Here is a 115,343-nt window from a genome sequence, read left to right on the forward strand (position 1 = left end):
TACAAGTGTTCCGGATTGCGGCAGTGTATTGTTATCCATTGGCTGTACGGCTACTTCCCATTGGGTTTCGCTGCCACCTGCCGTCCAGGAAAGTACTCCCGTAGAGTTTACCGTTAAGTTGGTTGGTTGCGGACAGGTAACGGTACCGCATGTTGCAACTCCCGTATAAATTCTTGAGTCAGAAAGTCCAATACCTCCTATCCATACCTCATTTCCTGAATCATCCTTGATCTGTACACGAGCAGTAGTAAACTGCCATTCGTTACCCGCATTATTTACTAATGAAAATTCTACTCCCGTACATAAGAATACTGTAAAATCAACCGGAGGAGGAACCTGACCGGCAGGTCCGGATGGAAAGACCATACTTTGGACTATAACTCCGTTCTGTACCAGATTTATTCCACCACCAACTCCTGATGAAGTACCGCCACTTAGAGTAATGGTATATTCACAAAGGTTTTCAAAGCTGCATCTTGTAGTGAATTCAAATGGCCCTACCCATTCGCCGTCCTGTGAGGCACTACATACTGCCCTTACGTAGTATTCGTATCGTATGGCAGGCGTAAGGCCTGTTACTGTATATGGGTTCGTTGTCGTATTGTGCAGGTATTGTGCATCGCCATCTCCAACAGGAGCAGGCAGTTCTGCCGGCTGTACATAAACGTCCCATGAAGTTTCTGTTCCGTTTGCGTCCCATGAAATTTTGGCTGATGTATCAATAATATCACTTACAGCAAGATTATTAGGAACAGGGCATGTTGGTATGTCTTCTATGACTACCTTATCTATCACTAATAATTGTCCTCTATAACCCCATGCATTAGGAGTTTTTTGTGGGATATGCCAAGCAATATTGATATCTCCTGTAACACCTGCCGGAAGGTTGATTACTTTTTCCTTCCATTCCGAATTGTTCAAAGGCGGTACACTTTCATAACTGACATCATATAATATAGTTGTGAACTGACTAAGTTCATTTCCGTTTGTAGACAATTTTACTGTAAGATCTTCCTTGAAATCTTCGCCCCAAAGCACCCTGTAATAGTAACGCAGGCGCTGGCCTGGCCTTACGGTTATGGTTGGTGAAATCAACCAGTCATCATTATTTCCGTTAGAACCTGTAAATATCATTGCCGCATGCTCCCCTTCGTATGGGTTTAGCGTGTTGTGCAGGTTCCATGCAAAAGTATCGGCATTGCCGTTCACTACCCGCCAGCATTCTTCTGATACTGATCCCGGGTTAAATGTTTCCACAAACGGTGTCGCATAGGCATTACATAGTGTGGTAAATGTAAAAGGTCCAACCCACTCACTCTGTTCCGAAGTACTGCAATAGGCCCTTACATAATATTCGTATTGTGTGTTTGGTTGTAACGTCGTCCCTGTGGCATAAGCCGTATTGGTGCTTGTCAGCTGTCCGTTTCCGGTAGGGATTCCCGAGCCGGGATTCTGTACTACGACCTGCCACTGGGTTTCCAGATAGCCTTTAGTCCAGGACAATACGGCCGAAGTTTGCGTGATATTAGCCGCTTTGAGTTCGGATGGCGCCGGACAGGCCGGTGCATCTTCAACCTTTACGTCATCAATATGCAAAACGGACGTACCTCCGGCTGTCGAAAAGGATGGCGGTACCCTAAAGGCAATATAAACCGGTCCGTTGGCATTGATATAAAGTGATTTCTCAATAAAATCTGTATTGGTAAAATTCATCAGCGGCATGATGACACTGAAGCTTGCCGGATTCCTATCTGTAGTAGACATCAGGACTTCTACACCAAACCTAGGATTTGGGAACATAGGTCCCAAAGCTGCCCTGTATTTGAATTTTAAAGTTTTTGTCCCTACTACATTGATAGCAGGCGAAATAAGCCAGTCATTGTATGATGCTGTAGGAAAAGGAAAAGTCCTGCCCTGAATTGCAGCAACTGTTGGGTCCAAACGCCATGTAGTCCCATCAGTATTCGCATCGGTAATGGTCCAGCACGATCTGTGATTGTTCACATCTGCAGTATCGAAATTTTCAAGGAAAGGTATGTCAAAAACACCACAAACCGTTGTAAAATAGAATGGTCCTACCCAATTGCTCTGCTGTGTGGACGAGCAGTAGGCTCTTACATAATATTCGTATTGGGTAGCATGGGTTAGCTGGTCTGCTGTATATTGAGGCGTATTGACAAGCACTCCGCTTCCTGTTGGGATACCTGTATCCTTGCGCTGTACTACAACCTGCCATTGCGATTCCGTATCTCCTGCAGTCCATGACAATTGGGCTTGCGAGGTAGTAACATTGTTCGCCGCAAGTCCTAGCGGGTCAGGACATGCCGGTTTGTCTTCAATAAACACATCGTCAATTGAGATTCTGGTTGCAGTATGCCCTGAGCCGGGAACGACAACCCATGCAATATTTACATTGCCTGTTATGTTCGCCGGAATATTGATTATTTTCTCTTGCCAGGCCGTATTCGTAATTGGCGTGTCCGGAAGCAGTACTGTCGTAAAGTTATCTGCTCCTACACCTGTAGTCGAAATTTTAATTCCATAACTGGCAACTCCACTGGTCACCTGATGCTTGTATCGTAGTCGTTTCTGAGTTCCGTTGAAATTAATCTGGGGAGAAACAAACATATCATTATTATTATTTTGGAAGGTATTTGTCTGCATAGTAGCATAACCTGACAAATAAGACCATCTTTGTCCATCTCTGTTCACATCAATAGCTGTCCAGCATGGTTCTGAAACTGTTGCCGATGTTCCATTAAATGCTGTAGAGTAAGGCGTATTAAAAACGGCACATTGTGTCGTAAATCGATACGGTATTCCCCATTCTCCTGTTGTAGCTCCACATACAGATCGAACATACAGGTCATACGATTGACCGGCTGCCAATCCTGTATTGATTAAATTATCAATATTGGTATTGGTAATTGTTCCGGGACCTGTTGGAACACCCGCTCCCGCAGGCTGTACCACATATTCCCATGAGCTTGCCAAATTGGCCACATTATCCCAGGAAAATGTAACACTATTCTGAAGTAGGTTTTTATAGGTGAATACACCCGGTGCCCCACAGCTTGAAAAACTCAATTCAAAATTAAAGCAGATACTTGTTGATGCTGCTAATGTTGACGAAATGACAATTATATAGGTATGACCTGCCTGAACATATAAATTAGTTATGTATTTCGGCACACTTGTAGCTGTTGTATTTAATCCTGCAAGGCAACTCACCCCTACAGTACTACAATTGTCATAAACAAATACGCCAGTAATTGCATTACCAAAACATCCGGAACCCGGTGAAGACGGGAGCGTCATCTGTTTGATATTCAGCAATCCGTTTTGTGTAGGCGTATAAGAGAAAAAGGCTTTGGCTCCATTAAGAAAATTACCCGTAACCCCGGCTGGGAGACACCCCGAACCCTGAGTCGTATAGCTCGTCGGGTTGTCTGCAAAAAGGTTAAGGTTGCTCGACAGAACATAAGGTGTCGTAGTCACCGGAATTACGATTGGAGAAGCGCATGACAATCCCGTTTTTTTTGTCCTGAAAGGAAAGGGTCCTGCCCATTCGCTCGCCGTATCGGCGTCACATACCGTTTTGATATATACGTCATAAGCGGTATCCGCATCAAGTGAACCCGCTGCATAAGAATTCTGTACGCTGATGCCGGTAGCTGCCGGTGCTGTTCCTTGCGTTACAACCTGAATCTGAAAATCAAATGCCGTTGGGTGCGTCCAGGATAGGTTGGCACCACTTGACGTGATATTGTTTGCTGAAAAATTAGTCTGACTTACTTTCTGGCAGGATTCCATAACCCTGATGTTGTCCAGAAACCAGGCATCTCCGCTTGGCGACGCACCGGCTTGGGTGTTGATGACCACAAACGCGATATGGACATTCAGTCCAACTGGAATGTTTGAAGGGATAGGGACTATCTTTTCTTCATAGGCCGTCTGTGAACCCACATTAAGGTCTGCTTCTGTCCAGGACTTTAATATTACGGTATATCCTGCCGGGTCTGTCTGTCCTGCTGTAGACATCCTGATTTGGTAGATGGCCCCGTTATTGGCACTGGTTGCCTGTTTTGAATAAAAGCGGATTTCCCCATTCTGAGGAATCGGGACTATAGGCGTTGCCAGAAAATACTGTGCGGTATTTCCGGGACCAATGTTTTCTGCACCTGGATTCAGAAAGGCCGCACCGGTTCCTCTGTAACTGTCAGGAGAAATTCCCCAGTTCAGGGTTCCAACATTATTTCTAAAGGATGCCCATGTAGCGGGAATACCGCTTTCAAATGTTTCCAAAGCCATTTGCGCATGGGCGCTGATGGAAATGAAAAGCAAAAACAAGGGGATGACAATTCTTTTCCTGACACATTTATGTATCAGTCTGTCATGAATTGTTGAGAATCGATAAAAACAGGTCAGTAAGAGCCTGCCCATTATCGAAGCAAATGGTAATTCTTTTCTCATAAAGTCATACATTTTTCAGTTAGTGTTTCGTCATAAAAATAGAAACTACTACTAACCTTTTTTAAAGTATGCCTTTACTATTTACTGAAATTTGAAAATCTAAATATTATGTTAAAATATTAAAAATCAAACCATTACCTCTTAAATAAAACAAAAAAAATCAATTGGATTTTTCTCTGTTATTTTGGATATTTTCAATAATATCATTTAATTTTAATATATTTTTTTCACTTTTCTTAATTAATACATAGAAAAATATAACAACCACAATTATTAAGATTAAAGTTGTTAGGATGTAATAATTGTATTTAGAAATTTCCGTTTTAAGATTTTTATTTTGAGTTTTATAGCCCTCATTAATCAGATTATTGATTGATTTTCTTTCGGACTCTTTTACCTTCAATTGAGTTTCCAAAAAGCGGGCATGAAATTTTTCATAATTGCTCCAATCATTCACTGCCAGGTAATTTTCTAAAAGACCATTATAAATACCTCGGTTTAAAACAAGATCGCCCACACTATTTGAAACAGCCAATGCTTCTTCAAGTTCTTTTATGGCGTCACGATATCTTCCTTCTAACGTATAAACTTCTGCCAAACCTTTTTGGGCAAATGCCTGAAGACTGCTGGCATGGATTCCTTTCGTAATTTCGATGGCTTCAAAAAAACTTTTCTTTGCCGATTCATAATCCGATAAAAGAATATAGCAATTGCCTTTATTATAAAGTGCAATACTTATATTGGTCTTTACCATGGTATTATCTACTCTGGCGAGTTCTGCTATTCCTTTGTTAAAAAAATTGATTGCTATATCGCAGTTTAATTTTTCCTTATAGATGAATCCCCTCACTATATGATTCCTTCCCAAATGATACATCACAGAGTCTTTTACAGGATAGGCCATACAGAGTTTTTCTGCCTCATTAAGGTATTGTATGGCTTCATCATATATTTTCATCTGCTGGTATTGGATTCCCATTTTATTGGCAATCTTAATCTTCAGAATCGGGTCATCTATATGGTTGGAGAGCTTATTGGCCATGATGACATATTCCAGCGATTTTTGGTAGTCCCTTTTTACTGAATAAGCATCAGCAACAAGCATAAGTCCCCTAATTTTAATCTGGGCATCATCCTTAGCGTTGGCAATAATATACTTACCTGCTTCTATTGCTTTTTCAGGCTTTTCATAAATTTCCATACCGCTGGCCCTGATAATGCTATCCGCCTTCTTCATGGATTGCGCAAAAGAGGCATTGCCGAAGAGCATGACAAAACCTAAAAAAGCTGAGAAAAAATAGCGATTATACTGCATGGCTGTTCACTTTTTCTTGTTTAAGGGCTTCCGTTTCTTCTTTCAGCAGGTCAATAAATGTACCCGGCGCAATTCCTGTTATCGATTTGAAAACCGTAGCAAAGCTGCTATGGGAGGAAAAACCGCTCTTTTCAGCCAGATAGCTGATTTTATAGTGCATATAATTCGGGTCTTCTTTCAATTTCCCTATAATAAAGGTAATACGCAGTTTGTTGATATAGGTATTAAAATTATCCTGATAATGCTTGTTTATTATTTCGGACAGGTATTTCGTATTGGTATCAAATTGCCCTGCCAAGACTGCCAGCGACATTTCTTTATTGGTAAATCGGGTTGAGTTTTCAAAACGTTTCAATTTGGCAAGTATCACCTGTTCTGTTTCTGCCGGAATTGCTATTTTTTTATGGGTTTCCCGTTTTTCAGGTTGCAACCTTACAGGATTATTGGTTCTTATTTCCAGATAGCTGATAATTTCTTTCAAACGTTTTTTCTTCAGGTAATTTTTCAGCCAAAGCAAAAAACCCGCAATCAACACGAAAAACAATACCCCAACAGCCACATAAAAATAATCGGCATAACGCGTTTTTGCTTTCTGGAAATCGGCCTCCTGTTCCTGGCTGATTAAATTATACGCTGAATTTACCGCATCCTGCTCTGATTCTTCAACCGTGTCATAGGCCTTAAGAAACTTATTATCAAATAATTGGTAGTTTTTCTTGTCATTCAAGGCAAGATAATTGATTCCCAACTGCTTGTTGATTACTTTTAAAAGTGCTTCATTTTTAAGTCGGGTCGCCATTTTCATAGATACCAGTAAAGTATCAATGGCCCTGGTATGTTGCTTTTCATGAAAATAGACGGCACTTAACTCATTTAAAAGTGCTATTTCATTGAGAAAATCAAAATTTTTCTGGTTTTTGGTGAGTTTTTGCGCCTTTGCCAAATAATAATTTGCAGAGTCAATTTTTGCAAGACCAACTAATGCTCTGGCTTTGGTAATATAAAATTCTTGACGGAGCAAGGCATTTTTGCTAAAAGCAGGTTCATATTTTTTATCTGCTTTTTGTAATAGCTCAAAAGCCTTTTGGTAATTCTGCCTGTCCAGATACATGCCCGAATTACCCATTAAAATTTTGGCTTCAAAGAAGTTCTGGTCTTCTTTCGATTTGAGTTCCGAAATTTTGGCGGCCGCATCTTCAAGGCATCTTTTTGACTGATTGTCCAAATATATAGCCCTGAAAAGCTGTGATTTGAGAAGCAGAATTTTTATTTTTTCTTCCTCTTTGGCACCATCGGCAAACTTTCCAGCCTCAAAAACATTAATAACAGAATTATTGTAATCGCCTTTTGCCCAATAACTTTCTGCCAGCAACAGGTAAAATTTTGTTTTCTGAGTATCTGACGGATTATTCTTTAGCAAATATTGGCCGATTTTTACCGCTTCATCAGGATTTGAACGTACAAGTTCATAGGCCTTGACCAGCAGTGACTCGTTGGGAGTTGCAGATTGCCCATAAGCAGGGCTTTTCAATAAGCAAACTGCCATGAGAATTAACCAACATATATAATGGCGACAGGGTTTCATTTTTTTGGTAATTCTAAATTATGGTTTTCCGTAAAAAACTGTTTTTACAAATATATCCCCTTTTCTTGTATTTTAAGAAATATACCTACAGAATAATACATTTCCCGTGAAATTAATATAAAAAAACCGCCAGAGTGTCTGGCGGTTTTCTTTAATCTTTTCTCCATTTTTTAGTTTCCTCAAAAACATGTTCCAATATGCGGGCCTCCTTTTCGTCAAATTCGACATTTCTTCTGGACATGACTATCCTGGCAGTTTCAAAAGCCTTTTTGGTAACATAGGTTGTAAATCCTGCGGCACCGCCCCATGAAAAACTTGGTACAAAATTACGAGGGAATCCGCTTCCGAAAATATTCGTACTAACTCCAACTACTGTTCCGGTATTAAACATAGTATTGATACCACATTTGCTATGGTCTCCCATCATCAAACCGCAAAATTGCAGGCCGGTTTTAGCAAAACTTTCGGTTTCATAGCTCCACAATTTCACTTCTTCATAATTATTTTTCAGGTTTGAATTATTACTGTCAGCTCCAATATTACACCATTCACCCAAAACGGAATTTCCTAAAAACCCGTCGTGTCCTTTATTGGAATAGGCGAAAAGTACAGAATTACTAACCTCTCCTCCTACTCTTGAAAAAGGACCAACTGTTGTAGCACCATATATTTTAGCCGCAAGTTTCACCTGTGCTCCTTCACAAAGTGCAAAAGGTCCCCTGATTACGGAACCTTCCATAATTTCAGAATTTTTCCCAATATAAATAGGACCTGTTGAAGCATTCAGGGTTACGAATTCCAGCTTAGCGCCTTCTTCGATAAAAATATTTTCGGGAGCAATGACATTGACACTTTTAGGAATTGGTTGTGAAACCCTGTCTTCTGTCAAAAGCTCAAAATCTTCACGGAGGGCTGCATCATTTTTTTGAAAAATATCCCATGTATGTTCAATTGTAATGCAATCGTCGTTGTATTCCAGAATTTCATAGTTTTCGAAATCGACTTCTTCCTGGCTTTCTTCAGAGAAAAAAGCAATTACTTCTTCTCCTTTGAAAATAGCCTGATTTTGCTCCAGTGACTTCACCATTTCAGCCAATACTTCATTAGGTAAAAAAGAAGCATTAATCATAATATTTTCAGGCATTTCTACCATGGGAAATTTTTCCATAAGGTATTCTTCTGTCAGGCTCGTGGTTGTATAACCCAGATATTTTTCCCACTTTTCGCGGATAGTAAGAATCCCCACACGAATATCTGCCACTGGTCTGGTAAATGTAAAAGGTAATAAGGCATTCCGGACGGTTCCGTCAAAAAGTATATAGTTCATCTTGTTTAGTTTATAATTGATAGTTGATAGTTGATAGTTTTGGATTGTGGATTTATAATTTTAGATTTATGATTTATGATTTTAGATTTAGGCTTTGGACTTTGGGCTTTGGACTTTAGACTTTAGATTTATGATTTTGACCTAGAAATTCAAAAACCTTAGCACCTCAGAACCTCAGAACCTCAGAACCTTAGAACCTTAGAACCTTAGAACCTTAGAACCTTAGAACCTTAGAACCTTAGAACCTTAGAACCTTAGAACCTAGAACCTTAGAACCTTAGAACCTTAGAACCTTAGAACCTTAAACATCCCAAAGTTACAAAGTAAAAGTATAAAAAGAATACCTTCCAAATAAAAAAGCCCTCCAAAATCTGGAAGGCTTTTCTGTTATCTTGAACCTGCAAAAATTATTTTGCGTGTTTAGCGTATTTCGTTTTGAATTTGTCGATACGTCCTGCAGTATCAATCAATTTAGACTTACCTGTGTAGAAAGGGTGAGATGTTCTTGAAATCTCCATTTTTACAACCGGATATTCAACTCCTTCGTGAATGATTGTTTCTTTTGTTTCTGCTGTAGATTTAGTAATGAAAACATCGTCATTTGACATGTCTTTGAAAGCAACTAATCTGTAATTCTCTGGGTGAATTCCTTTTTTCATCTTATTTGATTTTTTATTGAATTGGCTATAAGCTGTTCTGAAGCTTTTCGTTTTGAAAAGGTATAAACCTCTTATAACTTTTTAATTTTTAAACTTTTATTGTTTTGAGTCTGCAAATTTACAATTATTTTTTAATCTGCAAATCTTTATTGCTCTTTTTTTTCCGGCATTCCACATTGATTTTTATCCCACTGTAATTACGGATTTCTTATATTTGTAGATTAATTCTTAAAAACAGATAAAATGAGCGAAATTACATCTCCTGCCAAGTCAGCAGTTCAATATGGAGTATTTTTTGGAGTAATTATGGTTTTAGAATTTGTCATCCTGTACATAATCGGGATAGATACTATAACAAATCCAGCGGTCGGGATTGTAATCAACCTGCTTAATTTTTTCGTATTGCCAATTCTGTTCATTACTCTTGCCTGCAATAATTTCAAGAAAAACATAAACAACGGAGTTATTTCTTTTAGCCAATGTCTAAAAGCCGGAGTAACAACTGCTTTCATTGCAGCATTAATTTATGCCATTTTTACGGTTATCTTTAATCTTATTTTTCCGGAATTCACACAGGAAATGCTGGAAAAGACAAGAACAATGATGACAGAAACAAATCCAAACATGTCACAAGAACAGCTGGATATGGCTTTATCATGGTCAGAAAAATTCTCAAGCCCATTTATAGTGGTTCCTTTTACATTGGCCTTTTATTCTTTTGTAGGGTTTATATATTCACTAATTATTGGTGCCATTTTAAAAAACGATAGACCGCAAGGTTATTAATAAATGAATCTATCCATTATTATACCTCTTCTCAACGAAGAAGAGTCCTTAAAAGAATTACAGCAGTGGATTGAAAAAGTCATGACTGCCAATAATTTTTCCTATGAAGTCATATTCATAGATGATGGCAGTACTGATAATTCCTGGTCAATTATTGAAGGGCTGTCACAACAAAATCCAAACATAAAGGGAATCCGTTTTTTGAGAAATTACGGAAAATCTCAGGCATTGCATGCTGGCTTTGCCAAAGCTCAGGGCGATGTTATCATAACTATGGATGCCGATTTGCAAGACAGTCCGGATGAAATTCCGGAATTGTACTCCATGATTGTTAACCAGAAATACGACCTGGTTTCGGGCTGGAAGAAAAAACGCTTTGACTCAGTCGTATCTAAAAACCTACCGTCAAAATTATTCAATTGGGCCGCACGGAAAACTTCCGGAGTTCAGCTAAACGATTTTAATTGCGGGTTAAAGGCCTACAAAAATGTAGTTGTCAAAAACATAGAGGTCTCCGGCGAAATGCACCGCTATATCCCGGTATTGGCGAAAAACGCCGGGTTTGCGAAAATTGGAGAGAAAATCGTAGTACACCAGGCCCGAAAATATGGCTCTACAAAATTTGGAATGGAGCGGTTCATTAACGGTTTCCTGGATTTGATTACTATCTGGTTTCTTTCCCGATTTGGAAAAAGACCAATGCACCTGTTTGGCGCCTGGGGCGTCCTGATGTTTATCATCGGGTTCTTATCTGCCGGCTACATCGGATTCATGAAGCTTTACAGATTATATGACAAACAGACCACCATATTAGTTACAGACAACCCGTGGTTTTATATCGCCCTGACGACCATGATTATAGGAACCCAGTTGTTCCTTGCCGGTTTTTTGGGAGAAATCATCCTCAGAACTAAAAATAACGAAGAACGATATAAAGTTTCAAAAGAAATAAATCTTTAAATTTAAAGTTCAATTTAAATTTTAAATCCGAAATGCACATCGAACAAAATATATTAGACAAAGTAAATGTTTGGCTATCGCCAATTTTTGACGAAAAGACACATAAGGAAATTACCGAAATGATGACTTCTTCCCCAAAAGAACTGGAAGAAAGTTTCTATAAGAATCTCGAATTCGGAACCGGAGGCATGAGAGGAATTATGGGTGTGGGAACCAACCGCATCAACAAATACACGCTTGGAAAAAACACTCAGGGAATTTCGGATTACATGAAAAAAGTATTCCCTAATGAACAGCTGAAAGTAGCCATTGCTTACGATTGCCGTCACAACAGCGACACGCTTGCAAAAGTTGTAGCCGATGTTTTTTCTGCTAACGGAATCAAAGTATACCTGTTTTCAGAATTACGCCCTACGCCTGAATTGTCTTTCGCTGTAAAACACCTGAAATGCCATGCCGGTATTGTTCTTACGGCTTCTCATAACCCGCCTGAATACAACGGCTACAAAGTATACTGGCAGGACGGTGGCCAATTGGTTCCGCCTCAGGATGCTGAAATCATACAGGTTATTGAAGACCTGGGTTATGACCAGATTAATTTCCAGGCTAACGAAAAACTGATTGAATATGTCGATAAAAAAATTGACGAAGCTTTTATCCATTCAACCATTGAAAATGCCAGTTTCAATACGCCTGCCGAAGCTAAAAAGAATCTGAATGTTGTCTATACTTCATTACACGGGACTTCCATAAAATTGATTCCTGAAGTTTTATCAAAAGCAGGCTATACCAATGTCAATATTGTTCCGGAACAGGCCGTTCCAGACGGAAACTTTCCTACCGTAAAGTCTCCAAACCCGGAAGAACCGGAAGCATTGACAATGGCTTTGGCTTTGGCTGACAAGCTGAATGCTGATATTGTTGTAGGAACCGACCCTGATTCTGACCGCCTTGGTGTTGCTGTTCGTGACAATGATGGCAAAATGGTTCTTTTGAACGGAAACCAGACTATGGTACTGATGACCGCCTATCTGTTACAACAATGGGAAAAGGCAGGTAAGATTACCGGAAAAGAATTTATTGGCTCTACTATTGTTTCTACTCCAATGATGCTGGAACTGGCATCTGCCTATAATGTAGAATGCAAAGTAGGATTAACCGGATTCAAATGGATAGCCAAAATGATTAAGGACTTCCCGAACCAGAAATTTATTGGTGGCGGTGAAGAAAGCTTCGGATTTATGGTGGGCGATGCCGTTCGTGATAAAGATGCTGTTGCAGCCACATTATTGGTTTGCGAAATTGCAGCACAGGCAAAAGCCAATGGAAGTTCACTTTATAAAGAATTACTAAACCTTTATGTAGACTTCGGGTTTTATAAAGAATACCTGATTTCCATCACCAAAAAAGGAATTGAAGGTGCGGCAGAAATCCAGACTATGATGTTTGAATTACGACAAAATCCTTTAAAAGAAATCAACGGACAAAGAGTGCTGATGGTTGAAGATTACCAGAATTCAACCGCTTTAAATTTATTTACGGGCGAAACCGAAGAATTAAAAGTCCCGAAATCAAACGTTTTGATTTATTATCTGGAAGACGGAACAAAAATATGTGCCAGACCAAGCGGTACGGAGCCTAAAATAAAATTCTATTTCAGCGTAAACGAGCCTTTGGATGCTGTTGAACACGCCAAAGAAGTCGAAAAAAATCTTGACCAAAAAATAAAAAATATTGTTGCTGAAATGCAATTGCAATAATTTCAAGCAAATCCAATTCGATGAGCAATTTTAAAAAAATAATTCCCTTTGTCCTGCCCTATAAAAAATATGCCTATCTGAACATATTTTTTAATATTCTATACGCCCTTTTCAGCACACTGTCATTTATCTCACTGATTCCGATGATGCAGGTGCTTTTTGACCAGACAAAGAGAAATACAACCAAGCCGGAATTTGAAAGCATTTTCAAAATAACCGACTACCTTGAAAGCTACATGAGCTATAAAATCACGACATTGACAGATAATCATGGCGTGCAGACTACGCTTGCTTTTATGGTAGCAATTATCATCTCCATATTCCTGCTGAAAAACCTGTTTGATTATCTGGCCATGTTTTTCATCACTTTCCTCAGAAACGGGATTTTAAAGGACATCAGGAATGCCATGTATAAAAAAACACTTGAACTGCCACTTTCTTTTTTCTCCGAAAAACGTAAAGGTGACGTAATTTCAAGAATTTCGGGCGATGTTTATGAAGTACAGACTTCTTTCCTATCCATATTGGAACTCATCGTTAAAGAACCTCTTACGATAGTTTTTACGATTGTGGCCATGTTCACAATAAGCACCAAGCTTACAATATTCGTATTTGTTTTCATCCCTATTTCAGGCTATATCATTTCAATTATTGGTAAACAGCTAAAGAAAAAATCTACCCGTGCACAGGAAGAACAAGGCGTGTTTCTTTCTACGGTAGAAGAAACATTAGGAGGATTAAAAGTCGTGAAAGGCTATAATGCAGAGAAATACTTTAATAATGTTTTTCAGAAATCAACTTCCCGATTTTTTAATCTGTCCAACAATATAGGTAACAGGCAAAACCTGGCATCTCCTGTAAGTGAATTTATGGGGATTACAGTAATTGCCGTTTTGTTATGGTATGGCGGAAACATGGTGCTTATTGACAAAACATTAGAAGGCGCAGCTTTTATTGCTTATATGGGATTGGCATACAACATCCTTACACCTGCAAAAGCCATTTCTAAAGCTTCCTACAGCATCAAACGAGGAAACGCGGCAGCCGAACGTGTTATGGAAATCCTGGAACAGGAAAATACAATTACGGACATCCCGAATGCTGTAGAAAAAGAATCCTTTGAAGAACATATCGATATAAAAAATATCAACTTCAGGTATGAAGAAGAAAACGTTCTGAAAAACTTTTCTTTAGAGGTACAAAAAGGGCAAACCGTAGCTTTGGTCGGGCAATCCGGCAGCGGAAAAAGTACGATTGCCAATCTTCTGACACGTTTCTATGATGTTCAGGAAGGTGAAATAAAAATTGACGACACCAACATCAAAGATTTAAAATTAAATTCTTTAAGAGGCCTGATGGGCTTAGTGACTCAGGACAGCATCTTATTTAACGATACTATAAAAAACAACATCCTGTTAGGCAAACAGGACGCTACTGATGAAGAAATCATCACCGCCCTGAAAATTGCCAACGCCTACGAATTCGTAAAAGACCTGCCAAACGGCATCAATACAAACGTGGGAGACAGCGGTAACAAATTGTCTGGCGGACAAAAACAACGATTGAGCATAGCACGTGCTGTCCTGAAAAATCCGCCAATCATGATTCTGGACGAAGCAACTTCTGCTTTGGATACGGAAAGCGAAAGACTGGTTCAGGTAGCCCTGGAAAATATGATGCAGAACAGGACATCGATTGTTATTGCCCATAGATTGTCAACCATCCAAAAAGCAGACAAAATTGTGGTAATGCAAAAAGGTGAAATCGTAGAACAGGGAAACCACGACGAACTGCTTGCCAGAAACGGAGTGTATAAAAAACTCGTAATGATGCAATCATTCGAATAAAAAGCCAAACATGTATCAGAACAATCCAAATATCAGTCTCCCGGAAAATCTCGACACCGTAGTCTGGAAATATTTGGATTTGTCAAAATTCCTCGACCTTCTTTTATCGAGAAAGCTCTTCATGTCACGGTCGGATAAATTTGAAGACCAGTATGAAGGTACATTCAGCGAACCAACTTTTGAAGAAATCCGGAAGATTTCAGAGAACAATCCGGAGTTTTTGGATGCCTACAAAACACAGCGAAAGAATGTGGTCATTAGCAGCTGGCATATCAATGAATACGAGTCTTTCGCCATGTGGCAGATTTTCACCCAAAACAGTGAAGGACTTGCAATACAATCTACTATTCGAAGAATACAGGAATCTTTGCATTTAGAGAAACAATATGTTCAGCATATTGGGGAAGTCAATTACATTGATTACAAAAAAGAATACATTCCTTTTAACGATGACTTCTTCCCTTTTCTCTTCAAGCGAAAAAGTTTCCAATACGAAAGAGAAGTTCGGATTATTTCCAATCTTTCTTCCCACAACCTGACTATAAATGAAGGTGTAAAGATTGATGTAGACATCAATAAAATGATTGAAAAGATATACATTCACCCGAAATCCGAAAACTGGTACAAAAATCTCGTCATCCAATTGGTAGGCCAGCTTGGCTTTGATTTTACTATCGAAAAATCCGATTTGGAAAGCGACATATTAATCTAAAAAAAATCCCCGGACAATGCCGGGGATTTTTTTAGGCTCCGTTTCCGTTTCCTATCGGGTCGTATTTTTCCGTTTTCCAGTCCGGAGAAAGCAGCTCTACATAATAGTAATGCACTGCATCGTTCTTATCAAAGGCTCCGTTCTTATTAATATCTTCTATTGTTCTGTAATAAAGCCTGTTCTGGGCTTCAACTATATTCCAATCAATCAGTTCCTGGTAATCTTCAGAAAGTTTCTGGAAATGCTTGCCGTTAATTTCGCTGATGTAAAGACATTTGATATCGTTTGCATCTAATTTTCCATCCTTATTCGTATCCATATCGACTAACGAATATACCAGAATTTGTTTTTTGGTTTTATCAGAAATCGTGTTCAGGAAAGTCACGGTCTGCATCTGTATTTTTTTATCCGTTAGCGGTTTCAGCGCTGTAGAATCGATATGCTGGAATTTCAGGTTTTCAAAATATCCCGTAAGCTCAAACCTATTGTAATTGGAAATGGCATAGCTCACTGAATTGGTCTTGCTTGAACCATACGTCCTTGAGTTCCCGTCATACACTCGCACATCGCCAATAGCATGAATAAGGTATTTTGTGCCCTCCATGTGAATTGGAAGGTCGGCAATTTTTATTTGCGAAGAATCCGGCTTGGTCACCACTTTTTCCGGCTTTGAGTCATAAATTACCTTTGGAGTTTCCTCCTTTTCTTTACAACTGGCCAAACAGGCCACTGCCGCTACGAGTATATAGGTTTGAAATTTTCTCATTTCATCAGCTTAAAAGTCATTCAAATATAAAGATAAAACTTCAGAATTTCAATTTATAATCTTGCAGTAAGCTTAACATTGAAAACCCTCGTTGTCATATAGTTCGGAATTCCGTACTGAACCTTAGTATAAACATCTCTCACCCAGGTATTTGTTATCGCGTTTTGGTTATTAAACATGTTGAATATTTCAAAACCAAGCGACAAATCCTTAAAGCGTTTCAACCAGTGCCCGTCAGGTCTTAATTCATTTTTTTCTGTGAAAACATAAGAAAATCCTACGTCTGCCCTGCGGTAATCACGAAGGCGGCTCTGGTATACATACGGGTCAGCATACGAAGGTGAACCACCCGGCAGACCTGTGTTGTACACCAAATTCAGATATAACTTGAGGTTAGGAATATTTTTTACATAATCCTGGAACAGTATACCAAACTTCAATCTCTGGTCTGTTGGCCTGGCAATATAACCCCGGTTGTTGATGTTTTCTTCCGTTTTCATATATCCAAAGCTGAACCAGGATTCTGTGCCCGGAACAAACTCTCCATTCAATCGGGCATCAAAACCGGCTGCATAGGCTTTGGCATCATTATTTGCACTATAACGAATCCTTACGTTATCAAGCGTATAGGTATTTACATCCGACATTGATTTATAATAGGCCTCCGTAACCAATTTAAACGGTCGTTGCCACATCTGAAAGCTATAGTCGTTGCTCAATACAACATGGATGGACTGCTGTGCCTTAACGTCCGGATTTACTTTTCCGTCAGCACCACGAAGTTCTCTGTAAAATGGCGGCTGGTGATACAACCCTCCGGAAAGACGGAACACCATATCACTATCCCAATCCGGCTTGATGGCAAACTGACCTCTAGGACTGAAAGTTGTTTGGTTTTTTCCATCCAGATTATCACCAGACACTTGCCAGTTATGGGCTCTTACCCCAAAATTATACCATACATCATGGCTTCCGATAAGGCTCTTTTTGCTCCATTGTACATATCCGGAAAGCCTGTCTATTTTTGTAAAGTTCAATGCCCTTACGTTTTGATATGGAACCAATGGACCTGTATACGGAGTATAAGGCTGGTCACGGATTGGCAGGTCAATAACCGGCGGATTTAATGAAAATCCTGCCGAGTCAATCACTTCCCATTCTACTATTCTGTCACGAATGTCTTCACGGGTATATTTGAAACCCCACTCTATTTTATTTTCTTTGATATTGTGAAATCCTTTTACTTCTGCATTCACAATCAGGGCATCCAGGTCATTTCTGGCATGGTTTAACTGCGAACCTATTTCCTGCGTATATACGATATTTCCAAGACTTCCGGAACCAATGTTGGTATCCAGTTCACCAAAGCTGTAATCAGCCTTAATATCAAAATATTCCTGCTCCTGTGTCAGATAGGCCGATGCGATAAATTTCAACGTAAAATCTTCGCTTGCCTTGTAGGTTGTTTTTAAAGCCCCGAAATAGGTTTCATACCTATCCTTTTCCTGTCCTTCATAAAAAACCAGCAATGCTTTCGGGTCATCAATCGTTCCGAAATTGGTCTGTCTGGTCAGAGGTTCATAGTTATAACGGTTCTGCGAGATATTTCCAAGAAAACTCCATTCCCATTTGTTATTTGGGTTGAATGTGACATTGGTTTGTATATCGGCAAAAGTAGGCCTGAAATTCGTTTCTGTTTCCTGGCTGTTTACCAAAAGGCTGTTGTCTCTGTATCGCACTCCGGTAATGGCAGCCCATTTTTGGTTTTTAGATGCCGTTTCCACCATTAAACTTCCACCCAATAAACTTGCTTCAAGAGAAGCTCCAAAACTTTTTGGTCTTCTGTAGGTAATATCCAATACAGAAGATAATTTATCTCCATACTTGGCCTGAAATCCTCCGGCAGAAAAGTCAACATTCTGAATCATGTCGGTATTCGTAAAACTCAAACCTTCCTGCTGACCTGACCGTATCAAAAACGGACGGTACACTTCCACTTCATTTACATACACCAGGTTTTCATCATAGTTACCTCCTCTTACGTTGTAGCCACTACTCAAATCGCTGTTGTTGTTTACTCCGGGAAGTGTTTTCAAAAGGTTTTCCACACCTGCGTTGGCACCGGGAATTAATTTGATGTCTCTTGGAGAAATATTGGTAATTCCTTCAATTCTTTTTCGGTTATCATAGATTTCAACAACACCAATCATTTCGATTTTTTTGCTCAATACCGGATTGAATTCAAAATCTTCATTAGGCTTCAGCTCAATATCCAAAGAGGCACTTTTGTTTGAAAGGTGGGAGAAAATAATTGTAATTTTTTGATTGGCCGGGACGGTCAGAATATAAAATCCATTTTTATTAGAAGTAGCAGATGTATTCTTATAGCTGATATCCGCATCCTCAATCGGTTGGTTGTTTTCATCTAAAATAACACCCTTAATTCTGGCAGTTTGTGCAAATGCGGCGACGCTTATAAAGAAAAAAAGAACTGCAGCTAAATTTTTTGTTTTCAAATTATACTTTTTTATTGTTGTTGACTTCTAAAAAAATGCGACTCAAAGGTAGCAGAATTTCCCATATTATCAGACACAACTATTTTTAAATCATTTCTTCCTTCGTCAGAAATATTGTCTTCAAAATTATAGGAAAGTTTTCTGGTTTTGTAATCGTATTCCAACAGAATCCATTTTCCGTTCAGATATCCGTTATATTCTGCTATACCGGACATATTATCCGAAATATAGATTTCTAAAAATGGCTGCTTACTAATCCATTTTCCTTCAACAAAATTAGGATTGCTGATTTTGGGAGCAATCGTGTCCTTTGCTAAAACGAATTGCCCTAAATCTTTAGTATATGTTGTAAAAACATTTCCTTTTCTTGTGGTTTTATTAAACCCGAGTCGTTTGCCCTGTTTTGACGCTATAAACATCTTTGACTTATCAGCTTCGGATGAAACCTTATCCTCAAACGTAATGGTCATATTGTTATGTACCGGAACGGTTTCGTTGTGAAGATATAGTATGGAATCTTTTACATCAAAATCAATATAAAAATCTTCATAGAAAGTACCGGCAGGAATAAAAACCGTTACATTATCCTTAGTATAGCTATTGTCTTTTCTTGACTTTAAAAGAAACCCGGAACGTTTTTCTTCTTTAGCTACTTTTACCGGCAATGCAGAATATTCAATCGGGATATTGATGACGCTTTTGTTTTTATTAAAATCTGAAACTTCCACCTGAAAATTCTGATACAGGTTTGGAACAACATCAATCATCCCATAGGTATTGTTAGAAGTAATAATACTTAAAAGATAAGGTTCTACCATAAAGAGCTTCTGTACGCGCTGTCCGGTTCTCTTGTATCTTGGATAATCAATCAGCGCGTTAATGTAACGACCTTCGTCAAAAGCAAAAGTATCAAACTGATAGCCGAAGAAAGGTTTTCCATTGCACAAACCTTCCACTTTAAATACGCCATTTTTGTTATAGCTGTTATCAAAAAGGTCATAAGTATTGACACCAAATCCTATTTTTCCTTTAGCCATAAGCTTCTCGGCAATATAACTTCCGTCTTTTTGTTGGGAAAGGTTGAGTTCGATAGGTTTTTGTATCTGGTTAACACTGGAACTGTCGCCAATAGGATAAACGACCAGACTGTTGATAACCGGCGGTTTTGTATCTTTTATCTGTATATCAAATCCAAAAAGCATCGGATTGATTATTTTTTCGGTTTTGGAATCCCGAAATTCAAAATGCAGGTGTGGCCCACCAGAGCCACCAGAATTTCCGGATAACGCAATTATATCACCTTTTTTCACCACAAGCTCATTTTCTGCAGGAAACATTTCTACTTCAAACGATTTTTGTTCATACTGCTTCTTTTTGATATAGGCTTCAATTACAGGAGACGCTTTTTGAAGATGCCCGTAAACTGTGGTGTAGCCATTAGGATGTGTGATATATATTGCTTTCCCATAGCCCCAGGTAGAGATTTTAATACGCGATACGTACCCGTCTGCCGCCGCATACACATTCAATCCTTCTTTTTGCTGTGTTTTAAAATCAAGACCCGTATGAAAGTGATTTCCTCTTAATTCTCCAAAAGTCCCGGATAAATAAAGCGGTATGTCCAAAGGCGAACGGAAATAATCTTTTGGATAGTCATTCTGGCCAAAAACCGAAATTGTAAACAGTAAAAATAACAGGCTAAATCGCATAGTAAAGGTTTTTGCTAATATAAAAAAAAGACTAATTAAACCGGGAAGAAAAACCGAAAATTATAACTCCCTACTTCACAAATTATTACATGAAAAGCTACAGTAAAAAAGAGAATTTAAGGAAAAATATTGCAATATTTAATTAGGAATAGTAACTTTGTAAATTATGTAATGAATATTGACCCCGATGAGTGAAATTGCGCAAATCATTGATACTCTTGAAAGCAGGCTTGAAAAACTTATCGCAAAAATTGAGGGTTTGGAAAAAACATCGCGTGAATTGCAGCAGGAATTGGATAGAGCCGCAGTCGTGATGCAGAAGCAATCGAAAGAGATTGAGACATTAAAAACGCAGCAGGAGACGCTCAGAATGGCGAATTCATTACTAGGCAGTGAAGAAAATAAAAGAGATACAAAGCTTAAGATAAATTCATTAATCCGTGAAATTGATTACTGTATAGCACAGCTTTCTGATTAATAATTATGGACGAAAAGCTTAAAATTAAAATATCAATCGCAGACAGGGTCTATCCTTTAACAGTAGACATGTCACAGGAAGAAGGACTGCGAAGCGCTTCTAAAAAGATTGATATGATGATAAAGCAATTCGAAGAAAATTATGCTGTTCGTGACAAACAGGATGTTTTGGCCATGTGTGCCCTGCAATTCGCATCACAATTGGAGCAAAAACAAATTGATTCTTCAGCAGACAATGTTGAGGCCAATGAAAGACTGAAAAAGATTAATGACCTGCTAGCAAGTTATCTCGACAAATAATAAAAAGACGTTCTTTAACATAGACTAAAAATACTGCCTACATTAGTTCATATTTGATAAACTCAACACTAACAAATTAGAATGAGCAAATCGTCGCTACTAAAGCAAGCTGCCCCGAGCAGATCCTTGAACAGCGAGTTAGCTCAAAACTTGTCTTAACGAGTTTATACAAGCAACCTAATGTAGGCTTTTTTTATATATAAACATTCAACAAACATGGACAGTACATTAGTTATAATTATTTCAGGAATCGTAGGCATCGCGGTAGGTTTTGCAGTTGCAAAAATCATGGAGAGGAGCAACGTTTCCAACTTAATAAAAAATGCCAAAAAAGAAGCCGCATCTATTTTAAAAGATGCCAAAGCAGAAGCAGAAACCAACAAACAGCACAAAATACTGCAAGCAAAAGAAAAATTTATTGAACTTAAGGCAGAGCACGAACAGGTGATTCTGGCAAGAGACAAGAAAATAGCAGAAGCAGAAAAAAGAACAAGAGACAAGGAATCTCAGGTTTCTAACGAGTTGGCAAAAACTAAAAAAGCGACAGAAGACCTTGAGGCAAAAATCAACGATTATTCTAACAGAATCGAGACTCTTGAGAAGAGACAGGCCGAAATAGACCGTCTGCACAAAAGCCAGGTAGAGCAATTGGAAGTTATTTCCGGATTATCTGCCGAAGAAGCCAAAAACCAACTGGTTGAAAGCCTTAGAGCCGAAGCCAAAAGTGGCGCTATGTCTTATATTCAGGAAACCCTTGAAGAGGCTAAGCTTACAGCACAGCAGGAAGCTAAAAAAATCATTATTAATACTATCCAAAGAGTGGGTACAGAAGAAGCGGTGGAAAACTGCGTTTCTGTCTTCAACATTGAGTCTGATGACGTAAAAGGTAGAATTATTGGCCGTGAAGGTAGAAACATCAGGGCTTTGGAAGCTGCTACCGGAGTTGAAATTATTGTTGACGATACTCCAGAAGCCATCATCCTTTCCTGCTTTGACCCTGTTCGTAGAGAAATTGCCCGTTTGGCATTACATAAATTAGTAACCGACGGCCGTATTCACCCGGCAAGAATCGAAGAAGTTGTTGCTAAAACAGCCAAGCAGATTGACGATGAAATTATTGAAGTTGGTAAACGTACCGTAATTGACTTAGGAATCCACGGATTGCACCCTGAATTAATTAAAGTTGTAGGTAGAATGAAATACCGTTCTTCTTACGGTCAAAACCTGTTGCAACACTCCCGCGAGGTTTCCAAACTTTGTGGAATCATGGCAGCAGAATTGGGCTTGAACGTAAAACTGGCAAAAAGAGCCGGATTATTACACGATATAGGGAAAGTGCCGGATACGGAAAGCGACCTTCCACACGCTTTATTGGGTATGCAGTGGGCTGAAAAATATGGCGAGAAAGAAGAAGTATGCAATGCTATTGGAGCCCACCACGATGAAATCGAGATGAAATCGCTTCTATCCCCTATCGTTCAGGTTTGTGACGCTATTTCAGGAGCCAGACCTGGAGCAAGAAGACAGGTTCTTGATTCCTACATCCAGAGACTGAAAGACCTTGAAGATATTGCTTACGGTTTCCAGGGAGTAAAAAGTGCTTATGCCATTCAGGCTGGTAGAGAACTTCGTGTTATTGTAGAAAGCGAAAAAGTTTCTGACGATAATGCAGCCAACCTGTCTTTCGATATCTCGCAAAAGATTCAGACAGAAATGACCTATCCGGGACAAGTAAAAATTACGGTTATCAGAGAAACCAGAGCCGTAAATATTGCAAAATAAATAACAATCAGACATAAAAAAAGCTCCTCAAATGAGGAGCTTTTTTTATAGTATTTAGTTTAAGAATATTCTGCAGATGTCTTCCAGACAGACAGGCTTCAGGAAATAGTCTTTTATTTCATTAGGAAAATCTTTTGCCTTATCCAAGTCAAAAGGACTGTTGGAGGAGCTCACCATATAAATTACGGTTTCTTTATTCAGCGAACCTTTTATTTTACGAAACTCTTCCAGAAACTGCCATCCGTCCATAACCGGCATATTGATATCCAAAAGAATCAAATCCGGGAGTGTAGTGCCGTTTTTAGAATTTTCCTTCAGGCCTTCTATCGCATCGTGCCCGTTTTCGAAAAATCTTGAGTTGACTTCAATATTATTTCTCTTCAGTAAATTTTTTAATATAAAATGATAAACTTTATCATCATCAACTACAAAAACATCATTAAACTTTTTCATTAAAATATATTTTAAATGCGGTACCTTCTCCCACTTTACTCTTAACTTCTATTTTACCTCCCATAGCCTCGACCTGATTTTTTGTAATGAAAAGGCCAATTCCTCTGGAATCCGGGTGCTGGTGAAATGTTTTATACATTCCAAAAAGCGAATCTTTATATTTTTCCAAATCTATACCAAGCCCGTTGTCAGAAATAGTCAATACCTTTTTACCTTTTTCATAAGTAAGCTGATAGGTAATTTCCAATCTCCTGTCCGGATGGGAATATTTTATTGCATTGGTTGTAAAATTCAAAAGTATGCTTTCCAGATAAGCCGGATTATAATTGATTTGAACATCATCCGGAATCAGACTGATAATTTTTACGTCATGTTTGTTTATCTTCTCGCTCAAAACATTTAAAGTTCGTTGAAAAAACTCATGAAGATTTAAGTTTTCGCGAGCAATTTTTATTTCGGTGTGTATGTTGACCAATTCATTCAAATGTTCGATTGTTTGGGTCAAATCATTAGAAATAGTCCTTAAATGCTGCAAGGTTTCCTCCCTTTCACCGGAATCCTGAATATCATCTACCAAATCCAAAAGCATGGTAAAGTTTCCGGCATGCGAGCGCAGGTTGTGCGAAACGATATGGGCAAAATTCAAGAGCCTGCTGTTTTGTTCACTCACAATATCCAGTGTCTTTTTCAGCTCGTCTTCCCTCTCCTTCTGTGAAGAAATATCCGTATGCGTCCCTATAATTCTTAACGGCTTGCCTGATTTGTCGCGTTCAATCACTTTACCACGGTCAAGAATCCATTTATAGGTTCCTTTTCTGCCTTTAACCCTATGCAGGTTTTCGTATACATCTGTTATTCCTTTCAGGTGCATGTCGATATCGGTCAGATATTCTTTCTGGTCGTCAGGGTGTACTTTAGAAATGCAATTTTCAAAAGAATTAATTCCTTCGGCTTCATCCAAATCCAAAATCTTCATGGATTGTTCGGAATAGAAAACAGTATTGTTTACAAGATTCCAATCCCAGACACCTCCCATAGAAGCTTCCAGTGCAAATTCAAAGCGTTTTTCTGATAATACTAACCTCAACTCCTGTTCCTTATTTGCCGTTATATCGGTAATGCGGCCATAAAACACAACGCTTCCATCTTTCATGGCTTCCGGTTTGGCTGAACCTTTCAGCCAACGGACTCCTTTTTTTGGAAGCTGAACCCTGTATTCATGGTTCCATCTTGTTAATGTATCCCTTGATTTAAGTACTGATTTTAAAAATCCTTTCACATCCTCTTTAAGAATGCGTTCCGTGATGATCGGACCGGCATCGTGCTCCAGAAAGTCTTTGTCAAAACCATAAATTTCCATGGCGGAATGACTTACAAACGGCATGCTGTAAGTGTTGTCTTTCTCAATTTTAAACTGAAAAATCAAATCCGGGATTTCTCTCAGAAGTTTTTCATAAAATTGATTCGAAGTGTACGATTCATTTGAATTAACGTAATTCTCGAACGCCATTAAGGGTTAACATATTGGTTAGGTGCAACAAAAGTATACACCAAAATGTCAAATCTTCCTTAGAAAAACACAAAATCGTTTAACGGTTATTTTCTTGGATGAAATGCATTCATAACATCGGTAAGATGCCTTCTGTCGAGGTGGACATAGATTTCTGTTGTGGTAATTGATTCATGTCCGAGCATGAGTTGAATGGAACGCAGGTCGGCACCATTTTCAAGAAGATGTGTGGCAAAAGAATGCCTGAAGGTATGCGGACTGATTGTCTTTTTAAGATTTATTTTTACCGCCAGGTCTTTGATTATCGTAAAAACCATCGCACGGGTAAGCTGTTTACCTCTCCTGTTAAGAAACAGCGTGTCTTCATGTCCTTTTTGAATATCGAGATGTGACCGTACAGTCGTTTTGTATATGTCGATATATTTTTGTGTAAGATTTCCAATAGGCACGAAACGCTGCTTGTCGCCTTTTCCTTTTACTTTTATAAATCCTTCTTCAAAAAACAAATCGGAAATGCGCAGCGATATCAATTCTGAAACCCTAAGACCACAGCCATACAGGGTTTCCAGCATGGCGCGGTTTCTTTCGCCCTGGTCTGTATTGAGTTCAATGGCACCAATAATTTTATCTATTTCATCTGTAGACAAAGTATCGGGGAGTTTTCGTCCTATTTTGGGGATTTCCACAAGTTCCATCGGATTATCATTTCTGTAATCTTCAAAAATCATATAATTGAAAAAACTCCTTAATCCGGAAATTATCCTGGCTTGCGAACGGGGATTTATGGTTTTAGAAACTTCATAAATAAATTGCTGTATCGTTTCATCAGAAACCGAAACAGGGCTTTCATTCATCTGATTTTCAGATAAATACAAAACCATCTTTTCAATATCAAAAGTATAATTGTCAATCGTATTTTGTGACAATCCTCTTTCTATCTTCAGGAAAGACTGAAAATTTTTAATGTAAGTTGCCCAATTTGCCATCTGTCAAAGTTATGTTAATAGTACTATGCTGGCATAATAAATGTCGTAATTTAACATAAGAACTAACAAAAATAATTTAATTATGAAGCTATTAAAAATTATTTCGACTAATGTGTTATTACTTGCCGGGATGGCAACTTATGCGCAAACTACACAATCTTCAGGTTCATTTAATGAGGCAGGATTTGGAGTAAAAGCCGGTTTAAATTATTCTACAGTTACAAAAGGTGATTTTGACGAAGGCCCTGACGCAAGAACAAGTTTTTATGTGGGTGCCATAGCCGAAATTCCGCTTATTGATGATTCCTTCTCTATCCAGCCGGAGGTGATTTATTCGCGACAAGGTTTTGAAAGGGATTATTCCTTTTTAGGAAACAATTATACTGCTGAGTACCAATTGGACTATATTAATGTTCCTATATTGGCAAAGCTTTATATTGTGAAAGGATTTAGTATCGAAGCCGGTCCGCAGTTCGGATTTAAGATTAACGAAAAAATCGACCTGGACAATAATGATGGAAACGCCGGAGAAGAGCTAGACGAGGTCAATGATTTTGACATGAGTTTGGCAGCCGGACTTACCTTCCAGTTTGACGGAGGTTTATTCATCAACGGTAGATACAACCATAGTTTTAATGAGGTTATTAAGGATACCGACGCAAAAAATTCCGTATTCCAGGTTGGTTTAGGATTTAAATTCTAATCTGACTCAAATTACAAACAAAACAGCCTTTGGGAAAATTTCTCAAAGGCTGTTTCTATTGAATGCGGGTACAGTTCTAATAAAGTATTTTTCGGGAAATTCGTATTCCCTCTGTTGTAACAACCTGAACAATCAATACCTGGTCTGTTGGAGGCAGGCTCTTGATTACTTTTTCAGAAGCATTGATTTTTTGTGCGTCAAACAACAATCTCCCCTGAATGTCAAAAACTTTTACTCCTTCTATGGTTGCTATTCCGGAGGTAACAATAACATCCTTATCTTTTTTATAGATTACGATACTTTCAGGATTAAATTCCGGAATTCCCAAAGCCTCATTTCTGTAAACTATCTGGAATCGGTTTTCAAATGTTCCTATCCCTGTCGTAAAGCTGTAAGGCCCTGATTTGAGATTATGGATAGCGTTCTGAAGATTATCTTTCAAGTAAATATCCTGATTTACAAACAGTCCGTCCAGCATATCCAGGCTGATGGTAAAGGCTCCGGCAATAGTCGTTTTGATTCCCAAATTGACTACATCTGAATTATCAAAAGGAAGTGCACGACCTTGTATCGCCAATTTTTGCGAATCGTTTATAGAATAAATAGTAACATGGTTACCTCCAAAAAGACTACCGTCAAAACCTCTGTCCAAACCATTGGTAGCACCTTCTATATATCCAACCAGTGTCTGGTTAAAAGCACCCTGATTATTTCTAAGATTGAGCCAGAACCTGTTTTTTTCAATTCCTGAACTGGCAGCATTCCGTTTAACAGGATTCATATTTCTGTAAAATCGGTTGTTTTCATCCTGTATTCGCATATCGTTGGTAAATCTTGCGGGAAGATTCCCAAGACCTCTCACAAAAAATGCCTGTCCTGAAGCCAGATATTTTGTTGGTGTAGCACCATTAAAATTATCGCTGATTTCAGGATTTAAAGGATCAGGTGTTGCCGGCGATGTGGCGACTCCTCCGGACAAATTGTAAGTCGCATAGTCATTTGACGTATAATTATAGGTTTGGTCGCCCGGAACAGCATTACTTGGCGCTGAATTGTGCGTCCACAAATAGATTGTCCCATCTAATGCAGCAACATTGTTGGCATAAGAAAGAAATTCGTCCAAATCTACTGCAGACGGATACGGATTCCCTATCAGGTTCCATTTATAATCTGCCGGCAAAGTGCTGGTGTTTCCATAAACCGGAATGGTGATATCGCCATTATTTGGCACACCCTGAAAAATAGCCTCATATTGTACTGCCGATGTAGTAGAAAAACTCTGTGGCGCTCTCACAATATAACCTTTTGCATCTGTCATGGTCGTATTCCCGTTCATGTGCGTCACCCATGCCTGGCTGACCGGATTCCAGCTATAATATTTATCTGCCATTGTTGCTGGCGACAAATTATACAATGTTTGTCCGGCAACAGGAGAAGACCAATATGTAAAATCGAGCCTTTTTACCGGTTGCGTTCTGCGTTTTGACCTGATGATGCCAATATTGGTATTGGTTGTGCCGGCAGTTTGTAAAAGGCTGGCCGTATCTTCCAATGTGAATGTAGCCGCAGGATTTATTCTCACCTGATTTGCAACAGTAACCGTATTGTCTGCATTAATAACCACATTACCGCTGTTTACCTGAAGCAGGCATCCTGAAATATCGCCTGTAGAGCTATAATTTCCGTTAAAGATTATCTTTTCGGTTCCGGCTACCGGTGCTGTTCCCGAACTCCAGGATGTCCCGTTCCAAATGTTAGAACTTCCGGAAATAACTGCCGTATCGGTTGCCTGGCATCCTGAACCGTTTGTTACAGTGGCTATATAGGTCTGCGCTGCATCCGGATAGGCATACACCGTTGCACTATTTCCACCTGTGTAAGGAATCGTCAAAGCAGAATCAGTATACAGTCCGGCAATTGGAGTCCATGCTACAGGGGAAGGAACTGAAGTTCCTGTAATTCTGATATCGTCAACATTCCAGCCATAATTCCAGCCTGAATAATACCTGAAGCGGACTCTCAGGTTAGGCTGATTGATATAAGCCGAAAGGTCAATGGTTGCAGTGGCAAAATTTGTCGGGCTTCCCTGGTCGCTGGTATAGGTTTGTATGGCTGTCCAGATACCATCTAAATCACCATCCGTATTGACTTCAATAATAGCCTGGTCCGGAGCCTGATAATTATCATAGTCATAATAATGCCTGAAAGTAAGGGCCAATGAGGTATAATTATAAGTACTGATTGCCGCACTCATAGTTAGTGCATTATTTGAAAAACCATTTAAATCATAAGCAGAGTCAATTGCTCCGAAATTGCTTCCTGAACTTATCGTTTCGTAACTGATGTATTGACTTGGACTTTCCTCAATATACCAGTATCCGTTAGCAGAGGAACCATAATCCTGCAACATCATTAACGTGGATGTAGACACTTCAAAGTCTTCGTAGAAAAGCGTATCTGTAGTTCCGGAATTGCTTCCTGTAGCTACCAGTTCAATCACCCCATCGCACAAACTCGCGGCAGCCGGGGTTACAGATGATGAAGGAGCAGGATATACAAAAGCGTTGACAGGAAATCTCGGACTTTCACAAACGCCGTTGTAAGCCGTTACATAATAGGTTTTTGTGACACTCAATGATGGAGTTACAAACGAGCCTGTTGGTGTAACCGCAACCGGGCTTCCGCTGCTAATGTATTCATACCATCTGTATTCTGTAGTTCCGGCTCCACCTGTAGCTGTTAAGGTTACTGTTCCCGGTCCGCAGCTACTTCCGGAAGTAGCCGTAACCGTATGCGAACATAACGGAATTACGGTAATTAGATAGTCTTCTACTTCACCATTGTTGAATGAGGTATGGCATGGAGTAGCATTGGTATTTCGTATCAATTTTATCCTGATTCTAGTAGTTCCGATTGTTGCTCCGGCCGGTACTGTAACAGTCAACGTATAAGTACCGCTTCCCGATGCACTTACCGGACCTGTTACTGTCTCTCCTGCATCAGCAAAATCCCCATCCTGATTCCAATCTGCAAAAAGATATAGGTTGTCATTGGCATGTCCATTGGAAGTGGTTACTCTTATTGTTGATGTAGCAGTTCCCTGCATTACAGATGCTATAGAGCCCAGGTTTGTATAATCTCTATAGCCTGTCTGGGCACTCGTATTGCTAAATCCGCCTGAAACCACTCTTGAAATGTATTCGTTGTTATTGGTTGATGTGGAAGCGCAATAACACATTGTTGCATTCGTAGTAAAACTCCATGTTGTTGGCGTTCCTGTTGTAATACCACAACTATTTCTTGGCACTATTCTCCAATAATACGTTGTAGATGCTGCCAATGTTCCTGTACCATAACTGGCCGTAGTTACATTAGCCGTAATGGTTCCCGGCAAACTTCCTGCACCAAAATAAACATCATAAGAGGTTGCTCCGGATACCGCTGTCCATGTCAGCGTATTGACAGCTCCCGTTCCTGAATAGCAGACACTTGTTGCGGCATTGGCAGGAGAAGGCCCTGTTGCTGTGCCTGGTGTAGTATTTATTGTGGCTACTAAACTTGCGGAATTTGTACTCCAGCAGCCTGTTGTATTGTTTTGGGCACGAATATAATAAGTTCCACCTGTCGTTACATTATAAGTAACTCCGCTATTTGCAGTCGAAGTGCCTGTTGCTGTGGTCTGCCAATACCATGTTACTCCCGCAGGCGGAGCCCCTCTTGTAAAGGTCACACCCGGAGAAGCACATTGCGGGGAATTACTGCTCAGACCGGTTGGAGTGGCCGGCAAAGCGTTTACTGTAAATGAAGTACCTGACGTTGCCGTTCCTCCCGCAGTGGTCACAACCACGTTACCAGTAGTTCCGGTACCAACCGTCACAGTAATTGAAGTGGCCGTATTATTAGTAATTGTAGCTGCTGTACCACCAATAGTAACACCCGTTGCACCAGATAAATTGGTTCCTGTTATGGTTAACGAACTTCCAACGCAACCATTAGTTGCGCTTAAGCTTGTAATTGATGGCGCTACTGGAGTAGTGACACATATCGTAAAACCACCCTGACCCGAGCCATTATTATAATTGTATAACCGGACATAGTAAGTATTTCCAGATGTCAGACCGTTTGCAGTAATAGTTTCGGTACCCGTTCCTGTTGTAGAATCAGAACAGGCTAAGTTGGTTCCATTACAGGCTCCGGTTCTAAGTTCCAATACTATATCGTCTATGCCTGAAGTAGCCGCCGGAGTAGCAGTTATAATATGAGTCGTACCGGTAGCTACAAAACTGTACCAAACATCATCATCTGCATTTCCTGTAAATCCGCCACAGGATATGGCGGCAATACTCTGTGTTGCTCCTACAGTAGTACCTACAGTTGATGTAGAGCAGGTTGTCCCAGAATTAACGGTTAACGAATTAGCTACATTGCAGTTATTGTTTGTTAAAATTACCAAGGAGTTAATATTCATGGTATTAGTTCCACCATTTCCAATCCGAATAAAGTAAGAATCACCTGGTATCAATGCAGTTAAAGTTAATGTTTCTGTCTGTGTTCCGTTAACTGTGGTAACATTTGCACAACCAATTTGAGTAAGCGAGGCACACGTACCAGAATAACCATATAAAATTAGATTTCTATTGTTGGCAATTACCACTATTCGCGCTTCAGAACTTGTGGCCACAAATCTTACCCAACCATCACTTAAGAGAGTCTGCCCATTACAGGCACCGGCTGTAGGGTCATTTACGGTAGCGTCAGAAATACTAGAAATGGTTCTATATTCAGTATTTACCGAAAGAACTGTTGCTGTGGCACAACTTGCTCCCTGTCCAAAACTTTCATATGCTGTCAAAGAGACAAACAGCATTAAAATCAATTGAAGAATTTTTGCATGGGGAATGCTTCTAAATTCATCATTTGATAAATTTTTGTAATTATTTTTCATAGTCAAAGGGGTTTAACATCGAAATTTATGATAAAACCAAACTGTTTTAACATAAATACTGACTATGAATTTTTTTTTAAGAATAATGACGACTAACTACATTTCCGTATCGCTGAACTACAATATTTGACTCTTTGTGTTGATAAGTTTTTTTAATTATGGGAGAGAAAAAGAATAAAAAAAGTAAGTTTAATCTTTCTTTTTGTTATTAAAATCATCTAATCAACACATTAGGGTGATAAAAAGTTACATTTTTTCATAAAAAATAAGAGCGATTTTCACGTATGAAAACCGCTCTTACAACCTAACCAACCATTAAAAACAAAAATTTTAATCTTTCATGTATTTTTTATAATTTTCTGTACTGATTCTTGCTTTCAAATCATGCAACAGGCTGTACAATCCGAAGAAAGTCCTGTTGATGTACAAAAAGTGTTTTGACCCTCTATTACCATTCATTTTTCTAAGTTTTGAATCTTTACTGTATTCTTCGCTAAGTTGTGCCATCTCACTAAAAAAGTCTTCGTCAGAAAAATCAAAAGCATCCGTTTGATAGGGCTTTGTAAACAAGCGTAAAAGCCTGTTGAATAGTTCTGAAAAATAGGCTACTTCTTCTGCTGTATCATCTTTACGCAAAATCTCCAGCTCATATAATTTCTCAAGGAAAAGCTTTTGATTATCCATAATTTCAGGTCGGGCCAATTCAAAATACGGTATATAAAAATCTTCCGGAACCTGTTTTATGCAACCAAAATCAATCGCTATCAGGTTTCCTTCCTTATCAATTAAAAAATTGCCCGGGTGCGGGTCTGCATGAACCTGTCTTAACTGATGCATCTGGAACATATAAAAGTCCCATAAAGCCTGGCCAATGCTATCGCCTTTTGCTCTGTTTTCATTGTGGGCCACGAATTCTGACAAATGTTCGCCATCCATCCAATCCATTGTAATAATCTTTTTAGAGGACAATTCCGGATAGTATTTCGGGAATTTCAGATTGGCAATCCCGCTACACGCCTCTGCTATGGCAACACCTTGTTTTAATTCCAATTCATAATCGGTCTCTTCTAACAGCTTGTTTTCGACTTCCTTAAAATAGCGTTCAGAATCCTTACCCTGAAGGTTAAACATCTTGATAGCAAAAGGCTTGACTATAGCCAAATCAGAGCTAATACTGTCTGCCACGCCCGGATACTGGATTTTTACAGCCAAATTTTTTCCGTTTTTAGTTGCTTTATGGACTTGTCCAATGCTTGCTGCATTCACAGAATCGGCCGTAAAGGAATCGTATATTTCTTCGGGAAACATGCCCAGGTATTTTTTAAACGTCTTTCTGACCAAGGGTGCTGATAAGGGCGGAACTGAAAATTGTGCCAGTGAAAATTTTTCTACATAAGCCCGCGGCATAATATTTTTATCCATGCTTAGCATTTGGGCTACTTTTAAAGCACTGCCTTTTAAGTTTTTCAATCCGTCATAGATATCTTCGGCATTATTTTCATTCAGCTTTTCTTTTGTCAGGGACGGATTGACAATTTTTTCACCATAATAGGCTATATAATTACCTCCCACCTTAATTCCGGTCTTTACCAGCTGGCCTGCCCTTTCAATTTTATTTACGGGTATTTTATCTAATGTCTTCATCTCGTCCTCAACTTATACTCTTTCTTTCCAAATGAACTTGCCCAGGTCAAACAGGCTTTCCAACGGTGTGGTATCCAAAATATCAAAAGTGGCCTTTACGGCTTTCTCAATCATAATATCCGTTTTCTCAAATCCCTTTGACCTGTCGTCCAGCCAAAACTTCAATATGAATAAGAACTGAAGCCAGGCTCCTTCAGAAAACAAAGGTGTCGTGACTTTTTTAATCTTGCTGTCTTTTTCGGTTTCAGCAGATTTTAATATATCTACGATATAATCCTTAAAATGGTTTCGTAGCGATGTCAATTGTTTGAGATTACGAAGCCCTTCCTTATTATCCTTCAGGGCATAATAGACATACGTCCTGTTTAAGGTTAAGATTTCAAAGAATGTAAAATACAGCGACAATAGCTTGTTTCTGTTTTCATAACCTGCATAATTTGTATCCTTATGTAAGGTATTTATAGTATTTTCAAAAAATTTGACCCAGATTGTTTCTTTCAGTGCATCCAGTGAATTAAAGAAGGAATAAAAATCAGCTTCTTCAACGGTGTTTTCTTTGCAAAAAAGATAGACGTTTTTGGGAGCTTCATTTTTTTCGAGAACTGTGTTCATATACATTTCAATTAGCTGGTCGTCATCAATTAGCTGTTTTTTTGACTTTGAATTCTTTGCTGTTGCCATGATAAACCTCTTTTTTAGATTGTACAGTAAAGGTACATTTCAATTATTTCTGAAACATATAAACATCTGTTAAATATCTTTCAAAAAATTTGAACTAAAACTCTAAAAATCACTATTGAGAATTTTGTGCCAATTTGAAAAAGTGAATTTCGGTTGTTTTTTATTTAGCCGCAGATTAGAGTGATTACACAGATTACAGAAGTTTATGTATAGCGAAAGAGCATCCAAAAAACTGCGGCTTTGCGAGCAATTATTTTTACGCTAAGACGCTAAGAACATCACGATTTAAACTTTATTTACAGGCACAAAAAAAGGCCGTCTTTTTAGACGGCCTTAGCAACTATATTATTGTATAATTTAGTTTTTCACTTCTTTTTGGGCATCCTGTACCATTTTCTCATTTGCCGTAATTGCAAATTCAACACGACGGTTTTGAGACCTTCCTTCAGGAGTATCGTTTGTAGCGATTGGGTCAGCAATTCCTAAACCTGTTGTATTGAATCGGGAAGCATTGATACCTTTGCTAACCAAATAATTCTTTACAGAAGCTGCTCTTTCACCAGACAATTTCAGGTTATAGTCAGCCGGACCAGTACTGTCTGTATATCCGTATATCTGAATGTTAGTATCAGGATAAGAATTAAACACAGTAACCAGTTTATCCAGATTCGCTTTAGCCGTAGCTGTCAGAGTTGATTTGTTAGTATCAAAACGCACCGCATTTTCATTTAATGTCAATTTGATTCCTTCTCCTACTCTTTCTACTTCGGCTCCCGGAAGCGCATTATCAATTTCTCTGGCCTGTTTGTCCATCTTGTTCCCAATAACACCTCCAACGGTTCCACCAACAACACCTCCAAGAACAGCACCTAAAGCAGTATTACCGCCTTTACCTATATTGTTACCCAAAATACCACCAATTACAGCACCTGCAGCAGCACCAATACCGGCTCCTTTTTGAGTATTATTCATATTTTTTGCAGACTCACAGCCTGTAAAAAACGTACCTATAGCAAATAAACATGCTAATGAATATATTCCAATTCTTTTCATATCGATTATTGTTTTTGGATTAGTTTACTTTTGTGAATTGATATACAACATCTGTCAGTTTTCCTCCTACGTCAATTTTGTCAATCAACTGGAATGAGTTTTCTGACTGGTTAGCTACGCCTAATACATAACCATCTCTAACTCTTTTTGCTTTTTCACCCGCATCAAGAACTTTTAGGACAAATTGTCCGTCTTTGTTGACAAACCACGTAATTGGTGAGCTAAATGCAGGGCATCCCATTTTGGTCAATGCCATTTCTCCCTTGTTGTTGTTCGAAATGAATTTCCATGTACTTCCTACAAAACATTGCGAATCAGCAAGCTGAAACGAATTTACCTTAATGTATTCTGAACCGGGATAACTAACAGAACTGATAACCCAGTTTCCTTTAATTGCAACCTGTGAAGACCTATCTGTCTTAGTGTTAGTTATTGATGAAGTTTTACACGATGCAAATAGTAATGCAAAAACTCCAAATAAGATTAATTTTTTCATAGATTGGTATTTTTAAAGTTTATTTACACTACAAATATACAATGGATTGATTTTGAAATGTTAAAATTTCAATTTTATTATCTTAAAATTAACAATTCAGCCAATTTGTCACTTTAATAATATTTGGTATTCTATTTGAAAATGGAAATACCGAAAATAATTAACAATATTAATATCAATAGTTTATGACAACAGGAAAAATTAATGTTTCGGTAGAAAACATTTTCCCGCTTATCAAAAAGTTCTTATACAGCGACCATGAAATTTTCTTACGTGAGCTGGTTTCCAATGCAACAGACGCTACTTTAAAGCTAAAGCATCTTGCTAATATTGGCGAGGCAAAGGTGGAATATGGAAATCCAATTATCGAAGTAAAGGTTGACAAGGATGGTAAAAAAATCCATATTATTGACCAGGGCTTGGGTATGACGGCAGAAGAAGTAGAAAAGTACATCAATCAGGTGGCTTTCTCCGGAGCGGAAGAATTTCTTGAAAAATATAAAGATTCTGCCAAAGATTCAGGAATTATAGGACATTTTGGTCTTGGTTTCTATTCTGCATTTATGGTAGCAGAAAAAGTGGAAATCATTACTAAATCCTATAAAGACGAACCGGCTGCTCATTGGACGTGTGACGGAAGTCCTGAATTTACATTGGAACCATCCGACAAAACTTCACGCGGAACCGAAATCATACTGCATATTGCAGAAGATTCTCTGGAATTTCTTGAAGAAGGAAGGATTTCAGGATTGTTGCAGAAGTATAACAAGTTTATGCCTGTTCCAATCAAATTCGGAACAAGAACAGAAACGCTTCCAAAACCGGAAAATGCCCCGGATGATTATGTAGCCGAAACTATTGAAGTGGATAACATCATCAATAATCCGAATCCGGCATGGACCAAACAGCCGTCTGACCTTACGGATGAAGATTATAAGAATTTCTACAGGGAATTGTATCCGATGCAGTTTGAAGAACCGCTTTTCAATATTCATTTGAATGTTGACTATCCTTTTAACCTGACCGGAATTCTGTATTTTCCAAAAATGACAGGCGACCTTCAGATACAAAAAGACAAAATCCAGCTGTATCAGAATCAGGTTTTCGTAACCGACAATGTGGAAGGAATTGTACCTGAATTCCTGACCATGCTGAAAGGAGTTATCGATTCTCCGGACATTCCGTTAAACGTTTCACGTTCGTACCTCCAAGCTGACGGTGCCGTGAAAAAGATTTCCAATTACATTACCCGAAAAGTAGCCGACAAGCTGAAATCGCTTTTCACAGAAAATCGCGAAGATTTTGAGCAAAAATGGAATGATATTAAAATTGTATTGGAATACGGAATGCTGTCTGAGCCTAAGTTTTACGAGAAAGCAGGCGCATTTGCGTTATATCCAACCGTTGACGGCAAATATTATACGCTGGAGGAGTTAAAAGAGAAAACAAAAGAAACGCAAACCGACAAAAATGGCAATCTTGTCATTTTATATGCTTCTAACCAAGACGCACAACACAGTTATATAGCCGAAGCTCAGGCTAAAGGCTATGAAGTATTGCTTTTGGATTCGCCAATCATTTCACACCTTATCCAAAAATTGGAGGCTGATAATGAAAAGCTGACATTTGCGCGTGTTGATGCCGACCATATTAATAACCTAATCAAGAAAGAAGAAGAAACGATTTCCAAACTTTCTGATGAGGAAAAAGAAAAGCTTAAAACCGAACTGGAGGGCGTTATTTCGGATAAGAAATATTCTATCCAATTGGAAGCGTTAGACAGCCAGTCGGCACCATTTGTGATTACACAACCCGAATTTCTTCGCCGCATGAAAGAAATGAGCCAGACCGGAGGCGGCGGTATGTTTGGAATGGGCAACATGCCGGAAATGTACAATCTGGTGGTTAACACCAACCATGAATTGGCTTCCAACATATTGAATTCTAAAGACAAGTCACATCAGGAAGCCTTGGTTAAACAAGCACTTGATTTGGCAAAACTGTCTCAAAACCTATTAAAAGGTGAAGAACTGACTGCTTTTGTAAAGAGAAGCTTTGAGTTGATTAAGTAAGATTTGGGATTTGAGATTGTAGATTTGAGATTGCAGATTCAAGATTCAAGATTGTGGATTTAAGATTTGAGATTTGAGACTGCAGATTTCTGTTTCTCTGAATTTTCTATCATCTATTGTCTCTTCTCTATCATCTGCCACCTGCTATCTGCTATCTACCACCTGCTATCTAACTTTAAAAAAACCTGCGAGATTTTCGCAGGTTTTTTTATTAATCTCCTATCACTCAATCAATAATCCATAACAATACCGGCTTGTTTGTTTTTTGAAGCTTTTTATCAAGAACTTTCATAAAATCATCTGATACTGCCGGACAGCCCCAACTCAGGGGTGTATATTTCGGAAAGATTTCCGTATTGGAAATGGCACTCCAGGAATGCAGCACAATTATTCTGTCTACTGCATTGCTGTTTGTTTCTTCCAATCCATGCAACCAATATTTTATCTTGATGCCCCAGGTACTGGAATCTCTCTTCCCTATCTTGTATTTTCCTTTTGACGAGCAGTGGCTATTGTCTTTATTGCTGAATTTCACCTTCTCCCATTTGGTATCGTTTACCTGACCTGCGTCGCAACTTCCATGTGTCACAAGTTTTTCATCACTAATTTTACCGGTTTTGAAATCATAAATGTAAAATCTGTTTTTACCGGAATGAACACTCAGGTCGACCAGAAAATAATAGTCTTCGTTAAATTTCTCTTTTTTACAAAATGCCTTTGCTTCTTTGTGGAATGTCGCATAGTCGCGTTTTTTACTGTTCTTAATAGCAGCAGGTCCTTCACCACAACTAATTAAGTATAAGGACACAAACAGGAGGGTTCTTTGAATCATACTATTCTAATGGATTTTAATACAGCTATTGGCTATTACTTATTAACTATAATCCTGTTAAAATAGTATTATTTAATGACAAAAAAGCATTTGCAAAAAAACTATGCCTTATCTTTGCCCGCTTTTTAAAAATGAAAAAATGTTAGGAAATAGAGTACTAAAAGGAGTTCTTCTTGTAGGCTTAGGCGCTACAAGTTATGGAATGCTGGCCACTTTTGTAAAGATGGCTTATGGCGAAGGCTATACAACAGCCGAAGTCACTTCATCGCAGTTTTTGTTCGGAATTATAGGGATACTTCTCATCAATGCTTTTCAAAAATCAAGAAAAGACAACGTGGTGATTAAAGCCTCCAAAAAGAACATCACACATTTGATGATTGCCGGTACCTCTACCGGGTTGACCAGTATCTTTTATTATCTTGCCGTTCGTTACATTCCTGTTTCTATAGGAATCGTATTGCTCATGCAGACCGTCTGGATGGGTGTTCTTTTAGAAATGTTTCTTGAAAAAAAGCTTCCTTCTGCTACAAAGATTGTTGCGGTTGTTATTGTATTGATTGGTACAGCTTTGGCCACAAACCTTATCAATACTGAAGCAGACTTAGACTGGCGCGGAATTGCCTGGGGATTAATGGCTGCGGCTTCTTTTACAACTACTATGTTTACGGCTAACAGAATTGCTGTTGGAATTTCATCGGCACAAAGAAGCCTTTATATGCTTTTAGGAGGCGGAATCATTGTACTTACGTTTGCACTGATTACCCAAAACACACCTTTTGACACGAGCATTTTCTTAAAATGGGGAATCGTACTTTCTCTATTTGGAACTATCATACCTCCAATGCTTTTAAATGCAGGATTTCCGCTTACAGGCATTGGATTAGGAAGTATTGTTTCTTCACTCGAACTTCCTGTTTCCGTGCTTATGGCCTTCTTTCTACTTAATGAAGAAGTCGTATTTCTGCAATGGGTGGGTATTGTACTTATTATCCTCGCCATTGTCATTATGAATGTCAAATTCAGGAAACAAAAATCTTAATTATAATTTTATTATTTTCATAAACTGCCCGGAATCCGGGCAGTTTTTTTTATTATTTGTCTGTTCTATCCTGCTTATAAACATTGCTTTATTTTTAAAATAATTGCATTACTTTGCATTGTCCTGCAAAGGCACCCCAAAACAAATAATACCGCAAAATACTAATGGGAAAAATATCTCTAAAAACCACTATTGACATAACCTTCATAGTTATTGTCGCTTCTTTTGCAATTCTTGCCTACTCCATTCACAGCCGCTCACAATCTGTAAAGCAAAACAGGATGATTGTTAACCATACGAGCAACATCAACAGCGTACTTGAAAAAGTGCTCTCCAGCACTATTGATATCGAAACAGGAGCACGCGGCTATACGATTACCGGAGATGAAAACTATCTGGAAGTATACAACCACGGCCATAAAAATCTTGAAATCTGGATTGACTCACTTCGTTCTATGAACGAAACCGATGAATACCAGAATAAAAAACTTGATACGTTAGAAAAGCTAATCGAATCAAAGCAAAAAGTGAGCGCTATGGTAATCAAGACACGAAGGGAGTATGGCATGGAAGAAGCCGCCGCTTTGATTAAAAAAGGCCGCGGTAAAGAAGTTATGGACTCTATAAGAAGGTCAATCCGTGATTATCAAAAACAGGCTGTACTCATCTTATCAGACAATCTTGCCCAGACAGAAGAAAATGTACAGGCACGAAATAACCGTTTCTTCTTGTTTATTTTTGTCACCTTTGGAATACTGATTTTTGCATATATAAAAATCAGACAAAACACCAAACGCCTGCTATTGGATAAAATCATTCAGGAAAATCTGATGGATGAGCTTACCATACAAAACCAACAGCTTAATGATTTCGCCAACATTACTTCACACAATCTTCGTTCGCCGGCTTCAAACATTACAGCCTTGATTGCCACTATTGAAAAGGATAGCCCAATTGAAGAGTATAAGACGATTTTTGAAATGCTTAGAAAAGTTGCCCAGAACCTGAACGACTCGCTAAACCAGTTGATGGAAGTACTACATATCAAAAAGAATAAAGTTGAAAAAGAATTATTGTCTTTCCAACAGATTTATTCCAAGACAATTGAATCACTGCAAGGTGAAATACTAAAATCCGGCGCAATTATTAAGGCCGATTTTAAAGAAGTAGCGGAAATAGCCTATTCCAGAATTTATCTGGAAAGCATTTTCCATAACCTTATCAGCAATGCTTTAAAATACAGGGCGCTGGAAAGAACACCGGAAATTACAATTCGTTCTGAAAGGAAAAATAATATTGTTTATCTTTATGTTATCGATAACGGACTTGGAATCGACCTGAACAAAAACGGTCACAAGATTTTTGGCATGAACCAGATTTTCCATAATCACCCGGAAGCCAAGGGCATCGGGCTTTTTATGACGAAAACACAAATCGAAAGCATGAAAGGAAAAATCACTGTAGCCAGCGAAGTCAATATCGGGACCACATTTACGGTCATGTTTGGAACATAAACTAAAATTGCAGGATATGAATGATATTGTCGATTATTTCTCAACCATTCCTTCACTCCATAGAGGACTTATATTGGTTGGTGGCATTGCAATCTTTTGGATGATTGAAAATGCATTTCCATTATTCCGGTTTAATTATAAAAAATGGAATCATGCGGGAATCAATATCTTTTTCACCCTGACTACCATAATCGTAAATTTCATTTTGGCTTTTATCCTGCTTCTGGCTTCGGAATGGGCATTGAAAAATAATTTCGGAGTCCTGGAATGGCTGCCGGAACTTCCCTTATGGCTTTACACGTTAATAGGATTATTGCTTCTTGACCTGATAGGGGCTTATCTGGCACATCTTGTGCAGCATAAAACCCGTTGGCTCTGGCATTTTCACCTCATTCATCATACGGATACCTGGGTAGACACAACTACCGCAAACAGGCACCATCCGGGAGAAAGTGTTGTCCGTTTTGTATTTACGGCAGCAGCAGTATTAATAACAGGCGCTCCAATGTGGCTTGCTTTTTTATACCAATCACTGTCGGTTGTGTTTTCCCAATTCAATCATGCCAATATTTCGCTTCCGGAAAAACTTGACAAATACATCAGCTACATTATCGTTTCTCCTAATATGCATAAAGTACACCATCATTATGTCTTGCCTTATACTGACTCTAATTATGGCAATATCTTCTCTATATGGGACAGGCTTTTTGGTACGTTTTTGACACTCCCGAAAGAAAAAATTGTTTATGGTGTCGACACACACATGGAAGCTTCTGAAAACAACCGATTGTCTAATTTAGTAGCTATCCCTTTTCAAAAACACCGGTCACCCCAGGTTCTTCCCGAAGAAAAAATTTAAGACCGCTTGAAAAAGTAATTATTTTTTTTATTAATATTGAGTAACAATTAAAAAACGTACAATTACTATTTATCTGAATTAATTTTCATGTAATGAAAAAAGGCAAAAACATTGAGCTGACTCGAGAGGAAAATGAAAAGCTTGTTACCTTGGCTTTGGAAGAAAGAAATCCTTTTGAGATTATTAAAAAAGAGTTAGGATTAGCCGAAAAGGATGTAATCGAAATAATGAAGAAAAGACTTACCGCAGATAAATTTGAGCTGTGGAAGAAAAAAGCAATGGCCAGCAAGCCAAAACCAAAACCGCCAAAGATTGATGATTTTGATGAAGATTTGGACGGAAAATACTACATCAAGAATAAATTTGATTAACATAAATACTTAAAAATATTCCTTCGTGGAATATTTTTTTTGCCTTTTCTTACAATAAAATAAAAACTAAAATTAATTTTATTTAAGTTTGCATAAACTTTATTAATATTTAATTAAATTAATTTTAGTTTATGACACCAAAACTCCCAATTCATTGCCCCAGTTGCAGTGACTCACTTTCCGTATCACAGTTGAAGTGCGGAAACTGCCAGACTACCGTTTCCGGTAACTATTCACTACCCTTTTATCTTCAGCTTTCTGAAGAGGAGCAGAATTTTATTCTTCAATTTTTTCTTAGCAGCGGCAGCCTTAAAGAAATGGCCGTTCAGATGGGCAATAGCTACCCAACTGTCAGGAACAAACTGGACGATATTATCGAAAAAATAAAAAAACTCAAATCCGGAAACCAATGAAGAAACTCCTACTCAACCCTTTTGAAAAAAATCCTGAAACCAGTCTTTTTATTTTTGGGCTGGCAGTCACAGCAATCGGAAGTTATCTGGCCTATCTTTTTAACGGAAGATATGACGGCGTTATAGATTTACATTTTACAAAAAGTGTGACACTTGCTCAGCCATTTATTGACAACCTGATTAATATTGTTTGCTTGTTTGCGACACTTTTTTTTGTGGGAAAGCTCATCAATTCCAAAACCAGGATAATCGATATTGTAAATCCAATTCTTATCTGCCGGATTCCTTTTTACCTGCTGACTTTTTCCAACTTCAGAAATTATATTTCAGATATCTCGGTCAGCCTGCTTGAAAATTTCAATCCAAAAGCAATGCCCAGCGAAATGAACCTGTCTCCCATCAGTATGATAGTGCTTGGTTTTTTCGCCATAATAAGCATACTCTGCCTAATATGGTTTGTAATTCTTCTCTATAACGGATTCAAAATAGCAACCAACAGTAAGACGGGCATGCACAAACTATATTTCGCACTTGCCATTTTAGTGGCAGAAATCATTTCGGGAATTCTTATTTCATTTCTAAACTATTAACATCATGATAAAAAAAATAATCTTCCTAAGCTTTGTCTTATTTTCAACAATGGTCACTTTTTCTCAGGAAAGCAAATTTTCTACAGAAGAAATAAGTGTAAATGCTCTTATCCCAGGAACTCTTTATACTCCAAATACCTCTAAAAAAACAGACCTCATCATCCTGATTGCAGGCTCGGGACCTACAGACAGAAATGGTAACCAGCCGGGAGTTTCCAACAACAGTTTAAAATTTTTGGCAGAAGGACTGGCCAAAAATAATTACGCTGTTTACAATTATGACAAAAGGCCTGTTGTTGAAATGCGCTCCGGAGAAATAGACGAATCCAAATTAAGCTTTGACATTTTAATACAGGATGTAAAAGATATCGTTAGCTATTTCAAGGCAAAAAAACAATTCAACAAAATTGTTATCGCCGGACACAGTGAAGGTTCTTTAATTGGCATGAATGCGGCCCTACCGGATGCAAACGCCTTTATTTCTTTGGCAGGAGCCGGCAGACCTATTGATGAAATTTTGATAGAACAGATTAGCAGCAGAGCGCCCATGCTGAAAGAAGAAACTGCCAAAGGCCTTGAATCTCTCAAAAAAGGACAAACCTTTGAGCTAAAAAACCCAATGCTGGCAAGTCTTTTCAGAGCAAGTGTCCAACCTTATATAATTTCATGGCTGAAACACAATCCGCAGGAAGAAATCAAAAAACTGCAAATACCGATTCTTATTGTCAACGGTACAAAAGACATACAAATTTCAACACAGGATGCGGAATTGCTACACAAAGCCAATCCCAAATCAGAATTAGTTCTTATCCAAAACATGAATCACATTTTCAAAGAAATTAAAGGAGACGATGCCGAAAACATGGCTACCTATACCAATCCGAACCTGCCGGTAATGCCGGAACTTATCGAAAAAATTACTACCTTTCTCAAAAAAATATAATTCTTTCTTAAAAAAAACGGGGAGTCTGTAACAAAAAATCAGTTCGGCGAACCTATTGGGATAAAACAAAAAAATAATGAGAAAAATAATTTATTCACTGGCATTTGCGGCATTGTTATGGAGCTGCAAACCTTCCGAAAATGTAGTATCAGTAACTGCAAAAAATGAAGTACAGGTAGAAATCGACCTTAACGGTATCAAAGACGATAAAGTAATGGTTACGGTTTTACCGCCAGCGATTAAATCCGAAAAGATAACGTACCATATCCCTAAAATAATACCGGGAACTTATTCTGAAGACGATTACGGTAAATTTTTAGAAAACGTAAAAGCCTATGACGCCAAAGGCAATTCATTGGTAGTTGCTAAAATAGATGACAATTCATGGACTATCAGTGATGCAAAAAAACTTGCAAAACTTACCTATTGGGTAAATGACACTTATGATGTTGAAGGAACACACGATATTTTTTCTCCGGCAGGCAGCAATATTGAAGCGGGAAAAAACATCATGCTGAATACCCATGCTTTTGTGGGCTATTTCAAAGAATTTCTTGACACGCCATATCAGGTAAATATCGCACATCCTGCGACACTTTGGGGAGCAACATCTATGACAGATACGGATGCTTCAGATACGAAAGACACTTTCACCGTCTCTAAATATTCCGAATTGGTTGAAAACCCGATTATGTATTCCAAACCGGATTATACTACTTTTACCGTAAACGGGATGGAAATACTGATTGCTGTTTATTCTCCAAACGGCATCGTTACCGCTGAAAGCATTACCCCGGAGATGAAAACCATGATGACTGCCCAAAAGAATTTCTTAGGCAAATTCAACTCGACAAAAAAATACAGTGTCCTTATCTATCTGTCTGACACATCCCGAAATGATGCCAAAGGTTTTGGAGCTTTGGAACACCCAACAGCAACAACGGTAGTAATGCCGGAAGCTATGCCAAAAGAACAGTTGGCTGAACAGTTTAAGGACGTTGTTTCGCATGAGTTCTTCCATATTGTAACACCGCTCACCATCCATTCTAAGGAAATCCAATTCTTTGATTACAACAAACCAAAGATGTCTGAACATTTGTGGATGTATGAAGGCGTAACGGAATATTTTGCAAATCTTTTCCAGGTCAACCAGGATTTAATTACGGAAGACGAATTCTACGAAAGAATGGCTACCAAAATAGCTAACGCTTCAACTATGGATGACACGATGCCATTCACAAAAATGAGTTCAATGGTCTTGCAAAAACCATACAAAGACCAATACCAAAACGTTTATGAAAAAGGTGCCCTGATAGCCATGTGTCTTGACATACAAATTCGCGAAGACAGTAACGGACAAAGAGGCATTCTTGACCTGATGCAGAAGCTCTCAAATGAATATGGCACTAAAAAAGCTTTCGACGATTCCGAACTTTTTGACAAAATTGAATCCCTGACTTCTCCAACAGTAAGAAAGTTTCTTGACACTTATGTTGCCGGGCCAACTCCAATTCCTTATGATGTTTATTTTGCCAAAATGGGTGTCACAAAAGGAAAGACTACGGTTGCAGGAAATGCTTTTCTAAAAGGAATGGAACCTAATTTTTCAATCAATCCGGCTACAAAAGAAATTTTTATACTGCCAGGCAGCGGAAATATTGATTTCTACAAGAGCCTTGGCATAAAAGATGGCGATATACTTCTTGAAATCAACGGCACAAAATACAACCTTGACAATGTGTATGACATGATTATGGGTAGCCTGACATGGAAAGAAAATGACCCTATCACGGCAAAAGTAAAACGCAACGGAAAGGAAATCCAATTAAAAGGAGTAATAAAACTTCCGAGCGAAGAAATCGAAGGATATCAGGCTACTGATGCAAGCAAGGCCAAACTAAGAGAAGCCTGGTTGAAAGGATAATCAGTATTCCATAAAACTAATCCCCAATTTAAAATCTAAATTGGGGATTTTTTTATTATTTTGCCGCGAATTAAAATCAGGGGGCGTCAAATAATTGAAACCGCCCGCAAAAACACCAGCAACAATTATGAGAAAAATAGTGTTTGCTTTTGCAGCATTAGCAATGATTTCCTGTAAGGAAGAAAAGAAAGAAGGAAATCTCCATATCAAAGGAAATGTAGAAGGTCTGAAACAAGGTACGCTCTACATTCAAAAAATTGTAGATACGGCATTAGTTGCTGTTGATACGATTGTTATCAAAGGAAATTCGAACTTTGAAAGCCATCTGACTATCGATTCTCCGGAAATGCTTTACCTGTTTTTGGACAGAGGCGAAACCAACAGTATCGATAACAATCTGATGTTTTTTGCCGAACCCGGAAATATGACAATCGACACGAGGCTGGATTCTTTTTTTGCTGCCGCAAAAATAACAGGTTCTGAAAATCAAAAACTGTTTGAAGAGTATCGAAAAATTATGTCAAGATACAAAAACACGCAATTGAGCCTTACAGAAGAGAAGTTAAGAGCCCTGCAATTCAACAGAGATGTATCTTCTGATTTTGACAAGAAAAACAGCGATAACCTGAAAAGAAAATATCTGATGGCTATCAACTTTGCCTTGAACAATAAAGACCATGATATAGCTCCTTATATTGCCTTAGCCGACATTTATAATGCCAATATTAAATATCTGGACACTATTGACAAATCCATGTCACCAAAAGTAGCTCAATCCAAATACGGAAAAATGCTTACGAAGTTTGTAGCCGACAGAAAACAGGCAGAACAGAAGCAGTAATAAAAAAAAACGTCTTGAAAATTCAAGGCGTTTTTTTTATGATAATTCCAAATCTTTATAAAACAAAAAAACCATCCTTTCGGATGGTTTTTCTTATTGAGCCGATAGAGGGACTCGAACCCACGACCTGCTGATTACAAATCAGCTGCTCTAGCCAGCTGAGCTACACCGGCATCTCAATACGGGTGCAAATATAGTTCTGAATTTTAATTTTCCAAAAAAAATCTGCACTTTTTTTATCTTTTTTTAGACTATAAAGCGTTTATTTTAGCAACCAATTGATTAGCAGTTTGTTCTAATTCTGCATTGATTTGCTTGAAATGTGCTTTTTTGTTTTCTACATTTTTAGCATTCACTTTTGCGATCAAAGAATCAAAAGCAACAATTGCCTCATCAATCAAAGCTTCAGAAGCTTCAGTTGGTTTTCCTGTTGTAGACATTTCCCAGATGTATACTGCTTCAATAATGTCTCCCAATACGTAATTGATGTCTTTCTTTAAATTCCTAACGTTTGCCATTTTTTTAAATTTTAATTTGCGTCTGCAAAATTAAGCATAATCTTTCTATTTGAGGCTATTAAATATAAATTTCTAAAAGTACCGCCTCACCTTCTAAATTATATTCCCTCATTGCGGCTGGAAATAATACTGTATTTCCTTTTTTATAATTCCATTCCATTCCATTGTACTTTATCGTAAAATTACCTTCCATACACATATACACAGTAAACGATTCGTGCTGCTTCTTTATTTCCACCTCACCATCAAGCGGAAAGTAATTGGTAATAAAATAAGGACATGTTACTACCGGATTACTTTTATTTTTTTCCTGTGTGTAGGTTCTTTCCGTATCTGTCGTATTATAATTGATGGCATCGAGTGCTAAATCTATATGAAGCTCTCTTGATTTTCCTTCGGCATCAACCCTATCCCAATCGTATACTCTATAGGTAATATCTGAAGTTTGCTGGATTTCCGCAATCACAATTCCGGCTCCAATGGCGTGGATTGTTCCTGTTTCTAAAAAAAAGACGTCTCCTTTTTTTACTGGGATTTCCTGTAAGATTGACAATAGCGTCTTATCTTCCAGATTTTTCAAATACTCTTCCCTGCTTGACTTTTCTTTAAAACCTACTACAATCCTGGCATTCTCATCTGCCTGCATCACATACCACATTTCTGTTTTTCCGAAAGAATTATGGCGCTTTTTGGCAAGCTCATCATTGGGATGCACCTGAATTGAAAGGTCTTCTTTGGCATCAATAAATTTAAACAGTAAGGGGAATTCTGTCCCGAATTTCTTATGCACTGCCTCACCCAGAATTTCTTCCGGAAACTGTGAAATCAAGTCCGAAAGTAATTTTCCCTGATATTCTCCTTCTGCAATGCGACTGATGTCTCCCGGCACTGTAGATAACTCCCAACTTTCGCCGGTACTATCTGACTGTATCGGCTTATTAAAAACGGTTTTAAGTTTTGTCCCGCCCCAGATTCGTTCTTTTAGTATTGGTTCGAAAACCAGCGGGTATAGTTGTAGACTCATATTTTTTGAAAACAAATTACAGAAATTTACAATCTGGCTTATACCATTATTTCTGAAATAACTTATATGATTTTTAGTTGGCGCTTTCTCCTTTATAACTTACGAAATTTCGCGGCGTTTCATAAAGAACAACTTCCAAATCCTTATCAGCATCAATTCTTTTCCTGATTTTATTCCAAATTATAACCGCAATATTTTCGGCTGTCGGGTTCAAATCTGAAAATTCAGGCACATCCAGATTCAGGTTTTTATGGTCAAAACGTCTTTCAACCTCTTCGAGAATAATATCGGCCAAATCCTTAATGTCAATCACATAGCCCGTATCAGGATTAATTTTTCCGGTTACACTGACAATCAATTCATAATTATGGCCGTGAAAATTAGGATTGTTGCATTTCCCAAAAACCGAATCGTTTTTCTCATCCGACCAGTCTTTGCGATACAGGCGGTGTGCGGCATTAAAATGGGCTTTTCTACTGACAGTTACTCTCATTTTTGATTTGTGGTTTTTGATTTTCGACTTTCAACTTACAACTTTAAAACTTTCGACTTCCGACTTTATGACTTCACCTTCACAACTTATGCTCTTCTAAAAAGTGATAAAATTCATCAAAAATAATCTTGAACCATACCGTATATTTTTCAGGATGCACCTGCATATCTTCTTTGATTGCATCAATATCCATCCATTTCCAATTTTCTACTTCTTCCGGATTGATGACTGGTTCACCATCAAAATAGCCAACCATTACATGATCCAATTCATGTTCTGTCAAGCCATTATCAAAAGGCGCTTTATAGATAAAATGAAACAGTTCTTTCAATTCTGTTGAAAAACCCATTTCCTCCATAAGTCGGCGGTTTCCTGCCTGAATATTGCTTTCGCCCTCACGTTGATGGCTGCAACAGGTGTTAGTCCACAGCAATGGCGAATGATATTTCTGAGAAGCACGCTGTTGGAGCATTACCTCATTTTTTGAATTCAGTATAAAAATTGAAAAGGCCCTGTGAAGTTCTGCCTTTTCATGAGCTTCCAGCTTTGGCATCAATCCAATCTGCTCATCGCGCTCATTAACCAATATTACTTTTTCTTCTGTCATAATTTTGTGTACTTTACAAAAATACAAAAAAGAAACGTCCTTGTGAAATCAATATGGACCATTAGATTATCTGTATGTTTACCATTTGAGTTTTTCTTTGATAAAAACTAAGCTATTGAAGAACTACCATTTCTAATAAAATAAGGCTTTTTGTATCTTTGGTTCAATGTTCGCTCACAGATACTAAAGCAGAAACAGATTAAAAAAAACGTTTCAATAAAGAACAGGCAAAGCATACCTTAACCACCTCGTATGAAATCATATAAATTTGAAATCTTTACTTCGTTTTTAGAAAAAAACATACGGGGAGGAATATACAAATCGGGACATAAACTACCTTCGGTACGTGAATTAAAAGACAAATACCGGCTAAGCACCAATTCTGTTCAAAACGGTTATGAATACCTTATCATTCAGGGATTGGTTGAAAGCGTGCCCAAATCAGGATATTATGTGAACCGTCAATTTGGCAAATCTTACGAGCCTGTTAAAACAAACCGTTCGCCCATAATCAGGGATGCTTTCTTTGAAAACAGCCTTGCCTCCATTACATCTTTACGGAATGGACGAAAACTTTCAGAATTTAATGTTGCCGCTCCTGGCGACCTCCTGATTCCACAAAAACTACTATTGCGCACTATGCAGCAGGTCGTAAGAGAACAGGGAGCAAATCTGTTACGATATTATCCTTCTAACGGACTGCCAGATTTAAAAGACGCAATTACAAGGCGTGCTGCCGGATACCAAACCCTTCTCAATCCTGATGAATTGATTGTTACAGACGGCGCATTACAGGCACTTTATATTGCGTTGGCTTCTGTATGTACTGCCGGCGATGTAGTTGCAGTGGAAAGTCCATGTGTCTTTTCTATATTGGAAGTAATCCGGGTACTCCACCTAAAAGTTATAGAAATTCCAATAGATAGAGATAATGGTTTTGACGTAGACTTTCTTAGAAAAGCATGTGCAAAAAACAAGGTAAGCGCCGTGCTGCTAACGCCTAATTTCCATAATCCTACAGGTATCCTGCTGACAGATGAGAAAAAAAAGGCGGTGCTTTCTGTGGCGCAGGATTATGAAATTGCAGTTATCGAAAATGACATCTATGGCGACCTTAACTTTAACGGAATACGGCCAACCACAATTAAAAGTTTTGATGACAGCGGCCTTGTGATGACCTATTCTTCCTATGCCAAGACTCTTGCTCCCGGCATCAGGCTCGGCTGGCTGTCACCGGGAAAATTTATCCAAAAAGCCGAGCAGATTAAATTTTCTCTGGGCAGTACCGTCTCTCCTATTTATCAGGAAACGGTTAATCGTTTGCTGTCTGCAAGCAGCTATGAGCGCCACCTAAAAGCATTTCGAAAACAGTTGTCTGAAAATGCTGCATTAACTTTAGACCTGCTTTATGATAATTTTCCGGAAGGCACTTCAATAACGGTTCCTGCCGGTGGTTATTCTATCTGGATAAAAATGCCGGAAGCCACAAACATGGATTATTTTTATGCCCAATGTGAAAAAATCGGAATCCGGTTTACACCCGGCTATACCTTTTCGTTTTCGGATACTTTTTCCAACTATTTCAGAGTCGTATTTGCTGATGCCTATACGCCTAAACGAATAGAAGCCATCAAACAGGCCGGACAACTCTCCCGTTAACATCTGTACTCCTGATTATTTCCGATTGTGTACTGATATAAATTTTACATCATCTCTAACTTTGTAAGTCCACAAACAGAAAAAAGAATGGAAATTACAACAAAGTTTATTATCGCGACAGAACAAGGCAGAAACCTGTTAGCTGCTTTAGCAAAAGAAATAGCAACAGAAAAATTCGCGTCATTATTAGAGCCGCAACAACTCGAAGACTATATCGCAAAAAAGTTCGATGACAAAAACCTCATTGCAGAAATGAACAGCATGTCCAACCAATGGCTGGTTGTTTATAAAGGTGATATTCCTGCCGGATATGCTTATATTACTTCCAATGGAAAAAAACCAAAAAACATGGAAAATGTGCGAATGATGCGGATTGCCGATTTTGGAATACTCGAAAAATATAATGATACGGCTGTTAGACAGTCACTCCTCGAAAAGTGTCTCACTATCAGCAAATCATATGACCGACTGTGGATTCATGAGTATAAAGAAAATCCTCTCATTGCTTTTTTTGAATCTGAAGGGTTTGTAAGGGAGGAAGAGATTGGTGAGCTTGAGGAATTTGCTTTGGCTTCTGTTTTTTTGGTAAAGGATAAAATGTGATTGCGAAGGGAAAGATAAATTATGCGGATAAAACAGTAAATTGCCGCCATGAAAATTTATTCGGCAATACAAATTGGAGATTATCACTCCAACAATTGTGAAGATTCCCTTTACCTAGGCAAATTTGGAAAAGACAAAATCATCTGTGCGGTTATGGATGGCTGTACCACAGCTATAGACAGCCAGTTTGCATCGCTACTGGTTGGAAAAATACTAAAGAAAATTATAATTGAGAAAGGATATAAAGACCTGGTCGATAAAAATGAATCAACCCTGACTTTAGAACAACATTTAAAATCCATCTTAAAAGATTTGTTTTCAGAACTCAAGTCTATCAAAAATCAATTATTATTAGATATTAAAGAGCTTTTAACTACATTGATAATCATGATAGTAGACAAAACTTTAAATACAGGAATTGTTCTCACTATTGGCGACGGTTTTGTAAATATCAACGGAAAAATAACCGAATACGAGCAAGACAACAAGCCTGATTATTTAGGATTTCATATTTCTGAAGACTTTGAAAAATTTTATAGCCTGCAAAATCAAAAAATTGTGTTTGATACGATAAACGATATAAGCATCGCTACCGATGGAATTTTTTCATTCACGAAAGTTCATAAAACTTTAAATGAGGAAATTGATGTAATCGATTTTTTAGCACAAAACCGGGAGGGCAATGAAACCGAAGACATGCTAAATCTGAAACTCAAAATTTTAAAGAATGATTTTGGATTAAAACCAACTGATGATTTTTCAATGATACGGATTTTAAATAGCAAATAAGGAATTACAGCAAAAACAGAATAAAACTTTATGCAATTATGAACATATTCAATCAGAAACTTTATCTTATAATCGTTATTATTTTAGTCGTCTTCTGTCTTACTATTGATTTTCATTCCTTAGGATTAAACAAAACAGTTGGTATGGCGTATGACATGCATGGTATTGCTAAAATCATATGCCTTGTTTCATTACTATTCTCTTTTATAGGATATTCCATTTTGTCATTATTACGTTATCAAACCCAAAAAAACTTATCACTACTCTATCTAAGCAGTATACTGCTTGCTGTTGTCTTAAACTTCATAAAACAACATGAAATTTCAATTGTTTTTGGCATACTATCGATAGTTGTTTTTTCCATATCTATTGTTCGCTCCCTAATACACAAAATATAATCACGTTATCTTAATGACTATCAATCAAGACTAGGATTGCCTATTTTAACTTCCTTAGGTTTTATTTTCTCATAAAAATTTGCGTAGTCAAATGACTTCATATATATTTGTAGTCAAATAACTTCATAATGAATTTAAGACGAGACGTTTTTCAGGCCATAGCAGACCCTACCCGAAGGGCAATACTGTTATTATTATCGACCCAATCCATGACCGCCGGAGCGATAGCTTCTAATTTTGATACAGCACGACCAACAGTATCAAAACATTTGCAGATACTTACGGAATGTGAACTGCTTCAGCAAGAACAAAATGGCAGGGAGATCTATTACCACCTTAATCCGAACAAGCTAAAAGAAATAGCCGACTTTATCGAACCGTTCCAGAAAATGTGGGATGACAGATTCAACAAACTGGAAAACATCATGAAAACCTACCAATCAAAAAAATAAGAAATGGAACGAAAAACAAAAATCAATGCCGAAGAAGGCAAACAGGAATTACAGATTATCCGAGAATTTGACCTGCCTCTCGAACTGCTTTTCAAAGCCTATGAAGAAGCAGATATCGTAGCACAATGGATGGGAACGAAAGTAGTAAAGCTTGAAAACAAAAAGCATGGCAGCTACCAGTTCGAAACATCAGACGCTCAAGGAAATGTAGTCTTTCGCTCTAATGGAACTATCCATGAATTCATTCCGAATCAGAAAATTACCCGCACCTTTGAAATGGAAAATACCCCTTTCCCTGTACAACTCGAATACCTGGAATTTGAAAAACTGACTGATACTACCAGTAAACTTACTATGCATGTTGTCTACAAATCTGTGGCTGTAAGAAATCAGATATTGCAGCTTCCTTTTGCACAGGGTATCAATATGGCTCATAACCGACTTCAAGACGTAGTTTCCAATTTAAAATAACAGAACATGGAAAAGAGAAATAAAATTATTTACTGGATTTCAACACTATGGCTGGCATTAGGAATGGTTTCTACCGGAATTGTACAATTATCAGGCGTAAAGGAAGAAACTGAAATGATGGCACATCTGGGTTATCCTGCTTACTTTTTGACCATCATAGGCGTCTGGAAAATTTTGGGCGTCATTGCCGTACTTATTCCTAAATTTACAATACTAAAGGAATGGGCCTATGCAGGTTTCTTTTTCGCCATGTCGGGAGCAATCTTTTCTCACCTTGCGGCTCATGACCCCGTAAAAGATATTCTTCCTGCTTTATTGTTATTGGTACTTACCTTGGTATCCTGGTACTTTAGGCCGGCCAATAGAAAAACAATTACCATCACATCGTAAAAAATCAAGATATGGATAAAAAGAAATTATCAGCATCACAAAGCGAGACACTAATGGGTATATTAAGAACCCGTTTTGAGAAAAACGCAAACCGCCACAAAGGTTTGAAATGGTCCGACATACAGGCAAAATTAGAAGCCAATCCTGAGAAACTTTGGTCGTTAGACGAAATGGAAGAAACCGGTGGCGAACCTGACGTGGTAGGGTTTGATAAAAAAACCGGCGAATATATTTTTTATGACTGCACACCGGAAAGTCCAAAGGGCCGCCGAAGCATCTGTTATGACCCGCAAGCTTTAGAATCCAGAAAAGAGCACAAACCCAAAGACAGCGCCATAGCTATGGCAGATGCTATGGGAATCGAAATACTTACAGAAGAACAATACCGCGAACTTCAAAAACTGGGAGAGTTTGACCTCAAAACATCAAGCTGGGTAAAAACACCTACAGAAATCAGAAAACGTGGCGGCGCTCTCTTTTGTGACAGACGCTACGATACCGTTTTTCTCTATCATAATGGTGCCGAATCGTATTATGCAGCCAGAGGATTCAGGGGGTGTTTAAAGGTATAAAAACTTGTTTTGATAAAGTTGGGTTGGTACCTCAGCAAAATATTTTATAACTTCGTTAAAACCAGAATTTTTGTTTCTACCAACATAAAACAAGAACAATGAATACATCAGAACTTATTACCCTATTTCACAATAACCATATTGAATTGGCTAATTATGTGAATGCACTACCGGATGACCAATTTCTCTATAGCAAAAATGGCAAATGGACAGCCGGACAACAGCTTAGCCATGTCTATCTTTGCCTGTTGCCTATTTCAAAGGCATTGGCTTCAAAAGAATTCCTTGTCCAAAAATTTGGAAAAATCGAACGTCCGCTTTGGGACTATGATACCGTACTGGCCAATTACAAAGTAGCTCTTGCCAATGGCGGAAAAGCTCCTGAAAAATTCCTGCCGGAAGCTGTTCTGCCGGAAGCCAAAAAAGAATTAACTGAAGAACTGCAGCAGATTTTGGATTCCATCCAACAACAATTAAGCGGGTATTCTGAAGAAGAACTGGATACGATTGTTATGCCGCATCCTTTATTGGGTATTATGACCGTTCGCGAAATGTTTTATCTCATGGCCTACCATGCTATTCACCACCTGAGACAGACAGAACAAAATCTTCCAGCTTAAAACATCAAAAATATGTTTACAGAAGCGCAAATCAAACATGCCCATAGCAAAGTAAAATCAGGGGCAGACTTCCCTGCCTACATACAAGAAATCATATCTCTGGGCGTAATCTCTTATGATGTATATGTTGCAGACGGCCATTCCGAATATCATGGAACCAATGAGTATGAAATTACAACTACTGCAAAATATGAAAATCTGTTTGTAGCAGACAGCTGCGATACCGAATCGTTTAAGACAGGCTTAAAATCACACCAACAAGGCGAAACCGATTACAATGCTTTTATAGCCATGAGCGCAAAGTTCGGTATTGAAAAATGGGTGGTCGATACGCAGAAAATGTCCTGTAGTTATTACGACAAAACCGGAAATGAAATATTGGTAGAACAGATACCCAATAACAAATAAGAAACCACAAAGCCGAAGCCAACACTTTGGCTTTTTTATTGCCTGATAAACCGGACGTTTAAACAAAGTAAGTTCGGACGTTTGAACAAAGTTCTCCTGCACTAACCGTCCTAATTTTGTCTCAACATAAATCATTAAATTTTATAAAAATGAGACAGAACAATTATCAGGGAGCATTGCAACAGCCAATCGGTTCAGGATTTGGCGCAACCTCTACAGCATCCGAAGTTATCAAAGGCATCGACCTTACAGGAAAAATCGCAATCGTAACGGGCGGCAACACCGGCATTGGACTTGAAACTGCGAAAGTACTGGCTGGCGCAGGAGCCACCGTAATTATCCCGGCAAGAGATATTGAAAAAGCAAAAAGAAATCTGGAAGGAATATCGAATATAGAGATGGAAGCAATGGATTTGATGGATACCACTTCTATTGATGCCTTTGCCGAAAGATTTTTGGCTTCCGGAAGGCCATTACACTTGCTTATCCATAATGCAGGAATCATGTGGGTACCGCTGCGTTGGGACAATCGCGGTTATGAATCGCAACTGGCTACCAACTATCTCGCCCAATTTCAATTGACGGCCAGACTTTGGCCGGCTCTTAAAAAAGCGCATGGTGCCCGGGTTGTAAATGTTTCTTCACAAGGTCACCAATTCGGAACTTTTGATTTTGACGACCCAAATTTTTTAAATCGTGAATATGAAACCCTGCTAAGTTATGGGCAATCCAAAACAGCCAGTAATTTATTTGCACTGGAACTCGATGAACGTGGCAAAGCATTTGGCATAAGAGCCTATTCGCTCCATCCGGGTTCCATAAATGGAACAGAATTGGCGAGAGAAGCACCCTTAGAATTATTCCAGAAACTAGGTTATTGTGATGCCAACGGAGTCCTATTTCCCGAAGTAGCCGCAGCATTAAAAACCATTCCGCAAGGAGCAGCCACAACCGTTTGGTGTGCTACAAGCCCAATGCTCAACACAATTGGAGGCGTATATTGTGAAGATTGCGATATAGCAGATTTAGTTCTGGAAGAAGGAGTAACCAAAGGTGTCAGACCTTATTCTGTTGATGAATCCAGTGCCAAACGATTATGGAAACTCAGCGAGACGATGACCGGCATTCCTTTCAATACAGCAGAGTAACAGTCCTAATTACGTTATAAAATGCACAATTCTTTTTATTTTTGTACAACATCGCTATCACAGGCAATACGGCTTCCTATGGAATATCAGGCAAAATACATTACAGACGATATCAAACTTTCCTGTTATGAGGATAAGTTTTTCAAATCGGATATTATGTTTGACCATCATATGCTGGTTTGGTTTATCTCCGGCGAAACCAAAATCGTACAGGCTGATGCGACTTATTATTTCAAAAAAGGCGATATCTTTCTAATTCCAAGAAATCAGCTGGCCACCATTATCAATTATCCAAAAGACGGACAGCCACACAAAACAGTGGTAATGCATTTGTCTACCGAAAAGCTGCGTGATTTTTATACCGGACTGCCTATTCAGCCAAAAGCGGCAGCATCGCAAAAAATACACAGTTACAGCAATCATCCGCTACTTGAAAGCTGTCTGGCCTCGCTGCTTCCTTATTTTAGCATGGAAACACTACCCGAAGATATTGCTTCATTAAAAATCAAGGAAGCCATAAGCATATTGCGTACGATAGACAAAGGAATTGATGATGTACTCGCCAACTTTGAAGATCCCGGAAAAATTGACCTGGCCGGTTATATGGAAAAGAATTTCATGTTTAATCTTCCGTTAGAAAAATTCGGATACCTGACCGGTCGCAGCCTCACTACTTTCAAACGTGATTTTAGCAAGGCATTCCATACCACGCCACAACGTTGGCTTACGCAAAAGCGATTGGAACTGGCACATTACCAATTCATCGAAAAGAAAAAAAAGCCAATTGATGTGTGCTATGAAGTCGGTTTTGAGAATCTGTCGCATTTTTCGCATGCCTTTAAAAAACAGTTTGGCTATTCGCCAACCGAGTTAACAAAACGGCAAAATGCCTGATATTTCTTTACACGCTCTCTAAAAACTTCCTGTAATCAGGTACGCTCTTTTCAATCCACTCGTCAGTAGCATTGAGTTCTATTCCGTAATAGGCAAAAAAGTAGCGGTAATCTGCTTTGATGTATTCAAAAGTCAGTTCAAAAGGAGCCGTCAGCTCTCGCAAAGTATATTTGTATTTGCCGTCGGCTCTATATTCTTCTTCGTCTACTCCGACAGATAGCACCATTGCTATTTTCTTACCACCCATCTTATAACCGCTTTTACTTCCGTAGGCCCAACCATGCGTCAGCACTTCATCCAGCCATTTTTTAAACAACGGCGGACAATTGAACCAATAAAACGGAAACTGAAATACGATTTTATCATAGGATTCTATCAGCTTTTGCTCTTTGGCAACATCAATTTTTTCATCTGGATAAGCTTCATACAAGCGATGTATAAAATAGTGGTCGGGATATTTTTCTAATTCTTCAATCCATCTTTTATTGATTACAGATTCTTGTAGGTTTGGATGTATGACTACGACTAATGTTTTCATTTTTATATTTCCTGAGTTGTAAAACTGACACAAAAGTAAAGCACTACACTTAATTCTGTATATTAGCAACCCATTGTAGGATACTATCAAAAAGATAAGTAATGACTAAAATAAAGGAAGCTTCAACCAACTTCGAAAACAAAAAGCTATTGCAAGACGAGTGTCTGGAAGTATATGCTTCCGGAATCATTGGAGGACAATGGACTTTAGCAATATGCTGTTACCTGATTAACGGAAAATTGAGATTCGGAGAATTAAAAAAATGCATGCCAACCATCACAGAACGTATGCTGATCTTGCAATTGCGCAAACTCGAAAAGAATAAAATCATTACCCGCACTGTTTATGCAGAAGTTCCACCACGGGTTGAATATGAGTTAACTGCTATTGGCTATCAGCTAAACACTATAATTGGAGAACTTGAAGATTGGGGAAGAAAACACAAAGAACTGATGAAACAATAAGCCGTTTCCTTATTTATTATATTTATTCCTTCTATATCCAATCGAAAATTAAAACACAATGGCAGCAACTTTTTTTGCAACACAGGCTGAATTTAGAAAATGGCTCGAAAAGCACCATAAAAACGAAACCGAGCTTCTGGTCGGTTTCTATAAATTAGACAGCGGAAAGCCATCCATGACCTGGTCAGAATCTGTTGATCAGGCACTCTGTTTTGGCTGGATAGACGGAGTACGCAGGTCTATCGATAAAGAAAGTTACTCTATCCGTTTTACACCACGAAAAAAGACCAGCAACTGGAGTGCCATCAATATCAAAAAGATGGAAGAACTTACCAAAGCGGGATTGATGACCGAAGCGGGACAAAAGGCTTTCATTGAAAGAAAAGAAAGCAGGTCAAAGATATATTCTTATGAAAACGAACCCGTCCTTCTTGATGCCGAATATGAAGGTCAATTTAGAAAGAACACTGCCGCCTGGGATTTTTTTATGAAACAAGCTCCATCCTATAAAAAACTAACCATTCATTGGATTATGGATGCCAAACAGGAAAAAACCAGACAATCCCGACTTGAAAAAGCAATCCGCGAAAGCGAACAGCAAAAAAGAGTTTAACAAAAACTGAATTTTACATAATTGCTTTCCCCAGCAAAAGCAACCCTTCACAACTTTTTTCACTATTTCCTATAATTTTTTCGCAACTATTTATTGCACAGTTCTAAAATATGTATTTACTTTGAATTACAAAGTACTTTACATAAGTCATAAGTCTAAAGTCTAAAGTCTAAAGTCTAAAAGTCAAATCTAAAATCTCTCTTTATGAATAATGTATCATCTCACACAGATTCTTCGGCCTTAAAAAGAAGAATTTTAATTGGAGCAGGAATCGCCACTGCCTTAATACTTTTTTTCCTGATAACCTCAGGCGAACCCAATCCGGAATGGGGAAAATTCTGGAGAATTAAACCACTTATAATTGTCCCATTGGCAGGCGCTTTTGGTGGCGGATTATTCCATTATGCCAATCAGTTTATCGGTGGTGAGAAAATCTGGACAAGAATCGCAGCTTTCTTAATTGGTGCTATTGCTTTTATTATCACCCTTTGGATGGGTACCGTATTAGGATTAAATGGTACGTATTGGAACTAATTCACGAATCGACCAGCTAAACAACCTTAAAATTAATATCAAAATGGCAACAAAATCATTTAATAATATCACTACCCTATCTGTGATAATAACTTTCATGGCAGTAGTGCTTGGGCTTATTGGCGTTGTGATTTCCGAAATTTATCCGGGTTTTATTATCTTATTTCTTTTGATGCTGATTGCAATTGGTTCAAAGTGGTATGCTAAGAAAAACAGCGACAAGCATAATAACTTTCAGGGGAATTATTATACAATCCTAACTGTTCTTAACCTGTTGATAATTCTTGTGACTTTATGGATGACATTCGTAATCACCCATGACCGTATTCTTCAGGATTGCTGCTAGTTATAAAACCAATATCTAACGAAAGTCAACTTTCAATCATTTCTTTACAAACTTTGCGGCTCTGCGTCTTTGCGAGCAACTATTTCACGCAAAGACGCAGAGCCGCAAAACAATAAATTATTTGGACTTACTATTACGGCTGAAACTCTTTATCTTCCAAAACAGAAGTGGCGTATTTTATCCAAAGTTCATTTGGGATGGTGCTGTCAATAAAATAATCCGGCTGTATTCCTATACCGTCAATGGCCATGCCCGGTATTCTATAGCTTTTAGAAAGGCAATAGCCCAATTGGAATTTCTCATCAGGCGATTTTACAAAATTCATATTTGAAATATCCAGTACTCCAAAAGTACTTGTTCCAAAAAGCTTTACCTTTTTACTTTGTTTGGCCGCCATTAAAAACTGTTCGTCTGTACTTCCGTTAGCCTCATTGGCAATGATAGCTACCTGTTGCGGAAAAGGCAATACAGCATCCATCTTCTGTATATGCACTTTGTCACCTCCGTTCAGATTCACAAATTTTCCAAGATTGTCGTTAAGTAAAGTAAGTGCAGCGTTTACCTGCATTCTGCTTTTTTCAGACAAGTCCGGCATAGACAAGTAACTTTCCATCCTTTTGTTGTTTAACGGTGTAGACAAAAGCTCCATACCTACAATGCGTATCGGATTGGTGTACAAATAAGGTATAATATTCGCATAGCTGTCGTCATCACCACCGGTTCCGTTACGAATATCGATTATCAGGTTTTTAGTACTCTTGATTTCTTTTTCATGAGCCAAAAGCACGCTTTCAATTACTTTCTTTTGTTCGCCGCCAAAAGAAGGAATTCGCAAGTATAAGGTTTCTCCCGAAAGGCTTTCCATAAAAGGCTTTCCTGTACTCATTGCTTTCGCATAGAGTTGTATGTCTGCATTTTCAGGAAACGTAGGATATTCTCGTTGTAATTGAATCGCAGGTGCCAATTTTATAGCATTTTTACCGACCCAATCCATCTTTTTGAATTTCAAAGGCGAAAAATCTCCCATATAAAAAACACCGGAACCATCTTCATTTATTTCCATTTTTACCTGCTGTGGTTTCCATGCCACGTTGCCCGATTCCAGAATAACTCCTTTATAGCCTTTATCTTTTTTAACAATACCAATTTTATAGGCCCCTACTTTCCAGATTCCCACTAAATCCTTAGCGTCTTTTGTTGGTTTGCTTCGCAGCTCTTTTTCCTTTACCGCCAGTACAGGCCATTGTTTGACATTAGCCGACTGTTGCGTAGTTGCTATTGCCAAAGCCATAACTCCAAAGTGTCCTTTCCTGAAAAACTTCAACCATTCATTCAGCACCTCCGCACATTCATGGCTTTCTGTTATCGTCTTTACCTTTTGTAAAAAAACAGCATTGTGTTTTTCATACATATCCATTCCTTTTTGCTGGATGGCATAATCAAAACCCGCATCATTTTTTTCAAATGTTTCTTTAACCCACTTAAAGGTTTCGGAACAGTCGCAGGTTGTCTGGGCTTTTGCGGTAAAAGCTGCAAAAAGTAAAAAGGAAAACAATGAAATTTTTTGGAGAGTAAGTTTCATAAAAGTTAAAGGTTAAATTGCGATTTCTGGTTTAGTTTAAAATCAGATGCAATTTAAAAATTAATTAAATGCCTGTAACTTATTGTTAAAATAATATCCCCTATTCGGTTCCTGTTTTGCGTCTTTGCGAGCAACTGTTTCACGCAGAGGTGCAAAGTTTTTATTGAATCTCATGGCATTTGTTTTATAAGAATTTTACGATAGTATAAAACATTTTAATATATTTGGTTTCAGACGATTAAATATAACTAACCACAATCAATAGCTATATCGCTATCTACAATCCTAAACTGAATGAAAAAAACACTACTCCCAATCTTTATCCTTATTTCATTTCTATCCAACGCACAAAGCATAGAAGAAAAAATAGCTAAAAAAGCATGCGAATGTGAAGAACAAAAAACTAAAATTGGCGAAGAGGCTTACAGGAGCTGTATTGCCGATATAGTAAAAGAAGCCATTGCTACAGAAGAAGATCCCAAAACCCGGGAAGAAGTAAACACAGTTGAAGGACTCATGGCACTGCTCCCAAAAGTCAAAAGCCTTTTGCCTGAAATCTGCGATAAGGCAAAAGGACAAAAAACAGACGAAAAAAGGAAGCTGTTCTATTCCGATTCAAAAATTGAAAGCGCACAAAATGCTTATATCATTGCGAAAGAATTTATGAGCAAGAACCAATACAAACCTGCCATTGAAAACTTTTTGACGGCAATTAAAAATGACGAAAAATTTGTCCTGGCTTATGATGATTTGGCGGTCTGTTACAGACAACTTGAAAAGTATAACGATGCTATAAAGTATTATAAAAAGTCACTCGAAATTTATCCAGAAGGCGACTTTGCCCTAATGAATATTGCCGTTGTCTATTCTTTAAAATCTGATTTTAAAACCGCCATCCAATATTATGAAAAACTCATACAGTTTTATCCTGAAAATGCCGAAGGTTATTTTGGAGCCGGAAAAAACTATCTTTTAGTAAAGAATTACGAAAAAGCACTAAACAATATATTCACAGCACACCGCATCTATACCGATGAAAACTCCAAATACGCTAAAGACTCTGAAGTCGTTATAGGCGCCATTTACCAAAAACTACAGGAAGAAAACAAAGAAGATTTGTTTAAAAAGATTGCTAAGGAGCATAATATTCAGTTGAATTAAAAAAAATTTATGTTAGATAAAGAAAAGCTGGCTTTCACAATAGTGGCTTCAACAGCGATTTTTATTTTAGCGCGGATTACTACGGATTAAAATATTTACGCTGATTTAAGAGTTATACTAGATAAACGCTCAATATTCTATTATCAGAAACTTTGCGACTCTGCGCCTTTGCGTGAAAAACTAAAATTAACCAAACCAAAAAACAAATGAAATCACTAATTAAAATTTTACTAATCAGCCTTTTCGTAGTTTCATGTTCTTCCAATAAATCAGGAGATTCAAAAGTCAACACAGATGCCTCGTATGGCTATACCGAAAAAAATCCGATAAAAGTGGGTGGCTTTTCTAATGGTCCAGCTAACGAGAGAAGCTATCTGAATTCATTATCCGGTCCAAATGGGGAAACTATAAATTATGAGAGAACAGGAAGTTGCTGTGCTTTTGAAACAAAAAATAGTCCCTTTAGTGGCGGTATGCTAGATGTCTATGCTGTAACTTATGAAGGCAAAAAAGATACGGTAGTTTTATACCTCAATATGTATGACAAAGCATCCTTAAAGGCTCCAGTGGGTTTTAAGTTTAAATAAAACAATAAAATCCTTTTCTCTTGGCAGGATTTCAAAACAGAAGACCATCAAAACTTTAACCCAAAAAAATTGACCCTTTTCTAAAGTTAAACTTTAATCCAATTATATTATGACAGAAGTATCTAATTTGGCTGCTTTAAGAGCGGTAACACCTCCTACAGGGGTAGTGTTCGTAAAAGATCATGGCACTCCTGGAACAGGCGGCGGCGGTATATTTATTTGGAGAACAGAAACTCCTTTCACTACAGGAGATTACAGTACGGACAATGACGGCACAATAGTAAAATCAAGTACTGTCCCATCCAATTCAGGGAGCTGGGTTCGTTCATATGATGATGTTATAAATGTTAACTTTTTTGGTGCAGTGGGAACAAGTGCCGACTATACAACCCAAATTCAAAAAGCAATTGATTTTGCCAAGCTCAATACAAAAGATAATTCCGCAATGACAGGTTCTACTGTATTTATTCCCAATGGTAGCTATTTTATAAGCACTATTCATCTCAAACATGGAGTAACTGTCGTTGGAGAATCATACGAACGCACCATAATCTATGCACTTGAAAGTAAAGAAGATGAATATATGTTTGATATCGAAGAAGGCATGGTAATGATAAACATATCGCGATTAAACCTTCAGGGGCGTGGCACTCTTCGTGGTGGTTTTTACTTTGAAGCTAAACCACAATTGACTGAACCTTATCATGGCGGACTAATGAATTCACGTATAAGTGATATTTTCATTTATGATTTTAAAGGTCATGGTATTTATCTTAAAGGAGGAGGCGAACATTCAAATTATCTGCTTCCAAACCAATTTAATATATTCGAAAACGTAAGGGTTTTTAAAGGTGCCGATCACACTAACGCTCTTAAGTTAACAGGGCAACAAGGTCAAACCACTTTCCTAAACTGCCAATTCGATGGTTTTAAGCGGAATGAAAAATATGCACTTGGAAAAAATGTACATATTCAAAATACAGCTGAATATCCTTCGGCTGTTATATCATTTATTAATTGTACTGTACAAGATGCAGACTACGGCGTTTTCATTGAATGGGCAGAAAACATCACTTTTGATAATTGCTGGTTCGAAAACCTTGGTGTAGCAATTACAGTTAAAAGTAATTTTCAGGATGAGTATAATGATAACCCATGTAAAAGTATCAATATAGTAAATAGTCGTTTTGCTAATGCTGCAGGTTTTGGCTCAAAATCTATTGGACCTGGTAATGTCAAACCTGGACAATGTATTAGCATTGATAAGTCATTTGTCACCGCAAATAATAATTATGTGTGTATATCAGACATTAATTCTCCAGACTTTGACTCCAATAGTCTTTTTTTAATATCGACACCTAGTCCTTTAGGTGGAATAACTGCAGAAGGTAATGCATTTCAATTACCTATACTTGGAAAGACATATGGCATCATGCAGATTAGAACTGTAAATGCAACAGACAATAGTCTAAATTGTTCTGGACATAAACTGGTTTTTGCAAATTCTACAGGTGCTTTTATTAAAGATATTTTATCTACCATTAATGCAGGAGAGTATTTAGCGATTCGAGCCGATCAAAGTTCTCTTACTTTTAAAAATACAGGAAATATAGCTTTTCTTACTACTAACCCCGATCAATCATTTACTATAAACAATGGCGAAATTGCAACTTTCGTTAAAATAGATAATTTTGTAGGAACCTACTATGAAACATTTCAATTGGTTTCAATCCAGAAAGTTATTACATAAACCCTCAATATACTATTTCAATAGATTTTACTAAATATAAAACTTTATTTAAAAAGACTATCCTATGATGGTCTTTTTATTTTTAATATTTAAAAGTACCCGCTTTCACAATATCTCAGATATTAAAAAACACTCCATTTTAAGGGAAACCTTAAAAAAAGCAAAACACAAAAATCTAGTTTTGGTAAATAACGGCTTAAAAGCCTAGTAACACAAAACTAAATTTATGGAAACAAAAACCAACAAATCAAAAACAATCTTCAGTGTAATAATTTTTATTGGCATACTCTGGTATTTCTTTGGCGGCGGATTAGAAAAGCATGCTACTAATGAGATGCAGAAAATTGAAAACCAAGTAGCTTTAGATGCAGAACAGCAATATGAAATTGCAAAAAATGGTGGCGACCAAATGCAAACCTATGTACAAGCCGGCATAGTTGCGGCATCCTATTTACAGGCAAAAGACAAAGTCAATTACAATAAGTGGAAAGCGATTGAAAAAGAAGAAGGAAAAAAGGCTGGGATATTTACAGAATAACACAACCTCTCAACATTTCAAAATTTTATAAAAAGCAACACTAGCAAACTCATTTTTAATTGCGATTATTTCATCGGAAAATACGCGCATTTTGTCTAGTATTCTCAAAAACAAGACTAACATATACCTACAAAGTATATATTTGAAATAAGCAACATCTTAAATCCCCCAATATGAGAAGATTTTTACTTCTGTTACTTCCTATATTATTTGTGTCTTGCAATAGCTATTATTATGTTATACTTGAAGAAGACACTCCTCTGTACGCTTCACAAAATGACAGCGAAACCAAAATCGTAGTACCTGCCAACTCCTATGTCTTCATTGATAGTAAATCAAAATCCTATCGAAAAATCAAATACAATAATTATAAAGGCTGGGCATATTCTCCAAAGTTCAATCACACAACAACCCGAAGTTCAACCAAAACAAATTATTCACAAAATAGTTCTAATTATAATTCTTCTTCAACTTCAAAAGAAGTACATGTAAAAGGCTATTACAGAAAAAATGGCTCCTATGTAAAACCTCACACAAGAAGTGCTCCAAGAAGAAAAGGTTAAGGATGATCATGATTGTAATAAAGAAACGTATTATTTTAAAACGAAACCAATAGTATAAAATGAAAAAAACTTTTACTCTGATACTTCTATTTCAATCAATACTTAGTTTTTCACAAGTTCAAACGAAAACTCAAAAGACTATAAAAATATTAGACCCTCAATCATTTTATTTAAATGGTGGGACACGAAATATGCTTGGCGGAAATTCAAGAACCGGTTTTAAAATTGATTTACCTCCAAATACGGTTGAATGGTATTATGCATTTACAACAGAGCCTTATAAAAATAATACTCAAAATTTACTACTTGAATATCAATTACGATCCCTTTTACAAACAACAGGTATTTCCGGCGGCTTGTTAAGTCTTATAAAAATCCCAACCGGACAAGGTTTAATAGATATTTATTTAACTGACAAAAATGGGTATGATAGTTTCTTTGAAAAAGATTTTTTTGGCACATGGAAATATATCTCTCCAGGTTACACTATAGAAGGTTCCAGAAAAAATGCAAAAGATGCAAAAGTAAAAATTGATGATCTAAAAACAGGAAGCCATTTCCTTGTAATCAGAAATACTTCCGCAACAACTGGTGTCAATGTAAAATTGGAAGCTGTTGCTATTGTAGAAGAAGTCACCACAGATTTAAGCACATGGGATAAAAAAACCAAAGACCTATTGTTTAACAACTTAAGAACCGACATGAAAAATGCATTTTATCAATACAATGATGATAAAATTGATGAAATAACGGGTTGTGTTGTCACAAAATTTACAGCTGATTTAAAACCGACAGACATTTCTACATTAGCTGAATATGAAATAAAAGCTATTATAAAAAAATATTTGACGGAATGTAATTTGTGAAAATTACAGCCAAACAGTACAAATAAACATCTCTATAAAGACGAGTATTATGAATGAACAACAAAAATTAGAAAATATTATCATTAATGAAAATGCTTATTTTTTTTCAAACGACAATAATATTCGTATTACAAATAGTAAAATTAACCTATTATTTAGAGAAGTTTCATCCGTTAAAAGTGGAAATTATCTTCTAAAAAAAATTAGAGAAACAATAAATGTTGATGGAATTAATATTATATATTCATTCTGTACCTTTAAATTTAATTCAAAACCAACTTTTATTGATAAAGTTGTTAATGATTGGATTGAAACAAAATTGGCTTATTTATTAATAGTTGAAGTTAATGATCATATTGTTATAAGTAGAAAAAATATTTCAAAGGTTCAGGATTTTGTTAAACAATTCAATGCTTTAGATTATTCAATATTGTCAACACTTTTTGTAACTGATGAAACTTTACTTGAAAAATTTAATTTGAAAAATTTAAATGTTTCAGATAAAGCTTTACGGGAAAAAAGTTTAGAAGCAATTGATCTCCGTGAAAATTTTTCAGCTTTAGGAGCAAATAACTACATGCTAAACTCATTAAGAGTAAATAATAACGATGAAAAAATATCACTTAGCTTAAATTCATCACGTATAAATAAGTTAGGAAGAAAAAATTCAATCGAACAATTCTGTGGATGGGCAAAAAATCTTATTGATCAAATAAATGGTCACACAGATAGAGCCACATTTTTATCTGTCTTTGCCGAGCCACAGGATTATGAAAGCTTAAAAGACTCTATTACTCCAATTTCAGTATTGTTTGTATTTAGTAAATTATATAATGATTTTGAAAATGGTATTATTAACAGATCATTTATTGAATATATACATAATGACGGAGAAATAATTGAACGTAATATAGATTTACTTAAACATTTAAACAAATTTGAAAGGTTATCAAAAGTCGAAGAAGACAATAATCTTTATTTTATAAATAATAATAGTGTCAACGACATTCAATTACGATTTAACGAAAAATCTATTTCTATCAGATCTCAAAAACTAAAGAGTATAATTTTGGAGCGTGATAATGGCACACAATTATCGCTGATAGATTACATCAACACTTCAGGAGGATATGTAATTAATTTTGAAAATATAGATCTGGTATATAGCAATCGTAAATTATTTAAAGACAATCGCTTACTTGGAAACATTGAACATTTCATGAAAATTTTTATTTCACATCCTGAATTAAATAATTCGTTAAGTGAAAAAGGAAGTTTTATACCTGTACAAATTGACTTTAACAATAATAGTTTATTCAAATTTGTGGAAGACACATATTTGAATGATTTTGATTACTTTATTTGTGATGACCTTGGTAGAGAATGGGCAGACCATATTGGTATCAATGAAGATAAAATAGTATTATTTCATTCAAAATTTGATACTACACAATTTTCTGCCTCTGCATTCCAAGATATAGTTGGACAGGCACAAAAAAACTTAGGAAACGTTAGCCCGCAAGATTATCAACTAGATGGTAAAAGAGACTTTTGGAATTCACAATACATCAGTACTACAGGTGTTGCAACTTCAATAAATAGACTGAGAAAAGGTGACAATATTAATAATGCAATAAACTTATATAAATCTGCAACTAATAATCCTAATTTCCATGGTGAAGTTCATCTTGTGATTAATTTTATTTCTAAATCAAACTTAGAAACTAATCTTAAGCTCTTGAAAGCTAATACCCCTTTTGGGCAAAGAAATGAAACTATCCAGATACTGTGGTTCATATCTTCTCTAATTGCAAGTACACAAGAGGTTAATACAAATGTTTTTATACATACAAAACCTTAAAATTTGCTAAAAAAAATTCGATTAAAATTTTTATAAAAACACATTGTAACATCTATAATAAGAACCAAGTGAATGGAATTAGAGGTTAAAAATAAAATTATTGCACTGGAAAATTTTTTCAAGTCTATGAAAGCTCTTCGTGATGAAAAAATTCTTATTAATAAAAAAGATTTTACCTGTCAAATTGGGGAATGGCTCGTTGAAGTATTATATAATGGGAAACGAGCTCAGAATGGAATTCAAAAAGGCTGGGATGTTCAAGTAAATAACAAGTATATTCAAGTAAAAACACATGCAAAAGCATCCAACAATACGAATCGATGGTCGGCTATTGAAAAAGAGTCTTCCGAAAAAATCGATGAACTTATTATAATAATTTTTAGCCCTGATTACAAACTAAAAGAGTTTTATAAGGTTCCTTGGGAAGAGGCTATTCTTCATATTAATTTAAGAGGTAAACAAAAACCAAGACACGAAATAAATTGGAGTTCAATTAAACAATTTCAAATTCAAAATAATGAATTACCAAATCAAGAACTAATTTCATTTCTATCGTAATGTCATTTTCTAAATGACCCAAAAAAGTACATTAGTTAAAATAATCTCTACCAAATAGCATTTTTCAGAAAGAGAATTTGAAGAAATAGAAAAGAATAATAATATTTTCTATGGAAAACCGCCTTTCGGAGATTTCCCTATATACCCTCAACTCCTTCCCACAAACACTTCACACTAAAAAGCGCCCGCTTTTCGTCAGCATTTATAGAAATATCCGAATGATATAAAGCCATATCATGTACCAATTTTAGCGACTTCGATAATTCCGAAGCGCCATAAAACAAAACAAATTCAATAAATTCAGATTGAGACGGTGTAAGCCACACCTTTACCTTTGATACGTTTCGTGTATTACCCGCTGTGTCGGCTGAAGGATTCAGCTCGTCACCTTGACCTTTAGAAGTTTGCATTTTGTATGGATTATAAGTTCATAAAAAAAGGAGAGGTCACTGCAAACTTCGTTAATTTTTACATTAATCAGTCTCGGGACTTTCACCCGTTTGCCTCTCCCAAGGTACATTTCAAAATGGATTTGTGAATAATGTATCATAAATTAATAAAGTTTGCATTACAAACATACATCTTATTTAAACACATAGCCATTTGTAATCATTTATATACGGATAATTACAAAACGAATAAAGCTATCCATTATTTTCCTCATATACGGAAATCCGTAAACTTTCTAAAAATCAATACATTATATTTGATTATTGCGCTTTATTATTAACCATTTACACATTTACATTATGAAAAAATTACTTTTATTAGCAATCCCTTTATTGCTGTTTGGATTTACATCACTCAGCAGTAGCCCTAAAAAAGAAGCCGCTACTCACAAAAAAATGCTTGCCAATTCTTTGTGTGTTGCATCCTGTACATCAACGCATATCAGGGTAAAAATTGCAGGAGACCCTCTTCCTCCGGGAGATATCAATTGGTATGTGAACGGGATTCATGCTGGTGCCGGCGGACGTATCTTTAACGTGCCTAAAACGGCTATAAACGTATATGTTACAGTAGGCGGAGTTTTGCTAACAGGAGATACCGTAGCAGCTTTGAATGCACAATGTGCCGCACCTCATTGCCCATAATAATTACAAATTCGTGATAAACAAAAAGCCTCTATTTGATAGAGGTTTTTTATTGTAGGGCTAATTCGTCCTGTGTTCGTTTGTAGTTATCAGGTCGTAGCAATCCCCAAACTCTCGCCAATCTTTAACGCACATTTTTCCCCATCAATAGCGGCAGAAATAATTCCTCCGGCATAACCTGCGCCTTCTCCACACGGATAGAGTCCTTTGATTTGCACATGCTCTAACGAAAAGTTATCTCTTGGAATACGCACCGGCGAGGAAGTTCTTGATTCCGGTGCATGCAAAATAGCTTCATTGGTCATATAACCTCGCATGGATTTGCCAAATTGCACAAATCCTTCGCGCATAATCTGCGTTAAAAAGCCCGGAAAAACCTGTCCCAGTTCTACCGGAGTGGTTCCCGGAACATAAGATGTTTTTGGAATATCGGCAGAAACCTTACTTTGCGTAAAATCAACCATACGCTGTGCCGGAACCCGTTGGGTTTCGCCCGCCAAATGCCAGGCACGCTGTTCGATGCTTTTTTGGAACTCCATTCCCGCCAAAGCGCCAAATTTGGCAAACGGTTTAAAATCTTCCAGTTTGAGTTCGACTACAATACCAGAATTGGCCGTTTCCTGATCACGCTTGGATGGCGACCAACCATTCGTCACTACTTCACCCGGACTTGTAGCACAAGGCGCAATCACGCCACCCGGACACATACAGAAGGAATACATTCCCCTGCCATTTACCTGTTTTACGATAGAGTATGGCGCTGGTGGAAGATAATCGCCACGGAAATCGCAACTGTACTGTATGCTGTCAATCAGCGTTTGCGGATGCTCCGCACGAACACCCAAAGCAAAAGGCTTGGCTTCGATAAAAATTTTCTTTCGGTCAAGCAATTCAAAAATATCCCTTGCCGAATGGCCAGTAGCCAATATGATTTTTGAAGCTTTTATGATGTCGCCCTTTTGGGTTGCTACTCCTTCTACTTCGTTGTTTTTTACTAAAATATCGGTTACTCGCGTATCAAACAAAACGACACCTCCAAACTCGATAATCTTTTCGCGCATGGCCTTGATGATTTTCGGTAGCTTGTTGGTCCCGATATGCGGATGCGCTTCTACCAGAATTTCTTCTGAAGCTCCAAAGCCTACGAACAATTCCAAAATACGGTCTACATCGCCACGTTTTTTAGAACGCGTATACAATTTACCGTCAGAATAAGTTCCGGCTCCGCCTTCGCCATAACAATAGTTGGAATCTTCGTTTACGATATGATCTCTGTTGATGGCTTTTAAATCACGGCGTCTTTCCTGCACATCCTTGCCACGCTCCAACACAATAGGCTTTAGTCCCAATTCAATCAATTGCAAGGCTGCAAAAAGCCCCGCAGGCCCTGCACCAATAACAATTACTTCCTGCTTGCCGGACACATCTTTATACTCCGGAAGGGCAATTTTGGTTTCTTGAAAATCTTCTTTCCAATAGACCTGAATCTTCAGATTAATTTTGATAGCTTTTTGCCGGGCGTCAATAGAACGTTTCAATATGGCAATATGCCTGATTTCGGCAGGATTTACCTGCATCAGTCTGGCAACATGTCCCGTCAATAATTGTGAATTGGCAGCCACTTCGGGCGCTACTTGTATTTGAAATTCTCTTGGCATGGGGCAAAGGTAGAAAAAGGATTATTTTTTACCATAATTTAATGGTTTTTCATAAATCAGAGATTGTAAAATAAAAAAGGTTCAGCTTTCGCCAAACCTTTTTATAAAAACTAAAATATGATTTTATTTCTTGATAAACTTGTAGTTCATCACCTGATTGCCTACTTCCATTTTCACGAAATACATTCCCGTTTGCAGTTCAGAAACCGGAATAGAAGTCACATTTGCTGCGTTTGGAACCTGTTTTACCAACATTCCGTTAATGGAGTATATCGCAATGTTTGAAATCACTTCGTTGGTTCTGTTATCAATGTTTAAAAGATTTGAAGCCGGGTTTGGATATAATGAAATCAAGTTGTTAAGAGCATGTTCGTTAACACCCAAAGCCACTGCCCTCTCTAAGAAGTCAGGCAGACCGTTATTGTTAGTATCATCGTCGGCCGGGTTATTGTTTCTGTTATAATCCTCATTGATTGTCAGGACACCATCACCGTCATCATCATTATCCAAATAATTTGGAATACCATCATTATCTGTATCTAAAGCAGAATTGGCAGCATCTGAATTTCTTCCCGAAGTAAATACATATTCAAAAGAAGTCAGCACCATATCTCCATCATCATCATTGTCAAGGAAGTTTGGAATACCGTCTCCATCCGTATCATCATTTTCAAGATTTCCGTCACCATTCAGGTCTTCAGAAGCTGTTGCGACAGTATCCAAATCATAATCCACATTACAATTAATGGCTCTAAGAATCACTTTAGTAACCTGTCCATTATTTTCAGCGTAAATAGTTTGATCAGGATAGAGATTGCTGTAAGTTAACATTATCGGACTAACTTGATTATACAAATCTGCTAAAGTTTCATAAAACTCCATATTAGGAGCCGCTAAATCATCTTTAACTACCTGAAGATTGAACGTTTCAAGACCGTCTGAGTTAGCGTCACATTTTGTGTATTTATACGTATTTACTTCTGACGGAAGGCTAAATCTCCAGCCTTCCTGAGTTGCCGACCATGAACCTGAGTTTCTTCCGGGAGGTGTCAGTGCTATAGTTCCTGTTTCATTGACTATACCTGTCACTGCCATTCCGTTATTCCATGCAGTACAACTTGGCTTGCTTATGATCTGTACGTCGATAGTGTTTAATGTTTCATAAAGTACTGCCTGAAATGTACTTTTCTGAGTTGAGCAAGGACCATACTGAGGTTGGTTAATAAACATCAATATGAATTTTCTGTAAGGGGCTGCACCTACGATTGAGTAGGAAATGGTTCCCGTTCCGCCGCTATTATTCAAATCGTGATAACAGGCCAGAATTGCGTTTTTAATTCCAAATCCTGCATTTGGGATTGGAGTTGTAATCTGCCACGGTCCGTTTTGATTAGCCAGATTTGTCCTAAAATCGATGTATCCGTTTGAAGATACAACCAATTGATTATAGGTGTTGCCATAAAAAGTAAAGTTAAACGGCAATGTTATGACCGGCGAATTACGGTCATCTACATTAAATAATGGCGTTGGCGAGATTAAAGTATAGGCCTGATGTGGTATCGCTGATACCGTATATTGCGCATTACCTTTGGTTGAAAGGAAAAGCAAGGGAAGCAATACGCCAAATAATTTTTTAGTTAAGTAGTTGTTTATCATACGTTTGTTTTATTCAAATATACAAAAAAACTTACTTCAAGTTATTCTTTTCTTCATAAGCCCGCAACGCAAAAGAAGCCAGCCAATGCTCACCTTCGTAGTTCCCATCGACCACAGATGGCAGGGAAAAATCCAGATGTTTGTCTGCCGCATCCTTTAAATACCAAAACTCTTTCGGATATTGTTTGATTAAGGAATATAAGTTCCAGGCACGACTAAAGTTTAATCCGTCTAAGTGTACCAAATGTCCGTCTGTGCGGTCTGAAACTTTTGCCACATCCCACGTAAACCTTTTATTAAAAAGCGATGGCGCAAAGCTTTTCATCCATTTGAGGAATTCTTCACGGGGCAGAATACGCTGCATAATACCCATTTCTTCCAGACAAGGCGAAAGAAAATCGGTTCCGCTGGGCTCCCATGCAAAAGGGCAGTCTTTATCGTTTTGAAATAAGCGCATCGCATTTACCCAAATACTTTTTTGCAAAGCCTGATTATTGGAATGCACTGCATAATCCCATGCAAAATTCAATCCGAAAGCTGTATTCGCATGCGTTCCTGCCCGTACCGGATATAATAGCTTTGGCAAAAATTCGATATATAGTGTGATAATAATATCCGACAGCGGTTTTAAATTATCTGCCAGTTCTTTTGCATACGGTTCGTTTGAAGTTTCCAGTTCCAATTGCAGTTTCAGCAACCATGCCCAGCCGTAAGTACGTTCAAACGATTTTTCATGTTCTTTGGAAAGATAGGCTACTTCCTGCTGTATATTTTCTTTGGAGAGGTTTACCTTTAATTTCTGTATGATTTCATCACGTTTGTCTAAATCCGGAAATCGCTTTAGCAGATAAACCAAACTCCAGTGTCCGTGAACGGAGGAATGCCAGTCAAAACAGCCGTAAAATGCCGGATGCAATTTTTTAGGCGATTGTAGTTCTGTAGCATCCTGTAATAATTGTCCTAATTTGTTAGGATATTCCTGTTGCAGGCATTTGATGGGTAAGGTAGCGAGATGGTTTGCTTTTTCTAAAGTCAGTTCCTGTGAAAAACTGAATTGAAAACAAAAAAGAAAGAGATAGTGGGATATTTTCATGATACATCTTTTCCCAAATATAAACTTTATTGACTATCTGAAACGTATACCAAAAACAAATTTCAATAATTTTTGCGTCTTTGCGCCTTTGCGTGAAATAGTGGCTCGCAAAGGCGCTAAGACGCAAAGTTTGATGTTAGTGATTTAAACTTTTGTGACTATTTCTATACAAAAAAAGAGCAGGCGATTATAAGTTCGTAGATTTGCATTTTAAAAAAACAATAAAGAATGTCCAGAAGAATTAAACTTATATGGGATTTCAGGGGACCTGCCAGCACCAAAACCGCTGAACATCATGAAATCCACCTTAAAGAATTTATCGAAGCTGAAAAGCTTCCGCTTAACATCACCGGATTCGAAACTCTACACGAAATGCACGCCATAGCTTTTATGGTCGTGGAAGAAGAGAATATGATTGCGGTGAGAGATGCTTTGAAACCGCATAGAGGGGAAATCTGGGAATAGTTGATAGTTGAAAGTGGATAGTCGATAGTGGGGAGTGAGTGTAAAAAATAAGATTTCAGAAAGCAGTTTGCAGATAAATCCTTATCTTTATTCTACTTTCTGAAATCTGAAATCTGAAATCTGAAACCCCCTAATTCGCTACTTCGCTAATAAACTTAATGCGCATCAAACGAAGTTCTTCAATGTCATAATCGCCATCAAATTCCTTAAGGGCGTCTTTTATATTATCGGAATCGGATTCCATAAAATATTCATGGATTTCTTCCTGTTGGTCTTCGTCTAAAATATCGTCAATCCAGTATTTGATATTCAGTTTGGTACCGGAATAGACAATCTGCTCCATTTCTTTTAGCAAAACGTCCATATCCAATCCTTTGGCTTTTGCGATATCGTTTAGGGAAAGTTTTCTGTCTACGTTTTGGATGATGTATAATTTCAAAGCCGAATTCGCTCCTGTCGATTTTACAACCAAATCATCCGGACGGATAATGTCATTATCTTCCACATAACGTCCAATCAGCTCAACAAAGTCTTTACCGTATTTCTTGGCTTTTCCTTCTCCAACACCGTGAACGCTACCTAATTCTTCAATAGAAACCGGATATTTCAAGGCCATATCTTCCAATGACGGATCCTGGAATACCACAAATGGCGGTACGCCCAGTTTTTTGGCTACTTTTTTACGCAAATCGCGCAGCATGCCCATCAAAACCTCATCGGCCGTACCCGAAGATTTGGCTGCTGTAACGATAGCCTCGTCCTCTGATTCGTTATAATCATGGTCTTCAGACATCATAAAGGAAGTCGGGTTTTTGATAAAATCCGCTCCTTTTTCTGTAAGTTTTAATATGCCGTAGGTTTCAATATCTTTTGACAGATAACCGTCTACCAAAACCTGACGGATTAAAGCCATCCAGTAACGCTCATCAAAATCGGCACCGCTGCCAAAGAAACTCTGCGCATCGGTTTTATGCGCTTTGATGGTAGCGTTGATTTTTCCAATCAGGGTGAAAATAATTTCTTTTGATTTGTATAGGTGTTTGGTATCGCGAACAATCTTCAGCAATTTGACCACCTGGTCTTTTGCCTCGACTTTTTTCTTCGGATTCCTTACGTTGTCGTCCATATCGGCACCTTCTCCTGTTTCGCTGTCGAATTCTTCTCCAAAGTAATGCAATAAGAATTTCCTTCTAGACATGGAAGTTTCTGCATAAGCAACCACTTCCTGCAAAAGTGCAAAACCAATTTCCTGTTCGGCCACCGGTTTTCCGGCCATAAATTTTTCCAGCTTTTCTACGTCTTTATACGAATAATAAGCCAGGCAATGACCTTCGCCGCCGTCACGCCCTGCCCTACCGGTTTCCTGATAATAGCTTTCCAATGATTTTGGAATATCATGGTGAATGACAAAACGAACATCCGGCTTGTCAATTCCCATTCCAAAAGCAATTGTTGCTACCACCACATCAACATCTTCCATCAGGAACATATCCTGATGTTTGGCACGTGTCTTGGCATCAAGTCCTGCATGATACGGAACCGCACTGATTCCGTTTACCTGCAAAACCTGCGCTATTTCCTCTACCTTTTTACGGCTAAGGCAATAGATGATTCCTGATTTTCCTTTATGCTGTTTGATGAACCGGATGATGTCCGATTCAATATTTTTAGTTTTTGTGCGTACTTCATAAAACAAATTCGGACGGTTGAACGATGCCTTGAAAGTCTTGGCATTGACCATATCCAGGTTCTTCAGAATGTCTTCCTGTACTTTTGGCGTGGCCGTAGCCGTGAGTCCGATTACGGGAATATCTCCCAGTTGTTTGATGATGGTACGGAGGTTTCGGTATTCCGGGCGGAAATCGTGTCCCCATTCCGAAATACAGTGTGCTTCGTCAATCGCCACAAAAGAAAGCGGCACACTTTTTAGAAACTGTATGTATTCTTCTTTGGTAAGCGATTCCGGGGCTACGTATAATAGTTTTGTGATTCCGGAAACGATATCTTTTTTTACCTGAGCTATTTCGGTTTTTGTAAGTGATGAATTTAAAACGTGGGCGATTCCATTTTCTGAAGAAAGGCTTCGGATGGCATCCACCTGATTTTTCATAAGGGCAATCAGCGGAGAAACTACAATTGCAGTACCTTCCTTGATTAGGGCCGGAAGTTGGTAGCAGAGGGATTTTCCACCACCGGTAGGCATAATAACGAATGTATTATTTCTGTTTATGATACTCTTGACAACTTGTTCTTGCAATCCCTTAAATTGGCTAAAGCCAAAATATTTTTTTAATTCTTTGTGGATGTCAATTTCGTTTGAATTCATTCTTTTTTAATGGTATTTTACATAAATTTGCACAACATAAAGATACAACTTTCTTTTATAACCACAAATTTTATAAAAAATCTGTTTTGATAGAAAAAGAAGCAATATTGGCGTCTGCCAAAAAAACAATATTAGCTGAAAGTAAAGCAATTGCAAATCTTTCAGAACTTCTCACCAACGATTTTGCCGAAGCCGTAGAAATCATTTTCAAGTCAAAAGGTCGCCTGATTGTTACCGGAATAGGAAAAAGCGCAATCATTGCCCAAAAAATTGTGGCGACGCTCAATTCAACCGGAACTCCGTCCATGTTCCTGCATGCTTCAGAAGCCATTCACGGCGATTTGGGAATGGTACAGCAAGACGATGTCGTTATCTGCATTTCAAAAAGCGGTAACAGTCCGGAAATCAAAGTGCTGGTTCCGCTACTAAAACGTTTTGGAAACATTTTAATTGCGATTACCGGAAATTTAACTTCTTTTCTTGGAAAAGAATCCGATTATGTCTTAAATGCGTATGTTGAGTCAGAATGTGACCCAATTAACCTTGCCCCTACCAACAGCACAACGGCTCAACTCGTTATTGGCGATGCCCTGGCTGTGGCCTTGATGGAACTTCGCGATTTTAAGAGCGAGGATTTTGCCAAATACCATCCGGGTGGTGCGTTAGGAAAAAAATTGTTGCTTCGCGTAAAAGATATGCTCGACACGACTCACAGACCTGTCGTAGCTCCGGATTCGAGCATCAAAAAAGTTATTGTGGAAATTTCTGAAAAAAGACTGGGTGTTACAGCCGTGGTAGAAAACGACAAGGTAATAGGCATCATTACTGATGGAGATATCCGAAGAATGCTTAACGACCGTGATACTTTTAACGACCTGACTGCAAAAGACATTATGACCAAAAATCCGAAGATGATTAAATCCAGCGATATGGTTGTTGATGCGTTAAACATCTTGGAAGATTTCTCCATAACACAGCTGGTTGTAGTGGATGAAGGCAATTATTTAGGTGTAATCCACCTCCATGATATTTTAAAAGAAGGAATCGTATAAATTATGGCTAAAAAGAAAAACGTAAACGAAATGTCGTTTCTGGACCATCTGGAAGAACTCCGATGGTTGTTAATCAGAAGTACATTAGCTATAGTCATCGCTTCTACTGTTGCATTCTTCTTCAGTGATTTTATTTTTGACAAAATTATATTCGGGCCAAAAGACCCTAATTTCATCACTTACCGTTGGTTTTGCGAAGTGAGTAAATTCTTCGGAAGTACGGGAGAAGGTTTTTGTGATTATAAAATTAATTTTGACGTACAGAGCCGTGTCATGTCCGGACAGTTCAATGCGCACATCTGGACCTCTATAACCGCCGGTTTTATTCTTGCCTTTCCTTTTATTTTGTGGGAATGCTGGAAATTTATCAGCCCGGCATTATACGATAAGGAAAAGAAAAATGCCAAGCTGTTCCTGGCCGTGGCTTCTTTCCTGTTTTTCCTTGGAGTTTTGTTTGGCTATTTTATCATTACGCCGCTTTCCATCAACTTCCTGGCCGGATATCAGGTGAGTACGCAAATTCATAACGATATTGATTTGGATTCCTATATCTCACTAATACGAAGCACTACGCTGTCGTGTGGTTTGGTTTTTGAATTGCCAATTGTTATGTTTTTCCTTTCCAAATTAGGATTGATAACACCTACATTTTTAAGGAAATACAGAAAATACGCTATCGTTATCATCCTGATTATTGCGGCTATTGTGACACCTCCTGATGTGGTGAGCCAGATTATCGTGACAATTCCATTATTAATATTATACGAACTCAGTATTTTTATTTCGGGCTGGGTACTAAAAAATAAGCTGAAAAATGAGCAATCTAGTTAAAGAATTCAACGATTACCGTCAGGTAATGAATGAAAAACTGCTGAATGACGACAACAAAGTCATCAAAAGGATTTTCAACCTTGATACTAACGCCTATATGGAAGGCGCACTAAATGTAAAGACCAAAGAACTGCTTGGATTGGTAGCTTCTGCCGTTTTGCGTTGCGATGATTGCGTAAAATATCATTTGGAAACCTGTTACAAGGAAGGTATCACAAAAGCAGAAATGATGGAAGCGATGAGTATTGCTACTTTAGTAGGCGGTACTATCGTAATCCCGCATTTGAGAAGAGCTTACGAATTTTGGGAAGCCCTGGAAGAAAATAAATAATTGTTAATTAGTAACCGCATTTTTCTGAATAGTCGTTTATTTGTTCGGCAATTTTATAAAGATTAAAAAATCGGAATATGATTCTAAGAGCTGACAATCTGGTCAAAACATACAAAGGAAGAAGTGTCGTAAAAGGTATTTCTGTTGAAGTAAATCAAGGAGAAATTGTAGGTCTTCTGGGACCTAATGGTGCCGGAAAAACGACTTCCTTCTATATGATTGTAGGTTTGGTCAAACCAAATAGCGGCAAAATCTATCTTGACAATACCGAAATCACAGATTATCCGATGTATAAAAGAGCACAGAACGGAATTGGCTATCTGGCACAGGAAGCTTCCGTTTTTAGAAAACTGAGCATTGAAGACAATATTATGAGCGTGCTTCAATTAACTAATCTTTCCAAGCAGGAACAGGAAGCCAAAATGGAAAGCCTTATTGCCGAATTCAGCTTAGGGCATATCCGCACCAACCGAGGCGACCTGCTTTCCGGAGGTGAAAGACGCCGTACGGAAATTGCCCGTGCTTTGGCAACCGATCCTAAATTTATTTTATTGGACGAACCATTTGCCGGAGTTGACCCGGTGGCAGTAGAAGACATTCAAAGAATTGTAGCCCAGTTAAAAAATAAAAATATCGGAATCCTTATTACTGACCACAACGTACAGGAAACACTTGCTATTACGGATAAGACCTATCTGATGTTTGAAGGTGGCATCTTAAAGGCTGGCGTTCCGGAAGAACTGGTTCAGGACGAAATGGTGAGAAGGGTTTATTTAGGACAAAACTTTGAGTTGCGTAAGAAGAAATTGGAGTTTTAGATTTGGGATTTTTGATTTATGATTTTAGATTGTAGATTGTAGAAAATAGATGATAGAGAATAGACATGAAACCGGGAAGTTGGTACTTTTCGGTTTTTTTGTTTTTAGTTGATGGTGAAGTACTGTAGTTGTTTTGGTGTGCCGTTATAGATATTGACATCAACGGTTCCTTTGATGCCGGGTACGGTGGCTTTTTCTGTGAATTGCCAGAACAGCCATTCGTCTTTGATGGTTTCTTCAAAAAAATTATAGTTGGCAATCCAAAACGTATAGCCTTTAAATTCTTCTTTCAGGAAATCATTATAATAGCTTTCTCCCGAATAGATGATCGGTTTTACGTTATAGTGTTTTTCTACTTTTTTCAGCCATCGTTTCAGACCAATCTTAAGGCTGTCAATTGATTGTTCTTTGGGTAGTTTTTCAATATCCAGAACCGGCGGCAAATCGCCTTTATGGAGTTTTACAGTTTTAATGAAATTATCGGCCTGTTCAATAGAATTTTCATTCGGACGGTAATAATGATAAGCACCCCGAATCAGCTTATGTTTTTTCGCTTCCTTCCAATTGTCTTTAAAGGTAGCATCTACCCTATTTTTTCCTGCTGTGGCACGAATGAAAACAAATCCCAATGGAAATTTTTCTTCAATAGCATTTGCTTTTTCCCAATCTACATCGCCCTGGTATTCGGACACATCAAAACCGTATACTTTATTCTCATGTTTGCTTAAAACCTGATAAATCCTGACATCGGCGATTCGCTTTTCTTCTGCGAGTCTCTTGTCAGTTTTAAAACTGAAATAATAGGCCAGTCCTTCCCTGTAATGATAGGCTGTTCCGGCAAGTAAAAGGATAAAAAATGCCCACAACGAAAATTTCAATACGTTTCCGGAGAAGAAATTATTCTTCTTTTTGGATTTTCGCACTGCAGATTTTCGTATTGGAGCCGGTTTCTTCATTCAGTAAAAATAAATATTTTGGAGGAAAAGTTATATCCGGAACTTAAAATTATAAAAACGCCGAATTAAGAGAATTGTTACTTTTTTCAAATGCCACAGATTAAATGATTAAAATGATTCAATTAAACCCTAAACAAATCTGTGAAAATCTGCGAAATCAGTGGCAAAAAGATTCAACATTATAGCTCTTTAACGCCACAGATTAAATGATTAAAACGATTCAATAAAAATTTGTGAAAATCTGCGAAATCAGCGGCAAAAAGATTCAACATTATAGCTTTTTAATGCCACAGATTAAAAGATTAAAGTGATTTAATAAATCCTAAACAAATCTGTGAAATCTGAGCAATCAGCGGCAAAAATCTTAAATCTTAAATCTGCAATCTTAACTACTTTTCTTATTCGTCAAAACCGACAACGCTATATAAAAAAGAATCAATAACGGAATTCCCAAAGCTTTAAAAAACACTAAAAGCAGTGCAGATACTACCAGAAAGATTATCTGAAGTTTGTTTTTGGCAAAACTTGCACTTTTTACTTTTAATGAAAAAAGAGGAATTTCGGCATTGAGCATAAAAGCGCTGAAAAGGGAAATTACAAGCAATACCCACGGATTGCTCAAAGCCTGCGAAATAAACCCGTATTGGTTATCAAGCAAAATAAGCGGAAGGCTTAAGATAAAAAGAGCATTTGCCGGAGTTGGCAAACCTATAAAAGAATCGGTCTGACGGGTATCAATATTAAAATTAGCCAGACGATAACAGGAACCTAACGTAATGATAAAACCCAGATAAGGAAAAAACAGCTGCCATCCTGAAGACGGAAATCCCAAAGCCTGATTCATCAAATAGTACATGGCAACACCCGGAACTACGCCACTGGTTACCATATCAGCCAAAGAATCGAGTTGCAATCCAAGCGGACTGGAAACTTTAAAAAGCCTTGCAAAAAAGCCATCAAAAAAGTCAAGAAAAATACCAAGACACACAAACAGAAAGGCCAGCTTAAAATCCTGATGGAAAGCAAAGATTAGTGCAATGCATCCTGAAAAGAGGTTAAGCAATGTAATAGTATTCGGAACTTGAGCCTTGATTCCCATATCGTGTTATTTTTTTAATTGGCGTGACCGCAAATTTAGCACAATAAGTTTATAGTGCAGCGCGTTTCTTATAACAGATTTTTAACTTGATATTCCTCAGTATTATTTATTGTTATAAGGCAAAGAAGGAAGCTCGATAAAAATTTATATTTTTGGACGATAATTAACAATACAGATTTCGGCTTGTAAAAACAATTTGCTTTGAAAAAACCCCTTATAGCTTCTTTTCTTCTGGTATGCTCTTTTGCTTACAGCCAAGCGGTCAGGAAATATTCCAATGAATTTATGAATATTGGTGTCGATGCGGCCGCATTGGGTATGTCAAATGCCGTGACGGCCAGCACTAATGACGTCAATTCCGGATATTGGAATCCGGCCGGGCTTATTTACCTTGAAGACAAACAGGCTGCTTTAATGCATGCCAGCTATTTTGCCAATATTGCGCAATATGATTACGCGGGTTTTGCCATGCCAATTGACAACGAAAGTGCGTGGGGATTATCTGTAATCCGTTTTGGGGTAGATGACATCTTAAATACAACCGAATTAATTGACAGCGAAGGAAACATTGATTACAACCGAATCAGCCTGTTTTCTACAGCCGATTATGGCGTGACTTTTTCCTATGCCCGGAAATTAAAGATTCCGGGATTCCAGTACGGAGTCAATGCCAAAGTAATTAAACGTGTTATTGGAGACTTTGCCAATTCCTGGGGATTTGGTTTCGACATTGGAGTACAATTTGAAAGAAATGATTGGAAATTCGGATTGATGGTGCGTGACGTCACTACCACCTACAATATCTGGAACATTGACGAAAAAGCTTATAATAAAATCAAAGATGCCATTCCGGGCGAAAACCAGGAACTGCCGGAAGATTCTGAAATCACGCTTCCAAAAGCACAATTAGGGATTGCCAAAAAATTCATCATCCGTTACGACTACAGCATTCTGGCAGCAGCCAACCTGAATATGAGCTTTGCCCGTACCAATGATATAATTTCTACAGATGTAGTGAGCATTGACCCGGCTGTCGGTTTTGAATTCGGATATACTGATTTGGTCTTTTTAAGAGCCGGTGTCGGAAATTTCCAAAATGTAAAACAGCTGGACGGAAGCGAAAAAGTAGGTTTCCAGCCTAACATCGGACTTGGATTCAAGTACAAAGGTATTCAGGTAGATTATGCATTAACAGACATTGGCGACCAGAGTGTGGCTTTGTATTCTAACATCTTTTCGGTAAAAGTAGACCTGGGTATCTTCAGGAGATAATTTTAGCGTAGTTCCGGCATGAAAATATTCAGTAGTTTTACGGATATTTGTGCTTTAATTTCATCCTATGTCAAGATTCAGACTCTTACTTATTTTGTTATTGCTGGCGTTTCCGCTATCTAAAAGCTTTTCACAAAGTGCCATCTTATCCGATTCTTCAAAAGTAAGCATCCTGACCATAGGTACTGCCAATGAATCACACACTCTTTACGGACATACCGGCTTACGTATTTTAGACGAACAGCGCGGATTGGATGTGGTTTATAATTTTGGCTATTTTGATTTCAATACGCCTTATTTTTTGGCCAAATTTGTAAAAGGCGACCTGCAATATTTTGTGGCTACCAACCAATATCGTGACTTTGAATATAATTACAGGGAAGAGAACCGCTCAATTTACGAACAGGAACTTAATCTCAGTACCATCCAAAAACAGAAACTACTCGATGAACTAAACAAAAACCTGTATTCTGACGAACGTTTTTATACTTATAAATTTATCGATAAGAACTGTACCACTATGGTTATTGACAAGGTAAATGATGTGCTTGGCGGAAAAATCATTACTACAAAAAAACCGGTGACTGTAACTTACAGAGAAATACTCAATCCTTATCTGAGTAGTAATTTTTTCCAGAAGCTAGGCGTTAATATCATTTTTGGACCAAAAACCGATAAAAAAGCTGAAGTATTGTTTCTTCCGCTGGAATTAATGGATGTTTTGAAAACTACTGTTTATAATGGCAAACCTTTGGTTACAGAAACCAAGACCATTTTTGAAGCCAAGCCTGTAAAGACAGTTTCCTACTGGAATAATATCTACGTTTTTTCAGCTTTGGTACTTTTGGTAATCGTATTAAAAAACAATACCGTTTATCTTACTTACTTTACTATTTTAGGATTATTAGGTTTATTCCTTTCATCAGTAGGTTTTTATTCGCTACACGAAGAAGTCCGTTGGAATTATAATGTGCTTTTGTTCAATCCGTCGTTGCTGTTTTTGGTTTACTTTTTCAAAAAGAAAAACCGCAAGTGGATATCCAATCTTGCCCTGTTCAATCTAGCCTGTATTGCTGTTTATCTGATTGTTATTTTCAACAAGGCACAACTGCTGTTATTTATGCCTATATTAATTACTTCTACGGTAATTCTTGCGAAACTTGCCAGAAAAAACAAAAAGACAAAAATTGCTAAAGCTTAGCTATTGCCCACGATAGAACAGAATCGTGCTGATGGTTTTGATGGTAATGTTGATGTCCAGAAAAATACTTCTGTGTTTGATATAATACAGGTCATATTGCAGCTTAATGAGGCTGTCCTTGATGGAGTCTCCATAGGAATAATTAACCTGCGCCCAACCCGTTAGCCCGGGTTTGATGACGTGACGGGTTTGATAAAACGGCATTTGGTTGGCTATCTGCTCTACAAAAAACGGACGTTCCGGTCTTGGCCCGATAACTGCCATGTCGCCTTTGAGCACATTGATAAACTGCGGAAATTCATCTATTCTTGATTTCCTTAAAAATTTGCCGAAAAAGGTAATCCTGTTATCATTTTGTGTAGCAAAAACAGCCTTATCTGTCTCTGCATTTTTTACCATTGTCCTGAATTTATAAATCCGGAATATCTTTCCGTTCTTCCCTACTCTTTCCTGAACATAAAACAGCGGACCTTTGTTTCCGATAAAATTAGCGACGTAAATAAACGGCAACAGATACAATCCAATAGCTATTCCAACTAATGAAATCAGGATTTCAATAAGTCGGGCCAGCAATAGGTAAAGTTTGTTATGATTGCTTCGGCTAAACGGAAAATATCTGTAAAAATCCCTGTCTACATACTGAACCGGAATACGCTGTGTAATATTTTCATAAACCTGCGTATATTCACGAATTACAAATCCCTGCTCCAAAAGAGCCAAAAGACGGTTATATAAATCAACCGTTATACCGTCTGTTTTTTGCGAGGCAATAACGATTTCCGATACGCCATTTTTTCTTATAAAACCATTCAGGTCGGCAATTTCGATATTGGCCACGCCAGCGTGGTTCGACACAGTATCACCTTTGGAATCTGTATTGATGAAACCCAGTATTTTATAATGCGGGTCTACTTTTTCTAACGAGGCTACCAATTCTTCCAACTGGTTTTTGTCGCACACCATAACGACCCGCTTCAAAAAACGATGAGAAGCCAGAAATGCCTGATAAAAAATACGCCATGCAAATAAGGCCAATGTAATTGCCAGGAAAAAATAAATGATTTGTAATCTGTTGGATGGAAGTACCGGCGTAAAAATAGGTGTCAGAAGAAAGAATAATACTGTCGTGGAAGAAGTGAGCAGTATACTTTTGATAATCTGATACTGATTACTGGCTGTCTGCAGATTATACATTTCAAAGACGGTTCCCAGAATATTCAGGTAAATTCCTAAAACAATCGTCCAGTAAAAATTAGCTTTGGAAATACTGAAATAATCAAATTTGAAAAGCAGTCCTACTATGTATAATGCCAAAATAACCGTCAATACATCAAATAACCGCAAAAGCAATTTGCGCTCCGAGATTTCAAAATGTATTTTCTTAAATGAGAACATCTATGGTAGATTTGGGCATTGCAATTTAACATTATTTTAGTAATATCAAATCTATCGCTAACACAAAATTTTATTCCATAGTGACTTCACCTGCTGCCAGTCAAAACTTTCGGCTTTTGCTCTGGCGTTTTGCGTCAAATCTTCTGCAAGGTTCTTATTTTCAGTTATCTCTTTTACGGCTTTAATCATGGCTTCCGTATTTCCGTCATCTACTAAAAGAGCTGTTTTTTTGTCATCCAGCAGAAAAGGAATTCCTCCAACGTTTGTACTCACCACAGGCAAACCTAAAGCCATAGCTTCCATTACACTAACCGGTGTATTGTCAAAATGGGTGGTATTGATAAAAATATTGTAATTCTCAGATAAACGAATCCAATCGGTTTTGGAAAGTTTCCCTGTGAAATTCACATCCAGGTTGTATTTCAACGCCAATTCTTTGGTTTTTGCCAGCATTCCATCTTTTTCAGGCCCAACCATGCAGAGCGATGCTTCAGGAAATTGTTTTTTAATTTCACGGAATACCTCAACAGCCATAAACGGATTATAAATGGCTGCAAATGACCTTACCCATAAAAGTTTGGGCTGTGTTATTTCCCGTTTCAGAAAATTATAGTTGCTCATATTGAGCGTATTGGGAATATAGGCCATGTTTTGGATGCCTTTTTTCTGGAAATGTTCCAAAAGATAGCCCGAAGGAGCACTATTTTTATAGGCATGATTAAAAATCATAGCACATAATGCCGGATTTTTGGATAGCCTGCCCGGCAAGTCACCACCCCGCAACATCGGAATATACTTTATCTTTAATAATCGAGCCAACTGACTGACCAAAAAGGCATACCAAAAATTGGAGGTACTGTAGGTATCGATGAGCAAATAATCAATTTTATTCCTTAACCGTAGTGTACTCCATACCATATCGAGCAGCCGTAATGCCTTATTCTTTTTGGAAGAAGCATAAAAAAGCGTATAGCCCTCACCTTCCAAAAGCGGTCCCAAAGTTTCGATTGAAGTCACCGAAAAACCATGTTGCGATAATTTATTCCCTATGTACAGCAGGTTTTTCAATAGAATATACTTTGAGTAAGGTTAGCGAATAAATAAAAGCAGGAGCCACGAGTCGCATGGCAGCATGGTTGATTGTGAGGAACCAAAAAACAAAAAAGGACAGCAGGTAGAAATGATGCCTGTTGTCTACATATAAAACCAGTGGTGTAAAAAATAAAATCAGTATTGAAAAAATACCCAATGTGCCGTGTTCCGCCAACATACGGGTCAGTTCGTTATGCGATGCTGCACGAATACCTGTAATTTCCTCGCGGTATTCTTTGTTTTTTCCAACCCCGATTCCCAATATCGGATTTTCAAGAAACATCTGCAGTTCGGTTGAGGCAATTTGTTCCCTTCCTCCCAGTCGGTCTTCCTTTTCACGTCCGGCAGCATCCTGATTGGCATAGCGTTTCTCAATCAATCCGCTCGTCTGTAAGGAACTATAGCCCCAAACCCCGATTCCTGCCAGAACAGTCAGGATAACCACTACATTCAATTTCATTTTGGTCTGCAAATTGGCTATCGTATACAATGCTCCAAAAAGCACAACAATCATGACCAGCCCCGTAATTACTCCTCCTCTGGAAAAAGTAACTATTGCCCTAAAAGTGAGCACAAGTGCAAAAAACAAATTGATTAACAGGTATCTCTTGTTGGAAGAATTGAGGAGCATCCTCGAAAAAAAGATAAAAAATCCAAGTCCGAGAATAGTAGAAACCTGATTAGGTCCAAAACCTCCGGAAGTTTCAAAGTTGGAGGATGTACCGGTCACTACATCCTTAACATCCGGAGAATAAATAAACAGGTAACAGGCCGTAGACAAGATGGGCAAAACCGCAGCCAGCAAAACATTGGAGAGTTCGGCAAACGAAATTTTCCGCCTGTAGGCATAAATTGAACAGAGACCCAGACAAACCGGCCCTACAATATTAAAAGTTATCGCCTTTCTTACATCGGTACTGATATCCAGGGTTACGGTAGAAATTACCACACCGGGAACCAAAAGCAAAAGGTATATCCAATACGGAATAGAATTTTTGGAAAAACTACTGTAAAAAATTCCCATAAGCATAAACAGCATTACGCCATATTTGGAAAATTCATTCAGGAAATTTCCTCCGGTCATTCGCAGTAAAACCTCGCTTCCGGCTATATAAGCCGAAATATATAATACTTCATTGTGCTTATTTGAAGTCTTCATCACAATGCCAACACCTATCAGCAACGTAAGCAAACCGTATACCTTGGATAGTAACGGAAACAAGTATATTGCAAAGCCAATCGCAATATGCAATAAGACAAGCCCGATATAGGTAATCTGTCTACTTTTGTTTTGCATTTAAAATGTTTTGATATTGCAATATTAAGGCATTCATCACAATTTCTTCAGAATAGCTTTCTCTTATTGTTGTTTTTAAGGCTTCGGACACGGATTTTCTCAACTGTTGGTCGTCTGCCATTCGTTTCAGTTGTGCAGTCAGCATTTCCACATCTGATGGAGTAAAAGAAAGTCCTGTTTTTTCGTTTTGTATGATTTCGCTACAATAACCAACATTGGTAGAAACTACTGCCAAACCTGCCATTCCATATTCCAGTAACGTCACAGGAAAACCTTCAAAGACAGAGGCCAGGACACCTATAGTTCCCTGTTCCAATACATTGCTGATATCCGAACAGCTGCCGTAAATAAAAATACTATCGTCGAGACGATTGTCGCTTATAAAACGTTTCAAATGTGAAGAATAGTCATCCTGAGAATCTTTACCAATAAGATGCAGGGACCATTCTTTTTTATGGAGTCCGGAATCCCGAAAAGCTTCCAAAAGCAAGGCGTGGTTTTTAGGATATCTAAGATTTGACAGGCAGACGATTCTCTTACCGTCAGTTCCTTTTAATGTGGTTTGCTTTTCCTCAACCTTGTCACGCACAGCAAAATTTGGAAGATATATTACTTTAGCCACTGCCAGATTACGTTCGGCCCAGGCTTTTAATTCCTGATTCACGACCATTACAGTATCAAAAAAGCGGGAAGTCATTTTCAAAACAGCATTCTTATATCCTTTTTGACTACTTCTTCCGCCGTGGTGGTCGTGCCATACGATTTTTATTTTCGGATAGGCTATCTTGAGCATTACTGCTATAAAATAGGAAGTGCCATGAGCATGTATGATGTCTATACTATTATCTTTCACAAAGCGTTTCAGTCTGGAAACAGCCTTGAAATCAACAGTCCGTTTCCTTTCCAAAAAAGTATACGAAACAGCTTTATCTAACTGTTCTTTCAAAATGCCTTGCTTGCGTGTAACGGCAAGAGCCGAAAATGCTATCCTGTTGGCGAGACCATTGGCATAGTTAACCGCCATACGTTCGGCCCCACCGGCTTCTAACGAATCGATTAGTTGCAGGACTCTCATTTATTTTTTAAAAAACTTTTAATTTCACTTTCAAAATAATCCAACGTATATCTTCTGGACCAAAGCATCGCTTTTTCGGCTTTGTTTTTATATTCTTCCGGCGCTTTTAGTAAAGCAGCTATATTTTCACTATCCTGTTCCAAATTCATTTCTAACAATACTCCTCTTGTGCCATAATCAAGCATATCCGGAACGCATGAAACCCGGCTAGAAACCGGAACGCACCCCCAGAACATGGCCTCTGCCACTACTTTTGGCCAGCCTTCACTTTTGGAAGGTAACACTAAAAAATGACTTTCTTCATAGGCCTGTTGTAAACTTTCTTTGGTTTGGTTGCCTTTCAGCAAAACCGGGTTTTGTAGATTATTTTTAATGATGTATTCCTGTAATTTATCTCTTTCCGGACCATCTCCAAAAAGTTCCAGTTGTATGGCAAATCCTTTATTGATTAAATTTTCTGCCAGTTGTATGGCATAAAGGGGCCTTTTTCCCTGTGCCAATGTTCCGGCAAAAAGTAATTTTATTTTTCCATCTAAAGTCCGTAATGATATGTCTTTTTTATCCTGTTCACTATAAGTAGCCGTAAAAAAAGGTCGGATATTTTTTGTCTGATTGGGCCAGTTTCCATACACCAATACCTGCATGTTTCTGGTCAGAAATGTATTGCTTAAAATCCATCGTTGGAATTTATAGCTAAACGGCTGTTGTGATTCAGAATCCCAATTGCCGGCGTATTTTGCAGTCTTGGGTTTCTTTGGAAAAAGAATCTGTACAAAACAACCCAACAAGCCTACATTGCCCGGACATCTAAGATGGATATGGTCGGCTTCACGCATTGCTTTATAAATAACGGCTATCAGTTTGGGCATTTTAAACAAAGCTGAAATTTTTGCCTTCAACCCAATGGCATTAAAACCCGGAATTTCCATAAACCGGACTTCTTTTTCATAGGGCAAATGGATGGCATTTGGTTGTAAATCTGCTGTTGGCGCTACCAAAAGCACTTCATCTACATTGTCTATCCACAGATTCATTTCCCGCACATAGGGCGCATAGGCATAAAGCCTGCTATTTTCTTTTATGTGCGGTACGTGGGTGATGATGGCAAACTTCATGACAGTTTCTGTTTAGGTTTGCTAAAAAACAGGCTCCACCAGCCTACCGTTCTTCCCAATGCTTCTGTAAAGGCTTGCTTTTTTTGCGAGGAAGTAAATACGTTGCCATAACGGATTAGAGTTAGCAACAGTGTAATGCTATGCCATTTTAATTTGGCTTTACCAGATGGTTTCGGGTATTTAGACCGCCATACGTACCAGCCGTTACGCACTACCATTTTTCCGTAAGCATATTTATTTGGCCTGCCTGAAGCGTCGTGATAATGCGCTAATCTGGCGTTCGTATTGACATATAGCTTTCCTAAATTGGAAAGTCGTAATGTAAAATCGGCATCTTCGTATAAACCATAACCTTCAAAATAAGTAGAAAACCGAAGCCTGTCAAAAACCTCTTTTCTGAATGAGGAAACGCCGCCCATTAGTTGCTGTACTTCATAAATCTTTCCTGATGGTGGCAAAAAGCCTATGCTTCTGCCATGAGAATATTCCGGAGCAAAACCGGGCGCTACATTGCTGTCAAGTCCTAATTTCTTTCGGGCTACAAAACGGGAGCCGTCGTTGCGCTTCCAGCCATCATACAAAAATTCATTTGTCTTCGCTTTATATCCAGCCGGAGTTTGCTGCCATGTTGTTTCATTAGTGATGTAGCCACCCACGCCCAAAGCTTGAGGATGTAGTTTATAAACCGATAGAATTTCTGCGAAATAGGTAGGCTCCAAAACGGTATCATCGTCTAAAAAACAAACAATTTCCGTTTCCTGCATTAGCCTGTTAATTCCGAAATTTCGTTGTCGGGTAAGTCCGCGGTCTTGTTCGCTAACTTTAAAATAAGAAAGTCCTTTGAAATGTTTTTCTTCTAAAGCTGCTTTTGTAAAATCGTCCGGACTGCCGTCCACAACCAAAATCTCATCAGGGTACACAGTCTGTTTCTCTACAGATTCTAAAAGAGTCAACAAAGGAGTAGCTCTTTTATAGGTACAGATGATCAGTGAGAATTTCATAGGTTGTGGTTGAGGAGAACAAATATAGAAATTTAGGAGTCATTATTTCATTCAAATAATAAACTGATGTAGTCATCTTAAAAACAATCCTAAATTCAGTTGATTTAAAAATTTTAACCATTTTTACAGATTTCTGTAGCGAAAGATTTTAGAAAACGCCTAGGTTTGTAACAAACATAGTATGTACTGGTATGGAAAAATGGAAAAAATAAAATTTATCTCAATAAGCATAGTAACATTTCTTATTATGCTAACTATCTGGTTTGTTATCTGTTTTATGCTCGGATATGCAAGTAGCTCCAATTATCAAAAAGAAATATGGATTTTTTACCTTGCAACTCTCTTTTTACATTTCTTTATTATGCTGATGATTTTGAATAGGTTATTTGGTTCAAAGCTTAATTTTTTTTATTTACTTTTTAATCTAATAATGTATAGTGGTACTGCTTGGTATTTTTATAATTATTCCTAATGAAATACCATTTTGAGCACAATCACGATAAACATTAAAATCAGATATTTAACAATCAAACTCATGAATAAACTATTTGAAATAATCTATTGGGTAAAAATTTTTCTTTCACCCTTTATCATTTTTCTTTTTATCGCCTTAGCCATTTATTTTTCTAATGAAGAATTACTTTGGATTTCTGTCTTAATCTCTATTATTGGAATTATTCTGGGAATAGTTTATGCAGAAAGAATCAGAAGAAAACACGGAACAACGCATTATATGGGAAAAATATATAATACGGATGATATATCGAGTTATAATGAAATTATTGATGGAAAGAAAAATAAAAAAACAAAATCTAAAAATGAAAATCAAATATAATTTTTTAATGGCTTTAATGACATCATTATTCTTGAGCTGCAAACCATCTGAAAAAGTGATAAGCAACATTTCATGTTCAGGTACTGTTACATTACAATACGACAAAATAAAACGTGCCGATAGAGACAAACCTCTTGCAGAAAAAAATCTAGACGCATTTACAGTTTATTTTTTAAATGAATATAAAGATAGTATCCAAGCTTATGTCAATAATAAACTATATTACGAAAAAAATCTCGATGGTAATTTTGAAAATCTGAATGAAAATTTCGGATATAATTATTCTAAAGATGTAAATATTCCTGTCTTAAAGATAGTATCAAAAACAAAAAACACTTGTTTTGACATAGGCATTGACAAAAATTATAAAATAATTTACGTTTTTCTTTCCGATGACGGTAAGTGGACAGTACGATTTTCAAATATTTTTTATTTACACTAGCAAGAAAAATTAAAATATCTACCCACGCCTTATGAAAAACAACTCTCCTGATATACTCAAAAAATGGCTTACCGCCTGGTCGCTGTCAAGAGAATTGCCTTTGCCGATTGCATACAAATCTGGTTTTAAAGTTGAAGTTGGGGATGTGAAACAAAAAGAAAGGTATGTATTTGCAGAACTTAATGAGGATTTTATTGAACTTTCTAATATAATCAACGAACCCTGGATTTTTCTAAAAACCTTTGCCTCTCCTGAAGAAATAAAGGGTCGTGTTTCTGAAAAGTGGACATTCCAACCGCAAGGCTATTTTATGGTGTGTTCAGAGCCAATGGTTTTTCCGAATCGTCATCTTGATACTGAGTACAAATTCGAATTTTACGACTATAATTCAACTTTCGTAGTCAAAATCCTAACACAGAATAACGAACAGGTTGCTATTGGCCATGTCGTACTTGTTGATGATATAGCAGTATACGACCGAATCATAACAGACATCAATCACAGAAGAAAAGGCCTTGCTACCACAATCATAAAAGAACTAGAAAAAACAGTACTCGCTAAGGGCATTACCAAAAACGTCCTGGTAGCTACTGAAGAAGGCAAACAACTATACCAATCTTTAGGCTGGGAAGTACATAGCCTGTATATATCGATTGTTATCGTTGCATAGGAAACAATGCTATTTAATGACGCATATTAAATAATCGAACACATAACGGTATTAATCCCAGTGAAACGGCTACAAAAATAAAAACCCGTATATAATTGAGCGTTTGCCAAAGCTTAACCCTGCTGAGCAAATCTTTAGTTCCATTGGATGCAATTGCTATTTTTTGGAAATCGATAATAGCAGGTGCAAAATAAGAAAGTGTCCAAATCCTGACAGCGATGTGGATGGCAAGCAAAACTAAAAGCCAATTCCGTATCGGGTCGATTTTCCAACAGAAATACAACGCCAGCAAAAAAGTAATTTCATGCAGGGAATGGAACACTATCCAGAAAATTTTCAGACTGCTCCCCTGTCCGTCTAATAAAAGTTTGAAATTATCCGGTGGCGAAACTGTCCATTTTGGAACAAAAAGCAAGGTTTCAAAAATTTGTGCCCCGTTCATCATAAAATAAATAAGGGTCGTAATACAGAGCCATAGCTCTGCTCTTGACAGGTAGCTTGTCGTAATATTTTCCATTTTAATCGTCTGATTTAGGATTCATCGAATCGGTTACTTCTTTCATTATGGCAGTGGCTTCCAAAAAATATCGTTTTATGGATTCCATTTCCGAGGATGAAAAAGAAGTAATCAATGCTGTAGTTTTTTGTTGGAGTTCCTCAAAAAGTGGCTGTAATAATTTCATGGCATTTTCTTCATCAGGTACGATGATTACTTTTCTTCTATCGTCTCTGCTAAATTTTCTTTTCACAAGCTTTTTTTTCTCCAATCGGTCAATTAATCCGGTAACAGCACCGGTAGTCAATCCTGTCAATTTAGAAAGTTCACCTGCCGTCAATTCTTTATGTTGTAGAATAAGTCCCAGGTATTTATGATCAGAACCTGCCAGGCCTGCTTTGCGGGCAACTGCTTCATGCATAAAAATCGAAGCGTCAGAATATTGTCGGCTCGCCAATCTGAATTGTTGGAGTAAATCGTTCATATTAATTTATATTAGCAACTAAATATCTTAGCTGCAAAGATATTATTTTTTTATATAACAAAGACCTATTCTACTCTAAATTATTTCTCTATACTCTTAGAGATAATGTTTAAGAGTCGATTTTCCAGAATAAATCAGGTAAACAACTTAGCTGTTTTTAATTTTATTAGCCCATAAAAGGCTTACTGCCCACTTTGCTTTGAAGTTTTTATAATAGCGAAATGGATTCCGGATAGGCTGGTGTTTATAAAACTTAAAAAAAGAAACCGTTTTATAACCTTGCAGTTGTGTTTTTGATTGATGCAATAATCTGTAAAGCATCACTGTAGGTGATGGTTTTGGCTGTAGTTTCTCATTTTTCCATGCCAATTCAGGTTTGGTACGAAAACCGCCTATTGGGGCTTTTAAGTGTAGTATTTGGGGAAAAGGAAAGTACAATACATCATATCCTTTATTTCGAAGTTGCATTCCGAAATCGGAATCTTCACCAAAACCAAATTCAAAACGCAAGTCAAATTGGAGTCCTTTTACGGTTTCGGCTTTTACGATACTGCAACCGGAACCAAATGTTTTCCATTGAAACACAGTATCGAATACGGTTTTTTCATTTAGCTGCAAACAGCTAAGCGTATTGGCTTCATTTCCGTATTTGGTAATCTGACTGAAAGCCGTTTCCAAAAAGTCTTCACCAATGCGAATGTCATCATCCGCAAAGAAAACCCATTCACTTTCAATTTGCGCCAGGGCAATATTACGGGCATTGCAGGCTCCTGCCTGACGGGTAAACGTATGCGAAATGGCAAAAGGCCAGGAAGTATTTTTCAAAAAATCCAGATTGCTTTGGCTTCCCTCAGCAGAGTTCTGCTCTACAATAATAACTTTTCGTGGCAATTGGGTTTGAACTGCCAAATCAGATAGAAACGTGTGCAGATATTGTTCCCTTCCAATAGTTGGTATCACAACATCAACCGTTGCTTTGTTTATAATTTTTCTTGAAGATTGAACCACAAGAGTATCTAAAGGCTTGCCGTCTGTTTTTCTTTTACTATAAAATAAGCTTTGAAAAAAGGCTCTTGAATGCCCCGATTTTTGGTACAAGACGTAATTAAGCCGTAAAAGAAATAACCATCGGAACTTGTAATGCTGGCGTACAAATTTGAAAACAGTTTTTGTAGTCGCTTTTGGAGTTTTATAGTCTGTATTAGAATGCAAAAGCAATCGGGGTTCCGAGTAACACAAAAGTCCGTGTGGCATCCATAGCTTCGCTAAAGAATGCAGGAAATAATCGAAATCCTTATCTTGCACAATTTCTTTTTCTAAACGTAAAAGCACTTCACTAGCTATTCCGCCAATGGCAGCACTGGCAAACCAGGTTGAGAACTTTTCATTCTTGTTTGGATTGGCAAAAAGGCTTTCGTCTACATATCCGATAGTATCCGGAAAATAGTTTTCTTTTGCCGGATTGTAAAAAGCCATTATTTTTTTATGATGGAAAATAGCAGCAATACTATCACTATCCTTATTAAAATAATTGCGTTGTGATTCATGACACCAAAACAACAGCGATTCAGGAAACGCATGTGCTACTTCAAACAGCGTATCTGCAATGGAAGCCAGGCGAACCGGAACGTCTTCCTGTAAAATATCGTTCCAGACCTGTGTTACTGCATTATTTTGGTGGTAGAGAATAATCATAACTGCTGCTTATAGAATTCAATATTTTGCAGGACTGTTTTTCGTATATCAAAAACATGCTCCACACGTGTCCTGGCATTTTTGCCAAGTTGCAACACCTGATTTTTATCGGTAATCAGTTCGTTTATTTTTTCAGCATATACTGTATGGTTTTTTGGATGTACCAAAAAACCGCTTTCTCCATCAATAATCAATTCTTTTGCCCAACCGATATTACTATTCACAACAGCCTTTTGCATGGCCATACATTCTATCGTTACCATACCCAGAGTTTCGGCAAAAGTCGGGAATACGCATACATTGACCTTTTTGATATGTTTCCGAATCTCATTATAAGGCACTCTTCCCAAATAACTGACTTTCTCTTTTAGCGTTTCATTTAACATGGAATGCAACAATTGCCAGGTTGATGATGATTGCGTTTGCAAATCATACGAATCAGAACCGATTAATAAAAGATGTGCTTCCGGATTTTTTGCAACAACTTTTTCCAGAATAGCAGGAAGTTCCAACACGCCTTTTTTCCTGATAATAGTCCCGATATATAAAATCAGACCGGATTCAAAATCCTCCGGCGTTTCATTTGAAAAATCAGAAAGCTGGATTCCGTAATGCAAAGTTTGAATAAGTTTGCCCTTGATTTTAAAAATCTCTTTTGTAAGATTGCCCGCAAATTGTGTTGGCGCGATATAAGCTTTTGCCTTTTCCAATCCGAGTTTTTCAAACCAAAAGTTTTTACGTTTCTGTTTTCGGTTTTCCAAACGGCAGAAATAGGCATCGCTGCCATGAAAACGAATAACCAAAGGCGCATTCAGATTCATAAAGGCTGTAATTCCTGTCCAATCCGGAGCTTCTACCAAATCAATCTTATCTTTTGTAATGTAACGATTAAGATAGTTCTGGAGGTGCTTTCTGTAAAAATACCAACCAAAAGCCTTGTATTTTTTATGTTGTATCAGATGAATCTTTATGCCGTCTTCTTCCAGAATTTCATCTGTTTTTTGGGAATACACAAAAACCGAAACCTTGATTCCTTCCTTATGCAAAGCCAAAACAAGATTTTTGATGCTGGTTCCGATTCCGGCAGCATGGCGAACCTTTTCATGAGGATATTCCGGTGTTAGAAAAGCTATGTGCATCATTGAAAAAATTTATCTAAAAGAAACTGTGTAAAGACGGTAGCTCCTCTTTCGTTCATATGTCCGCAGGAAGAAAAATAATCATCGCTGGTTACTACAGCTTCAAAATTATGAACTTCCGGATATAATTTGACAACATCTTCAAAATATGCAGCATTTTTTACATTCTCGCACATGGGTGTTGTTACAGCAATCAATCGTATGTTATTTTCCCTGCAGATTTTTTTAATCTTTTCATAAGCCGTATTTCGCTTCGGACTGTATTTTGAAAGGTCATACTTCATGTTTTTTCCTTTTCCTTTCAACGGATAAAAACCATGACGTTGCAAGGATTTTGATGGTCTCTCCGCTATCGTAAAAAACAATTCCCTGCTTCCTATTTTAGCATCATATTTCAGATAGCGGTAAAATGGCAGGTAATACAATTGGTCAAAATCTTCTATATTTTTATAATAGTCTCTAATCTGAACCGACTCTTTCAAATAAGGATAGAAATAAGCGCGGGTACCTTCAGAAAATCCGTTGGAATTGATATTCAGGTCTACCTCAACGACAAGGTTTTTAATTTTTGTTCCTTTTGCCAATAAAAGTTCCAGTAACAAAGCACTCTCTTCCAATCGGGAACCACTCATTCCGAAATTATAAGCCGAATAGCCTTTATCGATAAACAATTGCGGAACAAAATGGTTGTTGGCTCTCGACGAACCTAAGAAAATTACATCGTAGTCCTGAGGTTTTCCGGTATAGGCCAATGCTATTTTATTTCTGGGTTTGCTATTTACATATCCAGCCGTGAAAGCATAATCCAACAGGTATAGAACGGCTATAAAACCGATAAAAACCTTAAGCAGATGGAGCAGAAATCTTTTCATCAGAATTGGAAATAAATAAAACTTTTATACTCGCTATACACTCCAAACAACAATAAAACCGCAATGGCTAAAGCAATTTTCAGATAGCCGTATCGTCCGGAAATTGGTTCAACTTTATAGCGGTTGAACCATTCAAAACCAACAAACAACAAAATCATGAGCAGCAGTTCATAATTATAGCGTTCAATGCTAAAATACTGGCTTTTGAATTTCAAGTTGGTAAACATTCTCTGTATATATCCGAATGCTTCGGTGATTGTTGGTGCTCTAAAAAATATCCAGGCAAAACACGTTAATAGAAACGTCAGCCCGATTTGAGGAATCAGTTTGAGTGCCTGAACCGGATTTACATTTTCAATATTTCCGGTATGTATTCTGTTTTTCTTACTTAGGAGCAACGGAAGGAAATACAATGCATTTAAGAATCCCCAAACCAGATAAGTCCAGTTGGCACCATGCCAAAAGCCGCTTACCAAAAAGATGACAAATGTATTCCTGATTTTCATTCCTGTTCCACCTTTACTACCTCCCAACGGTATATAAAGATAATCCCGAAACCAGGACGAAAGTGAAATATGCCACCGCCGCCAGAATTCTGCAATATCCCGTGAAAAATAAGGGTAATCAAAGTTTTTGAGCAAGTTGATACCAAAAAGTTTAGAAGTTCCTAAAGCAATATCAGAATAACCCGAAAAGTCACCATAAATCTGGAAAGCAAAATAAACTGCTCCCAGCATAAGCGACAGGCTGTTCATGTTTTCATAATTGTCAAAAACAGCATTGGCATATTGGGCACAACTATCTGCAATGACTATTTTTTTGACCAATCCCCATAAAATCTGATGTAGTCCTTCCTTCGCCTGCTGATAGTCAAAATTTCTTTTGACTTTTACCTGGGGCAAAAGATGCGTTGCCCTTTCAATTGGTCCGGCTACCAGTAATGGAAAATAGCTTACAAAAAGCGCATAGTCAATAAAATTCCGTTCGGCCCGGATACGTTCTTTATAGATATCGATGATATATGAAAGTCCGTGAAAGGTATAAAATGAAATTCCAACGGGTAAAACCAATTTGAGAAGTAACGGATTGGCCTGCAAACCAAATCCTTTCAACAATTCAGAAAAGGAAACTGCAAAAAAATCATAGTATTTGAATACGCCAAGAAATCCGAGATTTACGCCAACGCTAATCCAAAACCATGTCTTTCTACTAGCTTTAGATTGGCTGTTTTCTATTTTTAATGCTGTAAAATAATCCAGTCCGGTTGAGAAAATCAGGAGAAACAAAAACCTCCAGTCCCAACACGAATAAAAATAGTAGCTTGCTATAATCAGCAATGCATTTTGTGCTTTTTTGGATGTTTTGAATACAAACCAATAAAGACAAAAAACTACAGGAAGAAAGACAGCAAACGACAGGGAATTGAAGAACATATTCTAGCGGATTATGTTGCGTATGGCTTCCCAAATGCGTGCCGAAGCATCCTCAATGGGTTGTTCGTTAATTACTTGAAACCATTCTTTTGCCGCAGCGACATTCGATTCCGGATTTAGTAAGCCAGTTTCAATACGGTCACCTATTTCCTCAGGCTTATCCAACCAGATAACGGCATTTTTATGCGGCATGGAACGAAAATGGACGTAGTTATAAATCTTTTTGACTGATGAGTTGCTTCCTATCGTACGATCGGTATCATAGTTTACGAAACAGCAAGGCTTATCATAGCACACATAGTCAAAAACCATTGAAGAACCCAGATTGACCACCATTTCTGTATGGAAAATCGTGTTCTGCTGCAAGACCACATCTTCCCGGGTAGGCAGAATAGTATTCCAGCCTTCTCCAATCTTTTTCCACAATGGTGGCAGATTGACAATCAAATCTTTATTGGTTTCCAATACCGAATCGTAACGCGAAGAGAAATCGACTGGGCAACGACGGAACAGGATTCCTAAGTTATACCCTTTGGCATTTAATGCACGGACCGCTTTTGCCGTGTCTGCCAGATATTGTTGGTCATCAGGAGAAGTCGTAATATCATCTCCCGAATAGCAAATGTATTTTTTTGCACTATCCAAGCCATTTGCTTCAAAAAAAGCCTGTTTTGACTGAATAGTCGCTTTGTTGGCATGGGATTCAAATTGCGGTGTGCCCGTTACAAAAACCTGTTCCGGACGTATGTAGTCGTAATAATAAAGCAGTTCCTTTTTCATATGGTCGCTCCATACAAAATAGTAATCGGTTTCAACAACCATAGTCGCTTTTGGAAGATTGTCCCATGAAAAAATAAAAGAAGCCGTTGGGATTCCTAAATCACGGGCTGCCAGAAGTGGCGCAATGGCCAGAACCGGACGCTGATTCGTACAGAAAACCATGGCCGGTTTTTCCTTTTGCAATGTAGCTAAAGAATCCCGATAAAAATCGGTTTTTCGTTCCTGCTGTTGAATCTTTTCCCGAACTTTTTCCAATCCTTTTCCTGATGAGTGGACCGCAATAATTACGCGAGTGGCCATACTCTTTAGAGAGCTTTTCAGGTTTTTATACGAAAATGGAAAACGATAGGCATCGTAATCCGAATCACCACTTTTTTGGATGTTCAGGTTTAGTTCTATGTGTTTTCGGGCATTTTTATAAATATCAGTCAGCGGATGTGTTTTAGCCCTGTGAATTTTTACTTCTTCATAGCCCAATGTTTTCAAATCAAAAGGTGTATTGTTCCAGAAAACCGGTTCAAATCCTTCTTTTTGTCCTAATTCATGGAAATGAGAATACGCAAAATTGCGCAGGCCAATGCCATCCGGCAGTAATATGAAGATTTTTTTATTGTACATCAATATCCCTAAATTGCTTCTGATGATTCAGCTGCCAAATATCCTGATTTTTTAATGAATTGAGGAATAATCCGGCACTGTTTCCGGCACCAAAATCTTCTTTTTCCAGATTAACTGTATGGTCGTCAACAATCTTGAGTGCATTGCTTATGGCTTCAACACTATAATCTACATTGATAATTTCAGAATGTATCGCCCTGTTTTGCTGACGCGTTCCGATATTAATAATCGGAATGCCATAATACGGAGCTTCCCGGATTCCCGCACTACTGTTGCCTATAATGAATTGCGCATTTTTCAGCAAGGTCAGGAAATATTCAAATCGAAGCGAAGGAAATATCCTGAACCTCGGATTGTCTTTTAATTGCTGATAGGAATCTAGTATTGCTTTGCTGCCCAAATCATTATTTGGATAGATAACCACATAATTATGATTGTCATTGAGCAAGGCCTGTGTGAAATTAGCTGCATATTCCATCATGTATTTTGCTTCCGTTGTTACGGGATGGAACATGGCAATAGCAAAATTGTCAAATCCAATATCGTAATATGTTTTTGCGGTTTCCAAATCAGGAAGGTTTTCAGAAAACATAATGTCTACATCCGGAGAACCGATGGTAAAGATGGAAGAAGACAACTCCCCCATCTGAATCAGTCTTTTGGCAGCCTGTTCGTTAGATACAAAATGGATATGGCAAAGCTTGCTCACGCTATGACGAATCAGCTCATCGACAGTTCCTGAAATCTCGCCGCCTTCAATATGCGCCACCAGAATATTATTAAGCGAACCTACAATGGCTCCGGCCAAAGTCTCTACTCTATCGCCATGAACAATAATCAGGTCCGGTTGGCATTCTTTGACGTAAGCAGACAAACCTTCTATTGTTTTTGCCAGCGTGAGATCCATCGTTGTTTCGTGGGTATGATTCGAAAACGTATGGATGTTTTTAAAACCGCAGCGTTCAATCTCAATAAGTGTATAACCGTATTCTTTTTGCAGGTGCATTCCGGTTACGGCAATATAGGGCACAAAATTCTGGTCTTTTTCCAATATCTGGATTAACGATTTTATCTTCCCGAAATCAGCCCGGGTTCCTGTAAGAAAAAGTATTTTTTTCACGGCTTACTGAATATCATTCCAAACTAGCTGTTCATCGTTCCCGATAGCTCTTGTTGCTTTTTTGCCTAAAATATCATTAAAATGTTCTGCGAGTATTTTTCCGGTTCCCGGACGTTTTACCCAGATATTTTCTTTGGTAAAAACTTCTCCTGCTGCAATTGGTTTGATAGAACAGACTGTCGCAAAAGCAAAATCGATCGTAACCTGTTCCTCTTTTGCGGGTTCTTTACTTCCACCCCGCATTTGCCAGATTTCATTGCTGCCTGTAATCAGTTCTTTACAGGCTGTTTCATCCATACTGCAAACAATATCCGGCCCTGTACGATTCATGTGGTCTGTAAAATGCCGTTCTAAAATAGAAGCTCCCAAAGCCACAGCACCCAAGCAGGCGTTATTATTTAGCGTATGGTCACTCAACCCGAAAACCTTATCCGGAAAAGCCTGATGCAGTTCTGTCATCGCTCCAAAACGCACTAAATGAATAGGTGTTGGATATAGATTAGTGGTATGCAAAAGTGCAACGGGAATGTTGTGCTTGTCAAAAATAGCAACGGCTTTTCTGACGCTTTCAATCGTGTTCATTCCGGTACTTAATATGACCGGCTTTCCAAAACCGGCAATATGCTCCAGCAATGGATAATTATTACATTCTCCCGAACCTATCTTATAGGCAGGAATATCAAATTTCTTTAAGCGTTCTGCCGCAGCCCGCGAAAAAGGCGTTGAGATAAAAATCATGCCTTTGCTTTCTACATATTCTTTTAACTCCAGTTCTTCGGCTTCATTCAGCGCACAGCGTTCCATGATTTCATAAATAGAAACCGTTGCATTTCCCGGAACAACCTTTTTGGCTGCTCCGCTCATTTCGTCCTCAACAATATGCGTCTGGTGTTTTACAACTTCGGCTCCAGCCCTGTGTGCCGCATCAACCATTTCTTTGGCAACGGCAAGCGAGCCTTCGTGATTGATTCCTATTTCGGCTATCACCAACGGCGGATAATCCAATCCTATTTTTCTTCCTGCGATTTCTATGTAGGGGTTCATTATATCGTATTCTGTTTTATTTATTTTTTTGGTAGATGTATTCGGCATAATCAAAATCATCAGCCGTATCAATATCGACTTGGGCAAAGACATGTTCTACCAGTAGCGGATAGGCGTTTTCGCTGATAATTGTATCTTCTAAAATCAAATCGGATTTGCAGATATAGAGCAGTCCGTTTTCAAAGTAGAGCGGTTCTAAATCCTGGCTTCGTTGTCCCGGTTTATAATTAAACGGTACAAATTTATTGTTATTTATTTTTCCAAGTTTATGGTGACTGCGTGTTACCGTAAAAAGGCTTTCGCATTTCTCCTTTTTATAGATTTCAATAGCCTGCTTTAGCAATTTTTCCGGACGTAACGGATTGGTTGGCTGTAATAGGATTACTGTTTCAGGTCTTTTTTCTAAAGATTCAAGAACATGTTTCAATGCTGTTACTGTAGGTTCATGGTCACCCGCTAAATGTGCCGGTCTGTCAATTACCTCTGCACCGTACTCAAGAGCTGTTTTTTTTATTTCAGGGTCGTCAGTACTTACAAAAACGGCATCAATACTATCCGAATTTGCTTTTGCATATAAGATGCTGTGTGCTATCAACGGAAGCCTGTCGAGCAACCTCAGGTTCTTTCCCGGCAATCTTTTTGATCCGCCTCTGGCTGGAATTATGACTATCGTTTTCATCGTCCTAAACTTTTTTTAGCTTCTGCAATTCTTTCGTTCATGCCTTTATTCCACGCTGTTTTTGAATAGAGTTCTTCGGGAAGTGAAGGATATTCTTTCTTCTCCAACAAAAATTCGTCTATCGCATCTACCCATTCGGCAATAAAATGGGGGTTTTCAATCAGTCTTCCTAAATCACCATGCTGTAAGACTTCCGGAACACCGCCCAAAGCAGAGGCTATACTATAGCAGCCACAATGGAGTGCTTCAATCAGGCTTAGTCCGAAGCCTTCATGCCATAAGGTTGGAAAAAGATAGGCATCTGCCGCCTGATAATATTGGGGCAATTCATCATTCGGGATTTTCCCTAAAAAAGAAACTCCGGCAAAGGTTTTATCTCGTTTTGCACCTATTACCAACAAAGTACAGTCTGTATGTTTCTCATAAATCCGGCTCCAAACATCTAATATCAGGTCTAATCCTTTTTTAGGACGGTCCTGTGAACACCAGATAAAAACAGTTTTTGATGTCAGTCCTAATTTTTCACGTAACTTTTGTTTCTGTTCCGTTGAAACTTTAAAAAATTTGCTGTTATCGATTCCGTTATGCAATACGGAAAAGCGGCAAGGCAATATGGTGTAATAGTTTTTGTGTGCTTTATAGCTATCATGAGTTAAAAGTACCATTTCGTCTATAAACTCATAGAAATTTCTGCTTTCGAAATTGCCATAAAAAGGAGCAAAACCATGATAGAAAAATTGAATATAGCATTGGTTTCTTTTCCCTTTGGATTCTAAAAATTCCTGTAATGGTTTGATTATTCCGAAATTATCGACAATCTGGATGATATATTTTTCTCCTGATAGTACTATTTTCTCAAGAGTTTCGATATAACCGATGTAATTATTCTTCTGATATTTTTTCTTGAGCTTGAGCGTAAGCGTCTGACTGACGATACCGTATTCCACATTCTGGAATTGTTCGTCTGGCTGTTCGCAAATGATATAATCAATCGCATGGTCGCCATTCAGGTAATTCTGATACAGAGTAGTCCAGCTTCCTATTTTAGGATAAGGCAATGGGAGTTGTGATATCAAGATTACTTTGGCCATACTTATTATTTAAAAGGACATACGTCCATCAACTTATTTTGTAATTCTTTGATTTTTTCGGCTTTCGGAAGTGAATCTGTTTGGCTAAAAAGTAATTCTGTCTGGTTATTGTCCTGAGCTTGCGTCAGAAATTCCGGCGTATAATTTTCAATTCCAACCGATTCGAAATAGTCCTGATATTTGATTCCGTCTCCAAAAACATTTTCGGAAAACTTTACCCAAACTGCCGGAATCTGATAGGCATGGGCTACTATGACTCCGTGTAGTGATGAAGACAGTATTTTTCTGCATTTCAAAATTTGGTTGGTCACACTTTCCACATCATTGGTCATCAGGTCTATAATCAAAACATTCTTTTGGTCTTTATATAGTTCTGTAACGATTTGGTAATCGGCATAATGCGGAATTATTCCCAAATCATATTGCACTTCCCTTTCCGGATTATAAAATACCGGTAATAAAAGCGCCGGGTCTCCGTAAATTTCCGGAACATCATATCCCTGTGCTATCAGATGCTTGCGTGTTTGCGGTCCGCGAACGGCTAAAAATACGGCTTTTTTTATTTTATATTCTTTTGAAATAATGCCACTTCCCCAAACCACGCATTCTCCACTCACTTGTGTCAGAATACTTCCCGCTGTGAAATACACGGTTTTAAATCGGTCTAAAAATGAACGTTTTTTAGGATGTGTCCAAACGGCTTTCCTACCGGAAATTTTTTCGACTAAATAATGGCCTACTAAATCTCCGTAGTTTTCCTTTTTCTTACCGGCGAGCTGGATTTCGCTCCACCAAAAAAGCCTGATATTTCCGTTTTGGGACATGAACCGGTTTAGGTTTTTATTTTAAAAATGATAGTTTTCAAATCTTCTTTGACCTGATAAATGTAGGGTTTTGTATGGTAAAATGAAACGATATGCAACAGGATTTGGTCATTGATTTCTTTTAGGCTGTAAAATTGCGGAACTTTTTTACCCATTTTTTTCTTAAGCCTGTATTTGAAATTGTTTTGAACAGGGTTTTCTTTTATCTCTACTGCCAGAATCCCATTCACAGAATTCGGTAATTGCTGATAAAGAAAATAATCAATCCGCTGTTTTTCATTCGACAACAAAGTGACAGGAAATGCCTGCAATTCTTCCCATTCTGCCTTGTCCATTATATGCCCCCAATCTTTTGGATTGACCTGGACTATGTTTCCTTTTTGGTTATGGAACAGATGCTGTTGGTTTATTTCTACAATTCCGGAAAGTTGTAATTCCTTATTAAGCGTTTTGGTTTCCCGTTGACGGTAATTTGGGTGCCATTGGTGCAACATCAACAGCTTTTTATCATAAAAATTTACTTTGCATCCTGCATTTTTCAGTCGATTGTGAACATCCGTATCTTCGGCTCCCCAAAAATGGAAAAACTCATCAAATCCGTTTATTTTTTTAAGACAGGAAACCGGAAAGAGCGTCATTCCTGTAGCTTCTTCATTGGTTTTGAAGTTAACCTGGTAGGATTCAAAAGCCACATTCTTTTTTGTTTCGCTTTCTGAAAGAAACCCTACCTGAAAATAAGTGGCTGTATATGCGTCTAAACACTGTTCCAAAACAGAAGTAAATTCAGGGTGGAAAATCATATCGACATCGGCAACAAAACAATAGCCTTCCCCCAGCTTTTTTATGGCATAGTTTAAGGCTTTGCATTTATTCCAGGGTTGGTTTTTGGCGTACAGATAAACATAGGAAGCAAAATCATATTTTTCAACCAGAGCTTTTGCTTCTGCTGCAATTCCATCTTCAGATCCATAATCTATAAACACTACATTGAAGTTATGTACTTTTTGTTGTGCCAACGAATCCATAGAACGCTGTATACGCTGTATTTCTCGGTTTCGATATGGGTAGAGTAGGGTTATCATGGTGTTATTTTAAAAGCTTCTCGCCTTTTCCAATAATTTTCAGTGAAAAATAAGCTAAAAATATTTTAATCCAACGTTTAAAAATTCCAAAATCAAAAAAAGACAGTTTCCGCAGCAGTTTCATTAAAGCTTTGAGGTCCTGATTGCTTGAAATTACATAGGGCAAATATTTCATCATTGCCTTAAAAAAATGCAGCTTCAGGTCCTTTGACAGCTTTCCTTTTTTTTCCAACAAGGCTATCAATCGGATAACGCTATACAGGTGCGAGATTTTTAGTCTTGCGTTTTTTCGGTTATCAATGTGTGATGTTATATTTTGCGGATGTTTCCTATAATAAGTAAGATACTCATCAATAACTTCAAGTTTGGGCTGTTCAATGAGCATCCGGGCATAGAAATCGCTGTCCTGTCCGGCAAGAAGCTTTTCATCAAAAAGCTGCTTTCCTTTCAGGAAATTCCTGTTCCACATAATATCCGGCAAATACCAGGAAATCTTTAGTTTTAAAAAATCTTCGAGTGTGGTTTCAGTCAGAAATGTTCTGTTTTCGCGTCCCGTGATATTTTCTATGCTATTTTCAAACATCATTGTTTTAGAAATGATGCCATCGAGCCCGCTATTGGTATTTAGGCCCATGACTTTCTTGTGGATAAATTCGGGATGCATAATATCATCGCTATCAAACCAGTTTATGAATTCTCCTTGCGCCATTTCAAACCCATAATTACGACAGGCATTGGCTCCTTTTAACCTATCTGAAGGTCTTTTATATAATTTAAATCTTGGGTCCTGGTTGATAAATGCCGATACAATTTCAAAGGAATTGTCTGTTGAATGGTCGTCCACCAAAATACATTCCCAATCTGAAAAACTCTGTAAACGGATGCTTTCAAGGGTTTCTGCAATGAGATGTTCCCGATTGTAAACCGGAATCAGTATGGAGACTTGCGGCTTCACGAATTGGATGCTTTTAGAATCAGACCATTCAGTATATCAATATGCCTTTTCATTGAAAAGTTGGAACGTATATTCAATCTTCCTTTTGCTCCCATTTCTTTTGCCAACTGTTTGTCTTTTAAAAGAGATTTCATGTGTTTCGCCATCGTTTCAACATCATGCTCTTCAAACAGTAGTCCAGTTTCACCATCAATAATCACTTCGGGTATTCCGGCATGTTTGGATGCTATAACCGGTAATCCGGCCGCACTCGATTCCAGAACAGCCAATGGAGTTCCTTCCATATCACCGTTTTTTGCCGTGATGGAATGCTGTACAAAAGCCAAAGATTCTTTCAGGTAATTTTTAATTTGTTCGGGAGTTACAGCTCCGGCAAACTTTACGGATTTTTCTATCTGATAATAGCGGCAAATGTTTTCGCAGGTTTCTAACAGATTGCCGTCTCCGCATAATACCAAAGTGGCTTCCGGAAATTCTTTGAGCACTTCATTAAAAGCCAGCAAGGTATAATAGGGTGCTTTTTTACCGGTAAATCTGCCAACAGAGAGAAATTGTGATTTTGAAAAAGCAGGTTCCAAATCAAAAAATATATCGTTTGGACCGTATATGTTTTTTATGATTTTTTCTTTTGGACAGCCCAGTTCTAAAAGCTTTTTATGCATGACTTCAGACACCACTATTACATAGGTAGCATAAGCGAACATGGCTGCATATTGCTTTTCAAATTCTTTTAGGGTAGCATGGGCAGAAGCATCATAACCGTGAAAATGGATTATCAGGGGCAATTCGGATTCTTTTATGACATCAATAAATTGGGCTGCCGTTGTTCCGTATTCAAAAAATAATACGTCAATCCTGTTTTTTTTCCAGGAATTGAGCAGGGCTTTTTTTTGTGACTGCAGTTTTTTAGATGAAACGGCATCTATTGCCTTTCCAATAAATTTTTTGGCACCGCCTAGCACCTCACCTTTTCCTTCTAATTTAATATTTGAAGCCGTTCCATAATAATAACTAACGTTTCCGTCAAGCAAATTTTTATGAGCCTGAATGAATGTTTCAGAATAGGCATTCTGTGAAGGCGTTACTATGGCAATATTTGGACTGCTGCTTTTCAATGGTTATTTAATTTTAAAAATACTCAGTACTTTTTTCTTGTATGTCTTTATAATTTCTTTGCGATGATAGGCTATAATCTCATTCAAATGGGTCTGATAAACACCAAAATGCGCCTTAAAAAAACGCATTAGCCGTATCCGGTTTTTATGATAGTCTATAATTTTCTGACCTGATGTTACTCCTCTTTCATTTTTTCTGTAAACTGCCATTATTCCATCAATAAGCCTTAGTTTTCCTTTTGCCGAAATAATGGAGAACAGGGCCATATCTCCACTTTTTACTTTTTCAAACCACGTTGGAAATTCTAAAAAACGCTGTCTGAAAACAAAAGAACAGGTATGGAACAGCGCCAGTCTTGAGAATGTGTCTAACTGCGTAAAATCATGTTTGTCATATTCCCGCCAGGGTTTTGGCTTAAAGTCCGGAACCATTTCGTTAATGACAAGAACATTGTGGAAACAGCCGGCATATTCTTTATTATTATCTAAAAAAGCAATCTGCTTTTGAAGCTTGTTTTCATCTGTCCAATAATCATCTCCTTCACACAATGCTACATATTCGCCTGAACATTGTTTTAATGCAAATATAAAATTAGGCATCATTCCCAGATTTTGCTCATGAAAAAAATATTTAATGAGCGAGCCTTTTGGATGTGATTGTATAATTTCTTTTATGACAGCATCAGTAGTATCAGAAGAACAGTCATTGGAAATTATAAGCTCCATATCACAATCTATATTTTGCATCAAAACACCTTCTATAGCGTCACGAATATAGTTTTCGTGATTGTATGTTATCATGCAAACGCTAATTTTCATAATGCTGAATTAGTGATTTGGTAGTTTACTGCATTTTTAGGCTGCAATCTTTCTATTTCTTTCCGATATAAAGCACACTCCCTGAAGTGATGCCGTATTTTTTAAATACCGATTCGCCAAAGTAATCCTTATCCAGTTCTTCCAGATTGAATCCGACAGATTTAATTCTTTGGATAAAATCGTTTTTACTGTATAGTCTTTCGTGGTCATCCTGTCCGAAGTATTTCCAACGTTCAGAAACCGTATAGTGTTTATCCTTTTCTGCTTCAAAACTTTTTTCGAGTCCGAGGTTTATTGGTGCCATTAGTATTGCAACTCCGCCTTTTTTAAGCACTCTATAGATTTCGCTCAAAGCCTGGATGTCGTCAGGAACATGTTCCAGAACGTGCGAACATATAACCAAATCCCATGAATTATCCGGATAAATATCCATTGCCTGTATGTCTACATTGTCATCAACATCTTTCATAAATAAATCTGCCGACCTGTAATTTTGTGCCAATACCTTACTGTTAAGGTAATTTTTCAAATGTTCTGTAGGTGCAATATCCAAAACTTTGATCTCTTTAGATTTTGAAAAGAAATCATTCAGATATAAGGCATACAGTCTCGAACGGTCTGATGCGGCACAATTGGCACATGAATATTCAAAAAGGTTTAGGGTTTCAAATAAAAAAATGGAATGGATAAATCCTTCTTTAGCAAATGTCCTTAAATATTTCTCGGGTAATGGATTCAGTCTGACGTTATCCTTACCGCAAACAGAACAGGAAAAATTGCCTTTGGGAGCTGTTAGTTTTTTTTTAATTTTTCTAAGAATGTTCATCTTATATTTTTTTGAAATCCCAATCAATTAGGTTTTGAGGCCTAATAGCCCCAATCCATTTTCCATACCAGGCAACATCTCTTTTTTCTTCAAGGTAAGAAATGTTCAGTACGTTATATTCGTTGCATAGCGGTTTTGAAGAATCTTCCACAAGCAGAACTCTAACCGAATAGGTATCTGTATTCATCAGGTTTTTTGGTATTACGGTACTGATGACATACCTGCCTTTTTCACAATTATAGGAATCTGAAACCACATTAAAAACCGGAACTTCAGCACTGGAATATACGACCATGCTTATGTTCAGTTTTTTGGGGGCTTCACCAAGATTTTCAATTACAAACTCTATTTCCAGGTCGTTACTAATAAATATTGACTTTTCTTCTGTTTTGGCTTTGACACTGATGAGTTTGCAAACATTATTTCCGGGAGCTTTTTCCAAAGGCCATACTTTTTCTAAAACATTGGAACTTTTTTCGGCTTTTAAATATTCGTCAATGGTGCTTTCCGGTGAGCCTGAAAAAACAAATCTTCCATTATCTATCAGAACAGCCCTGGTGCATAAACTCTTTACTGCTGCCATATTATGGCTCACAAACAGCACGGTCCTGCCTTCACCTCTGGAAATATCCTGCATTTTGCCAATTGCCTTTTTCTGAAATTCTGCATCACCAACTGCAAGCACTTCGTCAACGACCAAAATTTCCGGTTCTAAGAATGCTGCTACAGCAAACGCCAAACGCACGGTCATTCCGGAACTGTATCTTTTTACCGGAGTATCGATATAGCGTTGACATCCGCTGAATTCTATAATTTCATCTATTTTCGACCTGATTTCCTTTTTGGTCATTCCCAGAATGGCTCCATTAAGATAAATATTCTCACGACCAGTCATTTCACTATGGAAGCCCGTTCCTACTTCAAGCAAAGAGGCAATACGTCCTTTTGTTTTTATGACACCTGTGGTAGGAGCAGTAACCCTTGAAAGAATTTTAAGCAGTGTTGATTTTCCGGCTCCGTTTTTGCCTATTATGCCCAAAACTTCGCCTTTCTGAACTTCAAAACTGATGTCCTGCAAAGCCCATACATAGTCTGATGTGCCTTTTGAAGTACGGTCGTTAGTATCACCCACTTTAAGATATGGGTCTTCTTTTCCACGAACGTTTGCCCACCAACGGTTAAGATCATGGCTGAGTGTTCCTGTCCCCACTTTGCCCAAACGGTATTGTTTTGAGATTCCTTCAGCTTTTAATATTATTTCTTTGTCCATTTTGTGGTAGAGACTTAAAATATTGCGATGTTGATATGCTTGCCAAATATAGGAATAAGTAATTTAATTTGCAGACTGTAAGAGTTCCAAAAGCAATCATACAAAATGATTTTTTTCTGTTATATTCCGTTTTAAAAACAATTAATTATTAAATATATGTTATAAATTTGTAATCGAATTTTAAACACACGACTTTGCTTTTCTTTTCTAAAAACAAACCGATTCTTAGGGATCTGATTGAAAATTATACCGATATCCATTCCCATCTGCTACCGGGAATTGATGATGGTTCCAAAAATTTCGAAACCACGCTTTCGCTTATACAGTCATTACAGAAAATAGGATTCGAACAGTTTATAACTACTCCGCATATTATCAAAAACATTTGGGATAATTCACGAAGCGGTATTGAAGCACTTTGTGAATCTACTACAGAAAAACTTTCTAAAGAGAATGTAAATCTTCCCTTTAAGGCCGCAGCTGAATATATGATGGATGATTCATTTTCAAAATTAATGGAATCGGAAAAACTGCTTACGCTTAAAGACAATTATTTGTTAGTTGAAATGTCCTATATCAATCCGCCAATGCAGTTGTATGATATTATTTTTGACATCAGGATTGCTGGTTATCAGCCTGTTTTGGCGCATCCGGAACGCTATATTTTTTATCACACCAATTTTGAGGAATACAATAAGCTGAAAAAAGCAGGCTGTATGTTTCAAATGAACCTGTTGTCGACAGTAGGATATTATGGTTCAGCGGTAGCTAAAGTAGCTCAAAAGCTTCTTGAGAAGGGAATGATTGATTTTACGGGATCTGACCTGCATCATGAAAATCACTTGAAAAGCTTTGACAAAAAACTTGCCTTTTCTGACACTGCCGCTTTAAAAGAAGGGATAAGACGCAACGATTTTTTCCGGGTATAATTTTAAGTTACCTGTGCTTAGTAGCTTCACAAACCATTATTCCACGCAAAGACGCAGAGTCGCCAAGTTTTGAAGAAAAATCAAATTAAAAAAAGAAAGCCCTTTAAAAAGGGCTTCTTTATTTTTATTTCTTAAACAGGGTTCTATACCACGGTTTTACTTCAACATCAGCTCCATAGCCATAACCGTAACCATAACCATAACCTTTGTTCATTACTTCTGTTGCATTTAGCACCAAAGACATGTTAGGCAGCTTTTTTTGGTTGTAGAACATTTCCGGTACGTGCAGAAGTCGTTTATCAAGATAATTTGCCCTTACTACATAGATAAACGCATCGGCATTCTTAGCAATAAGTAACGTATCCGTAACCACGCTTACCGGAGCAGTATCGACGATTATGTAGTCGTAAGTCTCTTTAAGTTCGGCAAACATCTTGTTTATCTTGTCGTTCATCAAAAGTTCCACCGGGTTTGGAGGTATGACTCCTGAAGACAGTACATGGAAATCTTCAAAATTATCCAACTTGGTTATATAGCTGGACAGATCTTTATCCTGCTTTGAAAGATAGTTGGTAACTCCTTCGGATCGGATTGGAATATATTCTGCCAGTTTTGGGTTTCTGATATCCATTCCTACCAGCAATACTTTTTTACCGGACAAAGCAATTGTTCCTGCCAGATTTACGGAAATAAAGGTTTTTCCTTCTCCCGGAATTGTCGAGGTAACAAAAATAACCTTCCCTCTTTCAGTACTTGTTCCGGTCAGCATAAACTCCAGGTTAGTCCTGACAATACGTATGGCTTCCGCAGAACCAGAGCGGCTGTTGGTATTGATCATTTCTTCATGGGAATCTGATTTTGGAACATCTCCCAGAAATGGAATTGCCAAACGTTTTTCGATTTCCTGACGGGTCTTGATTTTAGTATTAAGGAGGTCTCTGGTATAAATTATTCCAAAGGGAACGATTAATCCTATAATAAATGCTCCTAAATAGATTATTGACCTTTTTGGCGATACCGGCACTTCAGAACTTAATGCGGCATCAATGACCTTGGCACTCTGTTCTGTAGCTGCCAATGTTAAAGCAGTTTCTTCACGTTTTTCTAAAAGGTATAAATACAGCGCCTCTTTTACTTTCTGCTGTCTGTCAATAATCCTAAATTCTCTTTCTAAGCGGGGAACTTGAGCTTTTCTACCCCCAATTTCACTTTCTTGTTTATCAAGATTACGTTTTTTTATGGTCAAAGAAGACTGCATTCTTAAAAGGCTTTGCCCTATATTGCTTTTCAAAGCATTAATTTTCGTGTCGGCATTCTTGACAACCGGATTGTCTAATGTTGCTCCGGCTGCAATCCTATTCCTTTCAATCACTAAAGTATTGTATTGCGCAATAAGTCCGGCTGCTTCAGAATCTGAGCCTGAAGAAAGTATATTGGTAGGGATTAGG

The 115,343-nt window shown here is 37.8% G+C and carries 109 protein-coding genes, 1 tRNA gene and 1 other RNA gene (1 of these 111 running past the window's edge); 55 read left to right on the forward strand and 56 right to left on the reverse strand.

What is annotated here, in order from left to right; all coding sequences use genetic code 11:
* The 5 genes from BGO88_RS14570 to BGO88_RS14590 all read right to left on the reverse strand — a co-directional run.
* Nucleotides 1–4,473: choice-of-anchor J domain-containing protein (locus tag BGO88_RS14570; protein WP_286707356.1), on the reverse strand; the 4,473-nt coding region annotated here is incomplete at its 3' end.
* Between the two features lie 160 nt (nucleotides 4,474–4,633).
* Nucleotides 4,634–5,788: a tetratricopeptide repeat protein gene (locus tag BGO88_RS14575; protein WP_286707357.1), complete on the reverse strand. Its 1,155-nt coding sequence runs from the start codon at nucleotides 5,786–5,788 to the stop codon at nucleotides 4,634–4,636.
* Nucleotides 5,778–7,334, reverse strand: coding sequence for a helix-turn-helix domain-containing protein (locus tag BGO88_RS14580; RefSeq protein ID WP_286707358.1), 1,557 nt, complete (start codon nucleotides 7,332–7,334; stop codon nucleotides 5,778–5,780). Before BGO88_RS14580 ends, BGO88_RS14575 begins: the two co-directional genes overlap by 11 nt.
* A gap of 190 nt (nucleotides 7,335–7,524) precedes the next feature.
* Nucleotides 7,525–8,700 (reverse strand): GlmU family protein, encoded by a 1,176-nt coding sequence (locus BGO88_RS14585; RefSeq protein WP_056068497.1) that lies wholly within the window; start codon nucleotides 8,698–8,700, stop codon nucleotides 7,525–7,527.
* 407 nt (nucleotides 8,701–9,107) lie between these two features.
* On the reverse strand, nucleotides 9,108–9,359 hold the full coding sequence (locus BGO88_RS14590; protein WP_056069064.1) for a type B 50S ribosomal protein L31: 252 nt from the start codon (nucleotides 9,357–9,359) through the stop codon (nucleotides 9,108–9,110).
* A gap of 243 nt (nucleotides 9,360–9,602) precedes the next feature.
* Between BGO88_RS14590 and BGO88_RS14595 the strand changes: the two genes are divergently transcribed.
* The 5 genes from BGO88_RS14595 to BGO88_RS14615 are packed head-to-tail and all read left to right on the forward strand — an operon-like array spanning nucleotide 9,603 to nucleotide 15,424.
* Complete coding sequence (locus tag BGO88_RS14595) at nucleotides 9,603–10,145, forward strand: DUF4199 domain-containing protein (protein WP_101472725.1); 543 nt, start codon at nucleotides 9,603–9,605, stop codon at nucleotides 10,143–10,145.
* 3 nt (nucleotides 10,146–10,148) lie between these two features.
* A complete protein-coding gene (locus BGO88_RS14600; protein ID WP_056068502.1) occupies nucleotides 10,149–11,105 on the forward strand; it encodes a glycosyltransferase family 2 protein in 957 nt (318 codons plus the stop codon).
* Nucleotides 11,106–11,137: 32 nt separating this feature from the next.
* Entirely contained in the window at nucleotides 11,138–12,865 is a 1,728-nt protein-coding gene (locus BGO88_RS14605; protein ID WP_286707359.1) for a phospho-sugar mutase, read from the forward strand.
* Between the two features lie 20 nt (nucleotides 12,866–12,885).
* On the forward strand, nucleotides 12,886–14,712 hold the full coding sequence (locus BGO88_RS14610) for an ABC transporter ATP-binding protein (RefSeq protein WP_056068505.1): 1,827 nt from the start codon (nucleotides 12,886–12,888) through the stop codon (nucleotides 14,710–14,712).
* Nucleotides 14,713–14,722: 10 nt separating this feature from the next.
* On the forward strand, nucleotides 14,723–15,424 hold the full coding sequence (locus tag BGO88_RS14615) for a hypothetical protein (protein WP_273237787.1): 702 nt from the start codon (nucleotides 14,723–14,725) through the stop codon (nucleotides 15,422–15,424).
* A 31-nt stretch (nucleotides 15,425–15,455) separates the two neighbouring features.
* Here the strand turns inward: BGO88_RS14615 and BGO88_RS14620 are convergent, their stop codons facing one another.
* From BGO88_RS14620 to BGO88_RS14630, 3 genes are read right to left on the reverse strand one after another with little or no spacing between them, the layout of a single operon-like run.
* On the reverse strand, nucleotides 15,456–16,190 hold the full coding sequence (locus tag BGO88_RS14620) for a hypothetical protein (protein ID WP_056068509.1): 735 nt from the start codon (nucleotides 16,188–16,190) through the stop codon (nucleotides 15,456–15,458).
* A 53-nt stretch (nucleotides 16,191–16,243) separates the two neighbouring features.
* The gene (locus BGO88_RS14625) at nucleotides 16,244–18,706 is read right to left on the reverse strand and encodes a TonB-dependent receptor (protein WP_286707360.1); all 2,463 of its coding nucleotides are present in this window, start codon (nucleotides 18,704–18,706) and stop codon (nucleotides 16,244–16,246) included.
* Nucleotides 18,707–18,717: 11 nt separating this feature from the next.
* Nucleotides 18,718–20,415, reverse strand: a complete 1,698-nt coding sequence (locus BGO88_RS14630) for a M23 family metallopeptidase (protein ID WP_101472730.1) — start codon at nucleotides 20,413–20,415, stop codon at nucleotides 18,718–18,720.
* 187 nt (nucleotides 20,416–20,602) lie between these two features.
* Between BGO88_RS14630 and BGO88_RS14635 the strand changes: the two genes are divergently transcribed.
* From BGO88_RS14635 to rny, 4 genes are all read left to right on the forward strand, one after another.
* Complete coding sequence (locus BGO88_RS14635; protein WP_056068515.1) at nucleotides 20,603–20,893, forward strand: coiled-coil domain-containing protein; 291 nt, start codon at nucleotides 20,603–20,605, stop codon at nucleotides 20,891–20,893.
* Nucleotides 20,894–20,898: 5 nt separating this feature from the next.
* Nucleotides 20,899–21,192 carry a cell division protein ZapA gene (locus tag BGO88_RS14640; protein ID WP_056068517.1) on the forward strand — a complete coding sequence of 98 codons (294 nt, stop codon included), beginning with the start codon at nucleotides 20,899–20,901 and terminating at the stop codon, nucleotides 21,190–21,192.
* Between the two features lie 60 nt (nucleotides 21,193–21,252).
* Nucleotides 21,253–21,358, forward strand: a non-coding RNA gene (gene ssrS, locus BGO88_RS14645) — 6S RNA.
* A 50-nt stretch (nucleotides 21,359–21,408) separates the two neighbouring features.
* Entirely contained in the window at nucleotides 21,409–22,974 is a 1,566-nt protein-coding gene (gene rny / locus BGO88_RS14650; RefSeq protein WP_286707361.1) for a ribonuclease Y, read from the forward strand.
* A 54-nt stretch (nucleotides 22,975–23,028) separates the two neighbouring features.
* Here rny and BGO88_RS14655 read toward each other — a convergent pair whose 3' ends face one another.
* The 3 genes from BGO88_RS14655 to xerD all read right to left on the reverse strand — a co-directional run bounded on the left by BGO88_RS14655 (nucleotide 23,029) and on the right by xerD (nucleotide 25,923).
* On the reverse strand, nucleotides 23,029–23,427 hold the full coding sequence (locus tag BGO88_RS14655) for a response regulator (RefSeq protein ID WP_056068520.1): 399 nt from the start codon (nucleotides 23,425–23,427) through the stop codon (nucleotides 23,029–23,031).
* Nucleotides 23,414–24,937 (reverse strand): PAS domain-containing sensor histidine kinase, encoded by a 1,524-nt coding sequence (locus tag BGO88_RS14660; RefSeq protein ID WP_101472731.1) that lies wholly within the window; start codon nucleotides 24,935–24,937, stop codon nucleotides 23,414–23,416. The genes BGO88_RS14655 and BGO88_RS14660 overlap by 14 nt, the downstream gene beginning before the upstream one ends.
* An 86-nt stretch (nucleotides 24,938–25,023) precedes the next feature.
* On the reverse strand, nucleotides 25,024–25,923 hold the full coding sequence (xerD, locus tag BGO88_RS14665; protein ID WP_286707362.1) for a site-specific tyrosine recombinase XerD: 900 nt from the start codon (nucleotides 25,921–25,923) through the stop codon (nucleotides 25,024–25,026).
* An 82-nt stretch (nucleotides 25,924–26,005) separates the two neighbouring features.
* Between xerD and BGO88_RS14670 the strand changes: the two genes are divergently transcribed.
* Nucleotides 26,006–26,626: a porin family protein gene (locus BGO88_RS14670; protein WP_056068527.1), complete on the forward strand. Its 621-nt coding sequence runs from the start codon at nucleotides 26,006–26,008 to the stop codon at nucleotides 26,624–26,626.
* Between the two features lie 76 nt (nucleotides 26,627–26,702).
* On the opposite strand, the gene BGO88_RS14675 is transcribed toward BGO88_RS14670, so the two are convergent.
* The 5 genes from BGO88_RS14675 to BGO88_RS14695 all read right to left on the reverse strand — a co-directional run bounded on the left by BGO88_RS14675 (nucleotide 26,703) and on the right by BGO88_RS14695 (nucleotide 35,445).
* Entirely contained in the window at nucleotides 26,703–31,571 is a 4,869-nt protein-coding gene (locus BGO88_RS14675) for a RemA C-terminal-like gliding motility protein (RefSeq protein ID WP_286707363.1), read from the reverse strand.
* A 330-nt stretch (nucleotides 31,572–31,901) separates the two neighbouring features.
* Nucleotides 31,902–33,215, reverse strand: coding sequence for an ABC1 kinase family protein (locus BGO88_RS14680; protein WP_286707364.1), 1,314 nt, complete (start codon nucleotides 33,213–33,215; stop codon nucleotides 31,902–31,904).
* 12 nt (nucleotides 33,216–33,227) lie between these two features.
* Entirely contained in the window at nucleotides 33,228–33,896 is a 669-nt protein-coding gene (locus BGO88_RS14685; protein ID WP_286707365.1) for a TetR family transcriptional regulator C-terminal domain-containing protein, read from the reverse strand.
* A 357-nt stretch (nucleotides 33,897–34,253) separates the two neighbouring features.
* On the reverse strand, nucleotides 34,254–34,949 hold the full coding sequence (locus tag BGO88_RS14690; RefSeq protein WP_056068534.1) for a YiaD family glycine zipper/OmpA-like lipoprotein: 696 nt from the start codon (nucleotides 34,947–34,949) through the stop codon (nucleotides 34,254–34,256).
* A gap of 19 nt (nucleotides 34,950–34,968) precedes the next feature.
* Entirely contained in the window at nucleotides 34,969–35,445 is a 477-nt protein-coding gene (locus BGO88_RS14695) for a lipocalin family protein (RefSeq protein ID WP_056068536.1), read from the reverse strand.
* A 185-nt stretch (nucleotides 35,446–35,630) separates the two neighbouring features.
* On the opposite strand from BGO88_RS14695, the gene htpG reads away from it, so the two are divergent.
* Nucleotides 35,631–37,517, forward strand: coding sequence for a molecular chaperone HtpG (gene htpG / locus BGO88_RS14700; RefSeq protein ID WP_286707366.1), 1,887 nt, complete (start codon nucleotides 35,631–35,633; stop codon nucleotides 37,515–37,517).
* A 226-nt stretch (nucleotides 37,518–37,743) separates the two neighbouring features.
* Here the strand turns inward: htpG and BGO88_RS14705 are convergent, their stop codons facing one another.
* Nucleotides 37,744–38,349 (reverse strand): murein L,D-transpeptidase catalytic domain-containing protein, encoded by a 606-nt coding sequence (locus tag BGO88_RS14705; RefSeq protein ID WP_286707367.1) that lies wholly within the window; start codon nucleotides 38,347–38,349, stop codon nucleotides 37,744–37,746.
* Between the two features lie 139 nt (nucleotides 38,350–38,488).
* Between BGO88_RS14705 and BGO88_RS14710 the strand changes: the two genes are divergently transcribed.
* From BGO88_RS14710 to BGO88_RS14750, 9 genes are all read left to right on the forward strand, one after another.
* Nucleotides 38,489–39,388 (forward strand): EamA family transporter, encoded by a 900-nt coding sequence (locus BGO88_RS14710; protein WP_101472898.1) that lies wholly within the window; start codon nucleotides 38,489–38,491, stop codon nucleotides 39,386–39,388.
* A gap of 164 nt (nucleotides 39,389–39,552) precedes the next feature.
* Entirely contained in the window at nucleotides 39,553–40,902 is a 1,350-nt protein-coding gene (locus BGO88_RS14715) for a sensor histidine kinase (RefSeq protein WP_286707368.1), read from the forward strand.
* A gap of 16 nt (nucleotides 40,903–40,918) precedes the next feature.
* A complete protein-coding gene (locus BGO88_RS14720) occupies nucleotides 40,919–41,761 on the forward strand; it encodes a sterol desaturase family protein (protein ID WP_286707369.1) in 843 nt (280 codons plus the stop codon).
* Between the two features lie 92 nt (nucleotides 41,762–41,853).
* On the forward strand, nucleotides 41,854–42,132 hold the full coding sequence (locus BGO88_RS14725) for a DUF2805 domain-containing protein (protein WP_056068546.1): 279 nt from the start codon (nucleotides 41,854–41,856) through the stop codon (nucleotides 42,130–42,132).
* A gap of 131 nt (nucleotides 42,133–42,263) precedes the next feature.
* On the forward strand, nucleotides 42,264–42,545 hold the full coding sequence (locus tag BGO88_RS14730) for a DUF2089 family protein (RefSeq protein WP_056068548.1): 282 nt from the start codon (nucleotides 42,264–42,266) through the stop codon (nucleotides 42,543–42,545).
* Nucleotides 42,542–43,135 carry a hypothetical protein gene (locus BGO88_RS14735; RefSeq protein ID WP_286707370.1) on the forward strand — a complete coding sequence of 198 codons (594 nt, stop codon included), beginning with the start codon at nucleotides 42,542–42,544 and terminating at the stop codon, nucleotides 43,133–43,135. The genes BGO88_RS14730 and BGO88_RS14735 overlap by 4 nt, the downstream gene beginning before the upstream one ends.
* A 4-nt stretch (nucleotides 43,136–43,139) precedes the next feature.
* Entirely contained in the window at nucleotides 43,140–44,078 is a 939-nt protein-coding gene (locus BGO88_RS14740; protein ID WP_286707371.1) for an alpha/beta hydrolase family protein, read from the forward strand.
* Between the two features lie 76 nt (nucleotides 44,079–44,154).
* On the forward strand, nucleotides 44,155–46,002 hold the full coding sequence (locus BGO88_RS14745; RefSeq protein WP_101472742.1) for a M61 family metallopeptidase: 1,848 nt from the start codon (nucleotides 44,155–44,157) through the stop codon (nucleotides 46,000–46,002).
* Between the two features lie 127 nt (nucleotides 46,003–46,129).
* Complete coding sequence (locus BGO88_RS14750; RefSeq protein WP_056069073.1) at nucleotides 46,130–46,843, forward strand: DUF4369 domain-containing protein; 714 nt, start codon at nucleotides 46,130–46,132, stop codon at nucleotides 46,841–46,843.
* 99 nt (nucleotides 46,844–46,942) lie between these two features.
* On the opposite strand, the gene BGO88_RS14755 is transcribed toward BGO88_RS14750, so the two are convergent.
* The 5 genes from BGO88_RS14755 to idi form a co-directional block, all read right to left on the reverse strand.
* A tRNA-Thr gene (locus BGO88_RS14755) sits at nucleotides 46,943–47,016 on the reverse strand.
* Between the two features lie 78 nt (nucleotides 47,017–47,094).
* On the reverse strand, nucleotides 47,095–47,361 hold the full coding sequence (locus tag BGO88_RS14760; RefSeq protein ID WP_056068555.1) for a hypothetical protein: 267 nt from the start codon (nucleotides 47,359–47,361) through the stop codon (nucleotides 47,095–47,097).
* 58 nt (nucleotides 47,362–47,419) lie between these two features.
* Nucleotides 47,420–48,385 (reverse strand): type I phosphomannose isomerase catalytic subunit, encoded by a 966-nt coding sequence (locus BGO88_RS14765; RefSeq protein WP_286707372.1) that lies wholly within the window; start codon nucleotides 48,383–48,385, stop codon nucleotides 47,420–47,422.
* 73 nt (nucleotides 48,386–48,458) lie between these two features.
* Entirely contained in the window at nucleotides 48,459–48,878 is a 420-nt protein-coding gene (locus tag BGO88_RS14770; protein ID WP_286707373.1) for a 6-pyruvoyl trahydropterin synthase family protein, read from the reverse strand.
* A gap of 79 nt (nucleotides 48,879–48,957) precedes the next feature.
* Nucleotides 48,958–49,485, reverse strand: a complete 528-nt coding sequence (idi, locus tag BGO88_RS14775; protein ID WP_056068560.1) for an isopentenyl-diphosphate Delta-isomerase — start codon at nucleotides 49,483–49,485, stop codon at nucleotides 48,958–48,960.
* Nucleotides 49,486–49,737: 252 nt separating this feature from the next.
* Between idi and BGO88_RS14780 the strand changes: the two genes are divergently transcribed.
* The 11 genes from BGO88_RS14780 to BGO88_RS14830 all read left to right on the forward strand — a co-directional run bounded on the left by BGO88_RS14780 (nucleotide 49,738) and on the right by BGO88_RS14830 (nucleotide 57,889).
* Nucleotides 49,738–51,144, forward strand: coding sequence for an aminotransferase-like domain-containing protein (locus BGO88_RS14780; protein ID WP_286707374.1), 1,407 nt, complete (start codon nucleotides 49,738–49,740; stop codon nucleotides 51,142–51,144).
* Between the two features lie 87 nt (nucleotides 51,145–51,231).
* Nucleotides 51,232–51,747: a hypothetical protein gene (locus BGO88_RS14785; protein ID WP_286707375.1), complete on the forward strand. Its 516-nt coding sequence runs from the start codon at nucleotides 51,232–51,234 to the stop codon at nucleotides 51,745–51,747.
* Between the two features lie 48 nt (nucleotides 51,748–51,795).
* Nucleotides 51,796–52,536: a protein phosphatase 2C domain-containing protein gene (locus tag BGO88_RS14790; protein ID WP_286707376.1), complete on the forward strand. Its 741-nt coding sequence runs from the start codon at nucleotides 51,796–51,798 to the stop codon at nucleotides 52,534–52,536.
* Nucleotides 52,537–53,062: 526 nt separating this feature from the next.
* Nucleotides 53,063–53,386: an ArsR/SmtB family transcription factor gene (locus tag BGO88_RS14795; RefSeq protein ID WP_286707377.1), complete on the forward strand. Its 324-nt coding sequence runs from the start codon at nucleotides 53,063–53,065 to the stop codon at nucleotides 53,384–53,386.
* 3 nt (nucleotides 53,387–53,389) lie between these two features.
* Nucleotides 53,390–53,857 (forward strand): SRPBCC family protein, encoded by a 468-nt coding sequence (locus tag BGO88_RS14800; protein ID WP_286707378.1) that lies wholly within the window; start codon nucleotides 53,390–53,392, stop codon nucleotides 53,855–53,857.
* Between the two features lie 6 nt (nucleotides 53,858–53,863).
* Nucleotides 53,864–54,247 carry a DoxX family protein gene (locus tag BGO88_RS14805; RefSeq protein WP_286707379.1) on the forward strand — a complete coding sequence of 128 codons (384 nt, stop codon included), beginning with the start codon at nucleotides 53,864–53,866 and terminating at the stop codon, nucleotides 54,245–54,247.
* Nucleotides 54,248–54,258: 11 nt separating this feature from the next.
* The gene (locus BGO88_RS14810) at nucleotides 54,259–54,819 is read left to right on the forward strand and encodes a DUF4256 domain-containing protein (protein WP_056068574.1); all 561 of its coding nucleotides are present in this window, start codon (nucleotides 54,259–54,261) and stop codon (nucleotides 54,817–54,819) included.
* Nucleotides 54,820–54,917: 98 nt separating this feature from the next.
* Nucleotides 54,918–55,439, forward strand: coding sequence for a DinB family protein (locus BGO88_RS14815; RefSeq protein WP_286707380.1), 522 nt, complete (start codon nucleotides 54,918–54,920; stop codon nucleotides 55,437–55,439).
* Between the two features lie 12 nt (nucleotides 55,440–55,451).
* Nucleotides 55,452–55,847, forward strand: coding sequence for a DUF1398 domain-containing protein (locus tag BGO88_RS14820; RefSeq protein ID WP_286707381.1), 396 nt, complete (start codon nucleotides 55,452–55,454; stop codon nucleotides 55,845–55,847).
* Nucleotides 55,848–55,996: 149 nt separating this feature from the next.
* On the forward strand, nucleotides 55,997–56,995 hold the full coding sequence (locus tag BGO88_RS14825; RefSeq protein WP_286707382.1) for an SDR family NAD(P)-dependent oxidoreductase: 999 nt from the start codon (nucleotides 55,997–55,999) through the stop codon (nucleotides 56,993–56,995).
* A 78-nt stretch (nucleotides 56,996–57,073) separates the two neighbouring features.
* Nucleotides 57,074–57,889 carry a helix-turn-helix domain-containing protein gene (locus tag BGO88_RS14830; RefSeq protein WP_286707570.1) on the forward strand — a complete coding sequence of 272 codons (816 nt, stop codon included), beginning with the start codon at nucleotides 57,074–57,076 and terminating at the stop codon, nucleotides 57,887–57,889.
* A gap of 7 nt (nucleotides 57,890–57,896) precedes the next feature.
* On the opposite strand, the gene BGO88_RS14835 is transcribed toward BGO88_RS14830, so the two are convergent.
* Nucleotides 57,897–58,427 (reverse strand): NAD(P)H-dependent oxidoreductase, encoded by a 531-nt coding sequence (locus BGO88_RS14835; RefSeq protein WP_286707383.1) that lies wholly within the window; start codon nucleotides 58,425–58,427, stop codon nucleotides 57,897–57,899.
* Nucleotides 58,428–58,528: 101 nt separating this feature from the next.
* On the opposite strand from BGO88_RS14835, the gene BGO88_RS14840 reads away from it, so the two are divergent.
* The 4 genes from BGO88_RS14840 (at nucleotide 58,529) to BGO88_RS14855 (ending at nucleotide 60,384) form a co-directional block, all read left to right on the forward strand.
* Nucleotides 58,529–58,891, forward strand: a complete 363-nt coding sequence (locus tag BGO88_RS14840) for a winged helix-turn-helix transcriptional regulator (RefSeq protein ID WP_286707384.1) — start codon at nucleotides 58,529–58,531, stop codon at nucleotides 58,889–58,891.
* Between the two features lie 58 nt (nucleotides 58,892–58,949).
* Nucleotides 58,950–59,504: a YdeI/OmpD-associated family protein gene (locus BGO88_RS14845; protein ID WP_286707385.1), complete on the forward strand. Its 555-nt coding sequence runs from the start codon at nucleotides 58,950–58,952 to the stop codon at nucleotides 59,502–59,504.
* A 204-nt stretch (nucleotides 59,505–59,708) separates the two neighbouring features.
* Nucleotides 59,709–60,038: a potassium transporter KefB gene (locus tag BGO88_RS14850; RefSeq protein ID WP_286707386.1), complete on the forward strand. Its 330-nt coding sequence runs from the start codon at nucleotides 59,709–59,711 to the stop codon at nucleotides 60,036–60,038.
* Nucleotides 60,039–60,081: 43 nt separating this feature from the next.
* The gene (locus BGO88_RS14855) at nucleotides 60,082–60,384 is read left to right on the forward strand and encodes a hypothetical protein (protein WP_286707387.1); all 303 of its coding nucleotides are present in this window, start codon (nucleotides 60,082–60,084) and stop codon (nucleotides 60,382–60,384) included.
* Nucleotides 60,385–60,517: 133 nt separating this feature from the next.
* Here the strand turns inward: BGO88_RS14855 and BGO88_RS14860 are convergent, their stop codons facing one another.
* Nucleotides 60,518–61,966, reverse strand: coding sequence for a S41 family peptidase (locus BGO88_RS14860; RefSeq protein ID WP_286707388.1), 1,449 nt, complete (start codon nucleotides 61,964–61,966; stop codon nucleotides 60,518–60,520).
* Nucleotides 61,967–62,260: 294 nt separating this feature from the next.
* Here BGO88_RS14860 and BGO88_RS14865 point away from each other — a divergent pair, with 294 nt between their 5' ends.
* The 8 genes from BGO88_RS14865 (at nucleotide 62,261) to BGO88_RS14900 (ending at nucleotide 69,850) form a co-directional block, all read left to right on the forward strand.
* Nucleotides 62,261–63,127 carry a tetratricopeptide repeat protein gene (locus BGO88_RS14865; protein WP_286707389.1) on the forward strand — a complete coding sequence of 289 codons (867 nt, stop codon included), beginning with the start codon at nucleotides 62,261–62,263 and terminating at the stop codon, nucleotides 63,125–63,127.
* A 206-nt stretch (nucleotides 63,128–63,333) separates the two neighbouring features.
* Nucleotides 63,334–63,714, forward strand: a complete 381-nt coding sequence (locus tag BGO88_RS14870; RefSeq protein WP_286707390.1) for a 2-dehydro-3-deoxyphosphooctonate aldolase — start codon at nucleotides 63,334–63,336, stop codon at nucleotides 63,712–63,714.
* A gap of 109 nt (nucleotides 63,715–63,823) precedes the next feature.
* Nucleotides 63,824–65,464 (forward strand): glycosyl hydrolase family 28-related protein, encoded by a 1,641-nt coding sequence (locus BGO88_RS14875; RefSeq protein WP_286707391.1) that lies wholly within the window; start codon nucleotides 63,824–63,826, stop codon nucleotides 65,462–65,464.
* A 226-nt stretch (nucleotides 65,465–65,690) separates the two neighbouring features.
* A complete protein-coding gene (locus tag BGO88_RS14880) occupies nucleotides 65,691–66,002 on the forward strand; it encodes a hypothetical protein (RefSeq protein WP_286707392.1) in 312 nt (103 codons plus the stop codon).
* Nucleotides 66,003–66,175: 173 nt separating this feature from the next.
* A complete protein-coding gene (locus tag BGO88_RS14885; RefSeq protein ID WP_286707393.1) occupies nucleotides 66,176–66,565 on the forward strand; it encodes a hypothetical protein in 390 nt (129 codons plus the stop codon).
* Between the two features lie 59 nt (nucleotides 66,566–66,624).
* Entirely contained in the window at nucleotides 66,625–67,431 is an 807-nt protein-coding gene (locus BGO88_RS14890) for a hypothetical protein (RefSeq protein WP_286707394.1), read from the forward strand.
* Between the two features lie 49 nt (nucleotides 67,432–67,480).
* Complete coding sequence (locus BGO88_RS14895; protein ID WP_286707395.1) at nucleotides 67,481–69,292, forward strand: hypothetical protein; 1,812 nt, start codon at nucleotides 67,481–67,483, stop codon at nucleotides 69,290–69,292.
* A 72-nt stretch (nucleotides 69,293–69,364) separates the two neighbouring features.
* Nucleotides 69,365–69,850, forward strand: coding sequence for a hypothetical protein (locus tag BGO88_RS14900; protein WP_286707396.1), 486 nt, complete (start codon nucleotides 69,365–69,367; stop codon nucleotides 69,848–69,850).
* A 137-nt stretch (nucleotides 69,851–69,987) separates the two neighbouring features.
* Here BGO88_RS14900 and BGO88_RS14905 read toward each other — a convergent pair whose 3' ends face one another.
* Nucleotides 69,988–70,260 carry a hypothetical protein gene (locus tag BGO88_RS14905; protein WP_286707397.1) on the reverse strand — a complete coding sequence of 91 codons (273 nt, stop codon included), beginning with the start codon at nucleotides 70,258–70,260 and terminating at the stop codon, nucleotides 69,988–69,990.
* Between the two features lie 339 nt (nucleotides 70,261–70,599).
* On the opposite strand from BGO88_RS14905, the gene BGO88_RS14910 reads away from it, so the two are divergent.
* The gene (locus tag BGO88_RS14910; RefSeq protein WP_286707398.1) at nucleotides 70,600–70,944 is read left to right on the forward strand and encodes a hypothetical protein; all 345 of its coding nucleotides are present in this window, start codon (nucleotides 70,600–70,602) and stop codon (nucleotides 70,942–70,944) included.
* A gap of 89 nt (nucleotides 70,945–71,033) precedes the next feature.
* Here the strand turns inward: BGO88_RS14910 and BGO88_RS14915 are convergent, their stop codons facing one another.
* The 3 genes from BGO88_RS14915 to BGO88_RS14925 all read right to left on the reverse strand — a co-directional run bounded on the left by BGO88_RS14915 (nucleotide 71,034) and on the right by BGO88_RS14925 (nucleotide 75,351).
* Nucleotides 71,034–72,602 carry an NAD(P)/FAD-dependent oxidoreductase gene (locus tag BGO88_RS14915; RefSeq protein ID WP_286707399.1) on the reverse strand — a complete coding sequence of 523 codons (1,569 nt, stop codon included), beginning with the start codon at nucleotides 72,600–72,602 and terminating at the stop codon, nucleotides 71,034–71,036.
* 123 nt (nucleotides 72,603–72,725) lie between these two features.
* Nucleotides 72,726–74,258, reverse strand: coding sequence for a T9SS type A sorting domain-containing protein (locus BGO88_RS14920; protein WP_286707400.1), 1,533 nt, complete (start codon nucleotides 74,256–74,258; stop codon nucleotides 72,726–72,728).
* Between the two features lie 31 nt (nucleotides 74,259–74,289).
* Nucleotides 74,290–75,351, reverse strand: a complete 1,062-nt coding sequence (locus BGO88_RS14925) for a DUF2891 domain-containing protein (protein WP_286707401.1) — start codon at nucleotides 75,349–75,351, stop codon at nucleotides 74,290–74,292.
* A 228-nt stretch (nucleotides 75,352–75,579) separates the two neighbouring features.
* Between BGO88_RS14925 and BGO88_RS14930 the strand changes: the two genes are divergently transcribed.
* The gene (locus BGO88_RS14930) at nucleotides 75,580–75,816 is read left to right on the forward strand and encodes a hypothetical protein (protein ID WP_286707402.1); all 237 of its coding nucleotides are present in this window, start codon (nucleotides 75,580–75,582) and stop codon (nucleotides 75,814–75,816) included.
* A 130-nt stretch (nucleotides 75,817–75,946) separates the two neighbouring features.
* Here BGO88_RS14930 and recQ read toward each other — a convergent pair whose 3' ends face one another.
* A complete protein-coding gene (recQ, locus tag BGO88_RS14935) occupies nucleotides 75,947–78,142 on the reverse strand; it encodes a DNA helicase RecQ (RefSeq protein WP_056068620.1) in 2,196 nt (731 codons plus the stop codon).
* Between the two features lie 86 nt (nucleotides 78,143–78,228).
* Here recQ and BGO88_RS14940 point away from each other — a divergent pair, with 86 nt between their 5' ends.
* The 4 genes from BGO88_RS14940 (at nucleotide 78,229) to lptB (ending at nucleotide 81,174) form a co-directional block, all read left to right on the forward strand.
* On the forward strand, nucleotides 78,229–79,194 hold the full coding sequence (locus BGO88_RS14940) for a KpsF/GutQ family sugar-phosphate isomerase (RefSeq protein ID WP_180326457.1): 966 nt from the start codon (nucleotides 78,229–78,231) through the stop codon (nucleotides 79,192–79,194).
* A 3-nt stretch (nucleotides 79,195–79,197) separates the two neighbouring features.
* Nucleotides 79,198–80,025 carry a twin-arginine translocase subunit TatC gene (gene tatC / locus BGO88_RS14945; protein ID WP_056068624.1) on the forward strand — a complete coding sequence of 276 codons (828 nt, stop codon included), beginning with the start codon at nucleotides 79,198–79,200 and terminating at the stop codon, nucleotides 80,023–80,025.
* Complete coding sequence (locus BGO88_RS14950) at nucleotides 80,009–80,356, forward strand: carboxymuconolactone decarboxylase family protein (RefSeq protein ID WP_056068627.1); 348 nt, start codon at nucleotides 80,009–80,011, stop codon at nucleotides 80,354–80,356. Before tatC ends, BGO88_RS14950 begins: the two co-directional genes overlap by 17 nt.
* A gap of 77 nt (nucleotides 80,357–80,433) precedes the next feature.
* On the forward strand, nucleotides 80,434–81,174 hold the full coding sequence (gene lptB, locus BGO88_RS14955; protein WP_056068628.1) for an LPS export ABC transporter ATP-binding protein: 741 nt from the start codon (nucleotides 80,434–80,436) through the stop codon (nucleotides 81,172–81,174).
* A 104-nt stretch (nucleotides 81,175–81,278) separates the two neighbouring features.
* Here lptB and BGO88_RS14960 read toward each other — a convergent pair whose 3' ends face one another.
* Together BGO88_RS14960 and BGO88_RS14965 are read right to left on the reverse strand one after the other, a co-directional pair.
* Nucleotides 81,279–82,130, reverse strand: coding sequence for a glycoside hydrolase family 25 protein (locus tag BGO88_RS14960; protein ID WP_286707403.1), 852 nt, complete (start codon nucleotides 82,128–82,130; stop codon nucleotides 81,279–81,281).
* Between the two features lie 385 nt (nucleotides 82,131–82,515).
* Nucleotides 82,516–83,229 (reverse strand): CDP-alcohol phosphatidyltransferase family protein, encoded by a 714-nt coding sequence (locus BGO88_RS14965; protein WP_286707404.1) that lies wholly within the window; start codon nucleotides 83,227–83,229, stop codon nucleotides 82,516–82,518.
* A 201-nt stretch (nucleotides 83,230–83,430) separates the two neighbouring features.
* Between BGO88_RS14965 and BGO88_RS14970 the strand changes: the two genes are divergently transcribed.
* The gene (locus BGO88_RS14970; RefSeq protein ID WP_502686515.1) at nucleotides 83,431–84,501 is read left to right on the forward strand and encodes a putative type IX sorting system protein PorV2; all 1,071 of its coding nucleotides are present in this window, start codon (nucleotides 83,431–83,433) and stop codon (nucleotides 84,499–84,501) included.
* A gap of 67 nt (nucleotides 84,502–84,568) precedes the next feature.
* Nucleotides 84,569–85,702, forward strand: coding sequence for a lipoprotein N-acyltransferase Lnb domain-containing protein (locus tag BGO88_RS14975; RefSeq protein WP_286707405.1), 1,134 nt, complete (start codon nucleotides 84,569–84,571; stop codon nucleotides 85,700–85,702).
* On the opposite strand, the gene BGO88_RS14980 is transcribed toward BGO88_RS14975, so the two are convergent.
* From BGO88_RS14980 to BGO88_RS15005, 6 genes are read right to left on the reverse strand one after another with little or no spacing between them, the layout of a single operon-like run.
* Nucleotides 85,703–87,097 (reverse strand): sugar transferase, encoded by a 1,395-nt coding sequence (locus BGO88_RS14980; protein WP_056068633.1) that lies wholly within the window; start codon nucleotides 87,095–87,097, stop codon nucleotides 85,703–85,705.
* 57 nt (nucleotides 87,098–87,154) lie between these two features.
* Nucleotides 87,155–88,165, reverse strand: coding sequence for a glycosyltransferase family 4 protein (locus tag BGO88_RS14985; protein ID WP_286707406.1), 1,011 nt, complete (start codon nucleotides 88,163–88,165; stop codon nucleotides 87,155–87,157).
* Nucleotides 88,137–89,486 carry an O-antigen ligase family protein gene (locus BGO88_RS14990; protein WP_286707407.1) on the reverse strand — a complete coding sequence of 450 codons (1,350 nt, stop codon included), beginning with the start codon at nucleotides 89,484–89,486 and terminating at the stop codon, nucleotides 88,137–88,139. The genes BGO88_RS14985 and BGO88_RS14990 overlap by 29 nt, the downstream gene beginning before the upstream one ends.
* Nucleotides 89,470–90,561 carry a glycosyltransferase gene (locus BGO88_RS14995; protein WP_286707408.1) on the reverse strand — a complete coding sequence of 364 codons (1,092 nt, stop codon included), beginning with the start codon at nucleotides 90,559–90,561 and terminating at the stop codon, nucleotides 89,470–89,472. The genes BGO88_RS14990 and BGO88_RS14995 overlap by 17 nt, the downstream gene beginning before the upstream one ends.
* Entirely contained in the window at nucleotides 90,558–91,676 is a 1,119-nt protein-coding gene (locus tag BGO88_RS15000) for a glycosyltransferase family 4 protein (protein WP_286707409.1), read from the reverse strand. Before BGO88_RS15000 ends, BGO88_RS14995 begins: the two co-directional genes overlap by 4 nt.
* On the reverse strand, nucleotides 91,673–92,677 hold the full coding sequence (locus tag BGO88_RS15005) for a glycosyltransferase family 2 protein (protein ID WP_286707410.1): 1,005 nt from the start codon (nucleotides 92,675–92,677) through the stop codon (nucleotides 91,673–91,675). Before BGO88_RS15005 ends, BGO88_RS15000 begins: the two co-directional genes overlap by 4 nt.
* A 535-nt stretch (nucleotides 92,678–93,212) precedes the next feature.
* On the opposite strand from BGO88_RS15005, the gene BGO88_RS15010 reads away from it, so the two are divergent.
* Genes BGO88_RS15010 through BGO88_RS15020 form a run of 3 tightly spaced genes read left to right on the forward strand, consistent with a single transcriptional unit; the run spans nucleotide 93,213 to nucleotide 94,624 of the window.
* Complete coding sequence (locus tag BGO88_RS15010; protein WP_286707411.1) at nucleotides 93,213–93,512, forward strand: hypothetical protein; 300 nt, start codon at nucleotides 93,213–93,215, stop codon at nucleotides 93,510–93,512.
* Nucleotides 93,496–93,954: a hypothetical protein gene (locus tag BGO88_RS15015; protein ID WP_286707412.1), complete on the forward strand. Its 459-nt coding sequence runs from the start codon at nucleotides 93,496–93,498 to the stop codon at nucleotides 93,952–93,954. The genes BGO88_RS15010 and BGO88_RS15015 overlap by 17 nt, the downstream gene beginning before the upstream one ends.
* Before the next feature lie 31 nt (nucleotides 93,955–93,985).
* Complete coding sequence (locus BGO88_RS15020; RefSeq protein ID WP_286707413.1) at nucleotides 93,986–94,624, forward strand: GNAT family N-acetyltransferase; 639 nt, start codon at nucleotides 93,986–93,988, stop codon at nucleotides 94,622–94,624.
* Nucleotides 94,625–94,637: 13 nt separating this feature from the next.
* Here BGO88_RS15020 and BGO88_RS15025 read toward each other — a convergent pair whose 3' ends face one another.
* The 18 genes from BGO88_RS15025 to BGO88_RS15110 form a co-directional block, all read right to left on the reverse strand.
* Nucleotides 94,638–95,141 (reverse strand): transposase, encoded by a 504-nt coding sequence (locus tag BGO88_RS15025; RefSeq protein WP_286707414.1) that lies wholly within the window; start codon nucleotides 95,139–95,141, stop codon nucleotides 94,638–94,640.
* Between the two features lies 1 nt (nucleotide 95,142).
* A complete protein-coding gene (locus BGO88_RS15030; protein WP_286707415.1) occupies nucleotides 95,143–95,604 on the reverse strand; it encodes a MarR family winged helix-turn-helix transcriptional regulator in 462 nt (153 codons plus the stop codon).
* A gap of 147 nt (nucleotides 95,605–95,751) precedes the next feature.
* Nucleotides 95,752–97,299: a glycosyltransferase family 2 protein gene (locus tag BGO88_RS15035; RefSeq protein ID WP_286707416.1), complete on the reverse strand. Its 1,548-nt coding sequence runs from the start codon at nucleotides 97,297–97,299 to the stop codon at nucleotides 95,752–95,754.
* Nucleotides 97,296–98,441 carry a glycosyltransferase family 4 protein gene (locus BGO88_RS15040; RefSeq protein WP_353743418.1) on the reverse strand — a complete coding sequence of 382 codons (1,146 nt, stop codon included), beginning with the start codon at nucleotides 98,439–98,441 and terminating at the stop codon, nucleotides 97,296–97,298. The genes BGO88_RS15035 and BGO88_RS15040 overlap by 4 nt, the downstream gene beginning before the upstream one ends.
* Nucleotides 98,438–99,310 carry a hypothetical protein gene (locus BGO88_RS15045; protein WP_286707417.1) on the reverse strand — a complete coding sequence of 291 codons (873 nt, stop codon included), beginning with the start codon at nucleotides 99,308–99,310 and terminating at the stop codon, nucleotides 98,438–98,440. Before BGO88_RS15045 ends, BGO88_RS15040 begins: the two co-directional genes overlap by 4 nt.
* Nucleotides 99,310–100,743 (reverse strand): MBOAT family O-acyltransferase, encoded by a 1,434-nt coding sequence (locus BGO88_RS15050; protein WP_286707418.1) that lies wholly within the window; start codon nucleotides 100,741–100,743, stop codon nucleotides 99,310–99,312. Before BGO88_RS15050 ends, BGO88_RS15045 begins: the two co-directional genes overlap by 1 nt.
* A 3-nt stretch (nucleotides 100,744–100,746) precedes the next feature.
* Nucleotides 100,747–102,141, reverse strand: coding sequence for a UDP-glycosyltransferase (locus BGO88_RS15055; protein WP_286707419.1), 1,395 nt, complete (start codon nucleotides 102,139–102,141; stop codon nucleotides 100,747–100,749).
* Nucleotides 102,131–103,261: a UDP-N-acetylglucosamine 2-epimerase gene (gene neuC / locus BGO88_RS15060; protein WP_286707420.1), complete on the reverse strand. Its 1,131-nt coding sequence runs from the start codon at nucleotides 103,259–103,261 to the stop codon at nucleotides 102,131–102,133. Before neuC ends, BGO88_RS15055 begins: the two co-directional genes overlap by 11 nt.
* Nucleotides 103,262–103,264: 3 nt before the next feature.
* Nucleotides 103,265–104,305 carry an N-acetylneuraminate synthase gene (gene neuB, locus BGO88_RS15065; RefSeq protein ID WP_286707421.1) on the reverse strand — a complete coding sequence of 347 codons (1,041 nt, stop codon included), beginning with the start codon at nucleotides 104,303–104,305 and terminating at the stop codon, nucleotides 103,265–103,267.
* 16 nt (nucleotides 104,306–104,321) lie between these two features.
* Complete coding sequence (locus tag BGO88_RS15070) at nucleotides 104,322–104,984, reverse strand: acylneuraminate cytidylyltransferase family protein (RefSeq protein ID WP_286707422.1); 663 nt, start codon at nucleotides 104,982–104,984, stop codon at nucleotides 104,322–104,324.
* Nucleotides 104,981–106,075 (reverse strand): glycosyltransferase family 4 protein, encoded by a 1,095-nt coding sequence (locus BGO88_RS15075; protein ID WP_286707423.1) that lies wholly within the window; start codon nucleotides 106,073–106,075, stop codon nucleotides 104,981–104,983. The genes BGO88_RS15070 and BGO88_RS15075 overlap by 4 nt, the downstream gene beginning before the upstream one ends.
* A 5-nt stretch (nucleotides 106,076–106,080) precedes the next feature.
* Nucleotides 106,081–106,899, reverse strand: coding sequence for a polysaccharide pyruvyl transferase family protein (locus tag BGO88_RS15080; protein WP_286707424.1), 819 nt, complete (start codon nucleotides 106,897–106,899; stop codon nucleotides 106,081–106,083).
* Between the two features lie 8 nt (nucleotides 106,900–106,907).
* A complete protein-coding gene (locus tag BGO88_RS15085; RefSeq protein WP_286707425.1) occupies nucleotides 106,908–107,981 on the reverse strand; it encodes a glycosyltransferase family 2 protein in 1,074 nt (357 codons plus the stop codon).
* Between the two features lie 4 nt (nucleotides 107,982–107,985).
* Nucleotides 107,986–108,936: a glycosyltransferase family 2 protein gene (locus BGO88_RS15090; RefSeq protein WP_286707426.1), complete on the reverse strand. Its 951-nt coding sequence runs from the start codon at nucleotides 108,934–108,936 to the stop codon at nucleotides 107,986–107,988.
* On the reverse strand, nucleotides 108,933–110,051 hold the full coding sequence (locus BGO88_RS15095; protein ID WP_286707427.1) for a glycosyltransferase family 4 protein: 1,119 nt from the start codon (nucleotides 110,049–110,051) through the stop codon (nucleotides 108,933–108,935). The genes BGO88_RS15090 and BGO88_RS15095 overlap by 4 nt, the downstream gene beginning before the upstream one ends.
* 3 nt (nucleotides 110,052–110,054) lie before the next feature.
* Nucleotides 110,055–110,852, reverse strand: coding sequence for a glycosyltransferase (locus tag BGO88_RS15100; protein ID WP_286707428.1), 798 nt, complete (start codon nucleotides 110,850–110,852; stop codon nucleotides 110,055–110,057).
* Nucleotides 110,853–110,922: 70 nt separating this feature from the next.
* On the reverse strand, nucleotides 110,923–111,696 hold the full coding sequence (locus BGO88_RS15105; protein WP_286707429.1) for a class I SAM-dependent methyltransferase: 774 nt from the start codon (nucleotides 111,694–111,696) through the stop codon (nucleotides 110,923–110,925).
* Between the two features lies 1 nt (nucleotide 111,697).
* Complete coding sequence (locus tag BGO88_RS15110; RefSeq protein WP_101472803.1) at nucleotides 111,698–112,966, reverse strand: ABC transporter ATP-binding protein; 1,269 nt, start codon at nucleotides 112,964–112,966, stop codon at nucleotides 111,698–111,700.
* A gap of 194 nt (nucleotides 112,967–113,160) precedes the next feature.
* Here BGO88_RS15110 and BGO88_RS15115 point away from each other — a divergent pair, with 194 nt between their 5' ends.
* Nucleotides 113,161–113,895: a tyrosine-protein phosphatase gene (locus BGO88_RS15115; protein WP_286707430.1), complete on the forward strand. Its 735-nt coding sequence runs from the start codon at nucleotides 113,161–113,163 to the stop codon at nucleotides 113,893–113,895.
* Between the two features lie 124 nt (nucleotides 113,896–114,019).
* Here the strand turns inward: BGO88_RS15115 and BGO88_RS15120 are convergent, their stop codons facing one another.
* A protein-coding gene (locus tag BGO88_RS15120) for a GumC family protein (protein WP_286707431.1) crosses the window boundary here: on the reverse strand, nucleotides 114,020–115,343 show its 3' portion. The gene runs 1,046 nt beyond the window's last position; only the last 1,324 of its 2,370 coding nucleotides appear in the window; the start codon falls outside the window, past its right edge; it ends in the stop codon at nucleotides 114,020–114,022.

The sequence above is a fragment of the Flavobacterium sp. 38-13 genome, assembly GCF_001899155.1.
In the GTDB taxonomy this organism is placed as follows: Bacteria; Bacteroidota; Bacteroidia; order Flavobacteriales; family Flavobacteriaceae; genus Flavobacterium; species Flavobacterium lindanitolerans.

What these genes read in the sequence shown, in the direction of transcription:
- rny (WP_286707361.1), top strand. Translation starts at nt 21,409, where the DNA reads ATGGACAGTACATTAGTTATAATTATTTCAGGAATCGTAGGCATCGCG.
- BGO88_RS14715 (WP_286707368.1), top strand. Translation starts at nt 39,553, where the DNA reads ATGGGAAAAATATCTCTAAAAACCACTATTGACATAACCTTCATAGTT.
- BGO88_RS15005 (WP_286707410.1), bottom strand. Translation starts at nt 92,677, where the DNA reads ATGAAATTCTCACTGATCATCTGTACCTATAAAAGAGCTACTCCTTTG.
- BGO88_RS14750 (WP_056069073.1), top strand. Translation starts at nt 46,130, where the DNA reads ATGAGAAAAATAGTGTTTGCTTTTGCAGCATTAGCAATGATTTCCTGT.
- BGO88_RS14795 (WP_286707377.1), top strand. Translation starts at nt 53,063, where the DNA reads ATGAATTTAAGACGAGACGTTTTTCAGGCCATAGCAGACCCTACCCGA.
- BGO88_RS14575 (WP_286707357.1), bottom strand. Translation starts at nt 5,788, where the DNA reads ATGCAGTATAATCGCTATTTTTTCTCAGCTTTTTTAGGTTTTGTCATG.
- lptB (WP_056068628.1), top strand. Translation starts at nt 80,434, where the DNA reads ATGATTCTAAGAGCTGACAATCTGGTCAAAACATACAAAGGAAGAAGT.
- BGO88_RS14745 (WP_101472742.1), top strand. Translation starts at nt 44,155, where the DNA reads ATGAGAAAAATAATTTATTCACTGGCATTTGCGGCATTGTTATGGAGC.
- BGO88_RS15085 (WP_286707425.1), bottom strand. Translation starts at nt 107,981, where the DNA reads ATGATAACCCTACTCTACCCATATCGAAACCGAGAAATACAGCGTATA.
- idi (WP_056068560.1), bottom strand. Translation starts at nt 49,485, where the DNA reads ATGACAGAAGAAAAAGTAATATTGGTTAATGAGCGCGATGAGCAGATT.
- BGO88_RS14840 (WP_286707384.1), top strand. Translation starts at nt 58,529, where the DNA reads ATGACTAAAATAAAGGAAGCTTCAACCAACTTCGAAAACAAAAAGCTA.
- BGO88_RS14630 (WP_101472730.1), bottom strand. Translation starts at nt 20,415, where the DNA reads ATGCGATTTAGCCTGTTATTTTTACTGTTTACAATTTCGGTTTTTGGC.
- BGO88_RS15020 (WP_286707413.1), top strand. Translation starts at nt 93,986, where the DNA reads ATGAAAAACAACTCTCCTGATATACTCAAAAAATGGCTTACCGCCTGG.
- BGO88_RS14845 (WP_286707385.1), top strand. Translation starts at nt 58,950, where the DNA reads ATGGCAGCAACTTTTTTTGCAACACAGGCTGAATTTAGAAAATGGCTC.
- BGO88_RS14600 (WP_056068502.1), top strand. Translation starts at nt 10,149, where the DNA reads ATGAATCTATCCATTATTATACCTCTTCTCAACGAAGAAGAGTCCTTA.
- BGO88_RS14605 (WP_286707359.1), top strand. Translation starts at nt 11,138, where the DNA reads ATGCACATCGAACAAAATATATTAGACAAAGTAAATGTTTGGCTATCG.
- BGO88_RS14980 (WP_056068633.1), bottom strand. Translation starts at nt 87,097, where the DNA reads ATGTTCTCATTTAAGAAAATACATTTTGAAATCTCGGAGCGCAAATTG.
- BGO88_RS14680 (WP_286707364.1), bottom strand. Translation starts at nt 33,215, where the DNA reads ATGAAGACATTAGATAAAATACCCGTAAATAAAATTGAAAGGGCAGGC.
- BGO88_RS14905 (WP_286707397.1), bottom strand. Translation starts at nt 70,260, where the DNA reads ATGCAAACTTCTAAAGGTCAAGGTGACGAGCTGAATCCTTCAGCCGAC.
- BGO88_RS14950 (WP_056068627.1), top strand. Translation starts at nt 80,009, where the DNA reads ATGAGCAATCTAGTTAAAGAATTCAACGATTACCGTCAGGTAATGAAT.
- BGO88_RS15040 (WP_353743418.1), bottom strand. Translation starts at nt 98,441, where the DNA reads ATGATGCACATAGCTTTTCTAACACCGGAATATCCTCATGAAAAGGTT.
- recQ (WP_056068620.1), bottom strand. Translation starts at nt 78,142, where the DNA reads ATGAATTCAAACGAAATTGACATCCACAAAGAATTAAAAAAATATTTT.
- BGO88_RS14925 (WP_286707401.1), bottom strand. Translation starts at nt 75,351, where the DNA reads ATGAAAATATCCCACTATCTCTTTCTTTTTTGTTTTCAATTCAGTTTT.
- BGO88_RS14815 (WP_286707380.1), top strand. Translation starts at nt 54,918, where the DNA reads ATGAATACATCAGAACTTATTACCCTATTTCACAATAACCATATTGAA.
- BGO88_RS14660 (WP_101472731.1), bottom strand. Translation starts at nt 24,937, where the DNA reads ATGGCGTTCGAGAATTACGTTAATTCAAATGAATCGTACACTTCGAAT.
- BGO88_RS14635 (WP_056068515.1), top strand. Translation starts at nt 20,603, where the DNA reads ATGAGTGAAATTGCGCAAATCATTGATACTCTTGAAAGCAGGCTTGAA.
- BGO88_RS14585 (WP_056068497.1), bottom strand. Translation starts at nt 8,700, where the DNA reads ATGAACTATATACTTTTTGACGGAACCGTCCGGAATGCCTTATTACCT.
- BGO88_RS15000 (WP_286707409.1), bottom strand. Translation starts at nt 91,676, where the DNA reads ATGAAGTTTGCCATCATCACCCACGTACCGCACATAAAAGAAAATAGC.
- BGO88_RS14910 (WP_286707398.1), top strand. Translation starts at nt 70,600, where the DNA reads ATGAAAAAATTACTTTTATTAGCAATCCCTTTATTGCTGTTTGGATTT.
- BGO88_RS14670 (WP_056068527.1), top strand. Translation starts at nt 26,006, where the DNA reads ATGAAGCTATTAAAAATTATTTCGACTAATGTGTTATTACTTGCCGGG.
- BGO88_RS14975 (WP_286707405.1), top strand. Translation starts at nt 84,569, where the DNA reads ATGTCAAGATTCAGACTCTTACTTATTTTGTTATTGCTGGCGTTTCCG.
- BGO88_RS14885 (WP_286707393.1), top strand. Translation starts at nt 66,176, where the DNA reads ATGAGAAGATTTTTACTTCTGTTACTTCCTATATTATTTGTGTCTTGC.
- htpG (WP_286707366.1), top strand. Translation starts at nt 35,631, where the DNA reads ATGACAACAGGAAAAATTAATGTTTCGGTAGAAAACATTTTCCCGCTT.
- BGO88_RS14695 (WP_056068536.1), bottom strand. Translation starts at nt 35,445, where the DNA reads ATGAAAAAATTAATCTTATTTGGAGTTTTTGCATTACTATTTGCATCG.
- BGO88_RS14580 (WP_286707358.1), bottom strand. Translation starts at nt 7,334, where the DNA reads ATGGCAGTTTGCTTATTGAAAAGCCCTGCTTATGGGCAATCTGCAACT.
- BGO88_RS15105 (WP_286707429.1), bottom strand. Translation starts at nt 111,696, where the DNA reads ATGAACATTCTTAGAAAAATTAAAAAAAAACTAACAGCTCCCAAAGGC.
- BGO88_RS15030 (WP_286707415.1), bottom strand. Translation starts at nt 95,604, where the DNA reads ATGAACGATTTACTCCAACAATTCAGATTGGCGAGCCGACAATATTCT.
- BGO88_RS14685 (WP_286707365.1), bottom strand. Translation starts at nt 33,896, where the DNA reads ATGGCAACAGCAAAGAATTCAAAGTCAAAAAAACAGCTAATTGATGAC.
- BGO88_RS15025 (WP_286707414.1), bottom strand. Translation starts at nt 95,141, where the DNA reads ATGGAAAATATTACGACAAGCTACCTGTCAAGAGCAGAGCTATGGCTC.
- BGO88_RS14790 (WP_286707376.1), top strand. Translation starts at nt 51,796, where the DNA reads ATGAAAATTTATTCGGCAATACAAATTGGAGATTATCACTCCAACAAT.
- BGO88_RS14880 (WP_286707392.1), top strand. Translation starts at nt 65,691, where the DNA reads ATGGAAACAAAAACCAACAAATCAAAAACAATCTTCAGTGTAATAATT.
- xerD (WP_286707362.1), bottom strand. Translation starts at nt 25,923, where the DNA reads ATGGCAAATTGGGCAACTTACATTAAAAATTTTCAGTCTTTCCTGAAG.
- BGO88_RS14860 (WP_286707388.1), bottom strand. Translation starts at nt 61,966, where the DNA reads ATGAAACTTACTCTCCAAAAAATTTCATTGTTTTCCTTTTTACTTTTT.
- neuB (WP_286707421.1), bottom strand. Translation starts at nt 104,305, where the DNA reads ATGAACCCCTACATAGAAATCGCAGGAAGAAAAATAGGATTGGATTAT.
- BGO88_RS14770 (WP_286707373.1), bottom strand. Translation starts at nt 48,878, where the DNA reads ATGAGAGTAACTGTCAGTAGAAAAGCCCATTTTAATGCCGCACACCGC.
- BGO88_RS14920 (WP_286707400.1), bottom strand. Translation starts at nt 74,258, where the DNA reads ATGATAAACAACTACTTAACTAAAAAATTATTTGGCGTATTGCTTCCC.
- BGO88_RS14640 (WP_056068517.1), top strand. Translation starts at nt 20,899, where the DNA reads ATGGACGAAAAGCTTAAAATTAAAATATCAATCGCAGACAGGGTCTAT.
- BGO88_RS14595 (WP_101472725.1), top strand. Translation starts at nt 9,603, where the DNA reads ATGAGCGAAATTACATCTCCTGCCAAGTCAGCAGTTCAATATGGAGTA.
- BGO88_RS14615 (WP_273237787.1), top strand. Translation starts at nt 14,723, where the DNA reads ATGTATCAGAACAATCCAAATATCAGTCTCCCGGAAAATCTCGACACC.
- BGO88_RS14930 (WP_286707402.1), top strand. Translation starts at nt 75,580, where the DNA reads ATGTCCAGAAGAATTAAACTTATATGGGATTTCAGGGGACCTGCCAGC.
- BGO88_RS14995 (WP_286707408.1), bottom strand. Translation starts at nt 90,561, where the DNA reads ATGAGAGTCCTGCAACTAATCGATTCGTTAGAAGCCGGTGGGGCCGAA.
- BGO88_RS14855 (WP_286707387.1), top strand. Translation starts at nt 60,082, where the DNA reads ATGGCAACAAAATCATTTAATAATATCACTACCCTATCTGTGATAATA.
- BGO88_RS14875 (WP_286707391.1), top strand. Translation starts at nt 63,824, where the DNA reads ATGACAGAAGTATCTAATTTGGCTGCTTTAAGAGCGGTAACACCTCCT.
- tatC (WP_056068624.1), top strand. Translation starts at nt 79,198, where the DNA reads ATGGCTAAAAAGAAAAACGTAAACGAAATGTCGTTTCTGGACCATCTG.
- BGO88_RS14825 (WP_286707382.1), top strand. Translation starts at nt 55,997, where the DNA reads ATGAGACAGAACAATTATCAGGGAGCATTGCAACAGCCAATCGGTTCA.
- BGO88_RS14965 (WP_286707404.1), bottom strand. Translation starts at nt 83,229, where the DNA reads ATGGGAATCAAGGCTCAAGTTCCGAATACTATTACATTGCTTAACCTC.
- BGO88_RS14895 (WP_286707395.1), top strand. Translation starts at nt 67,481, where the DNA reads ATGAATGAACAACAAAAATTAGAAAATATTATCATTAATGAAAATGCT.
- BGO88_RS14740 (WP_286707371.1), top strand. Translation starts at nt 43,140, where the DNA reads ATGATAAAAAAAATAATCTTCCTAAGCTTTGTCTTATTTTCAACAATG.
- BGO88_RS14960 (WP_286707403.1), bottom strand. Translation starts at nt 82,130, where the DNA reads ATGAAGAAACCGGCTCCAATACGAAAATCTGCAGTGCGAAAATCCAAA.
- BGO88_RS15035 (WP_286707416.1), bottom strand. Translation starts at nt 97,299, where the DNA reads ATGATTATTCTCTACCACCAAAATAATGCAGTAACACAGGTCTGGAAC.
- BGO88_RS14610 (WP_056068505.1), top strand. Translation starts at nt 12,886, where the DNA reads ATGAGCAATTTTAAAAAAATAATTCCCTTTGTCCTGCCCTATAAAAAA.
- BGO88_RS14760 (WP_056068555.1), bottom strand. Translation starts at nt 47,361, where the DNA reads ATGGCAAACGTTAGGAATTTAAAGAAAGACATCAATTACGTATTGGGA.
- BGO88_RS14785 (WP_286707375.1), top strand. Translation starts at nt 51,232, where the DNA reads ATGGAAATTACAACAAAGTTTATTATCGCGACAGAACAAGGCAGAAAC.
- BGO88_RS14865 (WP_286707389.1), top strand. Translation starts at nt 62,261, where the DNA reads ATGAAAAAAACACTACTCCCAATCTTTATCCTTATTTCATTTCTATCC.
- BGO88_RS14690 (WP_056068534.1), bottom strand. Translation starts at nt 34,949, where the DNA reads ATGAAAAGAATTGGAATATATTCATTAGCATGTTTATTTGCTATAGGT.
- BGO88_RS14705 (WP_286707367.1), bottom strand. Translation starts at nt 38,349, where the DNA reads ATGATTCAAAGAACCCTCCTGTTTGTGTCCTTATACTTAATTAGTTGT.
- BGO88_RS14835 (WP_286707383.1), bottom strand. Translation starts at nt 58,427, where the DNA reads ATGAAAACATTAGTCGTAGTCATACATCCAAACCTACAAGAATCTGTA.
- BGO88_RS14805 (WP_286707379.1), top strand. Translation starts at nt 53,864, where the DNA reads ATGGAAAAGAGAAATAAAATTATTTACTGGATTTCAACACTATGGCTG.
- BGO88_RS14720 (WP_286707369.1), top strand. Translation starts at nt 40,919, where the DNA reads ATGAATGATATTGTCGATTATTTCTCAACCATTCCTTCACTCCATAGA.
- BGO88_RS15015 (WP_286707412.1), top strand. Translation starts at nt 93,496, where the DNA reads ATGAAAATCAAATATAATTTTTTAATGGCTTTAATGACATCATTATTC.
- BGO88_RS14900 (WP_286707396.1), top strand. Translation starts at nt 69,365, where the DNA reads ATGGAATTAGAGGTTAAAAATAAAATTATTGCACTGGAAAATTTTTTC.
- BGO88_RS14915 (WP_286707399.1), bottom strand. Translation starts at nt 72,602, where the DNA reads ATGCCAAGAGAATTTCAAATACAAGTAGCGCCCGAAGTGGCTGCCAAT.
- BGO88_RS15050 (WP_286707418.1), bottom strand. Translation starts at nt 100,743, where the DNA reads ATGTTCTTCAATTCCCTGTCGTTTGCTGTCTTTCTTCCTGTAGTTTTT.
- BGO88_RS15100 (WP_286707428.1), bottom strand. Translation starts at nt 110,852, where the DNA reads ATGATAACATACAATCACGAAAACTATATTCGTGACGCTATAGAAGGT.
- BGO88_RS15045 (WP_286707417.1), bottom strand. Translation starts at nt 99,310, where the DNA reads ATGAAAAGATTTCTGCTCCATCTGCTTAAGGTTTTTATCGGTTTTATA.
- BGO88_RS14780 (WP_286707374.1), top strand. Translation starts at nt 49,738, where the DNA reads ATGAAATCATATAAATTTGAAATCTTTACTTCGTTTTTAGAAAAAAAC.
- BGO88_RS14890 (WP_286707394.1), top strand. Translation starts at nt 66,625, where the DNA reads ATGAAAAAAACTTTTACTCTGATACTTCTATTTCAATCAATACTTAGT.
- BGO88_RS14850 (WP_286707386.1), top strand. Translation starts at nt 59,709, where the DNA reads ATGAATAATGTATCATCTCACACAGATTCTTCGGCCTTAAAAAGAAGA.
- BGO88_RS15075 (WP_286707423.1), bottom strand. Translation starts at nt 106,075, where the DNA reads ATGGCCAAAGTAATCTTGATATCACAACTCCCATTGCCTTATCCTAAA.
- BGO88_RS14810 (WP_056068574.1), top strand. Translation starts at nt 54,259, where the DNA reads ATGGATAAAAAGAAATTATCAGCATCACAAAGCGAGACACTAATGGGT.
- BGO88_RS14620 (WP_056068509.1), bottom strand. Translation starts at nt 16,190, where the DNA reads ATGAGAAAATTTCAAACCTATATACTCGTAGCGGCAGTGGCCTGTTTG.
- BGO88_RS14675 (WP_286707363.1), bottom strand. Translation starts at nt 31,571, where the DNA reads ATGAAAAATAATTACAAAAATTTATCAAATGATGAATTTAGAAGCATT.
- BGO88_RS15070 (WP_286707422.1), bottom strand. Translation starts at nt 104,984, where the DNA reads ATGAAAACGATAGTCATAATTCCAGCCAGAGGCGGATCAAAAAGATTG.
- BGO88_RS14830 (WP_286707570.1), top strand. Translation starts at nt 57,074, where the DNA reads ATGGAATATCAGGCAAAATACATTACAGACGATATCAAACTTTCCTGT.
- BGO88_RS14735 (WP_286707370.1), top strand. Translation starts at nt 42,542, where the DNA reads ATGAAGAAACTCCTACTCAACCCTTTTGAAAAAAATCCTGAAACCAGT.
- BGO88_RS15110 (WP_101472803.1), bottom strand. Translation starts at nt 112,966, where the DNA reads ATGGACAAAGAAATAATATTAAAAGCTGAAGGAATCTCAAAACAATAC.
- BGO88_RS14870 (WP_286707390.1), top strand. Translation starts at nt 63,334, where the DNA reads ATGAAATCACTAATTAAAATTTTACTAATCAGCCTTTTCGTAGTTTCA.
- BGO88_RS14590 (WP_056069064.1), bottom strand. Translation starts at nt 9,359, where the DNA reads ATGAAAAAAGGAATTCACCCAGAGAATTACAGATTAGTTGCTTTCAAA.
- BGO88_RS14730 (WP_056068548.1), top strand. Translation starts at nt 42,264, where the DNA reads ATGACACCAAAACTCCCAATTCATTGCCCCAGTTGCAGTGACTCACTT.
- BGO88_RS14820 (WP_286707381.1), top strand. Translation starts at nt 55,452, where the DNA reads ATGTTTACAGAAGCGCAAATCAAACATGCCCATAGCAAAGTAAAATCA.
- BGO88_RS15055 (WP_286707419.1), bottom strand. Translation starts at nt 102,141, where the DNA reads ATGTACAATAAAAAAATCTTCATATTACTGCCGGATGGCATTGGCCTG.
- BGO88_RS14655 (WP_056068520.1), bottom strand. Translation starts at nt 23,427, where the DNA reads ATGAAAAAGTTTAATGATGTTTTTGTAGTTGATGATGATAAAGTTTAT.
- BGO88_RS14990 (WP_286707407.1), bottom strand. Translation starts at nt 89,486, where the DNA reads ATGCAAAACAAAAGTAGACAGATTACCTATATCGGGCTTGTCTTATTG.
- BGO88_RS15010 (WP_286707411.1), top strand. Translation starts at nt 93,213, where the DNA reads ATGAATAAACTATTTGAAATAATCTATTGGGTAAAAATTTTTCTTTCA.
- BGO88_RS14765 (WP_286707372.1), bottom strand. Translation starts at nt 48,385, where the DNA reads ATGAGTCTACAACTATACCCGCTGGTTTTCGAACCAATACTAAAAGAA.
- BGO88_RS15080 (WP_286707424.1), bottom strand. Translation starts at nt 106,899, where the DNA reads ATGTCCCAAAACGGAAATATCAGGCTTTTTTGGTGGAGCGAAATCCAG.
- BGO88_RS14710 (WP_101472898.1), top strand. Translation starts at nt 38,489, where the DNA reads ATGTTAGGAAATAGAGTACTAAAAGGAGTTCTTCTTGTAGGCTTAGGC.
- BGO88_RS14800 (WP_286707378.1), top strand. Translation starts at nt 53,390, where the DNA reads ATGGAACGAAAAACAAAAATCAATGCCGAAGAAGGCAAACAGGAATTA.
- BGO88_RS14725 (WP_056068546.1), top strand. Translation starts at nt 41,854, where the DNA reads ATGAAAAAAGGCAAAAACATTGAGCTGACTCGAGAGGAAAATGAAAAG.